Source organism: Proteus sp. Marseille-Q3619 (genome assembly GCF_965283115.1).
The window spans coordinates 1960831-2076173 of the sequence record NZ_CBDIMP010000001.1 but is presented as its reverse complement, the minus strand read 5'-3'; the positions used below and the strand labels follow the sequence as shown (position 1 = coordinate 2076173).

The 115343-nt window shown below is 39.3% G+C and carries 104 protein-coding genes and 1 pseudogene (2 of these 105 only partly in view); 46 read left to right on the top strand and 59 right to left on the bottom strand.

Annotated elements, in window-relative coordinates; all coding sequences use genetic code 11:
- The 3 genes in view from ACWPWK_RS09495 to ACWPWK_RS09485 are tightly spaced (at most 39 nt apart) and all read right to left on the bottom strand, a layout consistent with a single transcriptional unit that may run on beyond the window.
- Nucleotides 1–88 carry the start of an MgtC/SapB family protein gene (locus ACWPWK_RS09495; protein WP_109373757.1) on the bottom strand. The gene continues 626 nt to the left of window position 1, outside the view, so 88 of the gene's 714 nt are visible here — the first part of the coding sequence; the start codon lies at nucleotides 86–88; the stop codon falls past the left edge of the window.
- 39 nt (nucleotides 89–127) lie between these two features.
- Complete coding sequence (locus ACWPWK_RS09490; protein WP_109373756.1) at nucleotides 128–1375, bottom strand: MFS transporter; 1248 nt, start codon at nucleotides 1373–1375, stop codon at nucleotides 128–130.
- A gap of 13 nt (nucleotides 1376–1388) precedes the next feature.
- The gene (locus tag ACWPWK_RS09485) at nucleotides 1389–2210 is read right to left on the bottom strand and encodes an MBL fold metallo-hydrolase (RefSeq protein WP_099076083.1); all 822 of its coding nucleotides are present in this window, start codon (nucleotides 2208–2210) and stop codon (nucleotides 1389–1391) included.
- A gap of 345 nt (nucleotides 2211–2555) precedes the next feature.
- Here ACWPWK_RS09485 and ACWPWK_RS09480 point away from each other — a divergent pair, with 345 nt between their 5' ends.
- A complete protein-coding gene (locus tag ACWPWK_RS09480) occupies nucleotides 2556–4763 on the top strand; it encodes an extracellular solute-binding protein (protein ID WP_109373755.1) in 2208 nt (735 codons plus the stop codon).
- Between the two features lie 313 nt (nucleotides 4764–5076).
- Here ACWPWK_RS09480 and norW read toward each other — a convergent pair whose 3' ends face one another.
- Both norW and norV read right to left on the bottom strand, forming a co-directional pair.
- Nucleotides 5077–6231, bottom strand: coding sequence for an NADH:flavorubredoxin reductase NorW (gene norW, locus ACWPWK_RS09475; RefSeq protein WP_109373754.1), 1155 nt, complete (start codon nucleotides 6229–6231; stop codon nucleotides 5077–5079).
- Complete coding sequence (norV, locus tag ACWPWK_RS09470; protein WP_109373753.1) at nucleotides 6228–7676, bottom strand: anaerobic nitric oxide reductase flavorubredoxin; 1449 nt, start codon at nucleotides 7674–7676, stop codon at nucleotides 6228–6230. The genes norW and norV overlap by 4 nt, the downstream gene beginning before the upstream one ends.
- Nucleotides 7677–7866: 190 nt before the next feature.
- Between norV and norR the strand changes: the two genes are divergently transcribed.
- A complete protein-coding gene (norR, locus tag ACWPWK_RS09465; RefSeq protein ID WP_109373752.1) occupies nucleotides 7867–9384 on the top strand; it encodes a nitric oxide reductase transcriptional regulator NorR in 1518 nt (505 codons plus the stop codon).
- Nucleotides 9385–9482: 98 nt separating this feature from the next.
- Here norR and ACWPWK_RS09460 read toward each other — a convergent pair whose 3' ends face one another.
- The 4 genes from ACWPWK_RS09460 to ACWPWK_RS09445 form a co-directional block, all read right to left on the bottom strand.
- Nucleotides 9483–10052, bottom strand: coding sequence for a molecular chaperone TorD family protein (locus tag ACWPWK_RS09460; RefSeq protein ID WP_109373751.1), 570 nt, complete (start codon nucleotides 10050–10052; stop codon nucleotides 9483–9485).
- Between the two features lie 79 nt (nucleotides 10053–10131).
- Nucleotides 10132–11031 (bottom strand): dimethyl sulfoxide reductase anchor subunit family protein, encoded by a 900-nt coding sequence (locus ACWPWK_RS09455; protein ID WP_454208776.1) that lies wholly within the window; start codon nucleotides 11029–11031, stop codon nucleotides 10132–10134.
- Complete coding sequence (locus tag ACWPWK_RS09450; RefSeq protein ID WP_075673997.1) at nucleotides 11028–11669, bottom strand: DMSO/selenate family reductase complex B subunit; 642 nt, start codon at nucleotides 11667–11669, stop codon at nucleotides 11028–11030. Before ACWPWK_RS09450 ends, ACWPWK_RS09455 begins: the two co-directional genes overlap by 4 nt.
- Complete coding sequence (locus ACWPWK_RS09445) at nucleotides 11666–14086, bottom strand: DMSO/selenate family reductase complex A subunit (RefSeq protein WP_109373749.1); 2421 nt, start codon at nucleotides 14084–14086, stop codon at nucleotides 11666–11668. Before ACWPWK_RS09445 ends, ACWPWK_RS09450 begins: the two co-directional genes overlap by 4 nt.
- Nucleotides 14087–14532: 446 nt before the next feature.
- Between ACWPWK_RS09445 and ACWPWK_RS09440 the strand changes: the two genes are divergently transcribed.
- On the top strand, nucleotides 14533–15318 hold the full coding sequence (locus ACWPWK_RS09440) for an AraC family transcriptional regulator (protein WP_109373769.1): 786 nt from the start codon (nucleotides 14533–14535) through the stop codon (nucleotides 15316–15318).
- A 212-nt stretch (nucleotides 15319–15530) separates the two neighbouring features.
- Nucleotides 15531–16286: pseudogene (locus tag ACWPWK_RS09435) on the top strand (hypothetical protein).
- A 267-nt stretch (nucleotides 16287–16553) separates the two neighbouring features.
- Here the strand turns inward: ACWPWK_RS09435 and ACWPWK_RS09430 are convergent.
- Nucleotides 16554–18044 carry an MFS transporter gene (locus ACWPWK_RS09430; protein WP_109373748.1) on the bottom strand — a complete coding sequence of 497 codons (1491 nt, stop codon included), beginning with the start codon at nucleotides 18042–18044 and terminating at the stop codon, nucleotides 16554–16556.
- 84 nt (nucleotides 18045–18128) lie between these two features.
- On the opposite strand from ACWPWK_RS09430, the gene ACWPWK_RS09425 reads away from it, so the two are divergent.
- Nucleotides 18129–18683, top strand: a complete 555-nt coding sequence (locus tag ACWPWK_RS09425; RefSeq protein WP_109373747.1) for a TetR/AcrR family transcriptional regulator — start codon at nucleotides 18129–18131, stop codon at nucleotides 18681–18683.
- 64 nt (nucleotides 18684–18747) lie between these two features.
- Here the strand turns inward: ACWPWK_RS09425 and ACWPWK_RS09420 are convergent, their stop codons facing one another.
- Genes ACWPWK_RS09420 through ACWPWK_RS09405 form a run of 4 tightly spaced genes read right to left on the bottom strand, consistent with a single transcriptional unit; the run spans nucleotide 18748 to nucleotide 22430 of the window.
- On the bottom strand, nucleotides 18748–19503 hold the full coding sequence (locus ACWPWK_RS09420) for an iron ABC transporter ATP-binding protein (RefSeq protein WP_109373746.1): 756 nt from the start codon (nucleotides 19501–19503) through the stop codon (nucleotides 18748–18750).
- A 1-nt stretch (nucleotide 19504) separates the two neighbouring features.
- A complete protein-coding gene (locus tag ACWPWK_RS09415; RefSeq protein ID WP_109373745.1) occupies nucleotides 19505–20512 on the bottom strand; it encodes an iron chelate uptake ABC transporter family permease subunit in 1008 nt (335 codons plus the stop codon).
- Complete coding sequence (locus ACWPWK_RS09410; RefSeq protein ID WP_109373744.1) at nucleotides 20499–21461, bottom strand: ABC transporter permease; 963 nt, start codon at nucleotides 21459–21461, stop codon at nucleotides 20499–20501. Before ACWPWK_RS09410 ends, ACWPWK_RS09415 begins: the two co-directional genes overlap by 14 nt.
- Before the next feature lie 9 nt (nucleotides 21462–21470).
- Nucleotides 21471–22430 carry a siderophore ABC transporter substrate-binding protein gene (locus tag ACWPWK_RS09405; RefSeq protein ID WP_109373743.1) on the bottom strand — a complete coding sequence of 320 codons (960 nt, stop codon included), beginning with the start codon at nucleotides 22428–22430 and terminating at the stop codon, nucleotides 21471–21473.
- Between the two features lie 453 nt (nucleotides 22431–22883).
- On the opposite strand from ACWPWK_RS09405, the gene ACWPWK_RS09400 reads away from it, so the two are divergent.
- The 6 genes from ACWPWK_RS09400 (at nucleotide 22884) to chbG (ending at nucleotide 28247) form a co-directional block, all read left to right on the top strand.
- Nucleotides 22884–23210, top strand: coding sequence for a PTS sugar transporter subunit IIB (locus ACWPWK_RS09400; protein WP_069369489.1), 327 nt, complete (start codon nucleotides 22884–22886; stop codon nucleotides 23208–23210).
- Between the two features lie 94 nt (nucleotides 23211–23304).
- Entirely contained in the window at nucleotides 23305–24663 is a 1359-nt protein-coding gene (chbC, locus tag ACWPWK_RS09395; protein WP_023583173.1) for a PTS N,N'-diacetylchitobiose transporter subunit IIC, read from the top strand.
- 60 nt (nucleotides 24664–24723) lie between these two features.
- Nucleotides 24724–25071 (top strand): PTS N,N'-diacetylchitobiose transporter subunit IIA, encoded by a 348-nt coding sequence (chbA, locus tag ACWPWK_RS09390; protein WP_088494268.1) that lies wholly within the window; start codon nucleotides 24724–24726, stop codon nucleotides 25069–25071.
- A gap of 1 nt (nucleotide 25072) precedes the next feature.
- On the top strand, nucleotides 25073–25930 hold the full coding sequence (chbR, locus tag ACWPWK_RS09385; RefSeq protein WP_109373742.1) for a transcriptional regulator ChbR: 858 nt from the start codon (nucleotides 25073–25075) through the stop codon (nucleotides 25928–25930).
- Between the two features lie 160 nt (nucleotides 25931–26090).
- A complete protein-coding gene (locus ACWPWK_RS09380; RefSeq protein ID WP_109373741.1) occupies nucleotides 26091–27446 on the top strand; it encodes a 6-phospho-beta-glucosidase in 1356 nt (451 codons plus the stop codon).
- A 36-nt stretch (nucleotides 27447–27482) separates the two neighbouring features.
- Nucleotides 27483–28247, top strand: coding sequence for a chitin disaccharide deacetylase (gene chbG / locus ACWPWK_RS09375; RefSeq protein ID WP_109373740.1), 765 nt, complete (start codon nucleotides 27483–27485; stop codon nucleotides 28245–28247).
- 102 nt (nucleotides 28248–28349) lie between these two features.
- Here chbG and ACWPWK_RS09370 read toward each other — a convergent pair whose 3' ends face one another.
- Nucleotides 28350–28766 (bottom strand): hypothetical protein, encoded by a 417-nt coding sequence (locus tag ACWPWK_RS09370; protein WP_109373739.1) that lies wholly within the window; start codon nucleotides 28764–28766, stop codon nucleotides 28350–28352.
- Between the two features lie 21 nt (nucleotides 28767–28787).
- Here ACWPWK_RS09370 and ACWPWK_RS09365 point away from each other — a divergent pair, with 21 nt between their 5' ends.
- Nucleotides 28788–29285, top strand: a complete 498-nt coding sequence (locus tag ACWPWK_RS09365) for a hypothetical protein (protein WP_109373738.1) — start codon at nucleotides 28788–28790, stop codon at nucleotides 29283–29285.
- Nucleotides 29286–29857: 572 nt separating this feature from the next.
- Nucleotides 29858–30316 (top strand): GNAT family N-acetyltransferase, encoded by a 459-nt coding sequence (locus ACWPWK_RS09360; protein WP_160230801.1) that lies wholly within the window; start codon nucleotides 29858–29860, stop codon nucleotides 30314–30316.
- Nucleotides 30317–30400: 84 nt separating this feature from the next.
- On the opposite strand, the gene ACWPWK_RS09355 is transcribed toward ACWPWK_RS09360, so the two are convergent.
- From ACWPWK_RS09355 to ACWPWK_RS09300, 12 genes are all read right to left on the bottom strand, one after another.
- On the bottom strand, nucleotides 30401–30952 hold the full coding sequence (locus tag ACWPWK_RS09355) for an Ail/Lom family outer membrane beta-barrel protein (RefSeq protein ID WP_109373736.1): 552 nt from the start codon (nucleotides 30950–30952) through the stop codon (nucleotides 30401–30403).
- A 255-nt stretch (nucleotides 30953–31207) separates the two neighbouring features.
- Nucleotides 31208–31696, bottom strand: a complete 489-nt coding sequence (locus ACWPWK_RS09350) for a hypothetical protein (protein WP_244185073.1) — start codon at nucleotides 31694–31696, stop codon at nucleotides 31208–31210.
- A gap of 17 nt (nucleotides 31697–31713) precedes the next feature.
- Entirely contained in the window at nucleotides 31714–32397 is a 684-nt protein-coding gene (locus ACWPWK_RS09345) for a hypothetical protein (RefSeq protein ID WP_109373735.1), read from the bottom strand.
- 26 nt (nucleotides 32398–32423) lie between these two features.
- Nucleotides 32424–33980 (bottom strand): formylglycine-generating enzyme family protein, encoded by a 1557-nt coding sequence (locus ACWPWK_RS09340; RefSeq protein WP_196564282.1) that lies wholly within the window; start codon nucleotides 33978–33980, stop codon nucleotides 32424–32426.
- On the bottom strand, nucleotides 33970–35205 hold the full coding sequence (locus tag ACWPWK_RS09335; protein WP_109373734.1) for an ABC transporter permease: 1236 nt from the start codon (nucleotides 35203–35205) through the stop codon (nucleotides 33970–33972). The genes ACWPWK_RS09340 and ACWPWK_RS09335 overlap by 11 nt, the downstream gene beginning before the upstream one ends.
- Complete coding sequence (locus ACWPWK_RS09330; protein WP_109373733.1) at nucleotides 35186–35878, bottom strand: ABC transporter ATP-binding protein; 693 nt, start codon at nucleotides 35876–35878, stop codon at nucleotides 35186–35188. The genes ACWPWK_RS09335 and ACWPWK_RS09330 overlap by 20 nt, the downstream gene beginning before the upstream one ends.
- Nucleotides 35878–37881 (bottom strand): vWA domain-containing protein, encoded by a 2004-nt coding sequence (locus ACWPWK_RS09325; protein ID WP_109373732.1) that lies wholly within the window; start codon nucleotides 37879–37881, stop codon nucleotides 35878–35880. The genes ACWPWK_RS09330 and ACWPWK_RS09325 overlap by 1 nt, the downstream gene beginning before the upstream one ends.
- A 9-nt stretch (nucleotides 37882–37890) precedes the next feature.
- A complete protein-coding gene (locus tag ACWPWK_RS09320; protein WP_109373731.1) occupies nucleotides 37891–38907 on the bottom strand; it encodes a hypothetical protein in 1017 nt (338 codons plus the stop codon).
- Nucleotides 38908–38910: 3 nt separating this feature from the next.
- Entirely contained in the window at nucleotides 38911–41619 is a 2709-nt protein-coding gene (locus ACWPWK_RS09315) for a putative virulence factor (protein WP_244185072.1), read from the bottom strand.
- A gap of 2 nt (nucleotides 41620–41621) precedes the next feature.
- On the bottom strand, nucleotides 41622–44606 hold the full coding sequence (locus tag ACWPWK_RS09310; RefSeq protein ID WP_109373729.1) for a virulence factor SrfB: 2985 nt from the start codon (nucleotides 44604–44606) through the stop codon (nucleotides 41622–41624).
- 3 nt (nucleotides 44607–44609) lie between these two features.
- Nucleotides 44610–46010 carry an SrfA family protein gene (locus ACWPWK_RS09305; RefSeq protein ID WP_432277970.1) on the bottom strand — a complete coding sequence of 467 codons (1401 nt, stop codon included), beginning with the start codon at nucleotides 46008–46010 and terminating at the stop codon, nucleotides 44610–44612.
- A gap of 629 nt (nucleotides 46011–46639) precedes the next feature.
- A complete protein-coding gene (locus ACWPWK_RS09300) occupies nucleotides 46640–48145 on the bottom strand; it encodes a vWA domain-containing protein (protein ID WP_109373727.1) in 1506 nt (501 codons plus the stop codon).
- Between the two features lie 411 nt (nucleotides 48146–48556).
- On the opposite strand from ACWPWK_RS09300, the gene ACWPWK_RS09295 reads away from it, so the two are divergent.
- From ACWPWK_RS09295 to ACWPWK_RS09270, 6 genes are all read left to right on the top strand, one after another.
- Nucleotides 48557–49342, top strand: a complete 786-nt coding sequence (locus tag ACWPWK_RS09295; protein WP_109373726.1) for a class I SAM-dependent methyltransferase — start codon at nucleotides 48557–48559, stop codon at nucleotides 49340–49342.
- A gap of 11 nt (nucleotides 49343–49353) precedes the next feature.
- Nucleotides 49354–50928, top strand: a complete 1575-nt coding sequence (gene nikA / locus ACWPWK_RS09290) for a nickel ABC transporter substrate-binding protein (RefSeq protein WP_109373725.1) — start codon at nucleotides 49354–49356, stop codon at nucleotides 50926–50928.
- A gap of 71 nt (nucleotides 50929–50999) precedes the next feature.
- Complete coding sequence (opp1B, locus tag ACWPWK_RS09285; protein WP_109373724.1) at nucleotides 51000–51926, top strand: nickel/cobalt ABC transporter permease; 927 nt, start codon at nucleotides 51000–51002, stop codon at nucleotides 51924–51926.
- A 2-nt stretch (nucleotides 51927–51928) separates the two neighbouring features.
- On the top strand, nucleotides 51929–52798 hold the full coding sequence (gene opp1C, locus ACWPWK_RS09280; RefSeq protein ID WP_109373723.1) for a nickel/cobalt ABC transporter permease: 870 nt from the start codon (nucleotides 51929–51931) through the stop codon (nucleotides 52796–52798).
- Complete coding sequence (locus ACWPWK_RS09275; RefSeq protein ID WP_109373722.1) at nucleotides 52776–53585, top strand: ABC transporter ATP-binding protein; 810 nt, start codon at nucleotides 52776–52778, stop codon at nucleotides 53583–53585. Before opp1C ends, ACWPWK_RS09275 begins: the two co-directional genes overlap by 23 nt.
- A 29-nt stretch (nucleotides 53586–53614) precedes the next feature.
- Complete coding sequence (locus ACWPWK_RS09270) at nucleotides 53615–54367, top strand: ABC transporter ATP-binding protein (protein ID WP_109373721.1); 753 nt, start codon at nucleotides 53615–53617, stop codon at nucleotides 54365–54367.
- 56 nt (nucleotides 54368–54423) lie between these two features.
- Here ACWPWK_RS09270 and ACWPWK_RS09265 read toward each other — a convergent pair whose 3' ends face one another.
- Nucleotides 54424–54852 (bottom strand): hypothetical protein, encoded by a 429-nt coding sequence (locus tag ACWPWK_RS09265; protein ID WP_109373720.1) that lies wholly within the window; start codon nucleotides 54850–54852, stop codon nucleotides 54424–54426.
- A 440-nt stretch (nucleotides 54853–55292) separates the two neighbouring features.
- Between ACWPWK_RS09265 and ACWPWK_RS09260 the strand changes: the two genes are divergently transcribed.
- The 10 genes from ACWPWK_RS09260 (at nucleotide 55293) to ACWPWK_RS09215 (ending at nucleotide 66691) form a co-directional block, all read left to right on the top strand.
- Nucleotides 55293–56879 carry an FGGY-family carbohydrate kinase gene (locus tag ACWPWK_RS09260; RefSeq protein WP_109373719.1) on the top strand — a complete coding sequence of 529 codons (1587 nt, stop codon included), beginning with the start codon at nucleotides 55293–55295 and terminating at the stop codon, nucleotides 56877–56879.
- Nucleotides 56880–56929: 50 nt separating this feature from the next.
- Complete coding sequence (locus tag ACWPWK_RS09255) at nucleotides 56930–58576, top strand: signal transduction protein (protein ID WP_109373718.1); 1647 nt, start codon at nucleotides 56930–56932, stop codon at nucleotides 58574–58576.
- A 10-nt stretch (nucleotides 58577–58586) separates the two neighbouring features.
- Complete coding sequence (locus ACWPWK_RS09250; protein WP_109373717.1) at nucleotides 58587–59516, top strand: dihydrodipicolinate synthase family protein; 930 nt, start codon at nucleotides 58587–58589, stop codon at nucleotides 59514–59516.
- Nucleotides 59517–59538: 22 nt separating this feature from the next.
- Nucleotides 59539–60591, top strand: a complete 1053-nt coding sequence (locus ACWPWK_RS09245; protein WP_109373716.1) for a sialidase family protein — start codon at nucleotides 59539–59541, stop codon at nucleotides 60589–60591.
- 20 nt (nucleotides 60592–60611) lie between these two features.
- Nucleotides 60612–61586 carry a tripartite tricarboxylate transporter substrate binding protein gene (locus ACWPWK_RS09240; RefSeq protein WP_232797607.1) on the top strand — a complete coding sequence of 325 codons (975 nt, stop codon included), beginning with the start codon at nucleotides 60612–60614 and terminating at the stop codon, nucleotides 61584–61586.
- A gap of 57 nt (nucleotides 61587–61643) precedes the next feature.
- Nucleotides 61644–62105 (top strand): tripartite tricarboxylate transporter TctB family protein, encoded by a 462-nt coding sequence (locus tag ACWPWK_RS09235; protein WP_109373714.1) that lies wholly within the window; start codon nucleotides 61644–61646, stop codon nucleotides 62103–62105.
- 19 nt (nucleotides 62106–62124) lie between these two features.
- Nucleotides 62125–63642, top strand: coding sequence for a tripartite tricarboxylate transporter permease (locus ACWPWK_RS09230; protein ID WP_109373713.1), 1518 nt, complete (start codon nucleotides 62125–62127; stop codon nucleotides 63640–63642).
- Between the two features lie 54 nt (nucleotides 63643–63696).
- On the top strand, nucleotides 63697–64698 hold the full coding sequence (locus ACWPWK_RS09225; protein WP_109373712.1) for a LacI family DNA-binding transcriptional regulator: 1002 nt from the start codon (nucleotides 63697–63699) through the stop codon (nucleotides 64696–64698).
- 108 nt (nucleotides 64699–64806) lie between these two features.
- Complete coding sequence (locus ACWPWK_RS09220; protein ID WP_109373711.1) at nucleotides 64807–65904, top strand: Fic family protein; 1098 nt, start codon at nucleotides 64807–64809, stop codon at nucleotides 65902–65904.
- Between the two features lie 196 nt (nucleotides 65905–66100).
- Nucleotides 66101–66691 carry a DUF4291 domain-containing protein gene (locus ACWPWK_RS09215; protein WP_109373710.1) on the top strand — a complete coding sequence of 197 codons (591 nt, stop codon included), beginning with the start codon at nucleotides 66101–66103 and terminating at the stop codon, nucleotides 66689–66691.
- A gap of 50 nt (nucleotides 66692–66741) precedes the next feature.
- On the opposite strand, the gene metF is transcribed toward ACWPWK_RS09215, so the two are convergent.
- Complete coding sequence (gene metF / locus ACWPWK_RS09210) at nucleotides 66742–67641, bottom strand: methylenetetrahydrofolate reductase (RefSeq protein WP_109373709.1); 900 nt, start codon at nucleotides 67639–67641, stop codon at nucleotides 66742–66744.
- Between the two features lie 278 nt (nucleotides 67642–67919).
- On the opposite strand from metF, the gene ACWPWK_RS09205 reads away from it, so the two are divergent.
- Nucleotides 67920–68273, top strand: a complete 354-nt coding sequence (locus tag ACWPWK_RS09205; protein ID WP_109373708.1) for a DUF488 domain-containing protein — start codon at nucleotides 67920–67922, stop codon at nucleotides 68271–68273.
- A 127-nt stretch (nucleotides 68274–68400) separates the two neighbouring features.
- Here ACWPWK_RS09205 and glpD read toward each other — a convergent pair whose 3' ends face one another.
- The 6 genes from glpD to gntX all read right to left on the bottom strand — a co-directional run bounded on the left by glpD (nucleotide 68401) and on the right by gntX (nucleotide 73674).
- Entirely contained in the window at nucleotides 68401–69894 is a 1494-nt protein-coding gene (gene glpD / locus ACWPWK_RS09200) for a glycerol-3-phosphate dehydrogenase (RefSeq protein ID WP_109373707.1), read from the bottom strand.
- A 288-nt stretch (nucleotides 69895–70182) separates the two neighbouring features.
- A complete protein-coding gene (locus tag ACWPWK_RS09195) occupies nucleotides 70183–70941 on the bottom strand; it encodes a DeoR/GlpR family transcriptional regulator (protein ID WP_006534541.1) in 759 nt (252 codons plus the stop codon).
- Between the two features lie 38 nt (nucleotides 70942–70979).
- Complete coding sequence (gene glpG, locus ACWPWK_RS09190) at nucleotides 70980–71819, bottom strand: rhomboid family intramembrane serine protease GlpG (protein ID WP_109373706.1); 840 nt, start codon at nucleotides 71817–71819, stop codon at nucleotides 70980–70982.
- Between the two features lie 19 nt (nucleotides 71820–71838).
- On the bottom strand, nucleotides 71839–72165 hold the full coding sequence (glpE, locus tag ACWPWK_RS09185) for a thiosulfate sulfurtransferase GlpE (protein WP_109373705.1): 327 nt from the start codon (nucleotides 72163–72165) through the stop codon (nucleotides 71839–71841).
- A 177-nt stretch (nucleotides 72166–72342) separates the two neighbouring features.
- The gene (nfuA, locus tag ACWPWK_RS09180) at nucleotides 72343–72921 is read right to left on the bottom strand and encodes a Fe-S biogenesis protein NfuA (protein WP_109373704.1); all 579 of its coding nucleotides are present in this window, start codon (nucleotides 72919–72921) and stop codon (nucleotides 72343–72345) included.
- A 60-nt stretch (nucleotides 72922–72981) separates the two neighbouring features.
- Nucleotides 72982–73674: a DNA utilization protein GntX gene (gntX, locus tag ACWPWK_RS09175; protein ID WP_109373703.1), complete on the bottom strand. Its 693-nt coding sequence runs from the start codon at nucleotides 73672–73674 to the stop codon at nucleotides 72982–72984.
- Between the two features lie 36 nt (nucleotides 73675–73710).
- Between gntX and bioH the strand changes: the two genes are divergently transcribed.
- Entirely contained in the window at nucleotides 73711–74481 is a 771-nt protein-coding gene (gene bioH / locus ACWPWK_RS09170) for a pimeloyl-ACP methyl ester esterase BioH (RefSeq protein ID WP_109373702.1), read from the top strand.
- 46 nt (nucleotides 74482–74527) lie between these two features.
- Here the strand turns inward: bioH and ACWPWK_RS09165 are convergent, their stop codons facing one another.
- From ACWPWK_RS09165 to yihI, 6 genes are all read right to left on the bottom strand, one after another.
- Nucleotides 74528–74788, bottom strand: coding sequence for an OsmC family protein (locus ACWPWK_RS09165; RefSeq protein ID WP_244313535.1), 261 nt, complete (start codon nucleotides 74786–74788; stop codon nucleotides 74528–74530).
- Between the two features lie 69 nt (nucleotides 74789–74857).
- Nucleotides 74858–75088: a FeoC-like transcriptional regulator gene (locus tag ACWPWK_RS09160; protein WP_109373701.1), complete on the bottom strand. Its 231-nt coding sequence runs from the start codon at nucleotides 75086–75088 to the stop codon at nucleotides 74858–74860.
- A gap of 19 nt (nucleotides 75089–75107) precedes the next feature.
- Nucleotides 75108–77435, bottom strand: a complete 2328-nt coding sequence (feoB, locus tag ACWPWK_RS09155; protein ID WP_109373700.1) for a Fe(2+) transporter permease subunit FeoB — start codon at nucleotides 77433–77435, stop codon at nucleotides 75108–75110.
- A gap of 48 nt (nucleotides 77436–77483) precedes the next feature.
- On the bottom strand, nucleotides 77484–77720 hold the full coding sequence (feoA, locus tag ACWPWK_RS09150) for a ferrous iron transporter A (protein ID WP_036914344.1): 237 nt from the start codon (nucleotides 77718–77720) through the stop codon (nucleotides 77484–77486).
- Nucleotides 77721–78131: 411 nt separating this feature from the next.
- The gene (locus tag ACWPWK_RS09145; protein WP_109373699.1) at nucleotides 78132–79571 is read right to left on the bottom strand and encodes a DUF4026 domain-containing protein; all 1440 of its coding nucleotides are present in this window, start codon (nucleotides 79569–79571) and stop codon (nucleotides 78132–78134) included.
- Nucleotides 79572–79796: 225 nt separating this feature from the next.
- Nucleotides 79797–80294, bottom strand: a complete 498-nt coding sequence (gene yihI, locus ACWPWK_RS09140; RefSeq protein WP_109373698.1) for a Der GTPase-activating protein YihI — start codon at nucleotides 80292–80294, stop codon at nucleotides 79797–79799.
- Nucleotides 80295–80482: 188 nt separating this feature from the next.
- On the opposite strand from yihI, the gene ACWPWK_RS09135 reads away from it, so the two are divergent.
- Nucleotides 80483–81955 (top strand): glycosyltransferase family 39 protein, encoded by a 1473-nt coding sequence (locus ACWPWK_RS09135; protein WP_109373697.1) that lies wholly within the window; start codon nucleotides 80483–80485, stop codon nucleotides 81953–81955.
- A 2-nt stretch (nucleotides 81956–81957) separates the two neighbouring features.
- Nucleotides 81958–82506, top strand: a complete 549-nt coding sequence (locus ACWPWK_RS09130; RefSeq protein ID WP_109373696.1) for a GNAT family N-acetyltransferase — start codon at nucleotides 81958–81960, stop codon at nucleotides 82504–82506.
- 49 nt (nucleotides 82507–82555) lie between these two features.
- Here the strand turns inward: ACWPWK_RS09130 and ACWPWK_RS09125 are convergent, their stop codons facing one another.
- A complete protein-coding gene (locus ACWPWK_RS09125; protein ID WP_109373695.1) occupies nucleotides 82556–82867 on the bottom strand; it encodes a monooxygenase in 312 nt (103 codons plus the stop codon).
- An 80-nt stretch (nucleotides 82868–82947) separates the two neighbouring features.
- Entirely contained in the window at nucleotides 82948–84306 is a 1359-nt protein-coding gene (locus ACWPWK_RS09120) for an NCS2 family permease (RefSeq protein WP_099076019.1), read from the bottom strand.
- Between the two features lie 235 nt (nucleotides 84307–84541).
- On the opposite strand from ACWPWK_RS09120, the gene ACWPWK_RS09115 reads away from it, so the two are divergent.
- Entirely contained in the window at nucleotides 84542–84946 is a 405-nt protein-coding gene (locus ACWPWK_RS09115) for a DUF1240 domain-containing protein (protein ID WP_109373694.1), read from the top strand.
- 2 nt (nucleotides 84947–84948) lie between these two features.
- Nucleotides 84949–85350: a DUF1240 domain-containing protein gene (locus ACWPWK_RS09110; RefSeq protein WP_109373693.1), complete on the top strand. Its 402-nt coding sequence runs from the start codon at nucleotides 84949–84951 to the stop codon at nucleotides 85348–85350.
- 40 nt (nucleotides 85351–85390) lie between these two features.
- Here the strand turns inward: ACWPWK_RS09110 and ACWPWK_RS09105 are convergent, their stop codons facing one another.
- From ACWPWK_RS09105 to greB, 11 genes are all read right to left on the bottom strand, one after another.
- Nucleotides 85391–86143: an amino acid ABC transporter permease gene (locus tag ACWPWK_RS09105; RefSeq protein WP_109373692.1), complete on the bottom strand. Its 753-nt coding sequence runs from the start codon at nucleotides 86141–86143 to the stop codon at nucleotides 85391–85393.
- Between the two features lie 2 nt (nucleotides 86144–86145).
- On the bottom strand, nucleotides 86146–86883 hold the full coding sequence (locus tag ACWPWK_RS09100; RefSeq protein WP_109373691.1) for an amino acid ABC transporter permease: 738 nt from the start codon (nucleotides 86881–86883) through the stop codon (nucleotides 86146–86148).
- Between the two features lie 107 nt (nucleotides 86884–86990).
- A complete protein-coding gene (locus ACWPWK_RS09095; RefSeq protein ID WP_109373690.1) occupies nucleotides 86991–87830 on the bottom strand; it encodes an ABC transporter substrate-binding protein in 840 nt (279 codons plus the stop codon).
- Nucleotides 87831–88043: 213 nt separating this feature from the next.
- The gene (gene phoU / locus ACWPWK_RS09090) at nucleotides 88044–88778 is read right to left on the bottom strand and encodes a phosphate signaling complex protein PhoU (RefSeq protein ID WP_109373689.1); all 735 of its coding nucleotides are present in this window, start codon (nucleotides 88776–88778) and stop codon (nucleotides 88044–88046) included.
- Nucleotides 88779–88792: 14 nt separating this feature from the next.
- Entirely contained in the window at nucleotides 88793–89569 is a 777-nt protein-coding gene (gene pstB / locus ACWPWK_RS09085) for a phosphate ABC transporter ATP-binding protein PstB (RefSeq protein ID WP_006534565.1), read from the bottom strand.
- Between the two features lie 29 nt (nucleotides 89570–89598).
- Entirely contained in the window at nucleotides 89599–90501 is a 903-nt protein-coding gene (gene pstA, locus ACWPWK_RS09080) for a phosphate ABC transporter permease PstA (RefSeq protein WP_109373688.1), read from the bottom strand.
- Between the two features lies 1 nt (nucleotide 90502).
- Nucleotides 90503–91462 (bottom strand): phosphate ABC transporter permease PstC, encoded by a 960-nt coding sequence (gene pstC / locus ACWPWK_RS09075; protein ID WP_109373687.1) that lies wholly within the window; start codon nucleotides 91460–91462, stop codon nucleotides 90503–90505.
- A gap of 76 nt (nucleotides 91463–91538) precedes the next feature.
- A complete protein-coding gene (gene pstS, locus ACWPWK_RS09070; protein ID WP_109373686.1) occupies nucleotides 91539–92579 on the bottom strand; it encodes a phosphate ABC transporter substrate-binding protein PstS in 1041 nt (346 codons plus the stop codon).
- Between the two features lie 213 nt (nucleotides 92580–92792).
- Nucleotides 92793–94133 (bottom strand): two-component system sensor histidine kinase EnvZ, encoded by a 1341-nt coding sequence (gene envZ / locus ACWPWK_RS09065; protein ID WP_109373685.1) that lies wholly within the window; start codon nucleotides 94131–94133, stop codon nucleotides 92793–92795.
- Nucleotides 94130–94852: an osmolarity response regulator transcription factor OmpR gene (gene ompR, locus ACWPWK_RS09060; RefSeq protein WP_023583230.1), complete on the bottom strand. Its 723-nt coding sequence runs from the start codon at nucleotides 94850–94852 to the stop codon at nucleotides 94130–94132. Before ompR ends, envZ begins: the two co-directional genes overlap by 4 nt.
- A gap of 149 nt (nucleotides 94853–95001) precedes the next feature.
- Entirely contained in the window at nucleotides 95002–95481 is a 480-nt protein-coding gene (gene greB / locus ACWPWK_RS09055; RefSeq protein ID WP_109373684.1) for a transcription elongation factor GreB, read from the bottom strand.
- A gap of 181 nt (nucleotides 95482–95662) precedes the next feature.
- Between greB and ACWPWK_RS09050 the strand changes: the two genes are divergently transcribed.
- The 5 genes from ACWPWK_RS09050 to hemN all read left to right on the top strand — a co-directional run bounded on the left by ACWPWK_RS09050 (nucleotide 95663) and on the right by hemN (nucleotide 102421).
- The gene (locus ACWPWK_RS09050; protein ID WP_109373683.1) at nucleotides 95663–98002 is read left to right on the top strand and encodes a Tex family protein; all 2340 of its coding nucleotides are present in this window, start codon (nucleotides 95663–95665) and stop codon (nucleotides 98000–98002) included.
- A gap of 487 nt (nucleotides 98003–98489) precedes the next feature.
- A complete protein-coding gene (locus tag ACWPWK_RS09045) occupies nucleotides 98490–99164 on the top strand; it encodes a CsgG/HfaB family protein (RefSeq protein WP_100159734.1) in 675 nt (224 codons plus the stop codon).
- Between the two features lie 23 nt (nucleotides 99165–99187).
- The gene (locus tag ACWPWK_RS09040; protein ID WP_109373682.1) at nucleotides 99188–99541 is read left to right on the top strand and encodes a DUF4810 domain-containing protein; all 354 of its coding nucleotides are present in this window, start codon (nucleotides 99188–99190) and stop codon (nucleotides 99539–99541) included.
- Nucleotides 99538–100194: a DUF799 domain-containing protein gene (locus ACWPWK_RS09035; protein WP_109373681.1), complete on the top strand. Its 657-nt coding sequence runs from the start codon at nucleotides 99538–99540 to the stop codon at nucleotides 100192–100194. The genes ACWPWK_RS09040 and ACWPWK_RS09035 overlap by 4 nt, the downstream gene beginning before the upstream one ends.
- Before the next feature lie 853 nt (nucleotides 100195–101047).
- Complete coding sequence (hemN, locus tag ACWPWK_RS09030) at nucleotides 101048–102421, top strand: oxygen-independent coproporphyrinogen III oxidase (protein ID WP_109373680.1); 1374 nt, start codon at nucleotides 101048–101050, stop codon at nucleotides 102419–102421.
- A 98-nt stretch (nucleotides 102422–102519) separates the two neighbouring features.
- Here the strand turns inward: hemN and glnG are convergent, their stop codons facing one another.
- The 3 genes from glnG to glnA all read right to left on the bottom strand — a co-directional run bounded on the left by glnG (nucleotide 102520) and on the right by glnA (nucleotide 106594).
- On the bottom strand, nucleotides 102520–103944 hold the full coding sequence (gene glnG, locus ACWPWK_RS09025) for a nitrogen regulation protein NR(I) (protein WP_109373679.1): 1425 nt from the start codon (nucleotides 103942–103944) through the stop codon (nucleotides 102520–102522).
- Between the two features lie 10 nt (nucleotides 103945–103954).
- Entirely contained in the window at nucleotides 103955–105001 is a 1047-nt protein-coding gene (glnL, locus tag ACWPWK_RS09020; RefSeq protein WP_109373678.1) for a nitrogen regulation protein NR(II), read from the bottom strand.
- A gap of 183 nt (nucleotides 105002–105184) precedes the next feature.
- Nucleotides 105185–106594, bottom strand: coding sequence for a glutamate--ammonia ligase (gene glnA / locus ACWPWK_RS09015; RefSeq protein WP_088494326.1), 1410 nt, complete (start codon nucleotides 106592–106594; stop codon nucleotides 105185–105187).
- A 360-nt stretch (nucleotides 106595–106954) separates the two neighbouring features.
- On the opposite strand from glnA, the gene typA reads away from it, so the two are divergent.
- From typA to rluF, 5 genes are all read left to right on the top strand, one after another.
- Nucleotides 106955–108790 carry a ribosome-dependent GTPase TypA gene (gene typA / locus ACWPWK_RS09010; RefSeq protein ID WP_109373677.1) on the top strand — a complete coding sequence of 612 codons (1836 nt, stop codon included), beginning with the start codon at nucleotides 106955–106957 and terminating at the stop codon, nucleotides 108788–108790.
- Between the two features lie 450 nt (nucleotides 108791–109240).
- Nucleotides 109241–109858 carry a glucose-1-phosphatase gene (gene yihX / locus ACWPWK_RS09005; RefSeq protein ID WP_109373676.1) on the top strand — a complete coding sequence of 206 codons (618 nt, stop codon included), beginning with the start codon at nucleotides 109241–109243 and terminating at the stop codon, nucleotides 109856–109858.
- 67 nt (nucleotides 109859–109925) lie between these two features.
- Nucleotides 109926–110363 (top strand): D-aminoacyl-tRNA deacylase, encoded by a 438-nt coding sequence (dtd, locus tag ACWPWK_RS09000; protein ID WP_072064855.1) that lies wholly within the window; start codon nucleotides 109926–109928, stop codon nucleotides 110361–110363.
- 36 nt (nucleotides 110364–110399) lie between these two features.
- Entirely contained in the window at nucleotides 110400–111314 is a 915-nt protein-coding gene (gene fabY, locus ACWPWK_RS08995; RefSeq protein ID WP_109373675.1) for a fatty acid biosynthesis protein FabY, read from the top strand.
- Nucleotides 111315–111497: 183 nt separating this feature from the next.
- The gene (rluF, locus tag ACWPWK_RS08990) at nucleotides 111498–112379 is read left to right on the top strand and encodes a 23S rRNA pseudouridine(2604) synthase RluF (RefSeq protein ID WP_109373674.1); all 882 of its coding nucleotides are present in this window, start codon (nucleotides 111498–111500) and stop codon (nucleotides 112377–112379) included.
- A gap of 92 nt (nucleotides 112380–112471) precedes the next feature.
- Here the strand turns inward: rluF and ACWPWK_RS08985 are convergent, their stop codons facing one another.
- Entirely contained in the window at nucleotides 112472–112711 is a 240-nt protein-coding gene (locus tag ACWPWK_RS08985) for a hypothetical protein (protein WP_109373673.1), read from the bottom strand.
- A 112-nt stretch (nucleotides 112712–112823) separates the two neighbouring features.
- Between ACWPWK_RS08985 and ACWPWK_RS08980 the strand changes: the two genes are divergently transcribed.
- A protein-coding gene (locus ACWPWK_RS08980; protein ID WP_454208151.1) for an IS3 family transposase occupies nucleotides 112824–114034 on the top strand; the annotation gives its coding sequence in 2 pieces (ribosomal slippage) (nucleotides 112824–113166 and nucleotides 113166–114034; 1212 coding nt in all).
- Nucleotides 114035–114095: 61 nt separating this feature from the next.
- Here ACWPWK_RS08980 and ACWPWK_RS08975 read toward each other — a convergent pair.
- Nucleotides 114096–115343: the 3' portion of an AsmA family protein gene (locus tag ACWPWK_RS08975; protein ID WP_109374339.1), read on the bottom strand. Its footprint extends 429 nt past the window's final position; only the last 1248 of its 1677 coding nucleotides appear in the window; the start codon falls outside the window, past its right edge; the stop codon is at nucleotides 114096–114098.

The window sequence follows — 115343 nt, the reverse complement described above, 5'->3', positions numbered from 1 at the left end:
CGCCTAAAATAAAGGCGGCCAGTAATTTAGCGATACTTGAAAGTGATAAAGGGCCAATGCTGTCAACAAACTGTATTAATGCGTCCATGGTTTGCTCCTAACGTTGGCTTATTCCTTTATTTTAAAACTACGGTGTTGCAATACTTTCTTGTGCTTTTTTATCTTCGTTATTTTTCTTTTTGCTCACATCATCTTTAAAGAAGAAGATAAAGAACATCGTCACAACGGCGGCAACAATCGCTGGATATATCCAGAATGTAGACCATTGTGGTAAGGCTGCATCACCTGTTTCTGTTACGGTTGAATTAAAGATTTGACCACAAATAGTGGAAGCAAATAATAAGCCGAAACCATTAGAGACAATAAAACGTAAACCTTGTGCTTGAGCGCGGATTTCAGGTTTTGCTTTGCGGTCAACATAGATATCACCAGCAGTAAAGAAGAAGTCCCAACATAATCCCTGCAACATTAATCCGATGACGATAAAATAGAATTCTGTATTTACCGCAGCATAAGAGAAGAATATTGAGCGAATAATCCAGCTAACAGCACCTAAAAGAAGTGTAATTTTGAAGCCAAATTTCATTAAGAAGAATGACAAGACAAACATAAATAGCACTTCACAGGCGATCCCTATTTGCATAATAGACGCTGCATTATTAAAACCTAATGCTTTAATAAATACGGGAATATAAGCTGAGTAAGCTGTTTTAGGGATCATTAAAATAAAGATACTAAACATTAAGATAGCGAAATAGCGATCTTTAAATAATGACAGTGCATCCAAACATAAAATATCACGAGCAGAGAACGGTTTGCCTTTCGCTTTCGGTGGTGTATTAGGCAATGTAAAGCAATAGAAACCCAGTAATACGCCCACAGCAGAAGCAATATACCAAGTCATTGTGCTACCAGAGAAGCCCATTTCTCCTAATATAAATCCGATAGCCATAAAACCGAACGTACCGAATACACGAATAATAGGGAAATATTTCACACCATTAATGTGGGAGAAACTAATACTATTTGAAAGCGCAGTGGTTGGATAAAACAATAATCCAATAATGAAAATTAAGAATAAAGTCATACCACTGTTTTGTGCTTCAATAAATTGAGGAACGCAAATAATGACTGCGGCATTAATTAAATGAAGGATGCCCATCACTTTTTGTGAAGCAAAGAAACGGTCAGCCACCATACCAATAAATAATGGGGAGATAATTGTTGCTACACCTAATAAAGCATAGGCATTACCAATAATGCTTGCCATACCGTAGGTACTTAATACTAGCCCCATAGTCATATTCCACGCACCTTGCATGAAATATTGCACAAACATCATAATTAGTAAGCGAGAGGTTATTTTCATATCCATCATCGTTCTCCTCTTAATTTGTTTCTAACGTTAATCCGTCGTAGGCAACGCGGATATTATGAGGAGCACAAACAGCTTCTAATTCGTGGTGAAGCAATTTACCGCTATGTGAAATATGCGAAACGGCAATTTGTGTATCTTGATGTAAACAACCTTGTTGTTGCAGTTTTTCTTTTGCTGCAAATACGGTTTCTAAGCTCATATGATTATCAGTACGATCTTTACCATTGAGTCCATAAGTACATTCAAAAACAACGATATCAAGTGGTTTGTTTTCTAACCATTTCCACGTTAATTCAGGGAACCAACCAGAATCATGACCATAGAAAATCACCTTGCCATCCTTCTCAATATGATAAACATAGCAAAGTTCCCATTTCGCATGATTAGCAAGTAATGGCGTAATTTTATAACCGTTTCTTTCGACAGTAACAAAAGGAATTAAGCAGTGAAAAGCGAAACGCTCTTTGCTGTAACCAGGTAAAACTTCGATACAACCATTAATGGCGCGATCATTGCCAAAAATATGAAGGGGATGGTTAATTTCAAAACCATAACCTTCCATTCGGCTAAACAGATCGCCAACATTGAAATGATCAGGATGCGTGTGAGTGAATAGAAGACTTTCAAAATGGGTAGCATCCATTCCATCACGCATTAACTGGTAGCTAAATGTAGGTGATACGTCGATTAACATAATGTCATCGACAATGGCAGACGAGTGAGTTCGGATATCTTTCCCACCAAGTTCTCTTGCTTTTAGACAGTGTTCACAACGGCAGAAGGGATTGGGTATGCCTTCTGAGGCAGCCGTCCCTAAAAAATGAAGTTTCATAAGAAATCCCCTTATCCTATTGTTTTATTATGATTTTATTAATTATCTGGTGTTGGCTATCTATAAGACATAGATAAATTTGAACGTTCCAATAATAAAATGATGAAGAGTCTTTGCCAATAAATGAAGATCAGATCAGTGATCTTATTCAAATTAATTTTATTATCTTATTGATTAATATGAATATGACTTTTAATTGATATTGATAATTATTTATTTGAGACAAGTAATAAAAGATTGTTTTATAAACAATTATTAAATGGAACGTTCAAATTAATTATCGGTAGTCGAGATAAATAATTCAGGTATGCTAGTGAAAGCGGAAATTGAGATGGAAAAAGGTCTATGGCAACGATAAAAGATATTGCAAAATTAGCAGGTGTTTCTCATGGTACGGTTTCTAACGTATTGAACAAGCGTGGAAATGTAAGCGTTGAGAAAATTGAAGCTGTGTATCAAGCCGCCAAACAAATGGGTTATCAATTAAATACACAGGCTCAATTGTTAAGAACCAATAAAAGCCATAAAATTGCGATACTTTTACCTCAATTAGTTTCTGAAAAATATGCTGTTTTCTTTAATTCTTTAAGACAATCTATCGCTCATTTTCCTGAGGTTACTTACGATCTTTTTTTAACGGATGACCTTGAAACCACAGAGTTAGAGCTATTACAGAAAATTGCAGCAGGTGGTTATAAGCAAGTGATCACTGTGAGTTGCCTTAATGATGCGAATATCTATTTTGACACGTTAAAATTATCCCCTTCTCAAATTGCATTTATTTATCGCCAACCACTCAATACACAACGTTTTTTTACACTCGATTTTGCTCAAGCGGCAGAGGCTATTTGCCAACAGGTAGCAAAAACTGTCGGTAAATTGGTCGGCATTTTTATTGGCAACAGTGATTATTTAAATAATCAGATTTTTGTTAATGAATTACAAAATCGACTTCTGAAGTACGCACCAAATAAAAAAAATGTGGTACTTTGTGCGTCAGATGAAGAGAGCTATAAAATTGCGTTTGATTTCTTTTCTATGGAGCAAATTCCAGACATATTTATTGCTCAAGATATAGAAAAAGCACGTTATTTAACACAAGCCAGTTATTTCGGTAGCCATAATGATTGCCCGCCTATTTTTGCATTGAGCGATAATATTCCACCTGTATTAAAAGGGTTGTATTACTTTCCAATGAACTATGCCCAACTTGGGTTAGAAGTAATTGATGCGCTAATGCAAGATGCCGATGAGGGAGAGATAACAGCAAATAATGCCATTTATGTGCGTAATCAAAGTGATCATCTTTATACGCAAACCGCTACGGTTATATGTGAGGATAAAGCAGATATAAATCTTAATTTGCTTATTCTGCCTAGTCCTTCAACCAGTGCATTAAAAAAACTATTGCCCCATTTTTATCGCCAGACAGGAATTAAAGTTAATTTGGCGATACACCCTTATGATGAAGTTTATCAAATATTGAGTCAGCTACATTTACATCCATATTATGATTTGCTGCGTATTGATATGGCGTGTTTTCCTTGGTTTGCGGAAAGAATATTGCAGCCATTAGATAAGATCGGTAATGGACTAACGGATTTATTAAATAATTTCTCATTGCCCACTCAACAGAAATTTAGTTTAGTCAATAATGTTGCTTATGCCATGCCTTTTGATGCCAGTGCGCAACTTCTGTTTTATCGAAAAGACTTGTTTGAAGATCCTATTCTAAAAAGAATGTATTACGAAAAAACCGGTAATGAATTAACGGTGCCTGCGACGTTCGAAGAATACGATAATGTAACGCAGTTTTTTACTGAACAGCATGAAGAAGGGCAATTAAATCGTCCAATGGGCGCTTCAACAACATTAGGGAGTGCAGGGCTCATTGCAACAGAATATTTATTACGTTACTACGCAAAAGGTGGGCGTTTAATAGGACGTAATAATATTCCTAGATTAGCAATGCCGTTAGCGGGTGAAATATTAGAAGAATATCTACAGCAATTGTCGATCACCGAAAATATTGATAATAAATGGTGGAGTGAATCAGTTAGACAATTTGAGCAAGGTCATCTTGCTATGCTTATCGCTTATATGAATTTATTTAACGATGTCGCTCATAGCAATATTTTACCTAAAACAGGTTTTGCACCTGTGCCCGGAAGTATTCCACAATTAGGCGGTGGCGTATTAGGCGTTTCACGTTATAGCCAAAAATCACAATATGCAGAGCAATTTTATCGTTGGCTTTATTCCCCAATGGTGATGGATCACCTTATTTTATTAGGTGGAAACAGTAATCATCAAAATTTCAGCCATAACCAAGAAATTAGCCATCGTTACCCATGGATGACATTGGCTTATCAAGAAATTAATAAGGGAATACGAGAATCTTCGGTACCTAATGGCAAGTTATTTAATTTACGCCAAGCCGAAATTATTATCGGACAAGGTATTACGAATGTCGTTAATAATATTATGACGATAGATGAGACTATCGATTATATAAATCAGCGTTTGTTGATAGATACTCAAGGTGAGCGGTGAATCAGTTTTTATTAATAGAGATAACAAAGGTACGAGATTAAAAAGGTGTTTTCTTTTAGGGAGTTTTTGTGGGATTTGTTATTGATATATCTAATAATTTAGTTACTGTTGATCATGCTCATTATTATCAGTATATTATTTGCGCTAGAGCTGGTATGAGCGGTCCTGCTCTATAAATTATCGAACATCGCCTGCGCTGCACCCTGATATATGGTCAGATCGTAAGGATCAAAAAGCACCTCTTGAGGTGCTTTTTGTCGTTTAAGAGGCCAAACTTAGGGAAGAGATACTTTTTAGAGTCTATTTATTTAAATTAAGCGGACAGTGCTCTTAGCAAAGCAAACGCTTCTTTTACCTGCTCTTCTGTTACCACAAAGGCACGTAATTCATTATTTTCATCAAAGCCCTTAGCGATAATGCCCGATTGTGTTGTACTAATATTCCACGTTAAATCTTTACGTGCGGTTTCACCGGCAAGGTGCAGTGGCATTAAAGGTGTTTTTACCCGAATAATCATTGGCGGTAGATTAAGTGGTGCATTATTTTCACCTACAAGTGATTTTGCTAAATGCATTGCACTCAATTGTATTGGCTGTAAAAAAGGCAATAAGCTACCGTTGATTTGTGCACAGTCACCTAAGGCATAAATATCTTTATCACTACTTTGCAGATATTCATTCACAATAATCCCACGGTCAGTATGTAAACCTGCAAGATGAGCAAGCTCTATATTTGGTGTAAGCCCAGTCGCGGCAATAACACAATCAACGGTTAATTGATGATGTTGATTAAATGTCGCTAAAATTCCGTTATCGGTTTGTGTTAATGACTGTAACGGTGATTTGAGCATTAAACGCACACCAATTTCTGTTAGGCTTGATTGTAAACGACCACTGAGATCAGCTGGGATCAGCGACGATAATAATTGGCCAGAAATATCAGCAAGGATCACTTCTTTACCTGCGCGACTAAAATCCATCGCTAATTCAGTACCAATTAACCCAGCACCTAAAATTAATATACGTTTAGCGTGATGAATTTGCGTTTCATAAGCTCGGTACTCTTGTTGGCTATTGAGCGTCAACATTAACTCATGCCCTGAAATTGGCGGACAATAGGTTTTGGCACCAGTGGCTAATATTAATTTATCGTAATACCATTGTTCGCCTTGCATGCTCTGAATACGTTTTTCATCCGTATTAATATCCGTAATTTGCGTATAAGGATGAATTGCTAATTGATATTGTTGTGCAAAGTCTTGAGCTGTTTGTTTCGTTAAATCATCGGCACTTTGTGCCTGACTGATTACATGGCTTAAATCGGGTTTGTTATATTCATCAATACTGTCTGATGCAATTAGGGTAATAGGAATATCTGCATTAAATTTGCGAATATTTTTCACTAATTGGCGCGCAGCAAAGCCAGCGCCAATAATGACAATCCCATTACTGAGAAGGTCTTTACTCATTTTGCCTCCTTGGCAAGTGCATCAAAGACATCTTTTCCTAATGAACATTCAGGGCATAAGAAATTATCAGGTACTTCACTCCACGGCGTATTAGGTTGAACATTTTGTATCGGTTCACCAATTGCAGGATCGTAAATCCATTGACACACACTGCATTGCATACAAGGACCTAAATCGACAGCTTCAATATTTGTGGCAACTTCAGGTTGTGATGAGACTGTACAACAAGATTGGGTTGCAGGAAGTGGCGCTAAAGCCCATTGGCGTGCAATTTCACGACCATATTCACGACAAATTTCTTGTGCTTGCATATCTGGGCGCCATTTGGTTTTTAGCGCTAATGCGGTTTCAAATCCGGCATCCATTAAACGGGTTTGAATGCGATCTACGGCACCGCCATTCCAACCATAACTGCCAAAAGCAGCGGCTTTTTTATTACGAAAACGTAAGCCAGTCATCTCTTCCAGCATGGCGGCAATTTTTGGCATCATGACATTGTTCATTGTCGATGAACCGACTAGCACACCCTTAGAACGAAAAGCACTAGTGATGATGTCATTTTTATCACTTTTGGCGACGTTATAGCTTTTTACAAACACGTTAGGGTCAATTTCGTTAATACCTTGTGCAATCGCATCTGCCATCATTCGTGTATTGTTTGACATGGTGTCATAGAAAATAGTGATGCGATCTTCTTGATAGTCTGCTGCCCATTTTAGATATAATTCAACGATTTGTGTTGGATTATCACGCCATACCACACCGTGAGAGGTTGCAATCATATCGACAGGTAAATTAAAGCCTAAAATTTCATTAATTTTGGGTGTTACAAGGCGACTAAACGGCGTCAGAATATTGGCATAATAGCGTTGGCATTGTTCAAATAATTCAGTTTGGTCAACTTCATCGTTAAATAACCGTTCATCACAATAGTGCTGACCAAAGGCATCATTACTAAATAAAATCGCATCTCCCGTTAAATAGGTCATCATGCTGTCAGGCCAATGAAGCATGGGTGTCTCAACAAAAATCAGTTGTTTGCCATTACCAATATTTAAGCTGTCGCCTGTTTTAACGATATTAAAATTCCACTCAGGGTGATGGTGATGACCATTGATTGAATCAATCGCATTTGCTGTGCAATAAATCGGGGTATTAGGTATAAAAGACATCAGCTCAGTGAGTGCGCCTGCGTGATCTTCTTCTGCATGATTAATAATAATGTAATCAATCTCTTCCAGATCAATTTGCGTGCGTAAATTTTGCACAAATTCACGGCTAAATTTATGATCGACCGTATCAATAAGCACATTCTTTTCTTCACGTATTAGGTAACTGTTGTAGCTACTGCCTAATAATGTTTTGTATTCAGTGCCATGAAAATCACGAACTTCCCAGTCACGTTGTCCAACCCAATTAACATTATTTTTAACATGAATAGCCATTTTGTATTGTTCCTTCTCATTAATCTTTTCATAGGGATATGTATTGATATAATCAAGAAGCGTGCCAGTTTTTAATTTGTTGTTTTATAACGTCTTTTGTTTTATTGGCTATTTATGTATTGTCAATATGACTATCTTTATCATGTCAAAATGACCATAATAACAGTCATAATGACTATGAGGTGTTTTTATGGGCTTTTCTGTTGATGTGCTGGCTAAAATTGCCATTGAATTACAAAAAGATGTGGGTCATCAAGATAGGTTTCAACGCCTTGTGACCACGCTTCGGCAAGTGCTAAATTGCGATGCGGCCGCTCTGCTTCGTTATGAGCCTCATCAGTTTATTCCATTGGCGATAGATGGTCTTGTGCCTGATGTATTAGGGCGGCGTTTTTTACTTGAAGGGCATCCACGCCTTGAAACTATTGCGCGTGCTGGGGATGTTGTTCGTTTTCCTGCGGATAGTGATTTACCCGATCCTTATGATGGGCTTATTCCGGATAGAGAGCATTTAAAAGTGCATGCTTGTGTGGGATTGCCGTTATTTGCGGGACAAGACTTAATTGGTACGTTAACGCTTGATGGAATGGATCCTCATCAGTTTGATACCTTTAGTGATGAAGAATTACGTTTAATTGCTGCATTAACCGCAGGGGCATTAAATAATGCATTATTGATTGAGCAACTTGAAAATCAAAATATGTTATTTACGCCAACCAATACGTTTAAGCCCACAGTAAAAACAGAAATTATTGGTTTATCGCCTTCAATGATGCAACTGAAAAAAGAGATAGAAATTGTTGCACCCGCAGATATGAATATTTTAGTGAGTGGCGAAACGGGAACGGGTAAAGAGCTGGTGGTAAAAGCCATTCATGAAATGTCTAATCGTGCAGATAATCCGTTAGTCTATTTAAATTGTGCCGCACTGCCTGAGAGCGTGGCGGAAAGTGAATTATTTGGTCATGTGAAAGGGGCTTTTACAGGAGCAATTAGTCATCGTAGTGGTAAATTTGAAATGGCAGATAACGGAACGTTATTTCTTGATGAAATAGGGGAGTTATCATTATCACTGCAAGCCAAATTACTGCGTGTCTTACAATATGGTGATATTCAACGTATTGGTGATGATCGTAATTTACGCGTTAATGTGCGTGTATTAGCAGCAACAAATCGTGATTTATGGGAAGAAGTATTAGCGGGGAATTTCCGTGCTGATTTATTTCATCGTTTAAGTATTTTCCCTCTGCATGTGCCTCCATTACGAGAAAGAGACGAAGATATTCTGCTATTAGTAGGTTATTTTTGTGAACAATATCGTCAACGTTTTAATCTTACTCAAGTGATTATTAGCCCAGAATTACGCCTTTATTTATTACACTATTCTTGGCCAGGTAATGTGCGAGAATTAGAACACACCATTCATCGAGCGATTGTTTTAGCCAGAGCGGGAAATAAAACTGATAGCCTTATTTTACAAGTGAGCCATTTTGCTTTAGGGGCTGAAAATCCAGTTCACTCTGGTTCTCAAACGTTACCTTCAGAAGAAAAAAATCTAAAAGAAGCAACGGACGAATTTCAGCGAGACTTAATCAAACAAGCATTGCTACGTAATAACCAAAATTGGGCGGCAACCGCGCGAGAATTATCACTTGATCCAGCTAACCTACGTCGTTTAACAAAACGCTTGGGATTAAAATTATCATAATTTTAAAAGGGATGTTCTAAATGAAAAAAGGTAATTTGGGTGCGTGGTCCAAATTACCTTAAATAATTATGTTAGGATGATAAATTGTTAATAAATTTCTATTTTCTGAATGCGTTCACCGTGATGGTTACCAGTTCTGTTAATGTGCTATAAAATTGGCTATACCCACTCATTTTTAATTTATTTAAATAGTGAGGTAGCCATGTCGTTAAATGAAGGGAAAATAATTCATTAACCGCGTCTTCTCTTTTTTCTGATGCCAATACTGCCGCTTGAAATAACATCAAACCGATATGATCAACAGGCTCTGGAAAAGGCGTGTTTACTTTTAAGCGTTCCCGTTTTAAAAATTCACTCAGCGCAAGGGTAGAATCCCCTTGTAATAAGCCTTCAGGATCTAAATAGACCGAACCCCAAGGGGGTGCAGGCAACGCATTAGGGCCAACAAAAAGATTTTGCCATTGGTTTTTTAATTGCTCTGTATCGATAGACACAGAATCAATTAAACGTTCACACAGGCGGTTTTCAATTTTACAAGGCCACTGTGCTACAAAATCCCCAGTTTTAAAAAAGTTGAGTGCAGTTTTATTGGTGTCATCATCAGGTGGGAACAAATAACAAATTCCCAATAAATTAAATGCAGCCGCATAATAAGAGAGTCTGCTCATAATTTTGATATTTCCTTAAACAAACCCCGATTAATGAGGTTTGTTTTTTTTATTATTTAAACGACATACTCAATGGCAATTAGTGAATTGAGTAGAAAACATAGCGCAACATAAAGTCAGCGATAATTGCGATAACACAGCCAAGTGCAAAAATAGACTCAGTGGATTTCTCTTGATTTTCAGGGGTTAGGAATTTCACTAAACTATAACCACAAGCCAATACTGCAAAGGTTGCTAAGATCCAGCATGTAGTCCGTAACGAACCAATGGAGTAATAGACTTGAATAGGTGATAACGGGAATGTCACCGATTTTTGGCTATATAGAGTGCTAGTTAAATATTGCTCATAAAAAGGTTGATACAATAATCGACCCATTAAGCTAACTGCCATTATTCCCCATAGTTGCCATTTCCAACGCATTGGGAAAGAGGTTTGTGGTATTTCAATACCTAGCTTATTTCCGACACGTTGCACTATTTTGAACAATAAAAAGAAAATTGCAGCACCTAGCGTTAACATTGCCCCGAAGAACATCACATACGTATTGTTATCCATCCATGTCAAAATGGAGGTGTGGCGATAAATTGATGCCATGCAATAAATATCAAATAACCCAATCAGAATACTGGTACTTAATAACAGCATTGAGAGTTTGCGAGTGCGCCAGAGCCATAAAAAGGTTAAGCCTAGACAACCGACAAAAATAGCTGTGATAGCAACTTCACGACTTAGCCAAGCGGAAAAAACATTTCTAATCGCATTTGGGGCATTTAATGGCACACCTAAGTGAGTGATTGAGGCAATAGAGCCTAAACCTGCTAGTCCACAAATAACAAATAAGGCCAATAGCATAAAGCGATAGTAGCTTTCTGCATTGAGATAATGAGAAAGGCGGCGAGTAAAAAGCCCTGTTATTAGCGCAAGACCAATGGCCGCATTCATCATAAATGTGAAGATTAATAATGACCATTCATTCATTTTCTTTCTCCCTTATTATTAATTCCGTCATTATTGGCACCCTGATGTGGGTTAATAACAAGGTTTGGATGCGTTATTTCAGGGGAAGGTAAACCCGTGACATAATCTAAATCGCCATAGCGTTCACGTAGTTCATCAATAGGGCCAAATTGGATTGCACCTAACGGACAAGTAGCGACACAAACTGGTTGTTCACCTTTTTGCTGTAAATCGATACAAAAGTCGCATTTCGACATCTGTTTGGTTTCTGGGTTCATCTGTGGCGCGCCATAAGGGCAAGACCACGCACAAGCACCACAACCGACGCATTTGTCTGTATCTACCATCACAATGCCGTCACCTTCACGCTTATGCATTGCTGTGGTTGGGCAGTTTTTAACGCAAATCGGATCGTCACAATGGTTACAAGAAATAGATAACGTGTAAGCAAAGACATTATTGACCAGTGCGCCTTTAGGATTACGGGTATAACCACCGCCCGTAATTTCATAGACACGACGAAATTTGCGTCCGACATCAAGGTTGTTTTTATCTTTACAGGCAACCTGACACGCCTTACAACCTGAACAGCGAGCGCTGTCGATATAAAATCCTAACTGTTTGTTGCTCACAGCGGGATAAACGATAAATTTACTCATGCTTTTGCTACCTCGACCAATAATGTTTGGTGAGCATTGCCGTGTGCCATTGCGGTGCTACGGGATGATGTTAATACGTTGGCACATCCACCTTGATCTATGCCTTTTGCATCAGGTTGCCACCAAGCACCTGCTTGCAAGGCGACGACACCAGGCATAATTCGTTGTGTTAACTTGACGGGAACCATCGTTACCCCGCGATCGTTATACACTTTGACTTTCTCGCCCTCTTTGATGTTTCTATCTTGGGCATCTAACGGGTTTAACCAGAGTTCTTGGCGTTGTACTTCTTGCAACCAAGGGTTGGTAAATTGCGTTGAGTTTGCGCGGTTACGCCCTTTCCATGTGATAAGTTGTAACGGGAATTTATCTGTTAACGTATCTTCAGGACCCTCAATAGCGGGTACATAATGAGAGAGTGCAGGAATATCGACATTATTCATGTCATATAAACGCTTAGAGAAAATCTCAATTTTGCCTGATGGCGTTGGGAATGGATTATTCTCGATATCTTGGATATTTTTCTCAAACGCCACATTTTGAGTATGAGGACGATGTTTTAATAGATGACGACGTTTAACCAATAGCTCTTTAAAGGTTGGAATACCGTCTTCAGGACGTTTAGCACTTGCATCATTGACTAAATATTCAATCCAATCGCGATCGGTCTCTTTACCTTCGCTAAATTGTTCGCCCACGCCTAATTTATCAGCAACTTCACGTAACCAATCGTAGTCAGTACGACGCTCAAACTCAGGTTCAATCACTTTTTCAGAAAGAATAATGTAGTCGCCATAACTCCATGTACCACCGATGTTCCAACGTTCTAAGAAGCTGGTTTCTGGCAGTAAAATATCGGCATATTTCGCACTTGGCGTCAGGTAGAGATCACTACAAACAATAAATTCTACTTTCGATTCATCCTCAAGTACTTTGGCGGCATGAAGAATATCGGTATTTTGGTTCGTCATGTAGTTACCGGCCATAGAGAAAATCATCTTGATTTCAGTATCAAGTTTCTCAGCATTCAGTAACCCATTTTGTGGTGTGACTAAGTTTTTATCTTCACACGCTTGCACCCAGTTGGTGATATTAATTTTCGCTTTTACTGGGTTGGTTAATAGGCTTGGCCCTGCGATGGTTTTACGCAGTTCAGAATTTAATGCCATGCCATAACCCGCAGCCCAACCACCACGCACTCCCACATTCCCCGTGATAGTAGCGAGTAAAGTAGCGCCACGCGCCGTCCGTTCACCACAAATATGACGTTGAGGACCCCAGCCTTGCATTAATGCAGCCGGTTTTGTCGATGCGTATTCACGAGCTAATTGTTTAATAGTATCGGCAGGTACTTTAGTGATGGTTTCAGCCCATTCAGGGGTTTTCTTAATGCCATCTTTTTTACCCATTAAATAGGCAACTAAAGACTCATTTTCACCCACACCTTCTGGCATTTGGTGCTCATCAAAGCCGATTGTGTATTTATCAATAAAGGCTTGGTCATGCAGGTTTTCGCTGACGATGACATACATCATCGCATCCATCATCGCGTTATCTGTCGTGGGTAATAAAGGGATCCACTGATCAGCTAAAGAAGAGGCGGTATCAGAATAACGAGGGTCAACGACAATAAATTTAGTGCCGTTTTTCTTCATTTTTTGGAAAAAATGGTTTGAATGACCAAAAATAGTTTCGTTAGGATTATGACCCCATAAAATCACGAGAGGGGTATTTTCTAACGTATCTAATGTACTGCCACTGGCTGCGGTACCGTATGTATAAGGCGTGACCGCAAGGGTATTACCGTTACTGACAGAGTGATAGTTTTCCAGAAAACCGCCAGTGATATTAAACAGGCGACGTAACATATTCGCACCTGAGAAAATACCGCCAGTAACGCCCGTACTTAAACTCACAAAGCGAGACGCTGGACCATATTGCTGGTTAATGCGTTGCATATTTTGTGCGATAAGCGTGGTGGCTTCTTCCCAACTGATGCGCTCAAATTTGCCTTCGCCACGTTTTCCAACGCGTTTCATTGGGTATTTTAAACGGTCTGGGTGATAGACAAATTTACGATAACCACGACCTCGTACACAGGCGCGCATAATGGGCATCTCTTCATCTAAATCAGCATCTGGGCGTGTGCTAATACGGGTGACTTTACCATCTTTTACATGAGCACGAATGTCACATTTACCTCCACAGTCAAAGCTACTACAGGTTGAAACAACACGCTCTCCATCTTCGGTTGTTATTGATTTTACTGGGATAGCGTTATCTGTTGTCGCAGCAAAAGAGTTTGATGCGAGAAAAGGAAGGGTGACTAATGCTGAGCTCGCTTGAATAAAGTGACGGCGGCTAACATCGTTGAGAATGCTCTTTGTATCACTATCGTGATCGGACTGATTGCTCATAATGAACTCTACCTTAAACATAATAGGCGGATCCCGATATACCCGATACTTGATATAAAGAATGTGCGTGATTTTTCTAGGCTATGAATAAAGGGAATGTCTGGTATCCGCTGCATTATTATTGAATGCATAGATAATTGCAGAATGCTCGAAACAACCTCTGCGAGAGGGATAGTAGTTGATTAATCTTTTGCCAACATTCTAAAACCAGACAATGACATTTGAATTTCAGCCTATTTACGAGAGGTGTTAAAAGCTCGTTTTTTGATTGTTAATAGGGTTTGTTAAATAGATATCAAGAAGGTTGAAATTTCGCATAAGGTATTTTAGTTATATATTTAAATATATAACGTTTTTAATTATATAGGTTATTATTTGCCAGTGTGTAGAGTGTGGGATAACTGCTATATTAAAAGGACGAAAATAAAAAGAGAGTGGTTCAAATTGTGAGAAATGTACCTTTAAAAAGCGTTGATTCACTTGACCGAGATGTTATTGCGCTAGGTACAGACTATCTGCCTAATACGTTGTTAGAAACGCATCAACATCGTCGAGCTCAATTTTTATATCCTGCCACAGGCTTAATTGAAGTGAGTACCGATGATGGTGAGTGGGTTATTCCACCGTCTTGTGGCGTATGGATACCGCCAGAAACAGGGCATGAAACTCGTATGTTAGATGTGAGTACACGAAGCTTGTATATCGAGCCTTCAGCTGCTCCTCGTCACAGTAAACAGTGTGAAGTGTTAAGTGTTTCTCCTCTCTTTCGTCAGTTGTTACTTGAAGCTGTTGATGTACCTGCGGAATATGACAAAAAAGGGCGAGATGGTCTTTTAATGCAGCTAATCCTATGTGAATTAGCGAAAGCAAAACCATTACCGTTTTTTGCGCCTATTCCACAAAACAGTAAATTAGCTAAATTATGCCGTGATTTTATCCGTAATCCTAAAATAGATTCTTTACCGCAACAGTGGGCAGATAAATTACATAAAAGTGAGCGCTCTTTTAGCCGATTTTTTCGTCAGCAAACAGGAATGTCATTTTCACAATGGCGACAACAAGTCTGCTTATTAAATTCATTAACACAAATCTTATCAGGACGGGGAATTACTGAAATTGCCTTTGATTTGGGCTATAACAGTGCTGGTTCATTCTCAACCATGTTTAAAAAGCAGATGGGACAATCACCTTCGCATTTTAGTATGGATGCACTGGATATTGATCGGTTTTAATATGAATAATAAAATAATTCTCTAATTAAATTAAATATGGATAATTTAGATAATTTTTGAGTTTAAAAATAGATATACTCTTATTTTAAGTTAGATGTTAATTTTATTTAAATAAGTAGAGATAGTCTTCTTAATAAATATCTTCTTTAGAAGATAGTCCTATTATTTTATCTCTGTTATACTTTGCTCTCTTTTGGTATAGAGATATGTTAGTGGGATTAATTCTTAAAGAACAATGTGTTATTGTGGATCATGATTGCTCTGATTGGTTAACAACTCAATCTAAAGGAAATCCAACTATTGAATATTCGAATGGTTTAAAAATTTATGCAATTTTTAAACGACAATTTCTTTCAGGTAAACAAAGTCGTGACAGAAAATAACGTCACCTAGGAGATAACTGTCCTTTAATTTATGCATTAAAAAGAAAAAATGGCTTATATACAAATATTTCGAGTATAAAAAAACTTAATAATAGTTTTAAAATTATTTGCACAAAATTTATGGAGCTCGAATCTCAAGGGTATCAATTAATAATATCAATGCCATCAGCTCATAATATTAGTTATATCATAGCAAAACGGTCGGCAAAAAAATTTAATGCGTTACATTTATCTAATATTCTAAGAAAAATAACAGTTAATAATGCTTTCCAACTTCTTGATAACGCGAATATTAGTGTTAAAGAAACTAAGAGTCTTGATTTTAAAATTAAAATACAAGCAAGAGAAGTTGGAATTAATGGTGATTTTTCACTAAAAGGAATTCCGACTAAATTTCGAGATATATTTCCACCATTTATTTTAAATGAGCAAGTATCATCATCCCCTGAGCGAATAAGAATACTACTTGTTGATGATCTTATGGCTACAGGAACAACATTAACTACAGCAAGAAAGATTATGGCACTACAATATCCTAATGCAGTCATACATGCTATTTGCCTATTTAGCTCAATGAGACGATAAAATCAAAAGTCTTGATAATATCAAGATAAAAAGATATAAAAATGTTACAGAGTGTGCTTAAGTCTCCTCGCTCTTAAAATCCAGATGGGATCCGCGTAAGCACCTGGCTGAGGTCAGCTTGTAAAGAGCAAATATCAGTCGATTAGGCAGTGGCTAATCCTTCAACATATTGTTGTCGTAGATAAATACCAAAAAGGAGAGCTTAAGCTCTCCTTTTGTTTTTTTAATTTCTACAAAAATGTGCAAATAGCTATTATCAAAACAATTTTACTTTCGCACCTCATTCCGTAAACAATAAGGTAGAACCACTAAGCTAAGTGCCGTAATAATTGCGGTCGCGGTTAGCACGACAAAAAAGGCATTTTCAAAGGCGGTATTTGCTTGAGATATCACGAGAGAAGCCATGTCATTTGGCAATTTTTCTGCCACAATAAGAGCTTCATCTAAACTGTCATATACCGCATTATCAATTGTTAATGAGTCAGGTAATATCAGTTTTAAGGTGTACACTGTACTCATCAAACTGCCCATAAATGTCACACCAATTACACTACCGAGCTCATAAGCTACATCTTCAATTGATGCCGCCATTCCCGCTTGCCTATCTGCAACACTCAACATAATTGACGTAGATGCCGTGGTAAAGATAATGCCTAAACCAAAGCCGATTAAGAATAAGCTACCGATTAACACCATTGGAGATGTTGTTTGATAAACAGCAATTAACCACAGATTTCCCACCAAAGTAAGCATAAATCCGGCAATAATTAAGCGAACTTCACCTAAACGAACCAAGAAATAACCTGCCAAGGGAGAAGCAAGTACAGAGCCAATAGGAATAGGTAAAATGACTAGCGCTGCATTCAGTGGAGTAAACCCCGCAACAAGCTGTAAACGCTGGCTAAGCAATAATTCAATGCCTACAATGATCACCATAGAAAGTACGGCCATTAAAATACCGATACTAAAAAAGCGGTTTTTAAATAACCTAAAGTCAATCATCGGGTGAATCTGTTTACGTTGGCGTAGAGTAAATAGAGTGAGGAAAACTACGGCAATAATGGCGGCAATCGTCGCTTCATTCCACTGTGTATAAGGTTTTCCTATCTCTTTTAAGGCATAAATAGCACTGATCAAACCCACTAAAATGAGTACTGAACTTAAATAATCAATTTTATGATCACCATATCCCGAAAATTTAGGAATAAGCCAAATAGAGAACGGCAAGACAATAAGCACAATAGGGACGTTAATTAAAAAGACAGAACCCCACCAAAAATGTTCAAGTAACATGCCACCAATTAAAGGTCCTAAAGCAGCTCCGCCAGAAGCAACTGCAGACCAAATGCCAATCGCAATAGCTCGCTCTTGTGGATCGCTAAAAACTTGGCGTACGATTGATAGTGTTGCAGGCATACTCATTGCGGCACCCACGGCTAAAAAACCTCGAGAAGCAATTAAAGTGGTTGCTGTCGGTGAGAAAGCAGCACATAGAGAGGCAATCGCAAAAAGAGGAAGACCACAGATAAACAGCGTCTTATGACCAATTCTATCGGTTAGCATACCTGCTGCGGGTAATAATCCAGCAACAATTAATGGATAAGCATTCATTATCCAAAGTTTTTCTGAAGCACTTGCGTTTAAATCATAAGTTAAACGCGGTAATGCGGTATAAAGCACCGTTACATCAACAACAATGAGAAACAGCATGCTAGATACCAAAAGTAATACTATCCAACGTTTATAATCTTTGAGCATATAAATCTCGGTTATTTTATGAGTATTATTTTTACTAGCGGCTATAATATAAATCCATACAACCGTATTGAAAAGAGGTTTTTTATGGGACGTCAAAGAACCATTGATAGAGAAAAACTGTTAGAAGCTATCTTCGACATTGTCATGGAGCAAGGAGCGGCAGCATTAACGATTGATACTGTTGCCAAAAAAATGGGGATCTCAAAAGGGGGCGTTCAATACTGTTTTAGCAGCAAAGAAGCAATGATTGATGCGATGTTTGAGCATTGGGAAGGAAGCTACGAAACTAAATTTAAAGAGATCGTTGAAAACGATAACTCACCTGAAAATCGAGTCACTGCACATATTCATGCCACTCATAATCATGACAAAGTCTCTTTTGCTAAAGGAGCGAGTTTGATGGCAGCATTGCTGCAAACGCCTGAATATCTACAAAGTACAAAAGAGTGGTATCAGCAACGATTAGCAGGTGTAGATATGACAACAGAAGCTGGAAAACGGGCAAGATTGGCATTTTTAGCGACAGAAGGCGCTTTTTTACTGCGCTATTTTGGATTAATGGATATTGATGATAACGAATGGCAATCTATCTTTGAAGATATTGATTCAGAGTTACTTCAGCAAGGGAAAAGGCAATAAAAAAGCATGTTGTTAATAAGAAGAACAACATGCTTTTTATTGAAGATAATAGGGCTAAATGGAATTAGTAATACATAGCAATTAGCTTATTATCTAGCTCTTTAACGTTAACGGGTGTATCGAAAATATCTTCGATAATCTCTGCTTTCATGATCTCTTTTGGTGAACCGTGATAATACAGTTGTCCGTTACGCATGGCTAAAATATAGTCAGAATAAACAGAAGCAAAATTGATATCATGAATAACGATAATAATGGTTTTTCCTAACTCATCTGCTGCTTTTCGCAGAAGTTTCATCATGATTACCGCATGCTTCATATCAAGATTATTCAGTGGTTCATCAAGCATGACATATTCTGTGTCTTGGCATAGCACCATCGCAACATAGGTACGTTGACGTTGCCCACCCGATAATTCATCTAGATAACGGTGACGAAATTCAGTCAAATTTAAAAAGTCTAATGACTCATCAATGACTTTTTTATCATCGAGCGTTAAACGACCTTTGCTGTAAGGATAGCGACCAAAGCCAACTAATTCTTCTACGGTTAAACGGCTAACAAACTGGTTTTCTTGGCGCAGTATTGAAAGATTTCTAGCAAGAACATCACTATCAGTTGCAGCAACATCCATACCATTAACGCTCACCATGCCACTTTCAGGAAGTAATAGACGTCCAATAACAGAAAGTAGTGTGGATTTACCTGCGCCATTAGGGCCTATGATCGAAGTAATACCGCCACGTTGAATTGTTGTTGTAATATTATCGAGAACGGTTGTGTCTTGATAACGTTTTGATATTTTGCTGATTTCAATCATATTAAAGTCTTCTTAACACCAAATAGATAAAGAACATCCCACCAACAAACTCAATCACAACAGAAAGTGTTCCTGTCATTTTTAAGCCATATTCTAAAACCAGTTGCCCACCGATTAAGGCAATAGTACCCAGTAGGAAGGCTACGGGCATCAAGAAACGGTGCTGGCTACTGCCACTGATATGATAAGCGAGGTTAGCGACAATTAACCCTAAGAAGGTTAACGGACCCACTAACGCCGTTGATACGGCCACTAGAACAGAAATCAGTAACAGAATATAAGTGGTTTGTTTGCGGTAATTAATACCGAGGTTAATGGCATTGGCTTGTCCTAATGCCATGACATCAAAGCTATAACGCATACGCCAAAGTAAAACACCGACAACCACAATCATGGCTAAAGCACAAAAGATAAGATCAGGCGTTGCACGGGTGAAAGTGGCAAACATACGACTTTGTAAGACGGAAAATTCATTGGGATCCATCAAACGTTGTAATAGCGTAGCTGAACTACGAAATAAAGTGCCTAAAATAATCCCGATCATCAGGACTAAGTTAATGTTAAAGCGTACCGAACTAAACAACCAACGATAGAGCACAACAGAAAATAGCACCAGCAATGTCGATTCTAAGAAGAACTTTGATAGGTTCAACATCCACGAGGCAGGCATATCCCCTTCAAAGAAAATAAACACAGTTTGTAGTAATACAAACAGAGCTTCTAACCCCATAAGTGAGGGTGTCAAAATACGGTTATTCGCGATGGTTTGAAACAATATCGTGGAAACACCAGCGGCAAACGCTACCACAATCATTGTAAGTACAATATAAGCACGGTGAGTCAGAATATAAGAGATATTGCCGTTTAGGTTTATCGTCATAAATAACACAATGGATAATAACGATGCCCCTAATAATAACCAAATACGAGACATAGGTGAGAGGCGCGTTTTCTTATGTTCGACAGCGCCAGTACATTTGCTAATTATGGATGAATTAACTTTTTGCATAACGTTGCTGCTTTAATATTAAGAAAAGGAAAATAATGGCACCCACTGCGCCTAAAATAACGCTGGCAGGAATTTCAAATGGGTAGCGAATAAGGCGACCAATCACATCACACAGTAAAACAATTGCACCACCACTCAAGCAAACCCAAGGAATGGTTTTGCGGATGTTATCGCCCATTACTAAGCTCACCAGATTGGGCACAATTAAGCCGAGGAAAGGTAATGCGCCGACAACGGAAACCACAACACCACTAATCAGTGCAATAATGGATAACCCAATGATCATCACTTTGCGGTAATTGAGTCCCACGTTAATGGAAAATTCACGCCCCATTCCGGCAACAGTAAAGCTATCAGCCACCCAACACGCCATGATTGCTAGCGCACCGACAAGCCATAACAGCTCATAACGGCCTTGTAACACACTTGAGAAATCGCCACTTGTCCATGCATCTAATGATTGCAGTAAATCGAAATATACCGCTAAGAAGATAGTGAGTGCGCCAATAACTGCACTGAGCATAATGCCCACTAAAGGTACTATTAGTGTTGTTTTTAAGGTGATCCTTTGCAAAAGCAACATAAATAACAAAGTACCAAGAAGGGCAAAAACAGTTGCAACCATCATTTTGGTAAAGATGCCAGCGGCTGGAAAGAGCAACATGACAACTAATAAGCCAAGACTTGCAGATTGTGTTGTTCCTGCGAGAGAAGGTTCAACAAAGCGGTTTTGAGTGAGTAGTTGCATGATTAAACCTGCAACACTAATGGCACCACCGGCGAGTAATAATGATAGGGTTCTTGGCACACGGCTGATAAAGAAGATATCGCGCATATCGGGATCAGAAAAAAGCGAAGCAGGAGTAATATCTCCTGCGCCGACAAATAGACTGATCATTGAGAGGATAGCAACAATCCCTATCCCCAATGATAAATGGAACGTTTTCATTCGATTATTTTATTTTTTCTGATCCAACGCCTGATTAATGGTATCCATTAAGCGAGAGTAAGTTTGGATCCCGCCTGAAATGTAAATAGAGCTTGAATCAAGATAGATAACTTGGTCTTTGTTCCAAGCATTTACTTTTCTTACCAGTGCGTTATCGAGAACTTGTTGAGCGGGTTGTGAATCTTCACGACCAATTGCTGCATCACGGTCAATGACAAACAGCCAATCTGGGTTAAGTTTTAACAGTAATTCAGAGTTAACGATGTTGCCGTGTGAGCCTGGGCTATCAAAAACATAAGCGGGTTCAAAACCTAATACATCATAGATAAAGCCAAAGCGAGAGCCTGGCCCATAAGCTGAAATTTTACCGCCACTGACTAAAACCACCATTGCTTTACCCGCATCTGGGGTTTTTGATTTTACGGTAGCAATTTTGCTATTGAAATCAGCCAATAATTTTTTAGCTTGCTCTTCTTTACCAAAAATCTGGCCTAATGTGGTTGTGCGTTCAGCAAGGCTTTCAACGAAACGCTTAGGATCGATATCCATTGAAATCGCAGGTGCAATTTCACTTAATTTAGGATATGCATCACGCGCACGGCTACCACTTAAAATTAAATCAGGCGCTGTTGTGCTGAGCTTTTCATAGTTTGGCTCAAATAAGGCACCTTCATTGATGTAATCGTTCGGATTGGTGTACTTCTCTAAGAATTTTGGTAAATGAACATTCGTTTGTGGAAGACCAACAATAGAAACACCTAATGCATCAATAATATCGAGGGTTTCCATATTCATCACAACCACTTTTTGTGGGTGTGCAGGGATTTCAGTTGTCCCTTGGAAATGTTCAATCGTGAGAGTTTGTTTCTCTGCTGATTGTGTTGTTGATGTGTCTTGAGCGTTATCACAACCTGCGATAACAAGTGAAGAAAGCAGTAAGAACAGTGGGCTTAATGACTTTTTAAACATTCTCTTTCCCATATTGTTGCAACACGAAATAACACGGATCTTTACAGCAGTGGCCTAAATATTGATCCACAAAGAAGACGATAATACCATCAAAAATATAAAGAGTAATGATACTAATTCACATTCTCATAATAATAAAGAATTAACTTGATTAAAATGGCGAAATTTTACGGGTAGTCATAGGTGTTAATCAGAAAGACAAATTTCGTGACGTGAAAGAACTCTTAAGATTATTTGCTCAATTTGTGAAGAGTGTCAAAAGAGTAGGTCAAGGAGAGACAATTCTGAACCTATAAGAAATATCGTTATCCAGTATCATTGCGTATACTTCATTCAAGCAGAAACAATCCTTATTTTAATCTTACTTCGGTTTCTGTACTGACACAGTAATGAATGCACAAGAGAAAGCCTTGTTATCTCTAGGGTAAATCGTTGCCAACTCAAGAGGGTTTTATGCAAAAGAAATATATTTACTTATTTTGTTCTGCTGGCATGTCAACATCTCTTCTCGTGACCAAAATGCGAGCACAAGCAGAAAAATATGAGGTGCCTGTGGTCATTGAAGCATTTCCTGAAACCTTAGCAGCACAAAAAGGACAGGATGCGGATCTGATTTTACTTGGTCCACAAATTAGCTGGATGCTGCCTGATATCCAAAAATTACTCCCTAATAAACCGGTCGAAGTGATCGATTCTTTGTTATACGGAAAAGTAGATGGCTTAGGTGTGTTAAAAGCCGCTGTCGCCTCTATTAAAAAAGCATCTGCAACAACAAATTAATTCTATTTTTTATTTTTTTATTATTTCTATTCCAGTCAAAGAGCGAATTTTTCAGCAAGCCGAGCAATTAGCGGCATTTTAAGGGTATTTTTCTATGAGTAAGTTTATTGGTTCACTTGAAAAGGTACTCCTTCCTTTTGCGGTTAAAATTGGAAAGCAACCTCACGTTAATGCGATTAAAAATGGCTTTATTCGTTTAATGCCATTAACCCTTGCAGGGGCAATGTTTGTACTTATCAATAACGTTTTTCTTAGTTTTGGTGATGGCTCCTTCTTTTATTCTTTAGGTATCCGCCTTGATGCATCAACAATAGAAACACTCAATGGTTTTAAAGCCATAGGTGGGAATGTCTATAATGGTACATTGGGTATAATGTCGTTGATGGCACCGTTCTTTATCGGAATGGCATTAGCAGAAGAGCGTAAAGTTGACCCGATTGCAGCAGGTTTACTTTCCATTGCAGCCTTTATGACAGTAACACCTTATAACGCAGGTGGTGCTTATGCAGTCGGCGCTAATTGGTTAGGTGGGGCAAATATTATTTCAGGTATCATTATTGGTCTTGTTGTGGCTGAAATGTTTACCTTTATTGTGCGTCGTAACTGGGTAATCCGTTTACCAGATAGCGTACCCGCGTCTGTTTCACGTTCATTCTCCGCATTAATTCCAGGCTTTATTATTTTATCAGTCATGGGGATTGTTTCGTGGGGATTAGCGACGTATGAAACGAACTTCCATCAAATTATTTTAGATTCTATCTCCACACCATTAGCATCAATGGGCTCTGTGGTTGGTTGGGCTTACGTTATCTTTACTTCTCTATTGTGGTTCTTTGGTATTCATGGATCACTCGCTCTTGCTGCACTTGATAGTGGCATTATGACGCCTTGGGCGTTAGAGAACGTGTCAATTTACACCGAATACGGTTCAGTGGAAGCGGCACTGGCAGCGGGTAAGACGTTCCACCTCTGGGCAAAACCAATGTTAGACTCCTTTATCTTCTTAGGCGGTACAGGGGCAACACTGGGACTTATTCTGGCTATCTTTATCGCATCTCGTCGTGCCGATCATCGCCAAGTGGCAAAACTGGCATTACCAGCAGGTTTATTCCAAATTAACGAACCGATTATTTTTGGTCTGCCTGTGATTATGAACCCAGTGATGTTTATTCCATTTATTCTTATTCAGCCTATTCTTGCTGCGATTACGGTGACGGCTTATTACTTAGGGATAATCCCACCAGTGACAAATATTGCGCCGTGGACAATGCCAACCGGACTAGGTGCTTTCTTTAATACCAACGGTAGTATTGCGGCACTGTTATTAGCACTGTTTAACTTGGGTGTTGCCACACTGATTTATCTTCCTTTCGTGATTATTTCAAATAAAGCGCAAACTGAAATTGAAAAAGAAGAAAGTGAAGAAGATATTGCCAATGCGTTGAAATTTTAAGTGATAGAAAACACAAGTGCAGAGGCTTCTCTGCACTTGCAGTGTCAAAGAGGAAATATGATGTTAGATATTGAAAATGCTGTTGATAGCAGTGCAACCGATGATGAATTTGAAGAGATCATTATGGGGCTTATTATTAACTCAGGCCAAGCTCGTAGTGTGGCTTATGGCGCGTTAAAAAAAGCCAAAGAAGGTGATTTTGATGGCGCTAGAAAATTAATGGAACAATCTCGCGAAGCATTAAATGAAGCACATAAAATACAGACTCGTTTAATTGGTGATGACCAAGGTGTAGGAAAAACGAAAGTCAGCTTGGTATTAGTTCACGCGCAAGATCATTTAATGACATCAATGTTAGCCAGAGAGTTGGTGACAGAATTAATCGAGTTACATGAGAAGATAAAATAAGATGAATACCGTGGTGGAGTCATTGAGAGCGCAAAGCGAAATACGCATGGTCTATGAAGATCAGCTATTTAATGGCAAAAACTTTCATGTCTTTATTTATAATAAAACAGAAAGTGTTAGTGGATTGCATCAGCATGACTATTATGAATTCACCATTGTATTAACAGGGCGCTATTACCAAGAGATAAATGGTAAAAAGATTTTACTCGAACGTGGTGATTTTGTTTTTATTCCCATTGGTTCTCATCATCAAAGTTTTTATGAATTTGGTGCAACTCGTATTCTCAATGTGGGTATTAGCAAAGCCTTTTTTGATAAACATTATCTCTCGTTACTGCCTTCTTATTTTGTTGCCTCACAAGTTTATGAATTAAAAAATGAGTTTCTTTCCTATATTGAATCGGTTGTTGGCTCACTGAATTTCCGCCATACCGAATTTAATGAGTTTATTGAAATTATCACCTTTAATGTGGTGAATAGATTACGACACCATCGAGAAAATAGAACACAAGACGATATTCCCTTATGGCTAAAAGACACTGTAAGCGAGATGCATGACAAACAAAAATTTGGTGAAAATGCATTGGTGAATATGGTGATGTTATCAGGGAAATCACAAGAATATTTAACCCGAGCAACTCGGCGTTATTACGATAAAACACCCATGCAAATTATTCATGATATTCGAATTAATTTTGCGAAAAAACAATTGGAAATTACAAACTATTCGATAACAGATATTGCTTTTGATGCAGGTTACAGCAGCCCAAGTTTATTTATTAAGACATTTAAGAAAATAACTTCGCTGACTCCAAATAGTTATCGAAAAAATTTATACAGCATTAAAGAAACAAACTAATTCATTATTAAGCGTAAGAAATTAATCAACAATAAAGATTAATTTTATCGAAAATAGAGAGAAAGAAGAAAATAAGCTTATTTTCTTCATGGCTCTTTACGCCTTAATTTCGCCATTAATACACAAATAACAGCACTATTACGCTGTATGGGAGTATTTTATGAGTCATAAATTAAAAGTAGTTACCATTGGTGGTGGAAGCAGTTATACGCCTGAATTATTAGAAGGTTTTATTAAGCGTTATCATGAACTACCAATCACTGAATTATGGTTAGTGGATGTTGAAGAAGGGCAAGAGAAGCTTGATATTATTTTTGAGCTTTGCCAACGCATGGTAAAAAAGGCGGATATTCCTTTAACCATTTATAAAACACTTAATCGCCGTGAAGCATTAAAAGACGCTGATTTTGTCACGACACAATTGCGTGTTGGTCAATTGAAAGCAAGAGAGCTTGATGAATCAATTCCTTTAAGTCATGGTTATTTAGGGCAAGAAACCAATGGTGCTGGTGGGCTATTTAAAGGTTTACGCACTATCCCTGTTATTTTCGATATTATTAAGGATGTTGAAGAGATTTGCCCTAATGCGTGGATCATCAACTTTACGAATCCAGCTGGTATGGTGACAGAAGCCGTTTATCGCCATACCAATTTTAAGAAGTTTATTGGGGTTTGTAATATTCCAATCGGTATGAAGATGTTTATTACAGATGTTCTTAACCTGACGGATAAAGATGAACTCTCCATTGATTTATTTGGCTTAAATCATATGGTGTTTATTAAAGACGTTATTGTAAATGGTCAGTCTCGCTTCCCTGAATTATTAGATGGCGTGGCTTCAGGAACATTAACCGCGGGCTCTGTGAAAAATATTTTTGACCTACCATTTAGTGAAGGCTTGATCCGCTCTCTTAATATGCTGCCGTGCTCTTATTTGCTGTATTACTTCAAGCAAAAAGAGATGTTAGCTATTGAAATGGGTGAATACTATAAAGGCGGTGCTCGCGCTAAAGTAGTACAAAAAGTCGAAAAACAATTGTTTGAATTGTATAAAGATCCTGATTTAAATATCAAACCGAAAGAGTTGGAATTACGTGGTGGTGCTTATTATTCTGATGCAGCCTGTGAAGTGATTAATGCTATTTATAATGATAAACAAGCTGAGCATTATGTGAATATTCCACATCATGGTCATATCGATAATATTCCAGCAGATTGGTCAATTGAAGTGACTGCTATTTTAGGGCGTGATGGCGCTAAACCTCATCCTCGTTTAACATATTTTGATGAAAAAGTGATGGGATTAATTCATACCATCAAAGCCTTTGAAATCGCGGCCAGCAAAGCGGCTATTAGTGGCGAATTAAATGATGCTTTATTAGCGATGAACTTAACACCGTTAGTACTTTCAGATAAAGATGCAGAAGTACTTACGCGTGAAATGTTATTAGCACATAAAGCACATCTACCTAATTTTGCCAAAGCAATTGCTGAGTTAGAAAAAGCCTCTCATTAATTGTCAGTAGATAAAAATAAGTAATAAGGAGACAGAATGGCTGGTTTATTAATTGTGAATGCGGATGATTTCGGGCTAAGTAAAGGTCAAAACTACGGTATTGCAGAGTGTTTTCGTCATGGCGTGGTTAGCTCAACAACGGCACTTGTCAATGCTGAAGGAATTAAACATGCAGCACAATTGCGTCATGAGTTGCCTGGATTAGGTGTTGGGCTTCATTTTACGTTGACGATGGGTAAACCGCTGTCTCCTTTATCTTCTTTAACGCGTGAAGGTGTGCTAGGGAAATGGGTCTGGCAAATGGCAGAAGAGGGCAATTTGCCACTTGATGAAATACGTGTTGAGCTTAGAGCTCAATATCAGCGTTTTATTGAGATCTTTGGTTGTGAACCAGACCATATTGATAGCCATCATCATGTGCATATGTTCAAGCAAATTTTTCCTATTGTGGCGGAATTTGCCAAAGAAAAATCGTTACCGATGCGAGTTGATAGACCTTTAGCGCAAAAAGAAGGCATTGATACTCAAGGTGTGATCAGTAGTGAGGGTTTCGATAGCCAGTTTTATGGTGATGAAATCACACAGGCTTTATTTTTAAAGGTGCTTGATGAATCAAAAGCACGTCGTGAGCACTCTCTTGAAGTGATGACACATCCTGCTTTTATTGATAATTCGTTACGTGCAAGTGGTTATTGCTTTCAGCGCTTAACGGAGCTTGAAGTATTAACAGATATCACGTTAAAACAAGCAATTGTGGAACGAGGTTATCAGCTAGGCACTTACCAAGATTTAATAAAATGATTTAGAAAGTTGTTTAGACAATCGGTGTCTGTGTTATTCCCTAGTGTGGGTCTTTTTTGCGTTAATTTGCCTCTGTTTTTATAAAGCAGAGGCTTTTTGTTTTTAAGTGTTTTTATTAAGTAATAATGTAAGTGCATCTGAAACATAGCAATAAGATTGTGGTGCAGTGAAACCCGTTTCTTTTAGTTTTGCGAGCGTGATCGGTTTTTGGTATTCAACTATATTTTTTAACCAAATCATTATTCCTTTTTTGCCATTAGTAAGGTAGTTTTCTAATTCTTCGTTTGATATAGCAATTTTATCTAAATAATATTGTTTTATCTCATCCTTACTAACTTGTTCTATTTTATCGATATAAGCATGGCCTGCGATCGCTTTTTTAGGAGAAGAGCTATAAATATACATTTTATTGTTTTGTTTAAAACTTAATCCAATAGATTTACGAAGTTCTATAACTTTATTGCCATCATAGATTTTTTGAACATACTTAGGTTTGATACTGATAATAATTTTTTTCATCTTGATCAGGAATGATTATAAATGACACAAAGTTTAGCTTTTTGGGTTGAAAACTCAAGTGAAAATGCGTTTAACACTCTGGGTTTAGAGCTACATTTTAATTATTGGCACCTTCCTGATGATAAAATAAATTATTTAGATATAGGTGTATTAATTAGTGGGAAAAATAAATGTTTCGATTCAATCAATGTTTACTTACCTTTTAAGTATAATATAAAAAGCTATATTCCGACTTTAGGGGATAAAGTTGTTGAAAGTGAAAAATTAATCTCGGCTGTTTTTAATAATGATGTAAGTAATATAAAACCAATAAGAGAATGTAGTGCTAAATACATTGTTTTTTCAGAACAAAAAGATAGCGAAGGTATTGTATTTTTTACTAATTTATCACATGGAACATCAGAAGGTAGAGTGTTAATTGAAGAGTATAGTGAAGATGACGAAGTTGGAACAATTATTAAATTCTCCAATAAAATATTCAATTGTTCAGAAGAGTATAAAGAAAAAATTGGTATTTAAGATTTAGGTATATTCTAGAAAAAGAAGATATTGATAATATTTCAAGAGAGTATAAATCAAAAGATTCATTAATAACGTATTATTTTGAAAAAAGCGAAGTTGTAGATTTTAGAGTTAATGAATCTCGTAATTTACCGAAAACAATTAGAGAAAAAGTCGCGACATGCAGAGAGATTAATAAAGTTCATTTTTTCCTCATTAGAAATGAATCCTCAGAATTTAAAATAGGACATACAACCTATGATCGCTGTCGAATATTAGAAGATAAACTGTGGGATTCATATCTTTGTTATAATAAAGATACACAGGTCAAAACAAAAATGTTGATCTATCATTGGAAGACAAAATCAGAGAAAAACATAGAGTATTTTTCAGCTTTTGCTAGGTTTATGACTCGAAAAGTGGGATTAAAAGAAGTTATGTTTGTTATATTATGTATTCTAGTTCTAGGTACTATTTCTAGTTTACTTGCAACAGTATTAACGAATATTATTACTTGATTTTTTGTAAGTTAATATATAATTAAAATTAATCCATTAATAATAGGTTTTTATATGAAGAAGGAGAGTTATATGCGAAGTATCAATTATGCTTCTCTATTTTCGTATGATCACCAAGCCTCTCTGTTACAGATAAGCCACTTTTTAAGTGACATATCTGCGTTATATCCTAATTTTAATTACTGGCTCCAATATAAATTTTATCAGCCATCTTATGAAAATCAGCGAAAAATTATTATTGCCCATAATGGCACTGCGCTCTTAGGTATCGCTTTACTGAAAAAAAGTACCTATGAGAATAAAATTTGCACCCTTTACACTTCACCATTTCATCAAGGGCAAGGGATAGGTAGCCAATTGGTCGATTTATCATTGCAATACTTTGATTCACCAGATGTACTTATTACGGTTGCACAAGAAAAGTTGATAGAATTAGCACCTATTTTAAAATCAAAAGGTTTTGTTTGTACTGCGTCAATTAAAGGAATGTATAGACCAGAAAGTACAGAATTGTTTTTTAATTTAAGATAGAAATTGGAGATTAAAAGTACTTATTTTTTCTAATATAATGATAAAGCAAGCACATACTATAAAATAATATGTGCTTCAATTTAATTAAAAACGATAACCAATATTGGCCACGAAGCCATCTAAAACAATGCGATTATCGGTATCTTTAAATTTAAAACGGCTATTTTCATAACCAAGAGAAATAGAAATCATTTCTGCTGGATTAATGATTAAACCTGCGCCCCAACTAAATGCATTTTTCTTTAATTTTTTTAATTCTGAATTTTCAGATTTAAATTGAATTTGGCTCATACCTGCGGTGCCATAAACACTAATAAAATCATTTAAACGGATTGTCGGGCCAGCCATAACAGAGTAATAACGTGCATGAACATCTTTAAAGAAAGTATTAACAGATTTGTTTAAATCATATTCATTTTGGGCGTAAGTCGTTGTTGCTAAAATACCAAATTGTGAATTAATTTCTTGACGAATAGAGAAAACACCACCATGAATTGGGTTTTGACCTGCCATTTTGACTTGAGCATAACCTGCTGAAAGTGTGGTTTTATCTAATTTAAAATCGTTTTGTGCATAGACAGAAGACGTCGCCAATAAACCAGTAATAAATAAAGTTGATAGTAATTTTGTTTTCATTAGTTATATCCCATAATTTAAATAATAAGAATGCATTATTAAGCGATGGAATTATAATGATGAGTCCATTTTTAATGGAATAAAAAATAACACGTTAGCTTAAATAAGGTTGTTTTATTAAAGAGGTCTGTTAGTTGTTATTAATATTATATAAATAATATTTTGATAATATAAATCACGATGAAAATAAATAAAAAATAAGAATGGAATTAAATAAAAAGGCTCTCTAAATAATAATAGAGAGCCTTTTTAGGCTTATTTAAGACCTAAATCACTTTGTAGGTTAATGACTTGATTTTGTAAGTTCTCTAATTCAAGTTGTTTTTCCATCACTGATTTTGATGGATTGTTTTGTGCCGCTTTCATTTGTTTATCAATTTCATTGATCTGTTTTTGAATATCATTTTGCCCTTTCGTTTTTTGGCGAATTTGATTTAACAGATTATTCATTGATTGGTTTAATGCTTGTTGGCTAGCTTGCTTACTTTTGAGAGAGGCATTGGTTTGTTGCTTTTCTTTCTCAATGGCAGCAAGAACGGCTTTAAACTCTGTATTTAATGCTTTCTCATTAGCGAGAATAGCTTTTTTTTGCTCGACGCGATTGTCGTAAGTCCCTGAATAATTACAGTTAAACTTAGTAATTATACTGACGTCACCCGTTGTTGGATCACAATCAGCGGGATTGGTGACACAACCGCTTAATAGTAAGGTCATGCCAACAAGGGAAAGAGGTAAAAATTTCATTATCATCCTTTTTAACGTTAACTAAGCTTTATTGCTGTCCGTTGAGTATAAAGGCTATCAAGTTCTTCTTGTAAAGAGGTCACTTGCTTCTTCATCCCATCGATTTGTTTATCAAGTTGCGCTGTTTTTAAGCCATCTTGACGACTCTGCGCTGCAATATCTCGCCACTCACCTTCACGTTTTTTCATATCTGCTAAACGAGAACGCAGTGCTGCAATATTGGCATCAATACCTTTCAGTTGTTTCTCTGCAGCTTCTTTATTTAAACGTTGTTGTTTCATTTCTTGCTGAATTTTTGCAATGGCTTTTTTATCATCAGCAATAACCGCTTTCGCTGTGTTAGAGGCACTCTGTAAACGCTGATTTTCATTTCGAATATCAGCAATCATTGAATTGAGCATCTCTTCTTTCGTCGCATAGTTTTGGCGTTTATTGTCTAAATAGGCATTTGCACCAATACCTACCCCGCAGCCAGCGACAGCAGCAATGAGCATACATGCGCCTTTATTGCTGGAGTTTGAGACTAAACAGCCTAATGCACCAATCGCCGCACCACCCGCACAAGCCGTAATGCCTGATTTGCTGAAAAACTCCATATCACTGTTATTTTTCAAACGAGGGTCAGTACCGCTATTACTTTGACATCCTGATAGGGCAAGCACAGCACTAATGCCAAGTACTGCCATAAGTTGTTTGTTCATACCACACCTATTATCCCAAGTCTCTGTTATTGTTTTTTGCACGCTTCAAGCCATTCGTTCCGTGAAACTTTACCGTTAGCCCAATATCCTTGGAGTCCCTGCATATACGTTGAAAGGTACGTATTTAAATTTGATTTTCCTCTGGCTTCCATCAATTGGTGTACAACGTCAATTTGTGGTTTCACCAAAGAGGCATCATAAGTTGTTGCCATATCCACTAATGTGTCTGCGTAATAACTCACGACAAAGTCGAGGGTTTTCTTATGTTCGTTAACTTGCTCTTGGCGTCGTTCGCAAGTGGCATCTTTTGTGCCCGCAGGACAATTTTTTTCATGTAATGCAATTAATCTGTCGTAGAACTCGCCATCATCTTTTAATTTGGTACATAAAAATGCGCCCAATTGCAGTGATGTGCGGATAGCTTGATCTCGTTGCTCATCACGCAGTTGGGCATTTGCGCGTAATGTATTTTTCAATTCAGCTAACTGCTTTTTCAGTGCTTCATCTTGCACCTGGGTTGAGAGCGTATTTAGGCTATTAATCGAGTTATCGCTATTGGTTTTTGATTTATCGTTAGCGGGCTTCTCATTGCCCAGTTGTTGCCACTCTTTTTCGATCTCTTTGATTTTGTCTCTCGATGTCAATGCTGGCGCGACAATCGCTAAACGAAAGCCCGTGTATTTGTTTTTATTTGCACCGGTATTGGTGTAATAAGGCTCTTCTTGACGCCATGAACTGCGCATATCGCTTTCTGGGGTGAGATAACTACCACCACGCACAATAAAGCCACCAGCTTGTCCATGTAAGCGGTCGAGTTTGTTTAATCTAAAGGGTTCAAACATCATTTCAGCGACATTACCGAGCATGTCATGTAAGCCTAGTGGATTAGGCGATAACAAACCGGTTAACTGTAAAGAGCCATTCGCAGATTGACTGCCCGCAGACCAAATATAGTTTTTGGTACCTTCTGGCATCGGGAAGCGCATATCACGAAATTCTGAGGCAGACACTTTTAAGCCACCACGCGCCGCGAATTCCCACTCCGTTTCTGTCGGTAATCTTGCAAAACCTTTTGCGCCATCTTCAACAGGGAGTGCTTCGGGATGTTTGCTTCTTAACCATTGGTTATATTGGTCTGCAAATTGCATTGCTTCATACCAACTGATATTCACTTTTGGTAAACGTAATTTATTTGAAGCAACAGGGCACTCTTTACCGTTAATCACGCTCTGCATGGCGTTATATTGCAGATCGGTAACGGGGTATTTTGCCATAAGGTAGTAACGGCCTTTCTCTTTACCTTTTAATGGAAAGCTACCCGCAATATGTTCTGCTCGTGATTGTTCTAAATAACCCCATTCATCGCCTTCTTGCCCTAATGTCACGCTGTAGTCTTGTAGCGGTTGGCTTAATGGAATAGTGACTTGGCGAAAGACCATTGAACCTTCACAAGGGAAGGGCAAGATCACATCATCAGGCAAAGCTTTTGGGTTAACGAATTTATCGTCCCATTTGGCAGATGCGGTAAAACTGCTAGATAACAGCGCGAATGATAAAGTTAGAAGCGATAAATTAAATTTCACGTAAGCTCTCCGCAGGTTCAATCGAAACGGCACGTAATGCACCAATACTTGCCACCACTAAAGCCACAAGTAAGGCACTGCACATGGCAATCAATAAATCCCAAAATGTTAACTGACAGACAAAGGATTGTTCAGGTAAATGTGTGCCTAATAATGTGGTAAATAAGGTGCTACCGATACCATAAAGCCCAAGGGCTAAAATAAAGGCAACACTCGTTAATAACAGCGCTTGCAACACAATATATAAAGAAACTGCAAATTGACGAAAACCCAATAGGCGTAGTACTGCCATGTCTTTACGTTTGCGATCAATATTGGCAAGGAAGGCGCCAATTAATGAGGCAATACAGCCTAATAGTGATACCCAAGCAATCACGGAAAAAATAACGTTAAGAACGTAGCTGATTGCTTTTACAGAATCTATTTGGCTTTTTTGTGTCATCACATCAATGTGTTGTTGTCTAAACCAATCATCTAGTGGTGCAATGGCATCTAAATTTTTTGCATAAAGGCGAGCTTTAGCAAATTGAGTTCTTGGTTTCGCTTCAGTGCCTTGTGTTATGCCAAAAAGCGGCGTTTGATAACCATCTCGGTAATCTTCCATTGCCACTAAAACATCAAGAGAAACAAAAGCTGCCGCTCTTGGAAATTTGCTATCGCTGATAATGGCGCCAACAGTAAAGGTACGTTTGGCGCGCTCATTAACGCCATTAAGTTTACGGCTGATAAATAAGCGCACACTATCGCCGACATTTGCTTGTAGTTTTTGAGCGGCATTGGCCGAAAGTACTAAGGTGTCTGCATTTTGGGGAATAGCCACATCCTCTAATAACGGATCGTTTTCTGCTGTCGGAATAATTTCCGCATTATCAATAAAATGTTGCCCATCAATCACAATATCGGCTTGTGTGTTTAAGCTACGAGTTAATGGGATAACAAAACGAACCTCTTCTTTGTGTGCAATCTCATTAAACCAACTTTGTGGATAATTACCATTGCCTAACATACGTATTTCAAGGTTACGAGGATCATTTAGCAGTTGGTTGTGAAGCTGCGTCACAATGCCGTTTTTTAGTCCAAATAGCAGTAACAGTGGTGCAATAACAGAGACTAAAGAGAACACAATACAGAGAGCGACTTTGCGATCATAAATTAAGTCTCGCCAAGCGAGTGAACTGAGTAAGCCAAGGCGATTAGGATTGGCGCTATTGTTTGATAAAGACACTACCGCCTCCTTCTAGTTGTGCATGATAGTGGCTGAAGCCAAAACGCTCGACTAAAGACCAATCGTGACTAACAACCAGCGCAGAGATATCGAGTTGTTTTACCATCTCCACAATCAATGCATATAGCGCTTGTGCATTATGGGGATCGAGAGCGGCAGTGGGCTCATCGGCAAGCAATAACGCGGGTTCATGAGCAATGGCACGAATAAAAGCAGCGCGTTGACGTTCACCAATGGAGAGCTGACGAGGAAGGCGATTAAGCAAGGGGCGTAGTTGCAAATGATCAATAGCGTGATCAAGCCAAGAAGAGTGCAGTGTTAATCCCAGCATTTTGCGAGGTAATTGGATATTTTGCATGACGGTTAAAAAGGGAAGTAACCCGCCACTTTGGAGCATAAAACCCAATTTTTCAGCACGTAATGATGAGAGTTGCGCTTGTTCATTACTCAACACCGCTTGCGTGATAATTAAATCATCACCGAGTTGAAAATGGGTTAATTCATCGGGACGTAAAATCAGCCCGAACATTTCCAATAAGGTGCTTTTACCGCAACCGCTTAAGCCAGTTAGCGCGCCGATTTCCCCTTTCTCAAGGGTCAATGAAGGAAGCGCAACACGAAAGCCGTGTTGCGTATCACCACGCGTAATTGCCATGCCTTCAATCTGGATCATTAAGGCAGGTTTTCCAGTGGAACAGGATAAACGTGATCGCGAGGATCGCTTTGTGGTGCAAGGGATATCCAACGATCAACATCTTCGTTATAGCGTTGATAATATTGCAACTTCGTATTGAGTCGGCGGATAAATTTCTCTTGCTCAAGGCCATCCCAGCTTTTCCACGTTTCTTCATCTAAACCAAGCACCTCACTTAAGTAAGGGAGGTTTTCGACGTATTCACCGAGTAAGCCCATTTCGCCTAATTTGGTTGCTGAACCTTGTTTGATTTGGTTTGGATCGTTACCCATTGTGGCGGCAATCGAACGCAAATCCGCAAACATATTGTCTGGAGAGATCAAACCTTCATTAGCAGCATTAACGATTTTTTTCATGACATCGCTTAAATCACTCAACTCACTTTTAGTCAATAAGACCTGTACTTCTGTAGTTGGGATATTTTGCTGCAATAAATCACGGTCGCTTATCCATGCTTTAAACACAGGTGGTGCTTTAGTGCCTTGTTTTTCACCTAAATAGGCTAAACGCATGGCATAGCCTAAATCGTGCGCATCGTTAAGTAAGGTGTTTGTTTCTTTGTCTTTGCTATAAGCAGGATCAGCATTTAGTGCGCTACCCACAGCCGCTTCACCACGATAAGCCGTTTGAATTTGAGTGGTTACAGCGGTTGCTAGGCTATCGACCATCCGACCAAAGCTATTGATATCCCCTGAATTAATTGGGTAGTAAAGCGATTTGTGTAAGAAAGGATTGAGCGTTAGCGCCTCATATTGTGCTTGTGCAGAAGCGTGATTTTTTGCACCTGATGGCGTTTTTAAATGCAGTGTATAAAGTGCAACACCGCGATAAGCGGCTTCTTGGCGAATTTGTTCAGCATCGAGCTTAGTTGATGAAAGAGGATCATCTCCCGTTAATGCGCCTGCATCGGTGATTAAAATAACGTAACGCGCACCAAAGCGTGTCCAATCAACATCATCAAGGGCTTGCATTACACCCGCATAAGCATCTTCATCGAAACGACTGCTTGAGACTTTCGCTTGGCGTAACTCTTTTACTTTATTGAGGAAGTCAGGGCCGTCTTTGACATCATTGGGATTAACAAACATTTTGCTGTCGTATTCCAAAGCAGGTACGGCTTTGATATTAGAGCGAAATGCCACTAAACCAAATTTGACCTTATCCAACATATTGTCTTTTTCGACTTGTGCGTAAACCTTTTGAATCGCTTCTTTGGTTCTATCAATGTAAGGATCCATTGATATTGTTGAGTCGATAACAAACACCACTGCGGCAGAAAAACCTTGCATCATATTGTCAGCATCTTTGCTGTTAGGCGTTGCTGGTTTTGTACTGTTTGCAGTAGCATTCGCATTCTGTGCGTCTTTGCTGTCTTTGGTTTGTGAAGAGACAGAAGCCACATTGAGCACTCGTACTTTATAGCCAGCATCAGTAAAGACTTCATCTGAACCTAATACCGGCAGTAGATAGAAATTACTTTTCTGATCAATCATATAATCGGGCTCTTTTGCTAAAACAGCCGGATTCACTTTTTGGTTTTTGATATCTGCTAAAAAGGGCTTGTACTGTTTTTCAGGGGTTGGGCTTTCAAGTAAGCTTTCAACCGTTTGCTTATCTTTGAAAAACAGCATTGGGTTACGACCCGCAGGGTTAGTAAATGCGAGAGTTAACTGCATTTTCCACTCTGATGTACAACTTGCATTCATCCAACCGCTAATATGACCTAAGCTATCAGGGCCAACTTGTAGCCACTCATTGGCGCCTTGTTTTTGACGCTGATAAACATAAAAACGGCTGAATGCAGGTTGCTCTTTTCCTGTTGCGCCAATCTTGTCAGCAACTTGGCAACCTGGATAAGTTAATACACGTTGATAGAGGGTCTTTTTACCCTCTTGTAATAGCGGCTTTTTCTCTTCAGCACTTGCTGGTGCTGTTAGAATTAAACCGCTGAGAATAAGAGTAAGCCAATGCGCCTTTTTCATGCGACTTTCCTATTTTTTCAAAGCTTCAAGACGCGCTTTTGCGTCACTGTTTTGTGAGTCATGATTTAGAACCGCTTCGTACCAATAAATGGCCGTTTCTTTGTCTGCACTAAAGCAACCTTGTGCTGATGCGGTTTCTGGATCGTATTCACGAGCGTAATTCAGTGCGATATCAACATCACCTGATTGTGCTTTGTAAGCATATAAACGTTGAGCAACATCACATTGATTGTTCTGTTTTGCTTGTTCAATCGTTGCAAGGATAGTTTTGCTATCTGGTTGGCTCTGTATGCAGCTTTGTACAAAGGCTAATGCAGTACCAGATTTCATATTTTCAACACTACACACACTTGGGGTTGTGGGTTCTGGTGTCGGCTGTGGCGCAGGCTCGCCAGCAGGATTACCTCTTAGTAAGAAGAACCATGTTAAGACACCTGCTAAAATTAAAATCAAGATAATGGCTAAAATTAAGCCAATTTTTGATTTTTTCGGCGCGGGTGGTATTGGGCGCTGTGGCGGTTCATCTACTTTGATTTCAGGGATAATTGGCTCTGGTTCCTCAGAGCCAATTTTGATAGGTTCTGGCTCTGGCTCCTGTAGCGCTTCTTCAACAATAGGAGCAGGTGGAACAGGCTGATTATCTAATGTTGCTGTTGATTTTAATGCTTCACTTTGACCTTGCGCTTGCGAGGCTAATACGCCATCACGAATACGTAATCGCCCGATATCTTGTGTTTCATTATCGTCTTTCAACGTAAATTGATACGCCATTTGTAAGTTGCTAACGAGGGGATCAACCAACGTTTTATCAAGAACGATTTGATAACCGTCATCAGCATCTTCAAGTGAAAGCTGGTGGAAAAAGGCATTGCCTACCCATTCCCCTTTATCATTTAAGAAATAGCGATCTTGGTTACGCTGAATGCTTAAATAAACAGGGGAAGCGTCACCTTCCCAATTACGAATACTTAATACCGCAAAGCCGGGACGAGCAGGTTGTACGGGTTTTAATTCTGGATTAAACACGAATTATGACTCCACGACGGATGATTTCATAGTTTGAATTATTTGGCCTAATAGTGCGTTTTGTTCAGCACTGATCTCTCTTCCCGCAGAATGCCCCGCATTCTCAGTAATAATCGCTGATAAAGCGATAAGCCAATCAATTACAAATAAAAGGGTGTAGTTAACAGGGTTGGTAGGTAAGCGAACTAAGCGCTCATCATCACCCCATTGCACGCTAGTGTTATCGGGTTTTTCAAAGATTTTATGACCGACATTGATTTTGCTATCTGGCTTCTCAACACCGTTATCTTTGAAATTAAACCAAGTAATAAAATCACCCAGTACATTATAAACACGGGATGACTGCTGTTCGGCTAAGTCATCACGACGGGCAATGGCTTCTGTCCCTGCAAGGGTTTTCAACATGCGTTGTTCAACACCTAGGCGATTAATAGCCGTGATAAGCTCATCAACTAGCAACACCATAATTTCTTGGTCAATGCCTAAATAGGTTAACAAGGTACTGTTATCAGGCAGGCTACGCAGATGATTTATCCATAATGCCATCACTTTTTTAGGATAGGTAACCTCATTGCCGTGACCTTTAGGGGCTTCATCTTCTTCAGGCTCTAGAGAAATCGGGGCATCGCTAAAGAGATCAAAAGTCGGTTGCTCTATAGCTGCAAAGGCAGAAACTGGCGCTTGAGTCGCTTTTTTGTTATCTGAAAGCGTATCGATAACCTCTTTTTCCTGCATATACAGATCGTAGAGTGATTTGCGAGAAGGCAGCAGGTAATCCAGTAAAGCACCTTGCAAATAAGGGCGACTTTGCATAAAGCGTAAAATAGTGGCTGCATTACGGCGTTTGACTTGGAGCTCTTCTTCACCACCTGATTGATACCATTTTTCAAGATGATGACCGATTAAATCACGTTGAATTTCTTGCAATTGCTCACTAATACGTTCAAGTTTCAGTGATTTTAACGCAACGGTTTCAAGGTAGTCGGCAAGGAGTTGCATGCCGCCATCGTTAAGCGACAACATAGCATCCCATGCTTGGTCTGGCTCACGAATATAGCGTTGGACAGTTTCGTCTTCAGCAAAGGTTTTTTTCATCAGATGTAACTGTGAAACACTGTCCTCGTTTAAGACAGTCTCTTTGCCATTACTGATTTGAATAAATGGGGTAGGTACACCCGGTTTACGCACTAAGAAGGTGTTATTGAAGGCTTCACCATTGATCCAATCTGATGACATCCATTCATATTGACCAAAGCGCTCTAACATGGCCATTTTGATCATGCCACCTTTACCCCATGATTGGCGTAATAACGCTTCATTCAGGGTTAAAGAGTTGGTAATACGCATATCAAACATGGTCATTGCCCAAATTAAACCAGAAGGGCGTTTAGCGCGGGTTTGTGCATCTTTACCTTGCGTGTTATTGATCCACTCTGTGAGAACTGCACCGACTTCTTTTACGTCTGATTGCTTGTTTGATGCGGTACATACCACCAGCACATTCATCTCTTGGTTATCGGTATAACGTTCAAACAGATAGGCAACTTTGCCCCGTAAGATAAGCTGAGCGAGTGGGTTAGCGCTGTCATCGTTAACCTGACGACGTACATCCGCCATGGTTTCAACACCTAAGCGACCGCGATAGCCCGGAAAATCGAGTAGTTCAACGTGTTCAAATAGAGCCTTACTCGGTGCATCTAATAATGGGACGACTAATTCAACCGTCAGTGCAGTTAATTCGGCTAATGACAATGTGACAGGGGCATCAATACGATCACCATGAACAGGACAAATACTGATCTGGCTATCATTGGCAGTATTGAGACGCTCTAACATATCCACATTCATAATACTGTCTGCTTGTACTAATACGCCATCTTGCTCTTTGACTAAAGAAGAGAGCGGAGCCAAAACAAGAGATGCATTACCTAAAGAAGCAAGTGTGGTGCTAAAACGTTGATAAGCAGATGTCAGCTCTGCAATATCGCCCCATAACACAGAAAAGAGTTTAGCGCGTTGCGCAATGCCGAGATAAGGCGCTAATTCGATCGCTTTAGGCCAATAGGTTGTCGCCAGTTTTTTCTGGCTTTTTTCCGCATGGCGTTGCAGATAATCCCATAATGAAACAACATCATCATGAGTAATACCAGCAACAGGTGTCGCACTGCATTGTGTGCTTAATGATTTGATTAAACGAGAAATTTTCTCATCATCTAATTCAAATTCAATTTTTTCCTGATTAAAGTCATACAGATAAGCATTGGCGAGAATTTTAACAATCTCAATTTCGCTGAAAAGATGTAGCTCGACAGGAAACTCTTGAGTACCTTTTGTAGCATTGCGACTAAAGCGAGTCACTAAGCCTGTGGCTTCTTTACCGCCACCTGGTGGGTTGATGTGGTCGATAAAATCAAGGGTTTTACCTGACATGCTCGTTCTTAATCGGCCTTCTTGTCCTGCGGCAAGTGCTGAAATCAGGTACGATTTTCCTGCCTGAGACAGACCAAAAAAGCCCACAGACATTGGTCGTTGTGTCGCTAAACTGAGATTTTTCGCCATATTACGGCTACGGCGCAGACGATAGATAAGGCTATCGGCTTCGGTATTTAAACGAGGTGCATTACCTCTTACGGCCGTTACCCAATCAATGGCTTTACCTGCGCCTTGATAAATGGCATCCCATTTGGCTGTTAACTGTTTTTCATCCATCATATTCATTTACCTAATACACTCCCGCTATCCAGCCAATAGGATGTTTCACCAATACCACTATCTGCTAACGTATTGAGTTTGAAGCTTAAACCGTTCTTATTAACGCCACCTTTGCCATTAATAAGCTCCATCTCTTCAATACGTAATTTTTCAGATTTATTGTCATCATTATGGCCGGAGGCACCTCTTTCTTCTCCCAACTTGATATGCAATACGCTGTCTTCTTGGCTAAGTTGCTGTGCCAATTTCGGATTTTTAATGCGTAAGGTATAAAGTGGAGACGCAGGCCAACGGGCATTATCCAATTGACGGAAACCTAAGCGTATTCCGCCTCTGACTTCAAAATAGGTATCAGGATCAGGCTCAAATTTATCCTGAATATCACGATAGTAAACGTCATTATCGGAAATAGTGTTGTTGTTATCCAACATCCCTAAATAACGTACTGTTGAGTAAGTTTTAAAGTTACCTGTCGAGAAGTAGAAGTTGAGTAAACGTGCATTTTCAGCCATTAAACACAACATTGCACCGACTGCCGCTGTTGATTTTGGATCGTCAATACGGCCTTTTTTGTTGAATGGATACCAACCCCCTGTTTTGTAGCCGTGTAATGGCAGAATACGAGAAGGCGATACAGGCTGTAATACTTTTAATAGCGCTTGAATTCCCGGTAAACGAGAAGGGCGACCTGTCAGCAGTAAAACATCACAGGAGTAGTAATAAAGTACTTCACACAGTGCTTTTAAACTACGTGTGATATTAATACGTTCACCTGAAATAAATTCAGCGTGCAATTGCGCAAAGTTAATTTGTACAGGCACATTTAAAATGGAGAAACTTTCTCCACCACCGAGCTCTTTATTGGTTGCGTCATCAATATAACGACGTACATGTTCTGTCGGTAGAACGTTAAGTAATTCACCAAAAGTACTGTTAATGCCTTCATGAGGAACTAAGGGATCGTAGTTTTCGTATTGGCTTAAAATCTTTAACCCAATCGGATTAAAGATTTGTAGGGTAAGCTGTTGGCGTAACACTTGTTGCCCTGCATCTAAACCTTCACTGCCAAAAAGAGAAGACATCAGAGCATCAGCATCAGAAATACCCGCATCCGTTAATGCTGTGCGTAATGCAGGCAACACACAAATTTGGATGATATCTAATAAAATATCATCACCTGCAATTTTGAATCCTTCACGGAATAACTGTGTTGGAATAATTTTGACGTTGCTACCTGTACCCGTATCCAATTTATAGCGTGTAATAACTAGATCGGTTGTTCCGCCACCAATATCAATTGAAGCAATCTTTAATGTACTATCACCCGTTAATGCGCGGTTATCTTCACGCACTTGGCTGGCAAAAAAGGCTTCAGTACGCTCACCAAATTTAATTTGTGTTTCGTTGTAGAGATAAACTAACTGACCACAAGTGGCTTCATCCCATTTCACATGGATGTTTGGCATCGGTATACGACATTGTTCGTCTTTACCGTCAAAACGCAGTTTTTCGTCAGTCGGGTCCCAATTCATGGCTTTCCAAATTAGCCCTAATGCGTTTTCCATGCATGTCTCAAAAATAGCGCGCTCTGGTTTTGGCATCGCAGGTGGAATAGTCAAAATGATATTGCGCAATTGACGAGGCGCACTTGCGTGACTCATTTTAAGGCGTTGAGCTGGGCTGTTCATTTGTGTTAATGCCTGCGCCAACACTTCGGTTAACATCATGGTCATTAATGAACTGCGAGTATAGTTTGGCGTAAATACTGGCATGCGATCATCAGGCTCTAAACGGAATAACGGTTCACCGTGATCGTTTAGAAGATAAGTCATCGGCACAGCAGTCGCCAGTGGCTCTCTGTCTGTTTGACCAAAAGAGCGACTAAAGCGCCAACCCGGCGAATAAGGCGAATCATCCCATAAATAGCGTTTAGGGCTTGAAATACCTGTTGAACCTTCAGTACCTAAGCGTTGCGCTGCCATGCGATTGGCTTCTGGGCCAACGCGACCAATGGTGGGCCACATAAAGGCATTATTACGACCACTATTAACTGAAAAATCTTGTTTACCAAATTCAGCTTGCGCAAACTCAACACGGCTTTCAAATGGCTCATTATAGATTTGATAAGGGTGGCTTAAATCACGCAGTGTCATTTCATAGAGTTGCGTCAACCCTTTGTTATCATTGATATGATCTTCAATTAATATCCCACAAGTACGTGAGTTACCTACATCAAGAATAAGATCAACTTCAATTGCGGGTTCTTGCGGTTTGGTTTCGTTAATTTTGATTTCAGGTAAGCGGAGTTTCTCACCTAATATATTGAGTAAATTGAGATAATGAGCCTGATGTTGAAACTCTTTGAGCGCCTCTTCGAGTTCATCATGGTACATTTTGGTTACAGCCAGCGCTCTTTCGCTAAAGACTTCCTTTAACCAACCATCAATCCATGGTGTTTCAAGGAAGTTCTCAACTTCATAGCCTAAATAGGCCAGAGCAAAAGCAACACCAGAGCGGACATCTTCTTCGTTTGGTGCAAGATAAGCGGTATTGGCGCGATTAGGCTCAATACGGGTATCAAATGCCACAACAACACGGTGTGTATGTCCATCTTCATCGGGCTCTGGCAGTTGATGGAACATCATTCTTACCCAGTTATCAGGGCCTTGAGAGAATGCGCGTGGCGGATTAAAACGGAAAAATGGCACTGGCAACCATGTGTCATTTAATAGCGTTAATGACTCATCAAGGGAGAAACTAAATTCAGCTTCTCTCGGTGTTTGAGGCTGATTTTTAGGTGCAGGATAAAGATAGTTATCATCTCGTTCATTATAGATGAGTCGCATTAACGGGCCGTTTTCGCCTTTTTTAACAAACTCACCGTACTCTTTGCGCTGTGGTAGCTTAAAACCGAAATCCAGAAACTGAATATTACTGTCTCGGATAAGGGTAATTTTATCTTTATAATCGGTCAGTGGCGCTAACATGAATTAGTTATTCTCCCGCTTCATTGATAATGGGAATGGCTGACTGTTCTCATATTTTCCTTGGCAATCAGCAATATTTTGGCTTCCTGGCTGGCAAATAATGTTTGGCATCAAATAGTTTGAGCCATCACTACACAGAGCCTGACCTTGGTTATTAATATTTAATCCGCCTTGATTAACGGCTGCGTTGACAGGTGCTTTGCAGGTCACGCCATCACTGCGAGTCATTACGACTTGTCCTTTGCCATTATCGAGTTGGTAATTTAGGCTCAGTGGCTTACCTGTTTTTTGATCTTGAATTCCCGCCCCTGCTTTCCATTGACCATTTAGGAATTGGGTTGAGCCATTCGCTAATGCATTCGCAGGAATGGTCAGAGGTGTTGTGTTATCAACTGTCGTAGGCGGTGTAACATCGGGTGGAGCATTGGGATCAACAGGAGGGTTAGGCGTGTTGCTCTCATTCCCTGTATTTGGGTTGTTATCTGTTTTCGGTTGCTCATTTTGTGCCGCAGGATCAACGGGTGGTACATTCGGTTGTTGCGCATCTTCTGGCAATGTTCCTTCAGGTAAGGCACCTTGGTTATTGTCTATTTGAGGATCAACCACTGCACCGTTACCGTCAGTGCCATTAATCACATTTCCATTAGCATCTACAGTGCCTAATGTTCCAGTGTGAACAGTGCCTGTTGGCACACCGACGCTGTGACCGTTAGTTACCACTGTGGGGACTTTCGGTTTTTCAAGCGTAGGATCTGGCAATTTAGGCGCTTCAATATCTGGCGTTTTAATATCGACCGTAGGTAATGCTGGCGTTGAAAAGCAGCCTCTTAAGAAGAAAATAGCGAGTAGAAGTAATAATAAAGGTAACAGCCACCATAAGAAACGCCACCAAGGACGCTTAGTGTCAGTAATGATGACATTTTCTTGTGCTGGTGGAACCGCTGTTAATGTTGGTGCGATTGGCGCAACCGCTGGCTTTAAGCAAGCAACAGGGTCAACTCTAAGTTGCTGATTGGCGCTGACAAACCCCCAAAAGGTAATAATCGGTTGTCCATCAACAATAAAAATATGGTTTTCGTCAGGAAATTGGATAGTTTTACTGAGCAGGGCGCCAAAAAGCTGGCTTTCTTTATTTCCAGCTCTTTGCTGCTCTTGTTCACTAAAGGCGATTAAATCATCTTGATTCTTTTTCAGTAGAGCATAAGCGGCAGTGCGCTCTTCTTCTGAAGCCGCAGACCAAGGAATAACAGAGCCGTCAATCGGTGAATACCAGTCAATACGCTCGCCTGTTTCATTTGGCTGAGGAATAGCAAGACATTGAGAAATATGTGCCTTTCCTCTTAAACGTAGAGTTTCACGTAGCTGCAGTGCCGAGATATAAACAGCCTGTCCATTTTCTCCCATAGGGAGGTAATTTTCTAATTTACCACTTCGTAAGAATGCTTTATTCACGACGATCATTCCGCTAGGCAAGATTATCTATGGGTAAGTTGGCTTATCCGTAAATAGGCTTTAAGGCTAAAAATAAAGATATAAAATTGATATACATTTTATATTATCAGAAATTGGGTGTCTATCTAGCGGATTATTTAGGGTTAATTAACTGATTATTATTAAAGGCTTTTTTATTTTTCTTGAGTGAAAGAGGGAATATTAAGATAACGATTATGATAATTAAATAATGATGTTACAGGTTGCGCTATATTTTCTTAAATATATGGATTAAATCACCGAGATATTGAGTTTTACATTAAAAAATAATGAAATAGAAGAAAAAAAAGACAAAATATAAAAGAATAAACTATTAATGATCATCTAACTGTTGTGATAATAATCACAAAATAGGTTTATTCTGAATAATGAGGAAATAAAAAAAGGAAAAAAATACCTAATTAAGGAATGCTCTTAAATAGATAAGATATAGAGCTTGTGAACTTCAATATAATAATAAAATACACGTAATACGTGAAAAAATTCACCCTCAATGTGAAACCAAAGAGGGTGAGTTAAATATTAGAAACAGTAATCAATCATTATTTACAGTTCTTTGGAATATAATCTTCAATCGCTTTTCGAGTCATTAAACTGACTTCATTCGCATTACGCGCCGTGAAGACTTTACCGCCAGTGGCATTTGCCACACAGTTACCTGCACCAGTACCTAAAATATCCACCACATTAATGACGGCGCGAGGGTGAGCGCGTTTTAAGGTTCTGGCTGCGGCACAAGGGTCTTGATCGCAAGACTCTAAACCGTCTGATAACAACACAATAATGGTGTCACGATTATTGCCTTTAATTAAATTACCTGCACGTTTGATAGACTCGGCTAATGGTGTGCCACTATCGGGCTCAATACGTTTAATGTAACTGAGTAATTTTGATCTCTCATTACCACCATAAGCAGGGCTTGATTTCACAACACCACAGTCAGATGCCACAACGGTGGTAATTTTCATATCTGACGGAATGTTATTAATGATTTTTATTGCTGCGTTTCTTGCGGTTGTGATCCGTCGAGGTTCGGCATCATAACCTGGGAAAAGTTGTCCAGTTGAAGCGATATAGTCTAAATCACTCTCCGTTAAATTCATGCTCAGCGCCATAGAACCAGAGGCATCAAAGATAAGGATCACTTGAGGTGCAAGTTCCGCTGGGCGATCTGCGGGGCACATTTGTTTAATTTTACTGGCTAAGCGATTTTCACAGGTTGTATTTGCGGCTTTCTCGGTCACACCCGCTTTTTTCAATTCATCTTGTACACAAGCTTCTAATGGAGTGAGTTTTTTCACTGGCACAGGCTTGGGCACTGGTGCAGGTTCTGGTACAGGCTCAGGAATAGGCTCTGGTATAGGTTCTGGAACGGGTTCAGGGATTGGCTCTGGCTCAGGAACAGGCTCTGGTTTTGGCGGTATGACAGCGGCAGGTTTCTCTTCAACCACAGGAGGAACCGCTTTCGGATCAAAACAGCCTTTTAACCAAGACGCCAATAAAATTAAAAATAGCAAGAATAAGAAGAGTAATAGCCAACGTAGCCAGCGATTGCGTGTTTTGGCGGGTACATCAGCAAGCGCGGCACCCGCCGCCGCCGCACTTGCGCCTGCGGTGACTTGTGCAATAGGTGGCGGCAATGGTGTTGTGCGTGGCCACCATGTAATAACGGGTTGCCCATTAATAATATAGACACTTTCGCTATCAGGTAGCGTCGATGCTGTATCTAAAAGATGGCGCTCTTCATCCGTAATTCTATTTTGCGATGCTAATAGCGCCGTTTGCGTTTTAATATCGTTAAGGCGTTCATCTAAAATACGTCTTATTTCTTGCTGTTCTTGCCCTTGTAGCGACGTTAAGGCGACAGGATTACCAGAAACAGGCGAATACCACTCAATCACGTCATCCGACTTTTTCTCTGGCGTCGCAAATAGAGAACGATACTTAGTCGGAAAGTGTTGAGTTAGCAATTGAAGTAATTGCTGTTGGTGCGTTAAGGCAAAATCGGCACGGGTAATATCAGCCGTTAATCGTGAGATTCGATTCATATTTTAGAGAGCCTTATGTGACGGCTATATGTGGTTAAAGAAAGCAATTTAAGATAACAATATTATTGACTATAACGGTTTTATAAAAAAGGTGAAATTAAAGCGCTCACTTTTTTAATATCAGACAAAATTAAATTTCATTTCTAAATCCGCTCAATTTATTTCTCTATTTTAACAGGGGAAATAATTCATTTGCTTATTTATCTTCACTCCCATTAGGATGCGCGTTTATGTTAAAGATAAAGATCGCAAATTGGCCGATCTCTCTTATTGAGTACTGGCGAATATTGATATAGCACATAGAGCATCAAGGCGTTACAAGGTATGTTACCTACACTAAAAAATAGCCAAATCATTCGCTTTTAGGGGAATTTATTCCTCTTTTTACGTTGATATAACAGCAGGTTTCTGATGACAAATAAAATAAATAATAACCAATTACTTAATGATGTAACTCGCTACTGGAATATCAGAGCTGAAAGTTATAGTGAGTCTAATCAACAGGAATTGCTGAGCGAGAAACAACAGAAATGGCGTCATCTGTTATTGGGGCATATCAAAGAAGGTGAAACCTTAAAAGTGCTTGATATTGGTACGGGTCCGGGTTTTTTTGCCATTTTATTAGCGTTATCAGGTCATGATGTCACGGCAATTGATGCAACTGAGGGCATGTTGCTGGAAGCCAAACAAAATGCGCAAACGCATCAGGCAAATATTCAATTTATTCGCGGTGATGTACACCAACTGCCTTTTGCCAGTGAACAATTCGATTTAGTGGTTAGTCGCAACGTGACATGGAATTTAAAAGCGCCTCAAAAAGCGTATTCGGAGTGGTTTCGTGTATTAAAACCAGGCGGTAGTTTGATTAATTTTGATGCTAATTGGTATTTACATCTTTTTGATGAAAATTACTGGCAAGGTTTTGTGGCAGATAGAGAGCGTTCAATTGAAAAACAAGTTGAAGATCACTACGTCAATACAGATACCAAAGAGATGGAACGAATTGCCCGCCAATTACCATTAAGTCAAATTAAACGCCCACAATGGGATATTAATACCCTGTTAGAAGTCGGTTTTAGTCGATATATGATAGATACTCGCATTGGTGATTTTGTGTGGAACGAAGAAGAAAAGATTAATTATGGCTCCACACCGATGTTTATGATCCACGCACAAAAACAAAGAATAGATAATTAAAGGAGAATAACGTGAAGCCCTTATTTTCAGTGTTCCGAACACTATTATTAACACTTGCATGTGCTTTTCCTGCGTTAGCAGATAAAAGTAATAATATGTTGGATTATGCCAGCACAAAAGACATTCGTGATATTAACCCGCATCTCTACTCTGGTGAGATGGCAGCTCAAAACATGGTATTTGAATCCCTTGTATTAAATACCGAAAAAGGTGTTGCACCTTATTTAGCGGAGCGTTGGGATATTTCTCCTGATGGAAAGAGCTACACCTTCTTTTTACGTCATGATGTGACTTTTAGCGATGGTGAACCTTTTAATGCTAAAGCAGTAAAATTAAATATTGAAGCTGTGCTAGACAACTATGAACGACATGCGTGGTTAGAGTTAGTTCGTCAGATTGATAGTGTTGAAATTGTTGATGAATTCACAGTTAAATTAAATCTAAAAAACCCTTACTACCCAACATTAACCGAATTAGGTTTAACTCGCCCATTCCGCTTTATTTCGCCAAATTCTTTTATTAATGGCAAAACAAAAACGGGTGTTGCGAACTATATTGGTACAGGGCCTTGGGTATTAACTGAGCATAAAAAAGACCAATATGCTGAGTTTAAAGTTAACCCAAATTATTGGGGAGAGAAGCCGGTATTAAATGGCGTGATGTGGCGAGTGATCCCCGATAGACAAACCATGTTACTTTCTCTACAAAAAGGGGATATTCAGCTTATTTTTGGTGCAGATGGCGACATGTTAGATATGGATTCATTTGAAGCTCTTATGGCGTCAGATAAATTCAAAACTGAAATGAGCGCACCGATCGCTTCTCGCGCAATTGTGCTCAATAGTAGTCGCGCAATGACATCCAGCCAAAAAGTCCGCCAAGCATTACAATATGCGGTTGATAAAGAAGGGATTGCACAAGGTATTTTAGCGGGTAGCGAAAAAATCGCTGATACTTTAATGGCGCGCAGTGTGCCTTACTGTGATTTTGATTCTCCAACTTATGCTTATCAACCAACAAAAGCGATTGAACTATTAGAAGCCGAAGGCTGGGTATTACCAAAAGGTAAAGCTATTCGTGAGAAACAAGGTGAGAAATTACAGCTATTGCTCTCTTATAATGTGAATAATGCCGTTGAGAAAGAGATAGCTGAACTTATTCAAGATGATTTTAAAAAGATTGGTGTCGGTTTAACGATTTTAGGTGAAGAGAAACAAGCCTATTTAGATAGACAAAAAAATGGTGATTTTGATTTACAATATTCACTGTCATGGGGAACGCCTTACGATCCCGCTTCTTTTGTTTCATCATTTAGAATACCAGCTCACGCAGATTATCAAGGGCAAAAAGGGTTGGCAAATAAAGTCCAATTGGATGCAATGATTGGCGAGTTATTAATTACACCTAATGAAGCGCGCCGTCAGGAACTCTATAAAAACTTGTTTACGTCATTAGCCGAGCAAGCGGTCTATATTCCGTTAACCTATTCACGTACTAAGGCTATCCATCGTAGTGAATTAGAAAATGTGGGCTTTAATCCATCTCAATATGAAATACCGTTTGAAAAGATGCGCTTTAAGCCTTAATTAATGCATCAATGAGATTAACCAAAATAAGTGAGGCACGTAATATCAACGTGCTTCACTGATCAAATCTTATGCTACGTTATATATTCTGGAGAGTGCTGGCTATCTTCCCACTGGCACTGATCATTTCATTTATTGCCTTTATTCTGTTGGAATTAGCTCCGTCTGATCCTGCGGAAGTCGCGCTACGCGTCAATGAAATAGTCCCCACACCCGAAGCCATTGAAGGCATGCGCCATGAATTAGGGTTAGATAAGCCTTTTTTTACGCGTTACTTTTTGTGGTTAATGGCGGGTTTGCAACTCGATTTTGGTACCTCTTTTCTTACAAGAACCCCTGTTATTCAAGAGATGTTAAGGGCGTTACCTCCAACACTTTGGCTAGCTTCAACCGCGCTATTCTTTACGATTATTCTGACACTCCCTTTAGCATTATGGTGTGTGGCTAAACCTCAAAGTTTTACGGATAAATGCATCCGTTTCATTGTGTTTATTTTAACGGCTATTCCTAATTATTGGTTAGGATTGCTATTAATTTGGGGAGTCGCTGTTTATTTGGATTGGTTGCCTGTCAGCGGGATGCTATCGCCTCAGTCTGTTATTTTGCCTGCTCTGGCGCTCTCTTTAGGGTATATCGGCACTTATTTACGGTTATTACGCGGTGCGATGTTAAATCAATGGCATCAGCCTTATGTCTTTTATGCCAAAGCGCGTGGATTACCTGATAATCTTATTTTGCGTCGCCATATTTTACGTAATTCGCTGTATTCCAGTTTAACGGCTTTAGGGATGAGTATTCCAAAGCTTATTGCTGGTACGGTGGTGATTGAGAATATTTTTGCTTGGCCGGGAATAGGGCGACTATGTATCAGCGCTATATTTGGTCGTGATTATCCGATGATACAAGCTTATATTTTATTGATGTCACTGTTATTTCTCTTTTTTAATTTTCTGATGGACGTCATTCAAATGATGGCAGATCCAAGGCTAAGGAGATAATGATGTGGCGGATTTTTTGGCAACGACTCGGAAAAGATAAAAGTGCGCAACTGTGTTTATTGGTGATTATGATTGTGGTTATTGCAGGAATATTCGCCCCTTGGTTAGCTCCGCATGATCCCACATTAACCTCAATACGTTTGAAATTTAAGCCTATAAGCTTTGATTACCCGCTGGGTACGGATAATTTAGGGCGCTGTATCTTTTCAAGGTTATTGTTTGGTGTAAGAACGACGGTATTTTATGCCTTATTAGCCATGAGTGTGACATTAATGATTGGTTGGTTAATGGGAATGTTAGCCGGATTTTTTCATGGCAAGACAGATACCTTGATTATGCGACTATGTGATGTGGTTTTGTCATTCCCAGCAGAAATTATGATCTTAGCGTTAGTGGGAATAATGGGGCCGGGTATTGGTAATATCTTAATTGCCGTTATTTTAGTGAAATGGGCATGGTATGCCAGAATGATCAGAGGCGTTGTTCGCCAATATTCCCATCGTAATTACATTGCATATGCACAGGTGATTGGTGCACCTTCTAGTCATATTTTACGACGTCATTTATTACCCGTCACCTTTGCTGAAACTATTGTCTTAGCATCAACGGATATTGGTAGTGTTGTTTTAATGATCTCGGCGCTCTCCTTTTTAGGGTTAGGTGTACAACCACCAACGCCAGAATGGGGAAATATGCTTAGTGAAGCAAAAAATGTCATGGTATTACACCCAGAGCAAATGTTACCCGCAGGCATTGCAATTACCCTTGTTGTCACTGCATTTAATTTTTGGGGTGATTTCTTACGTGATGTGTTTGATCCGGATAATCGTCAGTCAGTAGGAGAAAAGCATGAACAACTTACTGACGCTTGAGCACGTTTCTATTACTCATCAAGAAAGCGGAAAAAAACTGATTGATGATATCTCTTTCTCGATAAAGCAAGGGCGTACATTAGCGATTGTAGGCGAAAGTGGGAGTGGCAAGAGTCTGATTAGTAAAGCTATTATGGGATTACTACCTGAACAATTAGTCATGTCAGGGGAGATTTTCTTGAATGGAAAGAAAATTAGTCATGAGGCGCTTTCTCAACGTCGAGCTTTATTGGGGACATCTTTAGGTGTGATTGTGCAAAATGGCATGAGTGCCTTTGATCCTCTAATGAGAATAGGAAAGCAATTTTGCCAAACTTTAATCTACCATTTTTCCTATTCTAAAAAGCAAGCCATAGAAGAAACTGAGTTGGCATTATCTCATGTATTTCCTCATCAGTTTCAATCTATTATGCAAGCATTTCCTCATCAATTAAGTGGTGGACAATTACAACGTGTGATGATTGCGATTGCACTTGCCTTATCACCGACGTTATTAATTGCAGATGAACCGACAACAGCGCTTGATGCACCTCTTCGCCAAGATATTTTAAAACTACTCCAGCATGTCGTCACAACTCATCATTCAACACTGATTTTTATTTCTCATGACTTAGGGATAGTCAATGAAATTGCTGACGATATATTAGTGATGCAAAAAGGAAAAATGGTTGAATGCGGTGAGAAAATAACCGTTTTATCGCATCCAACACAAGAATATACGCGTTATTTAATTAATGCACGCCGACAGCTTTCATTACGTTTCGAACAATTGATTAATAAAAAATAGATTAATATTATCCAAATAAAAGAGGGTTTATGTTATTAAGCGTTGAGAATATTAGTAAGTACTATACTCAAAAAAATAACACACTATTTGGTGAAAAAGTGAAGGTTATCGACTCACTCTCTTTTAATATTAATTCGAGTGAAGCTTTTGGTTTAGTGGGTGAAAGTGGCAGTGGTAAAAGTACATTAGCGCGTTTAATTTGTGGATTAGAGTTACCTGATAGTGGTGCTATCTTTTTAAATAATAAGCCCGTTACAAAACGACTTCATCGCCAAGGTATAATTAGTATCGTTTTTCAAGATTATATGACTTCTGTTAATCCAACATTAACGGTAGGCGAAATTATTGCTGAGCCGATTAAAATCATTAATCCAAGTATTAGCACTCAAGCACTGAAAACACTTATTTTTGCTTTTTTAGATAAAGTAGAATTACCTAAAAGCTGCTATACACGTTATATATTTGAACTTTCTGGAGGGCAGGCTCAACGGGTATGTTTATGTCGTGCATTAGCATCTTATCCAAAACTTATTGTATTAGATGAAGCGCTTAGCTCTTTAGATATTCCCACTCAAGTTCAAATATTAGATTTATTAAAACAGTTAAAAGAAGAATTTACACTCTCTTATCTTTTTATTAGTCATGATATTCAAACTGTGGCTTATTTCTGCGATAAAGTGATGTTCTTTTTACAAGGTAAAAATATTGAATTGTGTGAGATAAATAACCTAGGTAAAGTCACGCAGGATTATTCAAAAAAATTAATTCAATCTGTTATTTAATCGATAAATAGTAATAAAAACAGCAGTAAAATACTGCTGTTTTTTATTGGCAAAAATTAAAGATTATTCATTAAATGTTCTTGAACTGCTTTTGCATCGTTTGCAGCATTGAAATCAATACCAAAATTCAGCGTGCCTTCTTTTAGCTCAATACTACGTGGTGTTGCTTTAGAGCAGGTAATATTCTGTATTTTTTCTTTTACCGTTTCTTGTGCTATTTTTGAGCTCTCACAAGTATTAATTACGCCTTTTAATCCTTCGCTACAATAACTATCAACACCTGTTGTTTTTAAATCATCAGCAGTAAATGCAGACCAATCAAACATGACTTTTATATTGGCATCACAGCTTTTATTTAAATCGACAACACGAGATTGAATATTCTCCTCGAATTTTTGTTGTAATTCTTTTTCAGCTAATGTCGCTGCAAAGGTAGAAGAGGAAATAAGCAGTAGAGAAAGACTAATAGCAATATTTTTCAACATAATTAAATGCTCCAAAAAAGAATATATAAATTTAAATTAACTTATTAAAAGTAAAGTAATAGAGCGTTATAGCAATAGGAATATTATTGTTTTTGTTTATTTTATTATTTTTTGAATAATATCTCCTATTATTAGAGAGATATCTTTTTATAAAAGGGTATTTATTGTCGAAATATTGCTATTTTTATAAGTGTTTTTACTTACCTTATTAATTAAATGTTCGTTAGCTTCATAACGAACATAATCGATTCAGTACGTCATCTCAATAACGCATAAAGCCAAATAAATAAATTATCAATAAAATCATGATATTAAATTATCTATGTAGATCTGCATCACAAACTAATCTTATTGTGATTGTTTTTTCAGCATGCTCGAATTAACTTGCTAACTCGAAGTAGCAAAAATTAGCATAGCGTTAGCAAATGATGAGGGTTCGCATGGAACAACAATATTTTATTGGCGTTGATGTTGGCTCAGCCAGTGTCCGTGCAGCGGTATTCGATAGCAATGGAAAGCGTTTGGGCTTTTCTGTCCGCCCTATTGCTCAATTCCGCCCAAAAACGGATTTCGTTGAGCAATCGTCTACCGATATTTGGCAGCAGGTTTGCACGACTGTAAAAGAGTCGGTGGCGTTATCTGCTATTGATCCTATCCATGTGAAATCTATTGGCTTTGATGCCACTTGTTCTTTAGTTGCTGTGGATAAGGATGGCAAAGGGCTTTCTGTTTCACCGAGCGGCAAAGCGGAACAAGATATCATCATGTGGATGGATCACCGTGCTGTACAAGAAACGGTTACCATTAATCTGACCAATGATCCTTCACTGCGATATGTCGGTGGTGAAGTGAGTATTGAAATGGAGTTGCCAAAAATTCTCTGGTTAAAAAATCATTATCCAGAGCGTTATCAAAACGTATGGCGATTCTTTGATTTAGCTGACTTTTTAGTTTGGAAAGCAACATCAGGGGATGTAGCAAGTACCTGTACATTAACCTGTAAATGGAACTATTTAGCACATCAGGGACAATTTAGTGAGAGCTTGTTAGCCGATGTAGGTTTGGATGAATTATTAGAAAAAGTACCACAAACCATCCTTGCGTTAGGTGAACAAGCGGGTTGTTTAGATGAGTCGGTTGCCAATGCGTTTGGCTTGCACACGGGGGTCATTGTTGCTTCAGGCATTATTGACGCACATGCAGGTGGTTTAGCATTAACGGCATCACAACCTGAAGGTAGTTTGGCAATTATCAGTGGTACGTCTAACTGCCATATGATCGTAAGTCAATATCCCATTATGGTGCCCGGTGTTTGGGGACCTTATTTTGGCGCGATGTTACCAGACTTATGGCTAAATGAAGGCGGTCAAAGTGCTGCTGGTGCGTTAGTCGAGTGGTCTATTCGTCGTCATGAGTCATGGGCTGAATTAGAACAAGAAGCGAATGAAAAAGGGGTGAATTACTACGCCTTATTAAATGAAGCTGTCGCTGAATTGGAAGAAACAGAACAATATCCAACCGCACAGTTTCATGTTTTAGCTGATCACCATGGTAATCGCTCTCCGCGCGCTAATCCTGCCGCAAAAGGTATGGTAAGCGGATTAACGTTGGAAAGTGGTCGTGTTGCATTGGCTCGTTATTATCTTGCAACACTGCAATCTATTGCTTATGGCACACGCCATATTATCGACACACTTGAAGATGCTGGACATCAAATTAATCGCATCGTGATGTGTGGTGGTGCAACGAAAAATCCATTGTGGCTACGCGAATATGCTAATGCGACAGGTCGTGAAATTCATTTAGCACAAGAAGAAGATGCAGTGAATTTAGGGGCTGCATTATTAGGTGCCGTAGCGTGTAAAGCCTTTGATGATTTCTCTAAAGCTGCCAGCGCAATGGTACGAGAAGGTGGCATTATCGCACCAGATAGCGACACGTTTGCCTTCCATCAGGCCAAATATCAAGTTTATTTGCAGATGTATCAAGATCAGCAGCGTTATAACGAAATGATGTCAGATTGTTGACCACTAATTTTTCCGATTATGAACCGAGTTTACCTTACCAGGGATACCTTATGTTGAACTTAAATCTACCAAAATTACCAACGACCATTACAGCAGGTTCTAAAGAGATCCTGATGGTCACCAACGCAGACTTACGTGAGCCTGCAAACGTAACGTGCTGGCCTGTACAGAAAAAATTTGAAGATAAACTGGCCACAGCATTAGAAGCTCAAGGTTACAAAATGAAGCGTGCTCATGAGATCAATGAAGCTCGCGGTCATGGCTTTATCAGCAGTCAGCGTGAAGGTTGCGATATGTTTGCTGCAATCGATCCTGATGCTCCTGTTATCGTGTTATTAACCGCATGGCAATATTCACACCATATTGCCTCTTCTTTAGCACACCATCGTGGCCCTATTTTACTGCTGGCTAACTTTGATGGTACATGGCCGGGTCTGGTGGGCATGTTGTGTTTAGCGGGTACGATGACCAGTTTAGGTAAAAATTATTCACGTTTATGGTCAGAAGAGTTTGATGATGAATTCTTTGTAGATGGCTTAGCAACTTGGTTAAAATATGGTTATGTAAATCATAAGCTTAGCTATCTTACAGATATTGCGCCAACACACAGGGTAATGGCGTCAGAAGCCGGCGAAGTGGGGCGTAAAGTCGGTGAATATATAATTAAAAATAAAGAAATAATCGGTTTGTTCGATACATTCTGTATGGGAATGATTAACGGGGTCTTCCCACAACAGGCAATGATCAATATTGGTATGCCAATTGAATCCCTTTCTCAGTCTGCGTTACTGGTCGAAATGGCGAAAGTACCGACAGAATTAAGAGAGGCATGTTTACAGTGGTACGAAGATAACGGGATGACGTTTATGTTTGGTCAAGATGACAAAACTGAACTCACTCGTGAACAAGTGATGGAGCAGTGCGCCATGATGATTGCAATGGCGCGTTTCGTAAAACGTTTTGGTTTAACTGCGGTGGGTGTGCAATATCAGCAGGGTTTAAAAGATTGTTGCCCTGCGTCTGACTTTGCTGAAGGTGCGATTGGTTCGACCGCGCGTTTCCCACTACCAGATGAAAACGGCGAGATTATCTGTCCTAACACGCCAATTCCTTGTATTAACGAAGTGGATATGGGTACGGCTATTCCTCAAACGATGTTATGGCGTTTATTAACATCATTAGGATTACCGGCTGAAACCACACTACATGATATTCGTTGGGGTAGTGAGTATGAAGGAACATTCTACTGGGATATGGAAATTTCAGGCTCTGTTCCTTTTGAACACCTCAAAGGTGGCCTAAAAGGTGCAACAGGTTATCGCCAGCCTCCGATGTTCTTCCCTAAAGGGGGTTCAACTATCGCTGGTCAAGGCAAGGCAGGACGCTTGTTATGGAGCCGTGCACACTATGAAGGTACTGATGTGATTATGCATATCGGTACAGGTGTGGCGGTAGAATTACCTGAAGCAGAATTTGAACGTCGCCGTAGAGCAACTAACTACGAATGGCCATTATTGAACTGTACGTTAGATGGCGTAACTCGTGATGACCTTATGGCGGGACATCAAAGTAACCACATTACTGTGGCTTATGTTGATGAAGATAAATTGGCGTTTGTGCTAAAAGCATTCGTTGCTCAAGCACTGACTCAAGGTATCCAAGTGAAAGTGGCAGGCGATGCCATTAACTTACTGTAAGGAATTGATGATGAGTCAGCAAAAATACGTCGGTGTTTGGCCTGTTATGCTAACCCCTTTTGATGCCAAAGGGGAGATTGATTGGGCGTCATTAGAGCGCCTTGTAGACTGGTATATCGATTCTGGTGTACATGGACTATTTGCCGCCTGCCAATCAAGCGAAATGTTTTATTTAAGTGATGAGGAAACTCAAGCACTTACCCGTTTTATCGTTGAAAAAGCAGATGGAAGAGTACCTGTAGTTGCTTCTGGTCATACTGCAACCGCATTAAGTCAACAAAAAGAACAATTGCAGGCAATGGCGGGTACTGGCGTCGATGGCGTCATTATGATCAGTAATCGCTTGGCTCTAGTCGGGGAGTCAGATGATAAAGCGATGGAAACACTGCAAGTCTTAACCAATGTGGTACCAAAAGAGATTGATTTGGGTATCTATGAATGCCCTTATCCTTACAAACGCTTGTTATCTGAAGAGATTGTAGAGTGGTGTGCACAAAGTAATCGCTTTACCTTTATCAAAGATACGTGCTGTTCTCTTCCGATGATAGAACGTCGTTTGGCATTATCAAAAGGAACTCGTTTGCATCTTGCAAACGCTAACAGTCAAACGCTATTAGCTTCATTCCAAGCTGGATGTCAGGCATATAGCGGTGTTATGGCAAACTTCCATCCAGAGCTTTATGTTTGGCTTTATGAGAATTGGAAAGATAAACCAGAGCAGGCTGCGGTGTTAGCAGATTATTTATCAACAGCAGCGATGACCGAAACACTGGATTATCCAGCGTGCGCTAAATATCATCAGCGCCTGATTGGTAACTTCAGCACACTGGTCTGCCGTTCCCGTAACAGCAGTCAGTTTGAAAACTCATTTTTCCCTTCTGCCGTCAATAGCATGACTGCATTGGGTGAAAATATGAAGAAGTGGCTTTCGTTAGATTAATTTAGGACACAGGAGTAGGAATATGCCTTTCGTGATGAAGGAAACCCAGTTTGTGCTTGATAATGCACATTCACTTTTTAATCACTGCCATGCTTCAACGATTGTGCGTGTGCCTAACTCTGAGCGTTTGTTAACCGCTTTTTTCGCTGGTGATAAAGAAGGTAGCGGTAATACCGCTATCTGGCTAGTGATGAAAGAGGGTGATCATTGGCAACACGCTCAGCCTGTTGTTAAAAATCCGGGTGTTGCGCACTGGAATCCAGTTTTACATGTTGACCCATCAACAGGTAATATCTGGCTGTTTTATAAAACGGGTCCCGATGTACATAGTTGGACGACCCAATACGTTATCTCGAAGGATGGCGGAAATAGCTGGAGTTTACCGAGTGAATTGGTTTCTGGTGATGTAGCACCTAGAGGTCCTGTGAAAAATAAAGTGTTAGTGATGTCGAATGGCGAGTGGTTGGCACCAGGATCGGTTGAGGATGACCAATTCTGGGATGCGTTTGTCGATATTTCGAGTGACAACGGTCAACACTGGTTGCGAGTAGATATTCCAATTGAACATCATAAAGGTGAACAGGCGGAACATGAAATCTGGCAGGGTTTAAAGGACGATGCCTTATGGGAGACTGATCTACAACGCGTTTTTCAATGGGATGGCGTGATACAGCCAACACTATGGGAATCCCGGCTTGGGCATGTGCATGCCATGATGCGGAGTACGCGCGGTACGATTTATCGTAGCGATTCAACGGATTATGGGCGCAGTTGGTGTCCAGCTTATGCAACAATATTACCAAATAATAATAGCGGCATTGATGTCGTCTCCTTCGCAGATGGTCAACTGGCATTGGTGTATAACCCGAATTCAGGTAACTGGAGTCGTCGTTATCCCATCTCTGTCAGTCTTTCATCCGATAATGGCAGTACTTGGTCTGAACCATTCGATTTACTCGATGGGGAAGGCGAATTTTCATATCCGGCTATTATTGCTGAAAACAATACCCTACACGTTACCTTTACTTGGAACCGAAAAAACATTGTTTATCAGCAGTTAATGGCTACTCAATAAAAATGTGGAGAAAGGGTTTTATGAAAAAGAGTCTACTCGCAGCGTTGGCGATTACGATGACACTGGGCATGGGGAACGCAGTTGCCCAACAGTTAACGTATCCTACAAAAAATATTGATGTTGTCATCCCGAAAAATCCAGGCGGTGGTACTGATACTTCTGCACGTACTATCATTGAATTTGCAAAAGATGTGATGCCGGCTGGACGTATTTTCGTTCCTGTGAATAAGCCTGCGGGTAATGGTTTAACGGGTCTGATTGAAGTTGCTAATGCGCGTCCAGATGGCACTAAATTAGTAATGACAACCGTTGAACTTGCGATGTTCCCACACCAAGGAAAATCACCAGTTACTTATAAAGACTTCACCCCAATCGCAACAACTATCGCTGATCCAGTGGTGTTAGTTGTTAATGCAGAATCACCTTACACCACGTTACAAGAGTTTATCGATGGCGCGAAAGCGAACCCAGGTAAACTGAAAGTGGGTAACTCAGGGATGGGTGCTATTTATCACTTAGCTGGCGTTAATATCGAACGTACCACGGGGGCTAAATTTAACCATATCCCTTATAACGAAGGTACAGGCCCTTCAATCGCAGCTTTAGTGGGTAACCACCTTGATGGCGTATTAACAACTCCGGGTGCAGTTAAATCTCAAGTTGATGCTGGTATTCTACGTGTTCTTGGTGTAATGGATGAGCGTCGCTTCCCATTATTCCCAGCCGTACCTACTTTCAAAGAAGCATTGAAATTAGACACTAACGTGAAAATGCGTGCTTGGGCTGTATTAGCAACAACAGCTAATGTCCCTGATAACGTGAAGAAAGAGTTAGTCGGTGCATTCTCTGAAGTGGTTCAAAAACCTGAATATCAAGAAGCACTGAAAAAACAAGGTATTATGCCTGTTTACATCACAGGTGACGATGCTTACCAAATGATGAAAGAAGACCACGAAATGTATGCTGAGTTAATTTCAGCAACTCTGAAAAAATAACCTTTCTATGATAAACCACCCTATCCGCAAGCTGGATAGGGTCGGGGAGATCCCGACATGACTAAAATCAATACAATCATCGGTGCGATTTCAGTAGCTTTTGGGCTACTTATTATCTATCTCTCCCGTGATATGAGTATGTTTGATGAATATGGTGTACCAGGAGAGCGTTTCTGGCCTTATGGTTTAGCCATCTTATTTGTTTTACTGGGGATTTTTCAATGGATAGGTGTGATTGTGCAAAAAGTAAAACACGTTCACCAATCTGTTGACTTAAGTTCGACTGCGGTTAAGCGTGCTTATGGCTTAGGCATTTTTATGCTGCTATATGCAACTGGCTTGTATTTTTTTGGTTTTATTATTCCGTCATTGCTTCTCATCCCAATCATTATGTGGTTGATGAATGAAAGAAAGCCTATTGCGCTGGTTATTATTCCAGTCGTAATGGTTGCCGCCGTTTATGTCTTCTTTGACATTATCTTTAATTCACCTCTGCCAACCTCCGTCTTTTTTGAGTAAGCGGTAAAGGAGCTTTGAGATGGAAATACTAGACGCTTTAATGGTCGTTTTCAGTCTGGAAACGATAACGATGATCCTGTTGGGGGTATTCGCGGGTATTATTATCGGTGCATTACCAGGCCTAACAGTGAATATGGGGATCGCACTGCTTCTCCCGTTAACTTACTCCTTCCAAGGAATGACAGGGATCTTATTATTATTGGGGATGTATTGTGGTGCCGTATATGGTGGCTCAATTACCGCAATACTAATAAGTACACCAGGAACACCCGCTTCTGCTGCAACGGTATTGGATGGTTATCCAATGGCGAAAAAAGGTGAAGCAGGAAGAGCACTGGGTTTATCTACGATGGGCTCTATGTTTGGGGGGATCTTTAGTACGATTGCCCTGATTGTTATTGCGCCTCAATTGGCAAAAGTAGCGACGGGTTTCTCTGCTGCTGAGTATTTTGCACTCGCTGTATTTGGCATAAGTATTATTACCAGTGTATCATCGCAATCGATTGTGAAAGGATTAATGGGCGGGGCAATTGGTTTAGCAATCGCAACCATTGGACTTGATCCGATGACATCAGGACCTCGTTTTACCTTTGATACTGTGTATTTAATGGGGGGTGTTTCATTTATTCCTATCCTGGTTGGCCTGTTTGCTTTCTCTCAAGGACTTATTAGCTTCGAAGAAGAGTACCGTGAGCGTAAGCAGAAGAAAAACGAAAAAATTAATGCACGTATTCACCGTGTATTACCAACGTGGGCAGATTTTAAACGCGTATTACCAACATATTTACGCTCTTCTGCTATTGGTACAACGATTGGAGCTATTCCGGGTACGGGCGGAGATATCTCATCATTTATCTCTTATAACGAAGCAAAACGTTGGTCTAAACACCCTGAAGAGTTTGGTCATGGTTCACCAGAAGGTGTGTCTGCACCAGAAGCCGGTGCAAACTCAGTGACAGGCGGAACCATGGTGCCTTTAATGACCTTAGGTATTCCAGGTGATGGTGCAACTGCTATTATCATGGGTGCATTTATGGTTCAAGGATTGGCGTTAGGGCCTCAGCTTTTTACTGACAATCCAGTTGAAGTTAACAGTATCTTTATTGGTTTGATGATGGCGAATATTTTCCTCGGTATCTTAGGTTTCTTATGTATGAAACTCTTCGTTCGAGTGATGGATGTTCCGCGTCGCGTATTAGTACCAATTATCTTTGTATTATGTAGTGTAGGTGCTTATTCTGTGAACCATAGCATCATCGATGTGTTTGTGATGATGGGAGCAGGGTTACTCGCTTACATTATGATTAAGCTTGATTTCTCCATGTCTCCTGTGGTTATCGGGATTATCTTAGGGCCGATGGCAGAATCAAACTTACGCCGTGCTTTAATGATGTCTCAGGGTGATTTATCTATCCTGTATACACGCCCAATTACAGCGACATTCTTAGGTATTGCGATACTGACGTTGATCCTGCCCATTATTGGACCTTCGTTAAAAGCGATGTGGAAGAAATACCGAGCTAAGCCTGCTCAATAAAGGTTAATCAGCCCTCATCATTAAGATGAGGGCTATATCAATGATGGAATATTAATGGCAAAAACAGTTGAACAGATTGCAAATGACCTGAATTTGTCTATTACCACAGTCAGATTGGTATTAAATGGCAAAGGTGATCAATACCGGATCAGTGCAAAAACGCAAAAGAAGATAGCAGACTATGTTGAGGTGTTTGGTTATACCGTCAATCATGCGGCTAGAAGCTTAAAGCTTAATAAAACAGATACCTACGGATTGGTTATTCCTCGTCTTTCTAACCCATTCTTTGCCGCTTTAGCCGAAAAATTAGAGATGCATTGTCACCAAATTGGTTGTCAGCTAACGATTAGCTGTACTTATGGTGATATCAAAAATGAAAATAAGCTCGTTAAATCAATGGACGAGCGCAATGTTGATGGCATTTTTATTGTTTCGTCTAGCCGCAAAAATCAGCTACATCATGTTAAGCATCGTCAAAAACCATTGGTTTTTTTAGATAGAGATTTCTCTGTTAGTGAAGCTATTTGTGTCGCTTCAGATAACTGTGACAGTGGTGCTCAGCTGACAAGAGCGATGATAAAGCAAGATGCGCCAATCCACTTTTTTGCGGGTGATGCATTATTACCAACTATTGCCGCTCGTTTGCGCGGTTATGTGCAAGCCATAAAAGGGCATTATGGTGATGATAACCGCGTCACTGTCTCTTATGCTGAACATAATACGACCAAAGATGGTGAGCGGATGATGAAACAGTATTTGGAACAACATCAGCAAATACCTTCTCATTTTATTGCTTCATCGTTGCCTATTCTTGAAGGTTTATTGAGTGTTATCCGTCAACGTGAAGGGAGTATCCCTGCTCATCTTCATATTGGTACATTCGATGATCATGTGATGCTCAGCTTTTTACCGAATAATGTGTGGTCCATGAAGCAGGACGAAGCGTTATTGGTCGAAAAAGCCTTTGAAATCATGACGGCAAAAATTTCAGGCACTGTTGTGAAAGCGCCTGCACTTATCAAAACACAGCTTATTGAACGTCTCATTCCAGCCTAATGAGTCAATTAGCAAACTTATTCGCCTCACTTTGTGAGTAGATTAAGCTTTCTATTCGCCTCACTTTGTGAGTAAAATAGAGTTTGTATTTGACTCATGGGGTGATTTATGTGGATTTGGCAACATTCAAACTGGACTCATTTCAGATTTAAAAGCAATACAATCATACCTTTGCTTATTGATACCCGTTTTATTCAAGGGATGCTTTATGGGCAAAGCCAAATGTTGCCTGAAAATAGCACTTCAGCATTAGATTCTATTTTGGCGAATATTATTTATTCGAGTGATATTGAAGGTGAAACGTTAAATGCTTTTTCTGTTCGCTCTTCATTAGCAACTCGATTAGGTATTGTAGAGGAAAAAACATATCCTACTGATGAAAAATCAGAAGGTTTTGTTCAAGCGGCATTAGATGCGATTAATAATTTAGATGAGCCATTAACGCATGAGCGGTTATTTCAGTGGCATAACCTCTTATTTCCTCAGGGACACTCTATTTTAAATCCGATTACTTCAGGGCAATATCGAACAGGTATTGTGCAGGTTGTTTCGGGTAAAAGAATTGATAAGCCCATTGTTCATTTTGAAGCACCACCACCAAAATCAATAGAAACGGAAATGGCTTTATTTTTAGACTGGTTTAATGAAACGAGAACGCATTATGAACCTGATTTAATTATTCGAGCGGCTATTGCACATCTTTGGTTTTTAACTATTCATCCATTTGAAGATGGAAATGGTCGGATAGGCAGATTAATTATGGATTTAGCATTGGCTCAAGCTGAGAATAAAACAGTAAGGCTATATGCAATGTCAAAAACGATTAATGAGCATCGCCAAGAATATTATGACGTCATCGAAAATATGCAAAAAGGTGATGGCGATATTACATTATGGCTTCAATGGTTTTTACAAATGCTTCAATTATCGATTTTGGATGCAACCCATGAAATTGATAATACAGTAAGGGCAACAAAATATTGGCAAACCCACGATCAAGCGTTGTTATCATCAGAGCAATCAAAAGTGATTAATAGAATGCTTGGTGGGGATTTTGTTGATGGAATTAATAATAGCCAATATAAAAGTGTAGCAAAAGTCAGCCGAGCCAGTGCGACAAGGCATTTAGCATTTCTGGTTGAACACGGCTTTTTAGCGGATAGCGGTGCTGGTGGACGGAGTGTGAGATATATTTTGCAAGACTAGGTTTGTTATTATTAAACCACAATCGCGACATTAGTCTGTTTGTTTTATTGTTATTCTTTTTTTTATCTTTGTGAACGCGCGTTACTCTATTTATCGAGTCTTAACAAAAATAGGGGCTCTTGATTATCTGTGATCAGAGGCTCATAATTTAAGCGTATAGTTCCATTTTATTAATATAAAAGGATATTAAAGAAAGATGAACGATGATGTTGACCGATGTCCTGAGTGCGAAGTAAGGGCATATTATACGGATGATTTTGTTCGTGTTTACCAAGCCTATTCTAATACTATTGCTCAGAGCGCAGTCGCAAACGGAACTTTTGTTTCGCCCCCTTTTAGTATGACCCGCATGACGTGGGTAAAACCTTCCTTTCTTTGGATGATGTACCGTTCTGGCTGGGGACGCAAAGATGCTAATCAAGCGTCTATTCTTGCGGTTGATATTACGCATGAAGGTTTTCAAGAGATGCTGACACAAGGTGTTGTGAGTCATTTTGATCCAGACCGTTACACCAGTGCAGACGCGTGGAAAGAGGCATCAGAAACCAGTAATATCCGCATTCAGTGGGATCCTGAACGTGATATTTATCTTAATCGACTCAACTATCGCACCATTCAAATTGGTCTGCGTAATCAAGCCGTTGAAAAATACTGCAAAGAGTGGATAGTGAATATTACAGATATTACCGATAAGGTACGTAAAATAGATACTTGTATTGCTAATGGTGATTTAGACACCGCATACAGCCTATTACCTGTAGAAAAACCTTATCACTTTGGTGAGTAATTCATCAAAATGTCACCCCGCTTAATTGGCGGGGTAATTGTGTCATAGGATCATGCTTTGATAAGTTCAGGGCGAACACCCAGCGTATGGCAAATAGCATATGTTAATTCTGAACGATTAAGTGTATAAAAGTGAAAATCTTTTACCCCTTCACGGCTTAAAATCTTCACCATATCAATGGCAATAGAAGCACCTACTAGACTACGGGTTTCAGGATCGTTATCTAACCCATCAAACATTTTATGCATCCAACCTGGAATTTTCACATTGGTTAAACCAGCAAAGCGTTTTAGCTGTTTAAAATTAGTGACAGGTAAAATTCCTGGCACAATTTCAACATCAATACCTGTTGAAACGCAGCGGTCACGAAAACGTAAATAGCTTTCGACATCAAAGAAAAATTGGGTGATCGCACGGTTGGCTCCGGCATCGACTTTTCTTTTTAAATTGATTAAATCTGCTTGCGCACTTTTTGCTTCAGGATGCACTTCAGGATAAGCCGCCACAGAAATATCAAAATCGCCCACCCCTTTAAGTAAATGCACTAAATCGGTGGCGTACATATCAGGTTTTTGAGTGTTATCAGGTAAATCGCCCCGTAATGCCACAATGTGGCGAATACCACTTTGCCAATAATCTTGTGCGATATGCTGTAACTCTTCACGGCTGGCATCAATACAGGTCAAATGAGGAGCCGCTTCTAGTCCTGTACGTTCTTTAATGCCTTTAATAATGGAGTGTGTTCTATCACGTTCACCTGAATTTGCGCCATAAGTGACAGAGACAAAGCTCGGTTTTAAGGTATTTAAGCGCGCAAGAGATTGCCAAAGGGTGTTTTCCATCTCCTCAGTTTGAGGTGGAAAAAATTCAAAGGAAACTTGGATCTGGCCATCAAGTTCAGCAAGATTTTGGTTTAGCGCTTCATGTTGGCTTGCGTGATAAAAGCTCATACCTGTACCTCATCAATCGTGTCACTGTGTTGTTATTTTTATTAAGTATCACTACTTATTTGCCCATCTAACCATTTAGACGTCTAGATGTAGATTCTCTTAATTAGGTTATTTAGTCAACAACTATTCACCCTATTTTTGATGAGGATAATTCAGTCACAATAAGAGAAAAATTCATGTTGTAAGACGTATTTGTGAGAAAAGTGAGTATATCACCTGATAAGTTGGGTGATTTTTCTTCTACAATAAAGCGAAATAACTGATTGATGGGAGGCGAAATGATCACTTGTAAACGTGTTTATGGTGATAAAGACGGAATGCATGAAGGTTATCGCGTATTAGTCGATAGGCTGTGGCCGAGAGGTGTGAAAAAGACCGATTTTCATTATGACGAGTGGAATAAAGGCGTCGCACCTTCGACCGAATTGCGAAAATGGTTTCATGGAGGCGGTGGTGATTTTGCTGAATTCACACAACGTTATCTCCAAGAATTAATGGCGGCACCAGAACATTGGCAATCGCTTGTTGCGATAGCAAAAGAGAAGCCTTTGGTATTACTTTATTCAGGAAAAGATGAGCAACAAAACAATGCTACCGTGTTAAAAGCCTTTCTAGAAAAACAGCTTAAATAGCGGTTAATTTAGGGTATTTTGATGATTTTGATATAAAAAAAGCAAAAAAAAAAGTGGCGCGGTATTAGGCGCCACAAAAATTGCTAATAAAAACATCGAACAGAGTCAGAGAATAGTATGACTACTCTTATGAATTTTGAGTATTTGCTACTAACCATTGGGCAATACGTTGTTTTTGTTCGTCATTTAGCCACATGCCGAGTTTAGTACGACGCCAAATTGCATCATCAACTTCGATAACCCACTCATGTTTCACTAAATAACGTAATTCTGCTTCATACAGGTTATGACCGAAGTTTTCGCCCATACCCGCTAAATCAGTAATGCCTTCGAGCAGTAATTCAGTGTTGCTACCATAAGTACGTGCAAAACGTAATGCCAGCGCTTCTGGTAACCAAGGGTGACGTTGGCGAATTAAACGTGAATAACCATCACGATCACAGCCTTCTAAATTACCACCCGGTAATTGACCATTTTTAGTCCATGCTTTACCCATGTTAGGGAAGTAAGCAATGAGTTTATCTACGGCGTGTTCACCCAATTTACGATAAGTGGTTAATTTACCACCAAATACCGATAGCAGAGGAGTTTGGCCATTATCATCGTGAACATCTAAGGTATAGTCACGCGTGATTGCTTGTGGTGAATCAGATTCATCATCACATAATGGACGCACACCAGAGTAATCCCAAACAACGTCTTCTTTGGTCAGTTGTTTTTTGAAGTGATCATTGTAGACTTTCAGTAAGTACTGAACTTCATTGTCATCAATCGCCACATCTTTAGGATCGCCTTTATATTCAACATCCGTAGTACCGATGATGGAGAACTCATCCATCCAAGGAATAACAAAGACAATACGATTATCTTCATTTTGTAAGATGTACGCTTGTGGTTCGTTATGAGCACGAGGAATAACAATATGGCTACCTTTAATTAAACGGATACCATAAGGTGATTTCAGTTTTAAGCCTTCATCAAACAGTGTTTTAACCCAAGGGCCAGCTGCGTTGACAAGTGCTTTTGCTTGATAGAGCGATGTTTCACCAGTGCGTAAATCCTGTGCTTCTACCATCCATAAATTATTTTCACGCCAAGCACGAGTGACTTTAGTTCGTGTGCGTACTTCACCGCCACGACGAACGATTTCTTGTGCGTTGAGTACCACTAAACGTGCATCATCAACCCAACAGTCTGAATATTCAAAACCGCGTGTTAATTCAGGTTTTAAAACAGAGTTTGCGCCGAATTTAATGCCTTTACTGCTTGGTAAGCTCACGCGTTTTCCTAAATGATCATAAAGGAATAAACCAATGCGGATCATCCAAGCTGGACGTAAATGGGGTTGGTGTGGCAGACGAAAGCGCATTGGAAATGCGATATGTGGCGCTAAGCGTAATAATACTTCACGCTCTGCCAGAGCTTCGCTCACTAAGCGAAACTCGTAGTGTTCGAGATAACGTAAACCACCATGAATAAGTTTAGAGCTTGCGGAAGATGTCGCACTTGCTAAGTCTTGAGCTTCCAGCATAAGTACTGAAAGGCCTCGGCCAGCTGCATCCGCCGCAATTCCAGCGCCGTTTATTCCGCCGCCGATGACAATCAAGTCTTGAGTTTTCATAACATCCTCCTACGAATGCGCGAAACAATTCTTTAATGTTCGTTTTCGCTCATAATTGTAATGAAGTTTGATGAAAATGCCAACTATATAACTGATAAAAAACATAACCGCGTGATATGGATAACAATTTATTATCATATCCACATAAACTGTGTGTTTATTAGAAATAAACAACATTGTTAATGTGTTAACAAAAAAGAGAGAAAATAGAATAAGTTAATCAGGTTTTTATTGAGAATAGACGAAAAAAAAGTACCTCGAGAGGTACTTTTTAGGAGAATTGCTAAATTAACATAATTCGAGTTGAACGTTGTGCTGCTCAACAATTTTTTGGATCCCTGCTGGTGGTTCTTGATCGGTAAATAAGTAATCGATCAGATTCATATTACCTAAATTAACCATCGCATTACGACCAAACTTAGAATGGTCAGTCACCAACATTACACAGCGTGAGTTTTCGATAATTGCGCGTTTAGTGCGAACTTCATGGTAATCAAACTCAAGTAGAGAACCATCCATATCAATACCGCTTATCCCCAAAATACCGTAATCAAGACGGAATTGAGAGATAAAATCAAGCGTAGCTTCACCGACAATACCACCATCTCGTGTACGCACTTCACCACCCGCAAGAATTAAGCGAAAGTCTTCTTTGCCCATCAGTAACGTTGCCACATTGAGGTTGTTGGTCACGATACGTAGGTTTTTGTGGTTAATTAATGCATGTGCGACAGCTTCAGGTGTTGTGCCGATATCAATAAACAGTGTTGCACCATCTGGAATTAAGCTTGCTACTCGTTGTGCGATACGTGATTTTTCATCAGACCACATAATTTTACGATCATGATAAGCCGTATTCACGGAGCTTGAAGGTAATGCTGCACCACCGTGATGACGTTGGATTTTGTTCTTTTCCGCTAATTCATTTAAATCACGTCGGATTGTCTGTGGGCTGACTTCAAAATGCTCCACCAATTCTTCAGTGCTGACATAGCCCTGTAGGCGTACCAGTTCAATGATGGCATCATGTCGTTGCGTTTGCTTCACAGGTGTCCCCTAATGTTAAAAATATCATGTTAATTTTATTATGATCCACGAGATAATTGATGTCGATTATCCCACAAAGCCATCAATAAGCCGATAAGGAAGCCTGCAAAATGTGCGGCATTTCCGATAGAGTCACCTAAAACGCCCATATAACCCGCCACAATCCACAAAATCGAAAAGACGATTAAGCCTGTTGGCGCACCAATACCTTTTTCTGGATTACGTATGCCCGTTAAGCCTACATAGCCGATTAATGCGTACACAACACCAGAAAGTCCACCGAAGTTGGAGTCTGTAAACAGTGATTGTGCCCAATTACTAAATAGCGCAGAAACGAGCATAATCACAAATAATTTACTGGTGCCGAGTTGCTGTTCTGTTTGGCTGGCGAGATACCACCACATGGCGAGATTAAAGGCGATATGCATCAATGAAAAATGAACAAAAGCTGGCGTGATATAGCGCCAGACTTCAAAGTCTAGACTCTCTTCATAAGGCCATGCGAGGTGGAGCATAACATTATAGTCACCCACCACTTGTTGCCAGATAAAAACGAGGATACATAAAATAATTACCAGTACCGTTAAAGGGCCTGATCGTTGCACCATATTTTTTATCGAAAATGCAGGACGATATTTTATGCCTGTTTTTTGCGGATCACCAGCTTGCCAACTTGCAGCTTGATAGCGTGGGTGAAAAGGCTCACGTAGAAAAGTGTTTAGTTCTTTTTCAACCATATCCAACTGATGTTGGTCTTCTAACCAAAGTGAGATTTGCTGATTTTCATTTTTTGCGTGAATTCGCACACCTTTCGTTGCCATATAATTGACAAATAAATCAGCCGATTGAGGGTTAGAAAGCGTAATAATGTGGATCATTAATAAAACTCATCTGTAGTTATTGCAGAGAAGTTATCGCTTGTGGAAACTCTCTTAGCCATGCTTCAAAACCACCATTAATACTATAAACGGTTTCAAAGCCCATATTGACCAGATATTGAGCCGCACCTTGGCTGCTATGACCGTGATAACACATCACCATAACAGGCACATCAAAGTCAGCATCTTGTAAAAATTGGTTTAGCGTATCATTAGTGAGATGAAATGCGCCGGTAGCATGACCAAAGCGATAACTCTGAGGATCTCTCACATCGACTAAAATTGCCGATTGAGATACCCAGAATTGATAAGCTTGTTCAATGCTGAGAAATTGAAACTTATCCATAATTGTCTTATTTATTATATTGTTAATTTATTTGTTCTGAGCGAGAGAACGATACATTTATCATAGCGTCAAATCGGTAAAGATGACGTTACTCTTTGTAAATGATTATTTTTTAACACACAAATCCCCGATGATATCAGTGCAGGTGATTATCATAGGGGATTTGATACTGAGGGATCAGTAGTAGGAGTGTTCACCACGTTGGTGTTCAGTTAAATCTTTCACACCTTTTAGCTCTTCTGGGAACAGGTTTAACAGTTCTTTTTCGATACCATCTTTTAAGGTGACATCAATCATTGAACAACCGTTACAACCACCACCGAATTGTAAGATAGCATAGCCGTCTTCAGTGATTTCCATCAGACTAACACGACCACCATGACCCGCTAATTGTGGGTTAATTTGTGATTGTAGTACGTATTCTACGCGTTCAATTAACGGTGCATCAGCATCGACTTTACGCATTTTTGCGTTAGGTGCTTTTAGGGTTAATTGTGAGCCCAGTTGGTCAGTGACAAAGTCAATTTCCGCATCTTCTAAGAAAGGTGCGCTGATGTTATCAACATACGCAGAAAGTTTTTCGAATTTAATTTCAGTGTCGTTTGGCTCTACGGCATCAGGTGGGCAATATGAAACGCCACATTCAGCATTAGGTGTGCCTGGATTGATAACGAATACACGAATTTGGGTGTTGGGTTCTTGGTTAGCCAGTAGTTTGGCAAAATGCGCCTGTGCGGCATCAGTAATAATAATCATATCGTCTTGCTCAATAGTTGACTGTTCTGGTTGGTTATCATACGCCCAATTGGCGGTTAACTACAAGGTGCGACAAATCGCCCATACCTCAATAGAGCGTGCTCCCGCACGAAATAACAAGGGTATAATGCTCTTTAATGTCGCACCTGTAGTGATAACATCATCAATTAGTGCCAGATTTTTCCCTGATACCGACACTGTGTTATTTAATACAAATGCATTCTTTAAATTTTGTTGCCTTTGCTTGGCATTAAGATGCGTTTGCACCAGTGTAGCACGAGTTCTTATCAGGGTATCCGGTTGATAAGCACAATTTAGCCACCTTGCCAAAGGCTTAGCGATAGCTTCTACTTGCTCAAAGCCCCTAGACCAACGGCGATGACGATGTGAAGGAACGCTAATAATTCTATCGGGTTTCTGCACCAAATTTTCTCGCCGATGTGAAAGCCATCGCAATAGAAAAAGTCGTGCAAGACATAACGCTATTTGAGGGCGAGGTTGGTATTTATAAAGGTGTAATAATTTATTTAATGGTGGTTTATAGTCAGTGATTGTCAACATCTGTTTCCATGGTGGAGGCGATTGTAAGCAGCGTCCACATAGCATTATAGAGTGGGATGAGGGATATAAACAGCCTGGGCAACGATTATGCTGTTTAGGTAAATAACGAATACAACTCGAGCAAATACCTTTAGTATCATAATGTAAGGGTTGACGACATAACCAACAATATCCTGCTATTGTTATCCACATAATGAACATCCTTGTAAAAGAAAAGAGAGCATAACAATGAATAAATTGTATTGGCAGACAATAGGTGAAGGAAAAACGCATCTTGTGCTATTACACGGATGGGGATTGAATGCACAGGTTTGGCAATCATTAATACCGCGATTAAGCTCGCATTTTACACTGCATCTCGTTGATCTCCCTGGATATGGTCGTAGCCAAGGTTTTCCTGCTCTTACATTAAAAGAGATGGCAGAGATTGTTTTTGCCAAAGCCCCTGAAAATGCAATTTGGTTAGGTTGGTCTTTAGGTGGATTAGTGGCGAGCCGTGTGGTTTTAGATAATCCCAATCATGTACAAGCCTTGGTTACGGTGGCATCTTCGCCTTGTTTTGGCGCTCATGATGATTGGCCAGGTATCAAACCTGAGGTGCTAAAAGGGTTTGAGCAGCAATTAAATGAAAATTTTCATCGCACCGTTGAACGCTTTTTAGCACTACAAACATTAGGCACCCAGAGTGCGCGTGAGGATATGAAAGCGTTAAAATCCGTGGTATTAGAACAACCATTGCCTTCTGTTGAAGTGCTTAATGGCGGATTAGAAATTTTGAGAACTGAAGATTTACGAGAAGAGTTGAAAGCTTTGCGTTGTCCTTTTATTCGTTTTTATGGTTATTTAGATGGGTTAGTGCCTCGAAAAGTGGCTGGATTATTAGATGCTATTTATCCTCAATCACCTTCTGTTATTTTCCGTAATGCTGCACATGCTCCGTTTATTTCGCACCCTGATGAATTTACGCAAGCGTTAATTAATGCTTGTTCTCTTAAGTAATCAATTTATCAATAACTGCCCCAAATAGGGGGCAGTCGTATTTTTCTTACGCCATTACATTTTCAATACTGTATAAAGTTTCACAAATCGGTGGATTTTTGATTGTGTCAAAGACAGGACAAGTTCGCTCAATAAAGGCGATAAATTCAGCAATTTCTTCTTCGCTATTGTCTGCCTGAATAAAGAAGTGAGTGGAAATTTTACTAAAACCTATTTTGGCTTGTTTATTTTTCCCCATAAAACCATCGGTATCTAATTTACCTCTGACTTCAATACGAATATTTTCGAGCTTAAAAAATGTCATCATTAACGATAAGATAAAAAAATCCCTTACCAAGGTAAGGGATTTTGTGTTTAAGCGATATTTAACAAATAGTTAGCGTAATTGATAAAGCTTTGTCTGACATGCGGTGGCTTCAGGACAACTTTTACAACTGCCCGTAAGACAATCTTCTACACCCACCTCTTCAAGCTTACCCATCAATGTGAGCCGCTCTAACATTGCTTGCACCAAAGGTTCAGGCATATTGAGTTGATGGCTGATAAGACGGGCATCGGCTCGACCATTAAGGGCGATACAATCACGTACTTCTATCAGACTTGCCATCTTACTTTTCCTTTGTCACTTAGTGACAACTACCTTTTGAACAACATTGTTTAGACAATGAAGGTTTATTGCTTAAGTTAATTGTTAGGCGACTACGCGCATTACGCAACAAGATAAATAAAATTAAGTTGAAGATAACCACAGCAGCAATCGTTATGCCACTGCTTTGTGGATGTTCACTGAAGGTTGCCACTTGATAGAACAGGGCTGCCAATGAGTAAGCAATATTTAATCCCCAAAGAATAGAGAAAGTCATCCAACCACGGCTTGTTTCACGGGCAATAGCACCCATGACTGAAACGCAAGGTACATACAGTAAAACAAAGATTAAGTAGCTGTATGCCGCAATGCCTGAACCAAATTTAGCGCCCATGGTGCCCATGGTGCCTGTATCCATTTCGCCATCACCTTTACTGGCTTCAATTGGGTTAGAAAGCGCAGCTAGCGTGAAGGTTTCTTTTAAGCTATCCCATGTTTCACCAAAGGCGTCACCAATTTCGCCCCACAGGTCGAATTCTTCAGGATCAAAAGGCTCATTAACAATACTTTCTGCGGTATAGAGGGTATTTAATGTTCCTACTACCACTTCTTTTGCCATTGCACCAGTGACTAAACCAACCGTTGCTTGCCAGTTATCGTTGTGAACACCAATAGGTTGCAGTAATGGTGTGATCACTTTACTGACAGAAGCTAGCGCTGAATCATTGATGTTATCCGCAGGTTTACCTGAGAAGGTAAAGCTGTTTAGCGCACCAATAAACATACTGGCAATAATAATGACTTTACCTGCACGTACCACGAAGCCTTTTAGACGTTGCCATGTTTGCATCAGTAACGTTTTTAGGTGAGGAACGTGATAAACCGGCAGCTCCATCACGAAAGGTGAGGCTTCACCACGCATAATGGTGTGTTTTAGCAGTAAGCCTGTGAGGATAGCAACCACAATACCCAGAAGATAAAGTGAGAAAACAACACTTGCGCCATTTTTACCAAAGAAAGCAGCAGCAAACACAGCAAAAATAGCTAAACGCGCACCACAAGACATAAACGGTGCCATCAATACGGTGATCAGACGTTCTCTTGGTGCATCTAGTGTACGCGCACCCATAATGGAAGGTACGTTACAGCCAAAACCGACAATAAGTGGTACAAATGATTTACCAGGTAAACCCAGAGCCTGCATCAATCTATCCATCACAAAAGCAGCTCGCGCCATATAACCTGAATCTTCAAGAATAGATAAGAACAGGTACATCATCCCGATTTGTGGCACTAATGGCAGAACGGTATTGATACCACCACCGATACCTTGAGCAAGGAAAATGGTCAGCCATTCAGGGAAGTTAAAGGTTGCACCAATCCATTGAATACCATGGATAAAGATAGCTTCAGAGCCACCTTCAAAAGCAGGCTGTAAAGCACCACCAATGTTAATTGCTAGAACGAACATTAAATACATAACAAACAGGAAGATAGGAACACCTAACCAACGGTTTAATATCACTTTATCGATATTTTGCGTCAGAATATTCGGCTTAATGGCTTCCATATTAATCACGGTATGACAGATACGCTCAATATTTTGATAACGGGCATCTGCAATGACTAATTCAGGTTCATTGTTATGCTCGTCCTGAATGCGTTGACGGATCGTTTTGATATCTTCTGTCGTGATTTGGGCGCGTTGATGGGTATAGATATCCCCTTCTAAACACTGTAATGCCATCCAACGACGTTGCTGTAAATTAAACTCATCGTGATTAATTTTTTCAGCAAGTGCCTCGACTTCATTAAGTAACCATATCGGATAAGACGTCAGTAATTCTTGTGGTTTTTTCTTTTCAGCAGGGAAGGTATCAATGGCTTCTTTGAGCTTATCAATTCCCGATGCTTTGGTTGAAACCATTGGAATAACAGGGCAACCCAGTTGCTCTGAAAGTGCCTTGATATCAATTTGCATATCTTGGTGTTCTGCAATGTCGAGCATATTTAATGCCACGATGCACGGAATACCAAGCTCAAGTAGTTGCAATGTCAAATAGAGGTTACGCTCAAGATTTGATGCATCAACCACGTTAATCAGCATGTCTGCTTCATTACTTAAAATGAAATGGCAGGCAATTTGCTCATCAAGCGATGTCTGTTCTGAGATTGTCGTTAAAGAGTAAGTGCCGGGTAAATCGACGAGCTCAATTTTATGATTTGCAGTTGTGAAACGACCAACTTTGCGTTCGACCGTTACACCCGCCCAGTTACCCACACGCTGGCGAGAGCCTGTTAACTGATTAAAGAGTGTTGTTTTACCAGCATTGGGATTACCGATAAGGCCTATAGTGAGAGGAGTCATAATAGTGATGCCAATAGTTGTCTTGCCTGGTTGAATGAGAAATAACGATTATTTTTCGTTATGAACCACTTCGCTAAGATTAATGAGTGCGAGATCTTTTTTTCTCAAAATTAGGGATACTCGGTGCGTTTCTATTTGAATAGGATCACCCAGTGGTGCGATACGAATAACGTTAAACACAGCGCCAGGTAACATACCTAAAGATAATAATTTCTGTCTGTATGCAGGGCTAATCTGAGGTGAGTAGCTCAAGATTTTATAACTGTGATTTGGGATCAGAGACATGATTGTCCTTCCACGAATATTGATACAAAGAATAATGATACTGATAATTATTAATGTGTATGAGAATTAACATAATAATATTAAGGTTAATTATAATAAATATTTTTAATGCTAATGAGAATTATAATTATCCTTATTGGGTATAATTTAGCCTAGTCTATGCATATCTGCACTTGATTTAAATCAACCAGAGAAAAGATATTGAGATGAAAATAGACTGTTTACCTTATCTGTTACTAGACAAAAAACAGAATGTGAAGAGTTGAAATGTCAATGTAGCAATAAAATAACAATTAATTAATGATATTAACGGGTCACAATATGACAGCAGATTTTAAGGCGATTAGCATGGCGAGCTCTTCATCGTTTTTTAAATGAAAAGCTCGCGTTGTTATTGTAAATACCCGCTAATTAGTGAGTTTGCTGGTGGCTAAAAAGTTGGTAAATATTGTTCGGGGTATAACTATCGTCTTCGTATGAAACGACCCAATCAGTTATTAATGCGGTGTTGATAGGATAGATTTCACCTTCTTGCATATCCTCAACATAAAATGGCACGTTGAGTAATTTTGCATAAACGGTGTCTCCATCACGAGACTGTGGCACAAACCACATATGCTCTAGCTCTTCCTCTTCACCATAAGGAATGCCGAACTTGATCATAAACTGCCACGGGTTTTCAGTCTCTTCGGGTTTGTCTTTTCCTAATAATTTGGAGAGAAAACCACTTTTTTTCTCAACAGGCGGTTGATTGTAGTTATCAAACATAGAAACGAAGTATTCCCAGCGTCGCTTGGCTTTTTCAGACATCTCATAGGTTTCTTCATTGCTACGCAGTAGCATCATCGCTTGTTGCTCTTCATAACCTTTAAAGAAGGTTTCTAAAACAGGATTTTCTTCATTGGTTCTAAATAGCATAGAAGAAGGGTGTTGATGATATTCATCACGATCAGCCAAATCACCCAAGAAAACGCCATTTGGTGCGCCTTCAGTGTCATAACGCATCTCTTCTAAAGGTCTAAGGCTACCAAGAGGTGTTGATTGATTAATATGACGAATACCTTCTTCAAAAGGTAATGCGACAAGATACTCCAAACCTGATGATGTTTGACCACACAGCATCGGTTCACCAAATTCAATTTGGCGATGATTAATACTGTTGTTAACAAAGCAGCGGAAGAGATCAGGAATACCATAGTAAGATTCAAGCATACTTGGAATAACTAAATCGACTTCTGTTAAGCCGCAACGCGCTAATCCATGCGTATGGAACCAAAACATAGTTGGTGGATCATTTTCTGTGTCATAGACAGCATGAATAACATATAAGCTTTCTACTTCAGGATAGAGATCGGGCGTTTCTAATTGAAAGCGTATCCACTCAGGTGTTAATGCTTTACCTGCCGCTGATTCATCTAATGCTAAGACCATTTCAGGTGCGATGATATTAAGAAAATTCAGTTGATGGCGATAGCTTGCTAAAGGATGCAAAGTTTCAGTAAAAAGTGTTTCTAATAATAAGTCTTGAGTTGTCGAATTCGCATGCGCGAGTAGTTGTGGTGTAAGTTCATCAGTCGAATACATTGGACGTATTTCGTAATCTTTATCACGAGGGTAAAGACAGACAAAAAAATGTAACTCGTCATCACCATGTTGGCAGCGATAGAAAAAACCATCGTCAATATTTTCACTTAGATAATTTATCTCACCATCAGTGTAATCGGTCTGTTCTTCTAAGCGTTGTTCAATAAGCGCATAGTTTAGTGGCTGTGCAGGGAAGGCCACTATACGAGAGGGCACTTTTTCTCCTTGCCCGGCTGCGATATCTAAGTACTGCTGTCTGTTATCCATATTTTTTATCACTCGTATATTAAAGATAGAAAAATAGGATATCAGGGATAACAAGAGAGGAATAGATGGAGTTATCTGAGCTTGAGAGGGTTATTTAATCTATTGTTAATAATGAGTATTAATGAAAAGTAAAAGAGAGAGCGAGCTATAAAAAATAACGGATATCAATAAGTTATTGATATCCGTTAGATGTAAGGTAATCAAGGAAAATGATTAGCCTTTTGATTATTTACCTTTCAATAATTGCATGATGTCTTCAGTTTTTTCTTCATCGTCATCATCTTCAAACTCAATACCTAGCTCAACCATTAATTCATCAATGCGATCAAGGGTTTTCTCAGTATAAGCCTGCTCTTCTGCGTTGAGTTTTTCACCGTTTTCAAGACGAGACAGTAATTCATCTAAGCGTGCATCGTTTTCTAATAGGTCTAACTCTTGCTCAGGCGTTAAACGAACGGGCTCTACTTTAACTGGCGCAGGTTTTTTCTTCGCAACTTTTGGTGCATCGCCCACAATCAGAGGGATCGGTTTTTTGCTACCAATACGTGGATCTTTCGGCGCTGTATTGTTCGCTTGCTGTTTATTTTCCGCTTCCTGCTGACGGTTACCGGCAGGATTGCCACGGTGTTTCTTTTGACGTTTACGTTCACGTCCTTCCGCGTTCAGCTCTTCACGCGATTTCTTACGTGCTTTAGCTGCGGGCTTTCTTTTAATCATATTCATAATGGTAACTCGATAGTGATCTTCTTGGTTGCGCAATCTATCAGAAACAAAATTTCAATAAAAGCGCAAATTTAAGACAATTTAATTTTTGCTCACGTACAATGTGCGGTTCATTTCACTATACTTTACTGTGTTGTGACGTCAATTAACGACTAAATTAAATTAATTAACTTAAATTTCTATTTATTATGACATTATCATCTGCACAATTACGTAAACCAGTATATTGGTGGGTTATTGGTTATGCGACTCTTTGGATCTTAGTGAGTTATCTCTTTGACCCTACTGTGCCTTATGATGCCGTTGAGGCTGTCAATTGGGGCACTAACGGAGGGTGGGGCTCCCCCAAAAATCCTTGGTTTGTGGGTTTTATAATGACACCCGCTATTTACGGCGGTATCGATTTTAGCTTTTATTGGTATTTTATCCACTTTATTGTCATTGCTGTTGGGCTACTAGGCGTTTGGAACTTAGCCTACAAGTTGACACAAAATACTAACCTAGCTTGGTTTGCTATGTTGGCGCTTAATTTATCTGGCGTTATCAACTTTGATATTATCCCTTATAACGATAACTATATTCTAGTTGGTTGTTGGGCATGGGCGTTCTATTTTTTCCTTTGTGCGATTAATGATAATCAAAAGTATTGGATTGGTTTCGCTATCGCTATGGGAATTGCCACAATGGGGAAGTATTCATCATTAGCTTTTATTGGTTCTGTGTTTTTATCAAGCCTTTTTGTACCTAAAGTCCGAGCAAGCTATTGTTCTCCTTATTTCTATTTAGCATTAGCTATTTGGTTTGCTTTTGTTATTCCGAATTTTATTTGGTTATGGCAAACCGACTTTGCAGCGTTTAAGTGGGTCGATTCACAAATTGAAAACCGTTTTAATTTACGTACAACGCGCGCGGCGCTGACCGTTTTTTATCCTGTGGTTTTAATGTGGGGAATTTTACGTTTTTATGGTGGACGTGTAAGTTGGTCTGCTTCTAAAGATAGCCAATTACTCAATTTTATTTTTCTGTTTCCATTAACGATTATTTTTATCTGGTTTAGTTTTCATGAAGGGGGGCGTATCAGCGAGTGGTTACAACCCTTTATGTCGATTGCGACTGCACTTTTTGTGGGCTCAATTAGTGTAATGCCTAAACGTTCATTACGTGGCGCACTGTATGGTTTAGGTGTTTTTGGTATGTTGGTTGTTTCTGGTTATACAGTCGTTCAAGCCGCTAATGTACGTAATGCAGGACAAAAATTTATTGGTGTAAAAACCTTTGTGCAAGATGTTGAACAAGCTTGGCATCAACATTATCACACGCCACTTGCGTATGTGGGAGGTGAATATATGCATGAATGGGTAACTTTTTATGGTAAAGATAGACCATTATCTTCACAGCCTTGGGTGTTAGAAGAGAATGTGCAACCTCCTAACATTTATAATCGGCATATTACACTTCAACAATTAGAAGAAAAAGGTGTCGTATTGGTAAGTGAAGTTGGTTATTACTGTGAAAAAGCACATTTTGATGAAGGATTAAAGCACTGGCCGAGTTTAAAAATAGCCGATACTCAAGAGATAATGTTCCGTGCTGAACCAGATGCCATTACTGAGCCAGTTTGTATTGCTTTTGTGGCTCCAAAAACACATAAGGAAAAGTAGAGATGCGTTACGCTGATATTCGGGTCGAAACAGAAAGATTGATATTGCGTCCCTTTGAAATGGGGGATGCTGAAGATTGGTTTAAGATCATGAGTTCACCTGAAGTGACGCGCTACTGGAGCCATCTCCCTTGGCAATCACGGCAAGAAGCACAGGAAGATATTATTCAAGATATCACTCATATGGAAAGAAAAGAGTATCTGCGCTTAGCGGTAATTGATAAGGCAACACATACATTAATGGGAATGTGTGTTTTCTTTAACCATTATCCTAATTCACGACGTGGCGAAATAGGGTATTGCCTTGATACAATTTATCAAGGAAAAGGCATGATGAAAGAAGCTATGGTGGCGTTTATTGAGTATCTCTATACACATCTATCTGTTCGCCGTTTAGAAGCGGATATCCACCCAGATAATAAAGCATCAGCTGCGTTGTTAGCGAAATTAGGTTTTGAACAAGAAGGGTATCTTAAACAGCGTTGGATTGTGGGGGATGAAGTGTCTGATTCTGCTATTTTTGGGTTGTTATTGCCCACCAAAGTAGAGTAATTGCAGAAAATAGATAGGCACAAGTGAGATATAACACTTGTGCTTGTCGCTACTTAGCCAAAAAAGAGGCTTGATTTTTTAAGCTTAACGCCTGATTTACTGAAAAAATATCACCACGTACTTCTGGAATACCAAAAGATTTTAATCGAGCACTGTGTTTATCTAAATAAGCTTGAGCGTTTTCTTTTGAATCAAAAAGATAAATACCTCCCGCTTTTTGTGTTTCTTTATTTTCAGTCCAAATCTTCCAAATAAAGCCAGGCTCTTGGTTGATTGATGCAGATAATACATCCATGGCTTGTGTCATTTCATCACCGAAAGGGCCATGATACGGGAAATCTACTTGTAGAAGCACGTGCATAATCACCTCTTTTCTTATAAAAAACGGCACTTTATTGGTGCCGTTTTGTCTGTATCATAATGATCTTAATTTATTGAATATTAGAATAAATTATTCAAATCAATAACATGAGTATCAATTAGTAATATTTTTAAAATAAACAGCAGTGAAACAATCACAACACACAGGTTAATTTCTTTCCAGCGGAATGTACCCACTTTCATTACACAATAGGCAATAAAACCAAGTGCGATACCTTCGGTGATTGAGAAGCTAAATGGCATCATTACCGCAGTGATAAACGCGGGCACTGATTCTGTTAAGTCATCCCATTTCACGCGCGTTAAACTTGATGTCATTAATACACCAACATAAATTAATGCGCCAGCTGTTGCGTAACTTGGCACCATGCCTGCAAGTGGTGATAGGAAGATAGCGAGTAGGAAAAGAATACCAACAACAACTGCGGTTAAGCCTGTACGACCACCAACAGAAACCCCTGAAGTGCTTTCGATAAAGGCAGTGACAGAAGATGTACCCATTGCAGAGCCTGCAACAGAACTTAAGCTATCGACATATAACGCTTGTTTCATTCGTGGAAACTTGCCTTTGTCATCGGTTAAACCAGCTTTATCTGTTACACCAATTAATGTGCCTGATGAGTCAAATAAGTTAACCAACATAAAGGCAAAAATAACACCAGAAAGACCAATATCTAACGCGCCGACAATATCCACTTTACCAACAACAGTGGTGATAGAAGGCGGCATAGCAAAGATACCTTGATATTGAACATCCCCTAAGAGAAGACCAATAACAGTGGTGATAACAATTGAGATAAGAATTGCGGCGTGAATATTACGCGCGGCAAGAATGGCGATAATAAAAAAGCCTAAGGCACCTAATAACACGTTATGAGAGGCAAAGTTACCAATAGTGACGATGGTGTCATTATTCGGAATAATAATACCGGAGTTTTTTAGTCCCATCATGGCGATAAACAGTCCGATACCGCTCGTAATACCAACACGTAAACTCAATGGGATATGGGCAATTATCCAATAACGAATACGAAAAAGAGTCAGTAAAAATAGTCCTACTGCACCCCAGAAAATCGCACCCATCGCGACTTCCCATGAATAACCCATTGCGCCAACAACGACAAAGGCAAAGAAGGCGTTTAGACCCATTGCAGGGGCAACCGCAATAGGTAAATTTGCAACGAGTCCCATTAAAATACTGCCGAAAGCTGCAATTAAGCAGGTCGTCACGAAGACGGCTTTGATATCCATATTCGCAGCAGCGAGGATTTGAGGGTTAACGAAGATAATATAAACCATCGTTAAGAAAGTCGTGATACCCGCAATTAGTTCAGTGCGAGCGTTTGTACCGTGTTCTTGTAGCTTAAACACACGTTGGAGCAAACCCTGTGAACCAGAATTTGGTGATGACATGCTCATAGACAAAAGATCCCAAAAAAAATGTTTTTCGCTTTATCCTACACAAATAAAACCAGAACTGCACCTAAAAAAGTAATCGATTGCGTCTGTAAGGGATGAAATTTAGATAAGCTAGGGAAATGTCTTGTTATTAATAATAGTCGTATTATCTTAAAAATATTAAATTTTTATACAGTATTGATTATAAGTTTTTTCCGTATATTTTATTCCTTAAGGATAGAAAAGGAGATAGGGAATGTCGGGTAGGCGTTTAATGGGAATAATATATCTAGTATCAGGTATTTTATTTGTTATTTTCTCTATAGAGTTATATCTCTCAATAGAGAGCTATATCAATTATTTTCTTCTTGTTGAAAAGTTTCAGTTTTCATTTAAAACATCTATTTTCTTATTTACTGTACCTGCTGTTTTTTATCTTATTTATTTATTGGTCTTTCCATCATCAAAAAAGAGAACCATAGAAAAAAGTAAAAAATTAATGATGTTTTTTCTCATGCTCTTTCTTTTTGGCTATATCTTTAGCTTTTTCTTTTCCAATTATGTTGAAAAAGATCTTCTTTCTAAAGGCTATTTTATTTGTGAAACAGACGATTTTACAGAATCTAATCTCTATGTTAAATCACTCATGATGTGTAATTAATTATGGATACTGAAGTTAAAGATAAAATTTATTTAATCTTATTAATTGTTCTCCCTCCAATCGTTTTTGTTATCTATGCGTCAATTATGGTTTATGCGGACTATTTCTTTTTAGCAGAAAAAATAAAATTTTCTGTTGTCACCGCAAGCATACCTTTTACGCTGCCTTTTGTTTGTTATCTTTTTTCTTTGTTATTGATATCTGCAATAAAAGATAAGTTAATAAAAATTAATAACAAACTCTTTATAGCAACTGTAATGATATTTCTTTTGGGTATTGTATTCGGCATTTTTTTTAATTTATATGTAAGATATGAACTTGTCTCGCAAGGATATTTTATTTGTAAAGAAGGCCCCTCATCTAAATCAAATACTTATGTGATATCGCCAAAGTTATGCCGTTAACAGCATAACTTTTACTTAGAAAATGAGTGCTTTTGAGTGATTAACCTAAACGTTTCTCAATGAATTTCTGTTTTTTAACAGGAAAGATTATTTGCCAAAAAGGACGTTTCTCTTTTTGTGTCGAGAATAATTTAGCCACTCTATTGGCAATAATTTCTAATGAGAAACAGAGAACAAAATAGACGAAGGCCACAAATAAAAAGACTTCCATTGGATAAACCATACTGCGGTTATTGACCTGTGTCGCTAAGAAAGAAAGTTCACCCACACCCACCACATAGGCTAATGAAGTATCTTTGATTAAGGCTATCCACTGATTTATAAATGAAGGCACCATCATTCGCAATGCTTGAGGTAATACGATATGCCATAGGACTTGCCAACGATTAAAACCTAAAGATAATCCTGCCTGCCATTGCCCTTTCCCTATTGCCAAAATACCCGCTTTGACACCATGCGCAATATAAGACGATGTAATCAACGCGAGAGCACAAATCACGGTCGTGATTTCAGGAATTTCCATTCCCAATACAATGGGCAATAGAAAATAGACCCAAAATATCAACATAATCACAGGAATAGCACGGAAAAAGCCTAAAAAAGCTGCAAAAAGGTTAACCCATACACCTCTGAGCATAGCCAGTGCAATACCACCCAATGTACCCAAAATAATAGATGCAATACCCGCAATGATACTGATAAAGACGGTCAGCGCTGCGCCTTCTAAAGGCCCGTCAGGATAAGCACCAAAGAGTAAATACTGCCAGTTATCAGCAATAACAGTAAAGTCCATATTTAATACCCTTGTACTAATTTACGTTGCTGATGCCATTGTCCCCACGCTTCCATCAAGGCTATTGCTGCAATATAAAGAATGGTTGCGACACCAAAGGCTTCAAAGGTACGTAATGATTCGGTTTCAACTTGTCTTGATGCGTAAGAAAGCTCCGCAACACCAATAGCCATAGTCAGTGATGAGTTTTTTATCACATTCATGTATTGACCCAGCAAAGGAGGCAGAGCAATACGAAAGGCTTGAGGTAAAATCACATAACGCATAGATTGCCACTGTGTTAACCCTAGTGCTAAAGAAGCATATTTTTGCCCTTGTTTAACACCTTGAATACCAGCTCTTAGCTCTTCGGCAATAAATGGGGTTGAGTAAAATGTCAGACCTACAATGCCAGCTAAAAACTCAAAAGAAGGCCAAGCAAGCGTTAATCCTAGAAAGGAAATTTCATGAGGTGTATTTAGCCACATCATGGCACTTTGCGGCAGAATTTCTCCCGATGCGAAATACCAGAAGAACAATTGCACTAACAGTGGTGTATTACGGAACAGTGAAGTATAAGCAGTGGCCAACCAGCGTAATGGTGCAAAAGCGCTATCTCTTGCAGCACTAAGGGCGAAGCTCATTAATGTTGCAATGACAATAGTCCAAAAAGAGATAAGCAAGGTGATTAGAAAACCGTTCCAAAGCCAGCTTAAATAGTGTGGCTCCAGAAGGTAATGTGAAAGAAATTGCTCAAACATATAATAGACCTATTGCAGACACCAAACCCCGCAGAAGCGGGGTAGGTGTTTTAATAAAGGAATAACTTTGTTTTTAATGAGAGAAGAAAGTTATTACGCTTTAAGGATCAAGATTGTGGTGTTTGCTCTGATAATGGAGCAAATTTGAAATCGCCACGAGGTTGCGCTGATTTTGTTTCAGGGCCAAACCAACGATTGTAGATTTCGCCTGCTTTGCCTTCTTTTTCTAATCTTAATAGCGTGTTGTTGATTTCGTTGATTAAGCGATCTTCGCCTTTAGCGGCGGCTACCGCTTGGTATTCACGCGTAATGCTAAACGGTGAGATTTCAAAGTCAGCTTTTACAGCATCAGGTAAATTTGCTAATAAACCCACGAGTTTTGCATCATCTTGCGTGATAGCTTGTACGTTACCATTGCGTAATGCAGCGAAAGCGAGTGGTGTATCGTCATAAGAGATAACTTTGGTGTCAGGATAGCGTTCACGTAAAGTGATTTCTTGTACGGTACCTTTATCAGCACCAATACGTAGTGAGTGGATTTGTTCAGGTTTGGTTAAAACACCTTTGCGTGCAATAAATTTTTGCCCTGTTGCAAAGTAAGGTACAGAGAAATCGACTTGTTTAGCGCGTTCATCCGTGATGGTGAAGTTAGCCGCGATCAAATCGACTTTTTTTGAGCTTAACAGTGGAATACGGTTTGCTGGATTAGTTGGACGTAGTTCCAGTTTTACACCTAAATCTTTAGCGATCTCGTTGGCAATATCAGCATCATAACCTGCGAGTTTTTTGGTTTGAGGATCAATAAAGCCAAAAGGAGGATTGCTATCAAAAATCGCGATACGTACTACACCTGCTTTTTTTATATCATCGAGTTTATCTGCTTTTGCAATACCAGAGAAAAGCACAGAGCCTGCAATTAATGCGGTTGCCAAAACACGTAATTTCATATTCACCCCAAAGAAAAAGAATTATCATCGTTATGTTGGATATCACGCTATCAAGTTGTTCTAAGTTCATAAAATAATAAAAGTTGATATCGATATGCTTTTAAGGAATAAGTTGAAAAAAGCGTTGAGATAGAATGGTATTAATTTATGAGAGAATAAAAAAACAGCGACATTTATGTCGCTGTTTTGAAGAGAAGAAAAAGAGAGAGAAATTTATTTAGTGGCGTTGTTGTCGTCGTTTTTTGTCAGCATTCTTTCTACTTGATCACCACCAAGATGGCGGAAATCATGACCTTTCACGTAATAGAAAATAAATTCACAAATGTTCTGGCAACGATCGCCAATACGCTCAATAGAACGAGCACAAAATAAAGCGGTTAGCACACTTGGAATGGTGCGAGGATCTTCCATCATATAAGTCATTAACTGGCGGACGATACCTTCATACTCATTATCAATTTTTTCATCTTCACGATAGATACGCACTGCTTCATCGACATCCATACGGGCAAAAGCATCAAGAACATCGTGCAGCATTTGTATGGCGTGTTGACCTAACGATTCTAAGCTCACAAGCAGAGGTTGATGCTGGTGTGAAAATTTTTCAAGCGCAGTTTTACAGATTTTTTCAGCAACATCACCAATACGTTCTAATTCAGCGATCGTTTTTGATATTGCCATAATTAAACGTAGGTCACTCGCTGTTGGCTGACGCTTAGCAATAATTCGCATACACGCATCATCAATGGCGACTTCCATCATATTAACGTTATGGTCACCTTGGATCACTTCATTTGCCAAGGCTTGGTCTTGGTTATGCATTGCCATAATGGCTTTTTTCAATTGCTCTTCGACAAGCCCCCCCATAACCATAAGCTCAGTGCGGATATGCTCTAACTCAGCATTAAATTGACCAGAAATATGCTTATTGTGATTTAAATTATCCATTAATTGCCTCGTTATCAGCCATAACGCCCAGTGATGTAATCTTCAGTTTGTTTTTTCGCAGGACGCGTAAATAACGTATCCGTATCGCTAAACTCGATTAATTCGCCTAAATACATAAATGCAGTGTAATCAGAACAACGTGCGGCTTGTTGCATATTATGTGTCACGATAACCACGGTATATTCTGATTTGAGTTCACTAATCAGCTCCTCAATACGACCAGTAGAGATAGGGTCGAGAGCAGAACAAGGTTCATCCAGTAATAAAACTTCAGGACGGATTGCGATACCACGAGCGATGCATAAACGCTGTTGCTGACCACCAGAGAGACTATATCCACTCTGGTGTAATTTATCTTTGGTTTCGTTCCATAATGCGGCTTTGGTCAATGCCCATTGAACGCGCTCATCCATATCAGCACGAGAGAGCTTTTCAAATAAGCGGACACCAAAGGCAATATTGTCATAAATCGACATCGGGAATGGTGTTGGTTTTTGGAATACCATCCCAACTTTGGCGCGTAATAGTGCGATATCTTGCTTATCTGTCAGGATATTGTTGCCATCTAACAGAATTTCACCTTCAGCACGTTGTTCACCATAAAGCTCATACATTTTATTAAAAGTACGCAGTAAGGTCGATTTACCACAGCCAGAAGGGCCGATAAATGCCGTCACCTTATTTTTGGCAATATCTAAAGAGATATTTTTCAGCGCATGGAATTTACCGTAGTAGAAGTTCAAATCACGAACTTGAATTTTATTTCCTGCGTTATCATTAGCCATAATCATTCAACGTCTCTCTTGCTTAACTTTCTGCGTTAACCGTGCTTGCGTTTAGCAAACAGCACGCGCGCAATAATATTGATAAATAGAACACAGAGGGTGATAAGTAATACGCCAGCCCAAGCAAGCTCTTGCCATTGTGCGAAAGGACTCATGGCGAACTTAAAGATAGTCACAGGTAAGTTAGCTATCGGTTCGTTTAAGTCTGTGCTCCAGAATTGATTTGATAGTGAAGTAAATAACAGTGGTGCAGTTTCACCTGCAATACGTGCAATCGCTAATAACACACCTGTGATAATGCCTGATACCGAGGCTTTTAAGGTGATTTTAGAGATCATCTTCCACTTTGGTGTGCCTAATGCGTAAGCGGCTTCACGCAAGCTATCTGGCACTAACTTCAACATATTTTCAGTGGTACGAATAACAATAGGAATTTGCAGTAACGCTAATGCGATAATTCCAGCCCATCCTGAAAAGTGCTGCATCTGTGCAACAACAATGGTGTAGACAAAGAGCCCAACAACGATTGATGGTGCTGACAGCAAAATATCGTTAATAAAACGGGTAGTTTCAGCAAGCCATGAACGACGACCATATTCAGCAAGATAAATCCCTGCCAGAATACCTAACGGTGTTCCAATAACTGTCGCCCATAAAATTAGTAATCCACTACCGACAATGGCGTTCGCCAATCCACCACCATCAGTATTTGGCGGAGGCGTCATTTCAGTAAAAAGGGCTAACGACATGCCATCAAAGCCTTTTGTGAACGTAGAGAATAAAATCCACGTTAACCAAAAAAGACCAAATGCCATGGTAGAGACTGATAAAAACAGCGCGATACGGTTTTTTTGACGGCGCCAAAGTTGGCGTTTATGGCGTACACGCAATTCACTTTCTGTTTGAACTTGTAATGAAGAAGAGGATGTTTTGGACATATTAACGCGCTCCTTCATTCTTAGATAAACGTAATGTCATAAACTTAGAAATCGCAAGGACGATAAAGGTGATGACAAACAAGATAAGCCCTAATTCCATCAATGCCGCAGTATGTAACCCCGTTTCGGCTTCCGCAAATTCGTTGGCTAATGCAGAGGTAATACTGTTACCTGGCATAAACAGTGAGGCTGAATCTAATTGGTAGGTATTACCGATGATAAAGGTTACCGCCATGGTTTCACCTAAGGCGCGACCTAATCCCAACATGACACCACCAATCACCCCATTACGGGTATAAGGCAGAACGATATTCCAAATCACTTCCCATGTTGTACAACCAATGCCGTAGGCAGACTCTTTCATCATAACGGGAGTCTGTTCAAACACATCACGCATCACAGAAGCAATATAAGGAATGATCATGATAGCGAGGATAACACCCGCAGCTAAGATACCAATACCAAAAGCAGGGCCAGAGAAAAGCTCGCCAACGATAGGAATGGAGGACATCACATTACCTACAGGCTCTTGGAAATAGGTTGCAAAGAGTGGTGCGAAGACAAACAGCCCCCACATACCATAAACAATACTAGGAATAGCGGCGAGTAACTCGATAGCAATACCTAATGGGCGTTTTAACCAGTTAGGCGCTAATTCGGTTAAGAAAAGGGCGATACCAAAACTGACAGGCACCGCAATAACCAATGCGATTATCGAGGTCACAATGGTACCGTAAATAGGCACTAATGCACCAAATTCCTGTGCAGGAGGATCCCACTCTTTCGACCATAAGAATGAAAGGCCGAATTGTTGAATACTTGGCCATGAGGCGAAAATCAGTGAAACAATGATACCTGTCAAAAGCAAAAGCGTAATCAACGCAGCTAGGCGAACTAGTGCGCTGAAAATAACGTCCCCTCGTTTACTAGGGGCCTTTATTACCGTTGTGTGCTCGGCCATAAAGCCTCTTTTAATTTATTACCCCCTGTTTGTCAGGGGGTGAACGTTAACTTATCTCTTAATGGTTGCCGTTTTATTAGTAAATCGGTTTACCATTACTGTCTTTGATACTTGTTTTCCATGCTGCACGAATTTGCTCTACAACTTCGGTTGGCAATACTGCGTAATCTAGGTTTTTCGCTTCCTGATTACCTTTGTCGTAAGCCCAGTTGAAGAAATTCAGTACTTCTTTACCTTTTACGGCATCTTTTTGTGTTTGATGCACTAAGATAAAGGTGGTTGAAGTAATCGGCCATGCGTTTTCACCTTTCTGGTTAGTCAGGTCTTGTGCAAAGCTTTTGCTCCAATCAATTTTTCTTGCTGCGGCACTAAAACTGTCAGCTGTTGGTGCGATTGCCTCGCCATCAGCTGTGACTAATTTAGTATAAGCAAGATTGTTTTGTTTCGCGTAAGCATATTCAACATAACCAATTGAACCTGGTACACGTTGAACGAATGCCGCGATACCATCATTCCCTTTTCCACCTAAGCCTGTCGGCCATTTTACGGTAGAGCCTGCGCCTACTTCATCTTTCCATGCACTATTTACTTTTGATAAGTAGCTAGTGAAAACGAATGATGTACCTGAACCATCAGCACGGCGAATAACCGCGATATTTTGGTCTGGTAATTTTACGCCTGGATTGAGTTTTGTAATGGCAGGGTCATTCCATTTCTGGATCTTGCCTAGATAGATATTACCAATAGTGTCGCCATCTAAGGTCAGTTCACCTGATTTGATACCAGGAATATTTACTGCCATAACAACGCCACCAATCACGGTAGGGAATTGGAATAAACCGTCAGCTTGTAATTTGTCGTCTGCTAATGGCGCATCAGAAGCACCAAAATCAACAGTATTTGCAATGATTTGTTTAACACCACCAGAAGAGCCAATGCCTTGGTAGTTAATTTTGTTACCCGTTTCTTTCTGATAGGAATCTGCCCATTTAGCATAAACTGGGGCAGGGAACGTTGCGCCAGCACCAGTCAGTGAGGTCGTTGCCTGTGCAGAAAGAGCGGTCATTGAAAACGCAGCGGCAATGACACTAGTCAGGGTGGTACGCATCAGTTTCATAATCCCTCCTGTGGGATAGGTAGAATAATTTTCGACATCTATCAACTTCGGTTACGGTACGCACAGACAATAGGTCAGTTTGATGACAATTAAATGTCTTAATTGTGACAGTTTTATGACAAAGTGAAAAAATGATGAAATATTTATAGGAGGAGAGAAATTAGAATGGAAATGGTGTAATAAAATGCACTTCAATATTTGAAATAGAGTGGGCTAATCATTCTCGTCTTCACGTTCTTTTAATGGGAAGTTAGCTCGAATTAATAATCCGCCTTTAACGCTATCATCAAGTTCAACATAGCCGCCGTGGGCATCCATGATACGGCGAATAATGGATAATCCTAAACCCGCACCTGTTGAGCTTCGAGCTTGTTCGCCCTGAACAAAAGGTTGGAAAAGACGTTGTCTATCTTCTTGTGGAATACCAGGGCCATCATCTTCTACTTGAAACCATGCATATTCTTCATTTTTCCCACTTGAAACGCAGACCCAACCATTACCATAGCGATTGGCATTGACAATCATATTGGCAAGGGCGCGTTTTACTGCAATAGGGTTGGCGGTGATATTAATGGGTTCAGAATGAAGATGTTCTTCACTGATTTTTCCTAAATTAGATTCAGCTGAAATGACTTCTTGTAATAGATTATTCATATCACACAGTTCTAAAGACATCTCTTCACCTGTGCGCATATAGTCTAAGAATTGCCCAATAATGGCATCACAATCTTCGATATCTTTATTGATAGAGTCTGCGAGGTAACTATCTTCGGGACTCATCATTTCAGTTGCTAGACGAATTCGAGTCAGTGGTGTACGTAAGTCATGGCTAACACCTGCCATAACAAGCGTTCTATCATTATCCAGCGAGCGAATACCTGATGACATCTGGTTAAAGGCACGAATAATTGAGCGCATTTCAGAAGAGCCAGATTCAGGAATAGGAGGAGGAATAACGCCTTTTCCGATACGGCGCGCAGCGTACTCTACTTCATTAAGTGGGCGGTTTTGAAAACGATTATAAAGCCAGAAAAAAGCGACAACGATAATAATGAAAATAATCGCTTGTCGGTAAACAGGCAGTAAGAAGTTTTGCCCTAATTCAGTGAGTGGAACACGGATCCAAAGTGAGGGGGACATATGCGTATTAACCCATAAAACAGGGTATTCTAGCGTGTTTTCAACCCAGATCTCTGTTTTCCCTCCCAGATATTCAAACATCTGTTCACTTAATTCATCATCGATTTTGGCCCAATAGAGTCCTTCCTCAAGCGCGGCTTCTTTATCAAAGAAAGAGATACCGAGTTCGGTATAGATTTTATTGCGTAAAGCAGGGGAAATTTTTAGCGGAGTGCCGTCTACTAGGATCAGTTCTTCAGGCATTAAAGTGCGTATTTCATACGCTAAAACTTTATTAAATTGCTGAAGGCTTGGCCCAACAATAAGGTGTTGCACAACGATATAACTGGCTATCAAGCTAAAAAAAAGTAGCGAGATAACCAGAAATAACGAGCGTGTCAGTTTATTGTGGGGTGAAAGCCTCAGCCTTCTCATTGAACGCTGGTTCCATCAGGAACGAATACGTAGCCGAGTCCCCAAACTGTTTGAATATAGCGAGGATGCGTTGGGTCTTCTTCAATCATGCGACGTAAACGTGAAATTTGGACATCGATTGAACGCTCCATCGCACTGTATTCACGACCACGAGCAAGGCTCATTAATTTATCACGAGAAAGTGGTTCACGAGGGTGAGATACCAGTACTTTCAATACGGCGAATTCACCACTTGTTAGAGGCATATGCTCTTCTTCGTGGAACATTTCACGCGTACCAAGGTTTAGCTTGAACTTACCAAAAGAGATAATGGCGTTATCTTGTGAAGGTGCGCCAGGCAATTCATTTGCTTGACGACGAAGAACTGCGCGAATACGTGCTAGTAGTTCTCTTGGATTAAAGGGTTTTGAGATGTAATCATCAGCCCCGATTTCAAGTCCAACAATTCTATCAACCTCTTCCCCTTTCGCAGTAACCATAATAATAGGGATAGGGTTGTTTTGGCTTCTTAAGCGGCGGCAAATAGATAGGCCATCTTCACCAGGAAGCATTAAATCGAGCACAATAAGATGAATAGATTCGCGAGTGAGCAGACGATCCATCTGATCGGCGTTTGCAGCAGTACGGATTTGAAAACCCTGCTCTGTCAAATAGCGCTCTAAGAGTGAACGCAGACGTAAATCATCATCCACGATTAGCACTTTATAACTTTCTTGCATTTTTTAAGCTCCCGAAGTGCAAATGCTTTTATTAGCGAATTCTATCATTGATAAGAATATTAAACCAAAACCAAAGAATAAATGTTAATAATTTATAGATAAAACTTGTTCATTAGCCCTAGTAAAGGGGATAAAACTATTTATTTGTCTTATTCTGAATGATATTTGATAGATAATACGCAGTAATTAACTTCACCACCTGGTGTCTGCACGCTAATTTCATCATCAACTTGCTTACCAATAAGCGCTCTGGCAACAGGGGAATCAATAGAAATCCACTGTTTTGCTGGATCAAATTCATCGGGACCCACAAGCCTAAAGGTTTTGACATTTTCGTCATTATCTTCAAGCGTGACCCAAGCACCGAAATAGACTTTTCCTTCTTGGCGAGGATCTGGGTCAACGATTTTTAGTTCATCAAGACGCTTTGATAAAAAACGAACACGCCTATCAATTTCACGTAATCGCTTCTTTCCATAAATATATTCAGCATTTTCTGAACGGTCACCTTGTGCCGCTGCTTCTGAAACCGATTGTGTGACACGCGGGCGCTCTTCTTTCCAAAGATATTTTAGCTCTTTGTCTAAGGCATACCAGCCATCGCGAGTAATATAGTTACTTTTTGCCATTACGAATAAAAACTATCATCAACATTGAATTTCATAAAGGTACTATAGCGTGAATGTTAAAATAATCTGTTAATTTCCTCATAATTGTCGAGCTAGATAGGAAATTTGCCAAATTTTTTTAATGCTCTGCGTGTATAATAGCCATCTTTTTTAACTATTCCTCTCGGTAGGTAAATATTTTATGAATGAATCATTAAGCCGAATTATTGCAGATGAGCTCTCTGTTAAGCCCCAGCAAGTCCTTTCGGCTATAACGTTACTGGATGAAGGGAATACGGTGCCATTTGTTGCCCGTTATCGTAAAGAGGTCACTGGCGGATTAGATGATACGCAATTACGTCAATTAGAAACTCGCCTCGGTTACTTACGGGAACTCAACGATCGCCGCCAAACAATTTTAAAATCAATTGAAGAACAAGGAAAACTGACACCAGAACTGCGCTCTTCAATTAATGAAACTCAAAGTAAAACAGAACTGGAAGATCTCTATCTTCCTTATAAGCCTAAGCGCCGTACTCGTGGCCAGATAGCGATTGAAAATGGATTAGAACCCTTAGCGGATTTACTGTGGAATGAACCACAAAATAATCCAGAAGAAGCGGCAACCGCTTATATCAACGCAGAAAAAGGTGTTGATGACACCAAATCAGCTTTAGATGGCGCACGTTATATTTTGATGGAACGTTTTTCAGAAGATGCGGGATTATTAGCAAAAGTTCGCCAATATTTATGGAAAAATACGCATCTTGTTGCCAAAGTGATTGAGGGTAAAGAAGCTGAAGGGGCGAAGTTTAGTGATTATTTTGATCACCATGAGCCTATCGCTAATATTCCCTCTCACCGCGCATTAGCTATGTTTCGTGGTCGTAACGAAGGTATTCTTCAATTATCACTTAATCCAGATCCGCAATTTGAAGAAGCACCCAAAGAAAGCTACGGTGAACAACTGGTTACAGAGCATTTAGGGTTACGTTTAAATAATCAACCTGCGGATAGTTGGCGTAAAGCTGTCGTAAGCTGGACTTGGCGCATAAAAGTTTTAATGCACATTGAAACCGAATTAATGAGCCAACTACGCGAAAAAGCGGAAGAAGAAGCAATTAATGTTTTTGCACGTAATCTTAATGATTTGTTGATGGCGGCACCTGCTGGCATGCGTGCCACAATGGGGCTTGATCCAGGTTTACGTACTGGTGTTAAAGTTGCAGTTGTTGATAGCACCGGCAAATTAATTGCTACAGATACAATTTATCCACATACAGGACAAGCGGATAAAGCGGCGGCAAGTGTAGCTGCGTTATGTATTAAGCATAATGTTGAATTAGTGGCGATTGGTAATGGTACGGCTTCTCGTGAAACAGAGCGATTTTTTGCTGAAACAGTAAAACGCTATCCAGAAGTGAAAGCGCAAAAAGTGATTGTTAGTGAAGCGGGCGCATCGGTATATTCAGCGTCAGAGCTTGCTGCTAATGAATTCCCTGATTTAGATGTTTCTATCCGTGGTGCGGTTTCTATCGCGCGTCGCTTACAAGATCCTCTGGCTGAACTTGTAAAAATTGATCCTAAATCAATTGGTGTGGGTCAATATCAGCATGATGTTAGCCAAACATTATTAGCGAGAAAACTTGATACTGTCGTTGAAGACTGTGTGAATGGTGTTGGTGTTGATTTAAATACAGCATCAGTACCGTTACTAACGCGTGTTGCAGGGCTTAGCCAATCTATTGCTCAAAATATTATTAGCTGGCGCGATGAAAACGGTCGTTTTGTTGATAGAAAACAGTTACTCAAAGTGGCACGTTTAGGGCCGAAAGCCTTTGAACAATGTGCCGGTTTCCTACGTATTCGAGATGGTAAAAACCCGCTTGATGCTTCAACGGTTCACCCTGAAGCGTATCCTGTTGTTGAAAATATTCTGCAATCTACCCATCAAAAAATTGATGATTTAATGGGTAATAGCGCTTTAATTTCACAAGTAGATGCAAGAGCATTTATTACAGAGCAGTTTGGTCTGCCAACGATTAATGACATTTTAAAAGAGTTAGCAAAACCAGGGCGCGACCCACGTCCAGAGTTTAAAACGGCGACTTTCGCTGAAGGTGTCGAAACGATGAACGACTTAGTTAGTGGTATGATCCTTGAAGGAACTGTGACCAACGTGACTAATTTCGGTGCATTCGTTGATATCGGTGTACACCAAGATGGCTTGGTTCATATCTCTTCTTTAGCAGATCGATTTATTGAAGATCCACATACTGTGGTGAAAACTGGAGATATTGTTAAAGTTAAAGTTCTAGAGGTTGATTTAGCTCGTAAGCGCATCGCACTGACTATGCGTTTAGATGAAGTCGCGGGTGATAGTGATAAAAAACCATCATCATCAAATACCACGAATTCTGTTAGAAATAACAAAGGGCAAAAACCAGCTCGTAATAACCGTCAGCCAATGAATAATGGTAATAATGCAGGAAATAGTGCAATGGGTGATGCTTTAGCAGCAGCTTTTGGGAAAAAACGCTAATCGCTAATAGTGCATTTATTGCTATCGCATTAGTGAGTAAAAAGAACGAAAATAATGAGCGTGATATAATCAATATTGGTTATATCGCGCTTTTTATTACATATGATTTAGATGTTTTCTTTAGATGAAAATATTTATAAGAACTAATTAAATAGAAAAGTAATATAAATTCTCTTCCATTTTTTTATAGGTTTAATTTTAAACTGACTTAAGGGATATTGAAAAAATAATAGATAAAGCATTCTCTGTTTTATCTCTATATTTATTTGTTATTATTTTTATCATCCATCTTCTATTCTCCCCATCGCCGATTGCCTTTATATTATCAAATAAGGGTTGATAACCTTTTAACCTTATTATTACTGGGGTTTTTAAGGGTGACTCCTTGAGCTAAAACTGAAAAGTATTATTTCCGTTTATATCAACTCTACTTCAATTAATAGAATGAATATCTATGGGTTTATTTCACCTTTATTGGGTTATTAATATGAATTTAAATAAATTATCGTTTGGTTTGATCATGATTTCTGCTTCATTACTAGCAGGGTGTGCATCAGAATCTTCACGCTCTTTAGAAGTGGCTAAAGTAGCAACCTATAACACGACTTACACAGGTGCAAAAAGCGCAATTTCTATCGGTAAGTTTGATAACCGTTCTAGTTATATGAATGGGATCTTCTCTGATGGAGTTGATAGATTAGGAAATCAATCCAAAACTATTTTAATGACGCACTTACAACAAACAGGGCGTTTTAATGTATTAGACAGAGCCAATTTATCTGAATTAAAAGAAGAAGCCGGCATTAAAGGGCAAAGCCAACAATTGAAAGGCGCTACTTATGTGATCACTGGCGATGTGACAGAATTTGGTCGTAAAGAAGTCGGTGATCGTCAATTATTCGGTATTTTAGGTCGCGGTAAAACACAGGTTGCTTACGCAAAAGTGAATTTAAACGTTGTGAATGTGAATACATCAGAAGTTGTATTCTCATCTCAAGGTGCGGGTGAATACGAGCTTTCTAACCGTGAAATCATTGGGTTTGGTGGAACAGCAAGCTATGACTCAACACTGAACGGTAAAGTACTTGATTTAGCTATTCGTGAAGCAGTTAATAACTTAGTTGCTGGTATTGAGAGCAATGCTTGGCAGCCTTCAAAATAATACGCTTTTATAAGGATATAACGATGTCTAAATCATTAATAAGCCTTATTTTAGGGGCATTATTACTGACGGGCTGTGCAAGTGGTCCTAAACCACTTTATAACTGGGACAGTTATCAACAAGTGGTATATCAGCACTATCAACAAAGTGAAAGTGACCCTCAAGCACAAATCGATGCATTGAAGAAAAGCATTGAGCTTTCTCGTGCTAAATCATTAGGTATTCCTCCAGGATTACATGCGCATTTAGGGATGTTATACGGTGCGACGGGCGCATTAGATTTAGCAATGGCAGAATTTAATGAAGAAAAAGCACTTTACCCTGAATCAGCAGAATTTATGGATCGTCTGATGAAAAACAAAGGAATGCAAAAATGAGTCGCTTATTCGCTTTAATGTGCTTGGCTTTTGCGTTGGTATTAACGGGGTGCGCCCAACCTGTTAAAACAGATTACACTGCTTTTAAACAGAGTAAGCCAAAAAGTATTCTTGTATTAGTACCTCAAAACCATACAACGGAAGTTGGAGCGGGGCACAGTTTCTTATCTCAAGTGACATATCCTTTGGCAGAAGCGGGATATTATGTTTTTCCTGTTGCTGTCGTTGAAGAGACATTTAAGCAAAATGGTTTATCCATGGCTGGGGATATTCATGCAGTAAGTCCTAATAAACTACGTGAAATCTTTGGTGCTGATGCTGTTTTATACTTAGATATCACAGAGTTCGGAACGACATATCAAATTATTTCTAGTGATACGCGAGTTACCGTTACTGCTAAGCTTGTTGACCTTCGTAATGGTGGCGTGTTGTGGAGTAGTTCTGCAACGGCATCAAGTACCGAAACAGAAGGTTCATCAGGTAGTTTAGTAGGGATGTTAGTCTCAGCTGTTGTGAATCAAATTGTGAATACAGTATCAGACAAAAGCTACCAAATTGCAGGCATAACCAGTGTACGTTTACTTTCAGCAGGAAAGGCGAACGGTATTCTATATGGTCCTCGCTCTCCTAGTTATGGTAAAGAAGCAGAATAAGCAAATGCAATAAAATAAGCATAATAATGAAAAGGCTCTGTTTAATTAATTTAAAATAAGCAGAGCCTTATTTTATTTTCGAAATAATAATTATTCTTATTTGATGTTGGGTAATACTACCTATATTTATCACAGAATAAGTATGAAATAGAGAGTGAATAAAAAAGAGGAGTTGTTATTGAAAGGATAAACCATCCTTGGTTGCCAGTCCGTTTCCTTCCGTGGTTAATAATCCATAATTCGGGTATATAAAAGAGACTGATTAAATAAGAGAAACGTCAAAGAGAATAAGATAAGGTATGGGGGATGCTATCTTTCCTTGTAATATAGCGACCTTTATTCTTTAAATAGTCCTCAAATTTAAATCAAAACACGACCTAGTTGGATATTAATCAATGTTTGTCTCTAGGATATGTAATATTATAATTTAGGTAAAGATATAATTGTTACTATTATTATAATCATCGAATTAAGAGGGAATAAAAGAATAATAAAACTAATATAACGAGATATTTAATTAATTTAAATCGTATTTTGAGTAATATATCGTTTTAAACTCGGCGTAAAAGTTCTCCTCTGATATTTCACGATGAATTAAAGCCACTAACATATTGAATAAACTTAATTTATTTATGAATATCTTTAATGGATAAGATTATTTTTACATAATGTGATTTGCATCACGTCATATATTTGAGTGTTATCACCTATCAATAAGAAGATAGGGATTTATACGATACCTCTTTCGATCATATTCAGTTCCCGATTTATTGGTTACACTATTCTTTCAGATATTCATAATGTCTGTTTGCTGGTATGAGATATCAGCGGTTCACTTTTGGAAGGTAGAGGCATGTCAGAACAAACAATTATTTGGGATCTTGACCTGATCCATAAGTATAACTATTCAGGTCCTCGCTATACATCATACCCAACAGCATTAGAATTTAATCAGCAATATGGCGATGATGATTTTATCAAAGCGTCTCAGCGCTATCTTGAGCGCCCTTTATCGCTTTATATTCATATTCCTTTCTGCCATAAGCTGTGCTATTTCTGCGGCTGTAATAAAATTATTACGCGCCATAAACATAAAGCAGATGAATATCTTGATGTTTTAGAAAAAGAAATTATTAACAGAGCACGCTATTTTAAAGACAGAAAAGTGACTCAAATGCATTGGGGCGGGGGTACACCTACTTTTCTGGATAAGCAACAAATTAGCCGATTGGTTTCGCTATTACGTCACCATTTTCATTTTGTTGATAATGCAGAACTCTCTATTGAGATTGATCCTCGTGAAATTGAGCTAGATGTTATCGACCATCTACGTCATGAAGGATTTAATCGCCTGAGTATGGGGGTGCAAGATTTCAATAAAGAAGTGCAACAAAAAGTAAATCGTGAGCAAGACGAAGCATTTATTTTTGCATTGGTAGAGCGTGCGCGTGAAGTGGGTTTTCACTCTACCAGCATTGACTTAATTTATGGTTTACCTAAGCAAACCAAAGAGAGTTTTGCCTTTACATTAAAACGCGTTATTGAACTATCACCAGATAGATTGAGTGTTTTCAATTATGCGCACTTACCTAATTTATTCGCGGCTCAGCGTAAAATTAAAGATGAAGATCTCCCTTTAGCAGAAGAGAAGTTAGAAATATTACAAGAGACAATTTCTACGCTGACAACAAACGGCTATCAGTTTATTGGTATGGATCACTTTGCTAAACCGGACGATGAATTAGCGGTTGCTCAGCGTAAAGGTATTTTACACCGTAATTTCCAAGGCTATACCACTCATGAAGAGTGTGATTTATTAGGCATGGGAGTTTCTGCAATAAGTATGTTAGGTGATAACTATGCGCAAAATGAAAAAGTATTGAAAGAGTATTATGCGCGCGTTAATAGTGAAGGAAATGCACTATGGCGAGGTTTATCTCTGACTAATGATGATTGTATTCGCCGCGATGTGATTAAAACCTTAATTTGTAATTTTAGTCTGCGTTTTTCTGATATTGAAAAAATGCACAATATTGTCTTCCATGACTATTTTAAAGAAGATTTAGAATTACTTGTGCCAATGAAGAATGACGGTTTAGTTGAAATAACAAAAGACGGTATTCAAGTAACACCAAGAGGGCGCCTGCTTATTCGTAATATTTGTATGTGTTTCGATACGTATTTACGAAATCAAATGCGCCAACGTCAATTCTCGCGTGTAATTTAAATACAACAGATTTAGGCAAGGCGAGAGGCTCGCCGCCTAGTGAACTAGGCTAGAGTCTCTCAACGCAGAATAAAATAAGCAGCAAAGATTAACACGCTCTAATATTCCTCTATTCCTAACTCTTTTAATTTTCGGGTTAATGTATTTCTGCCCCAACCTAATAATCGTGCTGCATCTTGTTTATGCCCTTGCGTATATGCTAAGGCGCTTAGTAAAAGAGTACGCTCAAATTGAGGTAATGCATCTGTTAAGATGTTTTCTTTCCCTTCTCCTAATGCTTCATCTGCCCATAATGAAAGATGCTGTGACCAATGTTGAGAAGCAGAAATTCGACTGATATTTTTTGCTTTTTCATCATGTTGGCGAATTTCTTGTGGTAAATCTTGAGGCATAATCTCTTGGCTTGCCGTCATTACCGTTAACCAGCGACACACATTTTCTAATTGTCTGACGTTACCTGACCAGTTGTATTCCATCATTATTTGTAAACTTTGCTGATGAAGAACTTTGGCTTCGACACCCAATTCTTTTGCTGTTTTTTGCAGAAAATAGCGCGCTAAGCTAGGAATATCTTCGGTTCTATCGCGTAATGGTGGTAACTGAATGCGTATGACATTGAGGCGATGATAGAGATCTTCACGAAAATCACCGGCTTGAACTCGCCTTTCTAAGTCTTGATGAGTAGCGGCAATAATACGCACATCGACTTTTACAGGGGCATAACCGCCTACTCGATAAAATTGCCCTTCAGCAAGGACTCGCAGTAAACGTGTTTGAATATCAAGAGGCATATCACCAATTTCATCAAGAAACAGTGAACCGCCATTTGCTTGTTCAAATCGACCTTGGCGTACTTGAGAGGCGCCTGTAAATGCCCCTTTTTCGTGACCAAAAAGCTCTGATTCAATCAAGTCTTTAGGAATTGCCGCCATATTTAAGGCGATAAAAGGAGAGGACGCTCTTGGACTGTGGCGATGTAATGCATGTGCCACTAACTCTTTTCCTGTCCCCGATTCCCCATTAATGAGCACACTAATTGAGGAGCGAGAAAGCCGACCAATAATACGGTAAACCTCTTGCATTGCAGGTGCTTCACCAATCATATCTGTAACTGATTGTAGCAAGGTTTCATCGGTATTCGGTTGTTTTTGTTCGCGATAATGAGTAATGGCGCGGTCAATTAATGCCAATGTTTCGTCGATATCGAACGGCTTTGGTAAGTAATCAAATGCCCCTTGTTGATAGGCATTAACGGCAGCGTCGAGATCAGAATGTGCCGTCATAATAATAACGGGCAGAGTTGGATATTGTTCTTTAATTATTTTTAAAAGAGATAAACCGTCGATATCAGGCATACGAATGTCTGATAACAATACATCAGGTTGTTCTGTATTGAGTGCATTAAGCACATCATTCGCATGTTCAAAGGCTTTACAAGACATACCTTCACGAGAAATGGCACGTTCAAGTACCCAGCGAATGGAGCTGTCATCATCAACAACCCATACATTTCCTTTTTGCATTGGTTATCTCCTACTTAATTGGTAAATAAATAGAAAATTCAGTATTTCCGGGCCAACTGGTAAATTCAATTTTACCTGCATGTTGATCCACTAAATTACGCGCAATAGAGAGCCCTAATCCATTACCACCTTCTCTACCACTCACCATGGGGTAAAAAAGCGTATCTTGTAGATGAGGAGGAATGCCATCACCGGTATCAATCACATCTATACGCGCAGCAAGGCGGTGACGTTCGCCATGAAGTGTGATTTGAAAAGCCGTACGGGTACGCAAAATAATCGTTCCCCCTGTTTTTTCGACGGCTTGTAAGGCGTTGCGTGTAATATTTAGGAGTACTTGTTCTATTTGATCTGGGTAATGTGATAACTCAGGTAAGCTGGGATCGTAATCTTTTAGCAAGGTGACATTTTCAGGGCATTCGAGCGAAATAAGCTGAGCAACACGCTCAACAACATGGTGAATACTCTGATGTATTTTTGTCCCTGGATGTTGGGGGCCGAGTAATCTGTCTACCAGCACACGTAGGCGATCAGCTTGTTCAATAATGACTTGTGTATATTCCGTTAAAGCTGGATCAGGTAAGGATTTTGCTAGCAATTGAGCCGCGCCCCGTAATCCTCCCAACGGATTTTTAATTTCATGTGCCAGCCCCCTAACCAATTCCCTCGCTGCCATTTGCTGTGCTTGTTGTATCTGCTCTTGGCTTAACCGGCGTTGACTATCCATAGGCGCCAGCTCCAGCAAAATGTGTTGCTCGGAAATAGGTTGGGCACTGAGCGACATTGTGTGTGATTGATTATTTACAACCAATATCACTTCATTGTCGGTAAAGCTTTGTCCATTCGCTAATGTTTCACGCATTAAATCAGCATCAAAAGAGTAATAGCTGAAAAGGGCAGTGAAAGGCGTTTCAAATAATTTTCGACGGCTTTGTGCTAAAACCTGTAACGCAGAATGATTTGCGTAGCAAATAATAAACTCTTTGTTGATAACCAATACAGAGTGTATCAATGAGTCTAAAATTAATGTGTTGTCAGGTAAGTCTGCCGTTTCCATATTGAATACCCCATTGCACCATTTTAGTGCATCTTACCTTTATTACATTAATGAACCAATGCGTAAGTGAAAAGACTGACTCCTTAAATGGGAGAAAAGTGCCCATCCGAAGATGGGCAAAATAGCTTCACGGCAAAAAAAACAGTTTTACATCTAGGCTTAAGTTTTTATCAATAAAAGGTCTTAAGCGCTGTAATACATTTCAAATTCAAGAGGATGCGGAGCCATACGTACACGTTGAACATCAGCACGTAATAATTCTAAATAAGCATCAATAGCATCATCAGTAAATACACCACCGCGGGTTAAGAATTCACGATCTGCATTTAATGTATTTAATGCTTCTTCTAATGAACCTGCGACAGTTGGGATCTCTTTTGCTTCTTCTGGTGGTAAGTCATAGAGGTTTTTATCCATAGCATCACCTGGGTGAATTTTATTGATAATGCCATCGAGACCAGCCATTAACTGAGCCGCAAACGCTAAATAAGGGTTTGCTAAAGGATCTGGGAAACGTACTTCTATACGGCGCGCTTTCATGCTGGCAACCACAGGAATACGAATTGACGCTGAGCGGTTACGTGCAGAGTAAGCGAGCATTACAGGGGCTTCAAAACCTGGGACTAAACGTTTGTAAGAGTTAGTCGTTGGGTTAGTAAATGCATTTAGCGCACGAGCGTGTTTGATAATACCGCCGATGTAATACAGCGCCATTTCAGATAATCCGCCGTATTTGTCACCTGCAAATAGGTTTACACCGTTTTTAGACAGTGACATATGGCAGTGCATACCTGAGCCGTTATCACCCACTAATGGTTTTGGCATAAAGGTCGCTGTTTTACCAAATACGTGAGCTACGTTTTGTACCACGTATTTATAAATTTGGGTTTCATCTGCTTTTTTGGTCATGGTATTAAAGCGAGTAGCCACTTCATTTTGACCCGCAGTTGCTACTTCATGGTGATGAGCTTCAACGACTAAGCCCATTTCTTCCATGATGTTACACATAGTAGAACGAATATCTTGTGATGAATCGACGGGTGGCAGTGGGAAATAACCACCTTTAACCATCGGGCGGTGGCCTTTGTTGCCGTCTTCATATTTGGTATTGGTGTTCCATGCCGCTTCAATATCGTTGATAGCGTAAGATGCGCCGGAAATATCGTTTTTGAAACGAATATCATCAAATAGGAAGAACTCTGGCTCTGGCCCAAACAGTACTGTGTCTGCGATACCACTTGATTTTAAATAGTCTTCAGCACGTTTTGAGATAGAACGTGGGTCGCGATCATAGCCTTGCATTGTGCCAGGTTCTAAAACGTCACAACGAATAATCAGAGTTGGATCTTGGAAAAATGGATCAAGCATTGCGGTTGTTGCATCTGGCATCAGCACCATGTCTGATTCGTTAATGCCTTTCCAGCCACCAATAGAAGAGCCATCGAACATTTTTCCTTCTTCAAAGAAATCATCGTTAACCTGATGAGCCGGAATAGTAAGATGTTGTTCTTTACCGCGGGTATCAGTGAAACGTAAGTCAATATATCTAACTTTATGTTCTTCAATCATGGATAATACATGTTCAAGGGACATAGGAACTCTCCTGGCGAATGGTTTTATTGAGTGCAGTGGCCTTACACATTTTTTCGGTGAATTTTTTGCTCACCTAAATTCTATTGCGAAAAGCATGCCAACTTATCTAAAAAGGGATATATACTGTATTGATGAAGTTTAGTGTAGAATATCTCCTGTGATTTTTTAATTATTGCACAAAGTTGGTGCAAATTAAGCCTAATTAGTTGCACTGTTTTGGTGCAAACGAACGGATGCTACTAAATTCTGAGGCGTGAAAAGGATCACAATTCAATTAATTGCATATTGTTAAGCAATCATTATTGTGATCTTGTTTAGTCTCTCGTCTAAAGCGTGTACAATACTGCGCTTATTTCTACAATGCCTGAGGCAAATTTTGTGATCGAAAACTTGCGTAATATCGCCATCATCGCCCACGTTGACCATGGTAAAACAACTATCGTCGATAAATTACTACAGCAATCTGGTACGTTCGGCGAACGTGAAACCGTTGCTGAGCGCGTGATGGACTCAAATGATCTCGAAAGAGAGCGCGGAATTACTATTCTTGCGAAAAATACAGCGATTAAATGGAATGACTATCGTATCAATATCGTAGATACCCCAGGACACGCCGACTTCGGTGGTGAGGTAGAACGCGTTATGTCTATGGTAGACAGCGTTCTATTGCTGGTTGACGCGATGGATGGCCCAATGCCACAAACTCGTTTTGTGACACAAAAAGCATTTGCTAACAACTTAAAACCAATCGTTGTTATCAATAAAGTTGACCGCCCTGGTGCGCGTCCAGACTGGGTTGTTGATCAGGTATTTGACCTGTTCGTAAACTTAGGTGCAACTGACGAACAACTTGATTTCCCAATTATCTATGCATCTGCATTAAACGGTATTGCGGGAACAGATTACAATGACATGGCTGAAGATATGACTCCGTTATATGAAGCTATTGTCAAATATGTAGAGCCACCAAAAGTTGATCTGGACGGCACATTCCAGATGCAAATTTCTCAGTTGGACTACAACAACTACTTAGGTGTTATCGGTATCGGTCGTATCAAGCGTGGTAAGGTTAAACCTAACCAGCAAGTGACTATCATCGATAGCGAAGGTAATACTCGTAACGGTAAAGTCGGTAAAGTGTTAGGTCACTTAGGCTTAGAACGTATTGAAGTTGAAGTAGCAGAAGCTGGCGATATCATCGCAATTACAGGCTTAGGCGAACTGAATATTTCTGATACGATTTGCGAAACAGGTGCTGTTGAAGCATTACCTGCATTAGCTGTTGATGAACCAACTGTTAGCATGTATTTCTGTGTTAATACTTCACCTTTCTGTGGTCGTGAAGGTAAGTTTGTGACTTCTCGTCAGATTTTAGATCGTCTGAAAAAAGAGTTAGTCCATAACGTAGCATTACGTGTAGAAGAAACTGAAGATCCAGATGCATTCCGTGTATCAGGTCGTGGTGAGCTTCACCTGTCAGTTCTGATCGAAAATATGCGTCGTGAAGGTTACGAATTAGGTGTATCTCGTCCTAAAGTTATCTTCCGTGATATTGACGGCCGTAAACAAGAGCCTTTCGAACAAGTCACTATCGATATTGAAGAACAGCACCAAGGTGATGTGATGCAAGCGATGGGTGAACGTAAAGGCGAAATGCGTGATATGCAACCAGATGGTAAAGGACGTGTACGTTTAGACTACATTATCCCTAGCCGTGGTCTGATTGGTTTCCGTACTGAATTTATGACCATGACATCAGGTACTGGTTTACTGTATGCAACATTCAGTCACTATGATGATGTTCGTCCAGGTGAAATCGGTCGCCGTAATAACGGTGTTATGATCTCTAATGGCCAAGGTAAAGCCGTTGCTTACGCACTGTATAGCTTACAAGACCGCGGTAAATTATTCGTTACTCATGGTGCAGAAGTTTATGAAGGCCAAGTGATTGGTATTCATACTCGCTCTAATGACTTAACAGTAAACTGCTTAACTGGTAAAAAGCTGACTAACATGCGTGCTTCTGGTACTGATGAGGCGACAACGCTGACTCCACACCTGAAACAAACATTAGAACAAGCATTAGAATTTATTGATGACGATGAGTTAGTTGAAGTAACTCCGCAGTCTATTCGTCTGCGTAAGCGTTATCTGTCAGAAAACGATCGTCGTCGTGCTTACCGTAGCAAAGACTAATTCGTTATTCTGATAACATAATTCTTAGGGCGCGTTTAGCGCCCTGAGTTTATACTCGTCATACTTCAAGTTATAGAGGTGTTGGCTACGTTCAATTAGTCGAGTCACATAGTTTATCTACGTTCCCCGTCTATCTTTATTGTCGCCTACCTGTAACTTAAATTATTTAGAGTATCTGGTACTACTAGTCGTGCTATAAGATAGTAGTACTATAAGACGAATGCGGTGGGAAATTTGCCACCGCATAAGTTTTACGCCTCCTTCCTATCTTTCAGTGAACTACATCTTAAAGTTAAACTCCTTTTGTCTCATTTTGCTTCTCTCCCTCTTCTGGTTTTCTGTTTTACAAAAAAATTAAGTGTGATTATTGTACTTTTTTGACGTTTAAGCCTGTTCAGTAAAGCGATTTATGATTAAAGTAAAATGAGTTTTCTATTATGGAGAGGATTTATGCTTTATATCTTTGATATGGGTAATGTGATTATTGATATCGATTTTAACCGAGTATTCGCAGTATGGAGTAAGCTGAGTGGTGTTCCATTAGCAAGCATAAAAAAGGATTTCACCGCCGGTGAAGTTTTTAAATTACATGAGCGCGGTAATATTACAGATATCGAATTTGCTGAAGAAATTAACTCAGAACTTGGCATGAGCTTAAGCTTTGAGCAATTCGCTGAAGGATGGCAGGCTATTTTTATCGCAGTACGACCTGAAGTCATTGATATAATGAACAAATTAAGAGAACAAGGACATCGGGTTGTGGTGTTATCAAATACTAACCGTTTACACCAAGATTACTGGCCAGAACACTATCCTGAAATCGCGGCTTCTGCTGATTTTCTCTACTTGTCGCAAGATCTTGGCATGAGAAAGCCCGATCCTGAACTCTTTAAGTATGTTTTAGAATCTGAAGATGTTGAAGCACAAGATGCTGTTTTCTTTGATGATGTAAAAGCCAATGTTGATGCAGCTATTGCTGTGGGTATAAAGGGTGTACATGTCATTGATAAACAGACCATCATTGACTACTTCAAAGATTATGATTTTTCTCTCCCAGTAGAAGAATAATGCTATTGTAAGGATAACAATAGATTGAATTTGTTATCCTTTTTTATTGATTTATTTTGGAGAGAGCATGATCGCGTTAATTCAACGAGTGACACAGGCAAAAGTGGATATTGCAGGTGAAACTGTCGGCGCTATTAATCAAGGTTTATTAGTTTTATTAGGTGTAGAGAAAGACGACAACGAACAGAAAGCCAAAAGATTATGTGAGAAAGTATGCGGCTATCGTATATTTAGTGATGAAAACGACAAAATGAACCTAAATGTGCAACAAGCAGGTGGTAGTCTGTTAGTTGTATCTCAATTCACACTTGCCGCGGAAACACAAAAAGGAATGCGTCCAGGTTTTTCGAACGGTGCGCCCCCAGAATTAGCGAAAAATCTCTATCACTACTTTATTGAACAATGTCAGCAACAAGGCTTAGAAACGCAAACAGGTCAATTTGCTGCTGATATGCAAATCACACTGACTAATGACGGCCCAGTCACCTTTTGGCTGCAAGTATAACGTCGAACGTACAGTCGTGTTAAAAGGAGCTCAGATATGTACCATTTACGGACCCCAAAGACAGAGGCAGAATTTGATGCCTATTATGCTTTTCGCTGGGAAATGCTTCGTAAACCTCTACATCAACCTGAAGGCTCTGAAAAAGACGGTTATGACACTCTTGCTCATCATCAAATGGTTGTTGATGAAACAGGACAACCCGTTGCGATTGGGCGACTCTATATTAATGCCGACAATGAAGGTGCTATTCGCTTTATGGCGGTGCGTACAGATGCACAAGGTAAAGGTTTAGGCACATTAGTGGCTATGGCGCTAGAGTCGCTTGCTCGCCAAGAAGGTATAAAACGGATCGTGTGTAGTGCACGAGAAGAATCTGTAAGCTTCTTTGAAAAGTTAGGTTATGAAAATTGTGGTTTAGTGACAGGTCCTCAAACGACACCCATTAAGCACTTTTTTATGAAAAAAAGTATTGAGTCTTTGGATGATATTCTTCATCGACCAGATTGGTGTGCAGAATTACAAAAACAATGGTATCAACATATTCCTTTAAGTGAAAAAATGGGATTACGTATTACTCAATACACAGGAACCCGTTTTTATACCACTATCCCTGAAGCAGGAAATCAAAATCCTCATCACACTATTTTTGCAGGTAGCCAATTTTCACTCGCAACATTAACAGGTTGGGGATTGATTTGGCTATTAATGCAAGAACATAAGTTGCAAGGTGATATTGTGCTGGTGGATGCACATATTCGTTACCGCAAACCTGTATCAGGGCGTCCTGCTGCCGTTGCTGATATGGAAAATTTAAGTGGGGATTTAGGGCGACTAGCGAAGGGAAGCAAGGCACGTATTAAGTTGGACGTCGATATTTGTGGTGATGAAGGTGTCGGTGCTGTTTTTAGCGGCACTTATATTGTTTTACCTTCACAAAATAAGCAGTGCTAATTCAGCTATCTATCTTTAGAGTAACTTAAAGGGAAATCACTATTTTCTTTTGAGTTACCTTTTCTATTTTCTGCGTTTTTTATTAAAAAAACAGAGTATAAAAAATCTATTCTTGAATGCTGGTGTTATAGAGTTTCTATCGCTATCCAATTGATGTATATTTCGCAGTTTACGGAGGGAAGCATGGACACCAATTTATCTACTCGTCTTAATAAATATATCAGTGAAAGCGGGATCTGCTCACGTCGTGAGGCTGACCGTTATATTGAGCAAGGACTTGTCCTTATTAATGGCAAACGCGCTGGTATTGGCGATCAAGTATTTGCTGGCGATGAAGTCAAAGTCAATGGTCGATTGATTGAAGCACAGGATAACTCTGAGCTGGTTTTGATTGCGCTGAATAAGCCTGTGGGCATTGTGAGTACCACAGATGATGGCGAAAAAGATAATATTGTTGACTATGTTAACCACAGTACCCGTATTTTCCCAATTGGGCGTTTAGATAAAGATTCACAAGGATTGATTTTTCTGACCAACCACGGTGATTTAGTCAATAAAATCCTACGTGCAGGTAATGATCACGAAAAAGAGTACCTTGTGACAGTGAATAAACCGATCACAGATGAATTTATTCATGGAATGGGTGCGGGTGTTCCTATCATGGGACAAAAAACCAAGAAATGTAAGGTCAAGAAAGAAGCGCCGATGGTGTTTCGTATTACCTTAGTTCAAGGATTAAATCGCCAAATTCGCCGTATGTGTGAATATTTTGGTTATGAAGTCACTAAGCTTGAACGCATTCGCATTATGAATGTGAGCTTATCGGGATTACCTATTGGCGAATGGCGTGATCTGACCGATGATGAACTCATTACCTTATTTGAATCGATTGAAAAATCGACTTCTGAAGCGCCACCAAAACCAAAGCAAAATAAGCCGAAAAAACAAATTAGTAGTAATGCGAAAGCATTGGGTATTCATATTCCTCAAACAAAAACCAAAGAAACGGAAAATAATTCCCGTAAGCGTTTTGTTCAGCCTGGTCGTAAAAAGAAAAAACGTTAATATCATCTATAAAAATGTGATAAAGACAAAAAAACACCTGAAAGGGTGTTTTTTGTTTGTTCTATTTAAGACAAATTATTGCATCGATAAAATTAGTCTAAATCAAGCTCATCTAATTTATTTTGGCGACGTTCAAGTACGATCGCTGCAAGTTCTGCATCCATAACTCGCTCAATTAATACATCATAGTCTTCTTTAGAAAGGCAATAGAACAACGGAGTTTTATTGTCATCACACACAAGCAGTGTGCTGTTGTCTTCAAGTGCAGTTAAAGGAGATTGTTGAAACATATTTAAAGATATTTTTTCAGGGGAAAAATCTTCGTCAGACATGAAAACTCCACAATAAAGAAAAAGGCATTAGCGCATTGTAACGCTTTTTATAAAGGGAGTGACCCGTCCTGAATAAGGTTGACACTTTTCCAATCTGAAATTGGAGAGTGTAATGAAACCAATCACTAAACGAACTCAACGCGATTATTCTCTCGCTTTTAAATTACAGCTTGTTGACCAAGTTGAAAAAGGCGAAATAACCTATAAACAAGCCCAAGATCGCTATGGTATACAAGGATGCTCTACTGTTTTAGTTTGGCTTCGTAAGCATGGTAGGTTAGATTGGTCAAACGGTACCCCTGATACTTTTTATAGAGGTTCAGCTATGACCCAATCTTCTGAACAACAAACGCCGGAACAACGCATTAAGATCCTTGAAAAGGAACTTGAAGAGGCTCGGCTTAAATCCGATTTCTTCGAAGCAGTGGTTAAAGTCATGGATAGAGACTTTGGAGTTCGTTTGTCAAAAAAGCGCAAAGCCGAGTTATTAAAGAAAAAACGGTTAAAAACCTCACCGTAACAATTGCTTGCCGTTTTATGCAGATCAGCCGACAGGCTTATTACAAGAGACTGGATAGAACTGAGGAACGAAAGAAAGCCGATTCGGCCATCATTGATGTTGTTAAATCTGAACGAGTCTTACAACCTCGACTGGGTGGGCGTAAATTACATTTTATTTTAAAGCAAAAACAGATGGTTATTGGTCGTGATCGGCTATTTTCTTTATTGAAGGAACATCAGTTACTGGTGCCTAATAAACGGGCTTATCATCGAACAACCTTAAGCCATCATCGTTTTTATCGGCATCCAAATTTAATTAAGTCAGGGTTTATCCCCACACAACCAGAACAGCTTTGGGTAGCAGATATTACCTATTTATCGACGTATGAAGGTGATACTTATTTAAGTTTAATTACGGATGCGTATTCACGAAAAATCGTGGGATATCATTTAGATAACAATATGAAAACAAGTTCAGTGAAGAAATCGTTGGTTCAGGCGTTAAAAAAACGGACTTCGACAACTTCGTTAATCCATCATTCAGATCGAGGGATACAGTATTGTTCTTCGGAATATCAGGAGATACATAAAGAGCATAATATTCAATGTTCTATGACTGATGGGTATGATTGTTATCAAAATGCCTTAGCAGAACGAATTAATGGAATATTAAAAATGGAGTATCTACTGATAAAACCGAGTAATCTGGAACAAGCAAGAAAATTAGTAGAAGAATCAATCCAACTCTATAATGAAAAACGGCCACACTTATCGTTAAACTATAAAACGCCCGATGAAGTACATCGAGCGTTTTATGCCTGAAAAGTTGTCAACCTATATCAGGACTAGTCAGAGCAATCCGTGCTCCTGCGAAAGATCAATATTATAGGTGATTAATTATCTCGCCATTTTGTATCACTGAGTTGAGTATTTGTTGCTCATCTTTACTTCCCGTTAATGTGCCATTAAGTGTTGATGCCACTGGGCTTGAACGTAAATCACCTTTCAATTTTAGTGTGAATTGGCCTATTTCGTCAGAGTAGGTTGTTTTTAAACCTAATGTATAAGGCGTTGATAAAGGTACATTTAGGCCATTAGCAATAAGTGAAAATTGGCGCTGTTGGTTAGATTGCACTAAACCTGCTGAACCTCGAACAATGCCATCACCAATAAATGCTGAATATTGCTCAACAATAGCGTTATCTTGTTGAGTGACAATTTTTAAATCAGGGCGACGTAATTCAATGCGATTTAACGTACCACTATCGGCATTTAATACGGCTGAACCTTGCCATAATCCCCATTCACCTTCTTTTGCAACCACTAAATTTCGCAGTTTTCCTGTTAAGTTTGTGAATTGGAATGGAAATTCTGGTGTGATATCAATCAAGATAGATTGATTGATAGATAACTGTTCGATAGTGATATTTTGAATATTACTCTTGTTATCTATTGGTTTAGCTAAAAAGTTGAGCCAATTTTCAGGTAGCGTATATAAAATGCCTGATAGTGTGGCATCTTGGATAGTGATGGTTTTATTGTCTTTATTCCAATGACCAGCAAGCTTAATTAGACCTTTTTCATAGCGTAGACTGAGGTTATCTAGATTAAGTTGATTGTTTTGCTGGTTGAGTTTTGCGATAAGATCAGTGAAGTGTTCATCTTGAAAAACAACATCATTTGTATTGAGTTCACCAGTTGTAAATGAAAGAGCGTTATCCCAACTAAACTGAGAAAATTGCCCATCAAAACCACTGATTGCCCACTGTTTTCCTTCAGCTGTAAAATCAACAATATTGAGTGCTCTTATGCTAATACGGGGATATTCAGAGAGAGACTGAATTAATTCGTTAAAGGTTTGCGAGGACTGCCAGCGCAAGCCATTCATATAAACTTCATCAAATTTCCATTGATTATCTTGATATTGACCACTTAATGAAAGTGAACCACTGAGTAGGCGGGTGCCTAGTTTCTCTATTTGAATATTATCGGGTTGGTATTCACCTGAAATAATAAAGTTACTAAAATGATTGTTGTTTATTGAGCCTTCTGCAATCGAAAATTGGAAATGACCCGCACCAATAACATCATTTAGTGTTGGTTTCCAAGGTGTAATACCACCTGTTATTTT

Bases quoted from the DNA above. Each gene is read 5' to 3' on its own strand.
- pstB (WP_006534565.1), bottom strand. From the start codon at position 89,569: ATGATTATGGCTAATGATAACGCAGGAAATAAAATTCAAGTTCGTGAT.
- typA (WP_109373677.1), top strand. From the start codon at position 106,955: ATGCCTGAGGCAAATTTTGTGATCGAAAACTTGCGTAATATCGCCATC.
- ACWPWK_RS09305 (WP_432277970.1), bottom strand. From the start codon at position 46,010: ATGGGAGAAAATGGACAGGCTGTTTATATCTCGGCACTGCAGCTACGT.
- ACWPWK_RS09415 (WP_109373745.1), bottom strand. From the start codon at position 20,512: ATGCAAAAAGTTAATTCATCCATAATTAGCAAATGTACTGGCGCTGTC.
- ACWPWK_RS09245 (WP_109373716.1), top strand. From the start codon at position 59,539: ATGCCTTTCGTGATGAAGGAAACCCAGTTTGTGCTTGATAATGCACAT.
- opp1C (WP_109373723.1), top strand. From the start codon at position 51,929: ATGTGGCGGATTTTTTGGCAACGACTCGGAAAAGATAAAAGTGCGCAA.
- ACWPWK_RS09480 (WP_109373755.1), top strand. From the start codon at position 2,556: ATGGCAACGATAAAAGATATTGCAAAATTAGCAGGTGTTTCTCATGGT.
- chbR (WP_109373742.1), top strand. From the start codon at position 25,073: ATGAATACCGTGGTGGAGTCATTGAGAGCGCAAAGCGAAATACGCATG.
- ACWPWK_RS09300 (WP_109373727.1), bottom strand. From the start codon at position 48,145: ATGAATCGAATCTCACGATTAACGGCTGATATTACCCGTGCCGATTTT.
- dtd (WP_072064855.1), top strand. From the start codon at position 109,926: ATGATCGCGTTAATTCAACGAGTGACACAGGCAAAAGTGGATATTGCA.
- ACWPWK_RS09355 (WP_109373736.1), bottom strand. From the start codon at position 30,952: ATGAAAACAAAATTACTATCAACTTTATTTATTACTGGTTTATTGGCG.
- ACWPWK_RS09330 (WP_109373733.1), bottom strand. From the start codon at position 35,878: ATGATCCAGATTGAAGGCATGGCAATTACGCGTGGTGATACGCAACAC.
- ACWPWK_RS09235 (WP_109373714.1), top strand. From the start codon at position 61,644: ATGACTAAAATCAATACAATCATCGGTGCGATTTCAGTAGCTTTTGGG.
- ACWPWK_RS09240 (WP_232797607.1), top strand. From the start codon at position 60,612: ATGAAAAAGAGTCTACTCGCAGCGTTGGCGATTACGATGACACTGGGC.
- ACWPWK_RS09345 (WP_109373735.1), bottom strand. From the start codon at position 32,397: ATGAACAAACAACTTATGGCAGTACTTGGCATTAGTGCTGTGCTTGCC.
- ACWPWK_RS09275 (WP_109373722.1), top strand. From the start codon at position 52,776: ATGAACAACTTACTGACGCTTGAGCACGTTTCTATTACTCATCAAGAA.
- ACWPWK_RS09230 (WP_109373713.1), top strand. From the start codon at position 62,125: ATGGAAATACTAGACGCTTTAATGGTCGTTTTCAGTCTGGAAACGATA.
- ACWPWK_RS09165 (WP_244313535.1), bottom strand. From the start codon at position 74,788: ATGATGACATTTTTTAAGCTCGAAAATATTCGTATTGAAGTCAGAGGT.
- ACWPWK_RS09035 (WP_109373681.1), top strand. From the start codon at position 99,538: ATGAGTCGCTTATTCGCTTTAATGTGCTTGGCTTTTGCGTTGGTATTA.
- feoB (WP_109373700.1), bottom strand. From the start codon at position 77,435: ATGACTCCTCTCACTATAGGCCTTATCGGTAATCCCAATGCTGGTAAA.
- ACWPWK_RS09100 (WP_109373691.1), bottom strand. From the start codon at position 86,883: ATGTTTGAGCAATTTCTTTCACATTACCTTCTGGAGCCACACTATTTA.
- glpE (WP_109373705.1), bottom strand. From the start codon at position 72,165: ATGGATAAGTTTCAATTTCTCAGCATTGAACAAGCTTATCAATTCTGG.
- greB (WP_109373684.1), bottom strand. From the start codon at position 95,481: ATGGCAAAAAGTAACTATATTACTCGCGATGGCTGGTATGCCTTAGAC.
- glnL (WP_109373678.1), bottom strand. From the start codon at position 105,001: ATGGAAACGGCAGACTTACCTGACAACACATTAATTTTAGACTCATTG.
- fabY (WP_109373675.1), top strand. From the start codon at position 110,400: ATGTACCATTTACGGACCCCAAAGACAGAGGCAGAATTTGATGCCTAT.
- ACWPWK_RS09450 (WP_075673997.1), bottom strand. From the start codon at position 11,669: ATGAGTAAATTTATCGTTTATCCCGCTGTGAGCAACAAACAGTTAGGA.
- ACWPWK_RS08985 (WP_109373673.1), bottom strand. From the start codon at position 112,711: ATGTCTGACGAAGATTTTTCCCCTGAAAAAATATCTTTAAATATGTTT.
- ACWPWK_RS09370 (WP_109373739.1), bottom strand. From the start codon at position 28,766: ATGAAAAAAATTATTATCAGTATCAAACCTAAGTATGTTCAAAAAATC.
- yihX (WP_109373676.1), top strand. From the start codon at position 109,241: ATGCTTTATATCTTTGATATGGGTAATGTGATTATTGATATCGATTTT.
- pstA (WP_109373688.1), bottom strand. From the start codon at position 90,501: ATGTCCAAAACATCCTCTTCTTCATTACAAGTTCAAACAGAAAGTGAA.
- ACWPWK_RS09380 (WP_109373741.1), top strand. From the start codon at position 26,091: ATGAGTCATAAATTAAAAGTAGTTACCATTGGTGGTGGAAGCAGTTAT.
- glpD (WP_109373707.1), bottom strand. From the start codon at position 69,894: ATGAAAACTCAAGACTTGATTGTCATCGGCGGCGGAATAAACGGCGCT.
- ACWPWK_RS09260 (WP_109373719.1), top strand. From the start codon at position 55,293: ATGGAACAACAATATTTTATTGGCGTTGATGTTGGCTCAGCCAGTGTC.
- ACWPWK_RS09250 (WP_109373717.1), top strand. From the start codon at position 58,587: ATGAGTCAGCAAAAATACGTCGGTGTTTGGCCTGTTATGCTAACCCCT.
- ACWPWK_RS09120 (WP_099076019.1), bottom strand. From the start codon at position 84,306: ATGAGCATGTCATCACCAAATTCTGGTTCACAGGGTTTGCTCCAACGT.
- ACWPWK_RS09490 (WP_109373756.1), bottom strand. From the start codon at position 1,375: ATGGATATGAAAATAACCTCTCGCTTACTAATTATGATGTTTGTGCAA.
- glpG (WP_109373706.1), bottom strand. From the start codon at position 71,819: ATGATCCACATTATTACGCTTTCTAACCCTCAATCGGCTGATTTATTT.
- ACWPWK_RS09130 (WP_109373696.1), top strand. From the start codon at position 81,958: ATGCGTTACGCTGATATTCGGGTCGAAACAGAAAGATTGATATTGCGT.
- ACWPWK_RS09220 (WP_109373711.1), top strand. From the start codon at position 64,807: ATGTGGATTTGGCAACATTCAAACTGGACTCATTTCAGATTTAAAAGC.
- ACWPWK_RS09125 (WP_109373695.1), bottom strand. From the start codon at position 82,867: ATGCACGTGCTTCTACAAGTAGATTTCCCGTATCATGGCCCTTTCGGT.
- opp1B (WP_109373724.1), top strand. From the start codon at position 51,000: ATGCTACGTTATATATTCTGGAGAGTGCTGGCTATCTTCCCACTGGCA.
- hemN (WP_109373680.1), top strand. From the start codon at position 101,048: ATGTCAGAACAAACAATTATTTGGGATCTTGACCTGATCCATAAGTAT.
- ACWPWK_RS09050 (WP_109373683.1), top strand. From the start codon at position 95,663: ATGAATGAATCATTAAGCCGAATTATTGCAGATGAGCTCTCTGTTAAG.
- glnG (WP_109373679.1), bottom strand. From the start codon at position 103,944: ATGCAAAAAGGAAATGTATGGGTTGTTGATGATGACAGCTCCATTCGC.
- ACWPWK_RS09040 (WP_109373682.1), top strand. From the start codon at position 99,188: ATGTCTAAATCATTAATAAGCCTTATTTTAGGGGCATTATTACTGACG.
- ACWPWK_RS09425 (WP_109373747.1), top strand. From the start codon at position 18,129: ATGGGACGTCAAAGAACCATTGATAGAGAAAAACTGTTAGAAGCTATC.
- ACWPWK_RS09405 (WP_109373743.1), bottom strand. From the start codon at position 22,430: ATGTTTAAAAAGTCATTAAGCCCACTGTTCTTACTGCTTTCTTCACTT.
- yihI (WP_109373698.1), bottom strand. From the start codon at position 80,294: ATGAATATGATTAAAAGAAAGCCCGCAGCTAAAGCACGTAAGAAATCG.
- nfuA (WP_109373704.1), bottom strand. From the start codon at position 72,921: ATGATTATTATTACTGATGCCGCACAGGCGCATTTTGCCAAACTACTG.
- ompR (WP_023583230.1), bottom strand. From the start codon at position 94,852: ATGCAAGAAAGTTATAAAGTGCTAATCGTGGATGATGATTTACGTCTG.
- gntX (WP_109373703.1), bottom strand. From the start codon at position 73,674: ATGTGGATAACAATAGCAGGATATTGTTGGTTATGTCGTCAACCCTTA.
- ACWPWK_RS09430 (WP_109373748.1), bottom strand. From the start codon at position 18,044: ATGCTCAAAGATTATAAACGTTGGATAGTATTACTTTTGGTATCTAGC.
- ACWPWK_RS09460 (WP_109373751.1), bottom strand. From the start codon at position 10,052: ATGAGCAGACTCTCTTATTATGCGGCTGCATTTAATTTATTGGGAATT.
- chbC (WP_023583173.1), top strand. From the start codon at position 23,305: ATGAGTAAGTTTATTGGTTCACTTGAAAAGGTACTCCTTCCTTTTGCG.
- ACWPWK_RS09445 (WP_109373749.1), bottom strand. From the start codon at position 14,086: ATGAGCAATCAGTCCGATCACGATAGTGATACAAAGAGCATTCTCAAC.
- ACWPWK_RS09310 (WP_109373729.1), bottom strand. From the start codon at position 44,606: ATGTTAGCGCCACTGACCGATTATAAAGATAAAATTACCCTTATCCGA.
- ACWPWK_RS09110 (WP_109373693.1), top strand. From the start codon at position 84,949: ATGGATACTGAAGTTAAAGATAAAATTTATTTAATCTTATTAATTGTT.
- rluF (WP_109373674.1), top strand. From the start codon at position 111,498: ATGGACACCAATTTATCTACTCGTCTTAATAAATATATCAGTGAAAGC.
- ACWPWK_RS09410 (WP_109373744.1), bottom strand. From the start codon at position 21,461: ATGAAAACGTTCCATTTATCATTGGGGATAGGGATTGTTGCTATCCTC.
- ACWPWK_RS09095 (WP_109373690.1), bottom strand. From the start codon at position 87,830: ATGAAATTACGTGTTTTGGCAACCGCATTAATTGCAGGCTCTGTGCTT.
- ACWPWK_RS09255 (WP_109373718.1), top strand. From the start codon at position 56,930: ATGTTGAACTTAAATCTACCAAAATTACCAACGACCATTACAGCAGGT.
- norW (WP_109373754.1), bottom strand. From the start codon at position 6,231: ATGAGTAAAGACCTTCTCAGTAATGGGATTGTCATTATTGGCGCTGGC.
- ACWPWK_RS09295 (WP_109373726.1), top strand. From the start codon at position 48,557: ATGACAAATAAAATAAATAATAACCAATTACTTAATGATGTAACTCGC.
- pstS (WP_109373686.1), bottom strand. From the start codon at position 92,579: ATGAAACTGATGCGTACCACCCTGACTAGTGTCATTGCCGCTGCGTTT.
- ACWPWK_RS09485 (WP_099076083.1), bottom strand. From the start codon at position 2,210: ATGAAACTTCATTTTTTAGGGACGGCTGCCTCAGAAGGCATACCCAAT.
- pstC (WP_109373687.1), bottom strand. From the start codon at position 91,462: ATGGCCGAGCACACAACGGTAATAAAGGCCCCTAGTAAACGAGGGGAC.
- bioH (WP_109373702.1), top strand. From the start codon at position 73,711: ATGAATAAATTGTATTGGCAGACAATAGGTGAAGGAAAAACGCATCTT.
- norR (WP_109373752.1), top strand. From the start codon at position 7,867: ATGGGCTTTTCTGTTGATGTGCTGGCTAAAATTGCCATTGAATTACAA.
- ACWPWK_RS09455 (WP_454208776.1), bottom strand. From the start codon at position 11,031: ATGAATGAATGGTCATTATTAATCTTCACATTTATGATGAATGCGGCC.
- glnA (WP_088494326.1), bottom strand. From the start codon at position 106,594: ATGTCCCTTGAACATGTATTATCCATGATTGAAGAACATAAAGTTAGA.
- envZ (WP_109373685.1), bottom strand. From the start codon at position 94,133: ATGAGAAGGCTGAGGCTTTCACCCCACAATAAACTGACACGCTCGTTA.
- ACWPWK_RS09360 (WP_160230801.1), top strand. From the start codon at position 29,858: ATGCGAAGTATCAATTATGCTTCTCTATTTTCGTATGATCACCAAGCC.
- phoU (WP_109373689.1), bottom strand. From the start codon at position 88,778: ATGGATAATTTAAATCACAATAAGCATATTTCTGGTCAATTTAATGCT.
- ACWPWK_RS09420 (WP_109373746.1), bottom strand. From the start codon at position 19,503: ATGATTGAAATCAGCAAAATATCAAAACGTTATCAAGACACAACCGTT.
- chbG (WP_109373740.1), top strand. From the start codon at position 27,483: ATGGCTGGTTTATTAATTGTGAATGCGGATGATTTCGGGCTAAGTAAA.
- ACWPWK_RS09205 (WP_109373708.1), top strand. From the start codon at position 67,920: ATGATCACTTGTAAACGTGTTTATGGTGATAAAGACGGAATGCATGAA.
- ACWPWK_RS09400 (WP_069369489.1), top strand. From the start codon at position 22,884: ATGCAAAAGAAATATATTTACTTATTTTGTTCTGCTGGCATGTCAACA.
- ACWPWK_RS09225 (WP_109373712.1), top strand. From the start codon at position 63,697: ATGGCAAAAACAGTTGAACAGATTGCAAATGACCTGAATTTGTCTATT.
- ACWPWK_RS09105 (WP_109373692.1), bottom strand. From the start codon at position 86,143: ATGGACTTTACTGTTATTGCTGATAACTGGCAGTATTTACTCTTTGGT.
- metF (WP_109373709.1), bottom strand. From the start codon at position 67,641: ATGAGCTTTTATCACGCAAGCCAACATGAAGCGCTAAACCAAAATCTT.
- ACWPWK_RS09135 (WP_109373697.1), top strand. From the start codon at position 80,483: ATGACATTATCATCTGCACAATTACGTAAACCAGTATATTGGTGGGTT.
- chbA (WP_088494268.1), top strand. From the start codon at position 24,724: ATGTTAGATATTGAAAATGCTGTTGATAGCAGTGCAACCGATGATGAA.
- norV (WP_109373753.1), bottom strand. From the start codon at position 7,676: ATGGCTATTCATGTTAAAAATAATGTTAATTGGGTTGGACAACGTGAC.
- ACWPWK_RS09115 (WP_109373694.1), top strand. From the start codon at position 84,542: ATGTCGGGTAGGCGTTTAATGGGAATAATATATCTAGTATCAGGTATT.
- ACWPWK_RS09270 (WP_109373721.1), top strand. From the start codon at position 53,615: ATGTTATTAAGCGTTGAGAATATTAGTAAGTACTATACTCAAAAAAAT.
- ACWPWK_RS09045 (WP_100159734.1), top strand. From the start codon at position 98,490: ATGAATTTAAATAAATTATCGTTTGGTTTGATCATGATTTCTGCTTCA.
- ACWPWK_RS09215 (WP_109373710.1), top strand. From the start codon at position 66,101: ATGAACGATGATGTTGACCGATGTCCTGAGTGCGAAGTAAGGGCATAT.
- ACWPWK_RS09325 (WP_109373732.1), bottom strand. From the start codon at position 37,881: ATGAAAAAGGCGCATTGGCTTACTCTTATTCTCAGCGGTTTAATTCTA.
- ACWPWK_RS09265 (WP_109373720.1), bottom strand. From the start codon at position 54,852: ATGTTGAAAAATATTGCTATTAGTCTTTCTCTACTGCTTATTTCCTCT.
- ACWPWK_RS09350 (WP_244185073.1), bottom strand. From the start codon at position 31,696: ATGAAATTTTTACCTCTTTCCCTTGTTGGCATGACCTTACTATTAAGC.
- ACWPWK_RS09145 (WP_109373699.1), bottom strand. From the start codon at position 79,571: ATGGATAACAGACAGCAGTACTTAGATATCGCAGCCGGGCAAGGAGAA.
- ACWPWK_RS09365 (WP_109373738.1), top strand. From the start codon at position 28,788: ATGACACAAAGTTTAGCTTTTTGGGTTGAAAACTCAAGTGAAAATGCG.
- ACWPWK_RS09160 (WP_109373701.1), bottom strand. From the start codon at position 75,088: ATGGCAAGTCTGATAGAAGTACGTGATTGTATCGCCCTTAATGGTCGA.
- feoA (WP_036914344.1), bottom strand. From the start codon at position 77,720: ATGTCTCTGATCCCAAATCACAGTTATAAAATCTTGAGCTACTCACCT.
- ACWPWK_RS09315 (WP_244185072.1), bottom strand. From the start codon at position 41,619: ATGATGGATGAAAAACAGTTAACAGCCAAATGGGATGCCATTTATCAA.